Origin of the sequence: Metabacillus mangrovi (assembly GCF_009711125.1) — a bacterium.
Classification (GTDB): domain Bacteria; phylum Bacillota; class Bacilli; order Bacillales; family Bacillaceae; genus Metabacillus_B; species Metabacillus_B mangrovi.
The window spans coordinates 1-115,343 of the sequence record NZ_WMIB01000003.1; the positions used below are offsets into that span (position 1 = coordinate 1).

General features: G+C 47.0%; 102 protein-coding genes, 2 pseudogenes, 1 riboswitch and 2 other annotated features. Of the genes and pseudogenes, 82 read left to right on the forward strand and 22 right to left on the reverse strand.

From position 1 onward, the window contains the following. The first annotated feature begins 659 nt into the window (after nt 1-659). Both GKZ89_RS05200 and ccpA read left to right on the forward strand, forming a co-directional pair. Complete coding sequence (locus GKZ89_RS05200; protein WP_155111345.1) at nt 660-1,736, forward strand: bifunctional 3-deoxy-7-phosphoheptulonate synthase/chorismate mutase; 1,077 nt, start codon at nt 660-662, stop codon at nt 1,734-1,736. A 231-nt stretch (nt 1,737-1,967) separates the two neighbouring features. Then, nucleotides 1,968-2,966, forward strand: a complete 999-nt coding sequence (gene ccpA / locus GKZ89_RS05205; RefSeq protein ID WP_155111346.1) for a catabolite control protein A — start codon at nt 1,968-1,970, stop codon at nt 2,964-2,966. A 279-nt stretch (nt 2,967-3,245) separates the two neighbouring features. Here the strand turns inward: ccpA and GKZ89_RS05210 are convergent, their stop codons facing one another. The 3 genes from GKZ89_RS05210 to GKZ89_RS05220 are packed head-to-tail and all read right to left on the reverse strand — an operon-like array spanning nt 3,246 to nt 5,730. Continuing rightward, nucleotides 3,246-4,418, reverse strand: coding sequence for an acetoin utilization protein AcuC (locus GKZ89_RS05210; protein ID WP_155111347.1), 1,173 nt, complete (start codon nt 4,416-4,418; stop codon nt 3,246-3,248). Next, nucleotides 4,415-5,059: an acetoin utilization AcuB family protein gene (locus GKZ89_RS05215; protein WP_155111348.1), complete on the reverse strand. Its 645-nt coding sequence runs from the start codon at nt 5,057-5,059 to the stop codon at nt 4,415-4,417. Before GKZ89_RS05215 ends, GKZ89_RS05210 begins: the two co-directional genes overlap by 4 nt. 38 nt (nt 5,060-5,097) lie before the next feature. Then, entirely contained in the window at nt 5,098-5,730 is a 633-nt protein-coding gene (locus GKZ89_RS05220; RefSeq protein WP_155111349.1) for a GNAT family N-acetyltransferase, read from the reverse strand. Nucleotides 5,731-5,976: 246 nt separating this feature from the next. On the opposite strand from GKZ89_RS05220, the gene acsA reads away from it, so the two are divergent. The 6 genes and pseudogenes from acsA to GKZ89_RS21165 all read left to right on the forward strand — a co-directional run. After that, nucleotides 5,977-7,692, forward strand: coding sequence for an acetate--CoA ligase (gene acsA, locus GKZ89_RS05225; protein ID WP_155111350.1), 1,716 nt, complete (start codon nt 5,977-5,979; stop codon nt 7,690-7,692). 839 nt (nt 7,693-8,531) lie between these two features. Then, on the forward strand, nt 8,532-9,287 hold the full coding sequence (locus GKZ89_RS05230; RefSeq protein ID WP_155111351.1) for a DeoR/GlpR family DNA-binding transcription regulator: 756 nt from the start codon (nt 8,532-8,534) through the stop codon (nt 9,285-9,287). Further along, nucleotides 9,284-10,198: a 1-phosphofructokinase gene (gene pfkB / locus GKZ89_RS05235; protein ID WP_155111352.1), complete on the forward strand. Its 915-nt coding sequence runs from the start codon at nt 9,284-9,286 to the stop codon at nt 10,196-10,198. The genes GKZ89_RS05230 and pfkB overlap by 4 nt, the downstream gene beginning before the upstream one ends. Before the next feature lie 12 nt (nt 10,199-10,210). Then, a complete protein-coding gene (locus tag GKZ89_RS05240; RefSeq protein ID WP_155111353.1) occupies nt 10,211-12,079 on the forward strand; it encodes a PTS fructose transporter subunit IIABC in 1,869 nt (622 codons plus the stop codon). A gap of 147 nt (nt 12,080-12,226) precedes the next feature. Continuing rightward, nucleotides 12,227-12,711: pseudogene (locus GKZ89_RS05245) on the forward strand (transposase); the annotation flags it as partial. A gap of 202 nt (nt 12,712-12,913) precedes the next feature. Next, nucleotides 12,914-13,171, forward strand: a pseudogene (locus GKZ89_RS21165) (CPCC family cysteine-rich protein); the annotation flags it as partial. A 567-nt stretch (nt 13,172-13,738) separates the two neighbouring features. On the opposite strand, the gene GKZ89_RS05255 reads toward GKZ89_RS21165, so the two are convergent. Continuing rightward, nucleotides 13,739-14,626, reverse strand: coding sequence for a glycoside hydrolase family 191 protein (locus GKZ89_RS05255; protein WP_155111354.1), 888 nt, complete (start codon nt 14,624-14,626; stop codon nt 13,739-13,741). A gap of 36 nt (nt 14,627-14,662) precedes the next feature. Next, a riboswitch (cyclic di-GMP riboswitch) is annotated at nt 14,663-14,754 on the reverse strand. Nucleotides 14,755-14,819: 65 nt separating this feature from the next. On the opposite strand from GKZ89_RS05255, the gene GKZ89_RS05260 reads away from it, so the two are divergent. From GKZ89_RS05260 to pelG, 5 genes are read left to right on the forward strand one after another with little or no spacing between them, the layout of a single operon-like run. Beyond that, nucleotides 14,820-16,046: a hypothetical protein gene (locus GKZ89_RS05260; RefSeq protein WP_155111355.1), complete on the forward strand. Its 1,227-nt coding sequence runs from the start codon at nt 14,820-14,822 to the stop codon at nt 16,044-16,046. Beyond that, nucleotides 16,043-16,951 (forward strand): tetratricopeptide repeat protein, encoded by a 909-nt coding sequence (locus tag GKZ89_RS05265; RefSeq protein ID WP_155111356.1) that lies wholly within the window; start codon nt 16,043-16,045, stop codon nt 16,949-16,951. The genes GKZ89_RS05260 and GKZ89_RS05265 overlap by 4 nt, the downstream gene beginning before the upstream one ends. Continuing rightward, nucleotides 16,948-18,792 (forward strand): DUF2194 domain-containing protein, encoded by a 1,845-nt coding sequence (locus tag GKZ89_RS05270; RefSeq protein WP_155111357.1) that lies wholly within the window; start codon nt 16,948-16,950, stop codon nt 18,790-18,792. Before GKZ89_RS05265 ends, GKZ89_RS05270 begins: the two co-directional genes overlap by 4 nt. Beyond that, the gene (pelF, locus tag GKZ89_RS05275; RefSeq protein ID WP_155111358.1) at nt 18,789-20,225 is read left to right on the forward strand and encodes a GT4 family glycosyltransferase PelF; all 1,437 of its coding nucleotides are present in this window, start codon (nt 18,789-18,791) and stop codon (nt 20,223-20,225) included. Before GKZ89_RS05270 ends, pelF begins: the two co-directional genes overlap by 4 nt. Then, on the forward strand, nt 20,188-21,645 hold the full coding sequence (pelG, locus tag GKZ89_RS05280; RefSeq protein ID WP_155111359.1) for an exopolysaccharide Pel transporter PelG: 1,458 nt from the start codon (nt 20,188-20,190) through the stop codon (nt 21,643-21,645). The genes pelF and pelG overlap by 38 nt, the downstream gene beginning before the upstream one ends. Before the next feature lie 92 nt (nt 21,646-21,737). Here the strand turns inward: pelG and GKZ89_RS05285 are convergent, their stop codons facing one another. Then, a complete protein-coding gene (locus tag GKZ89_RS05285; protein ID WP_241680134.1) occupies nt 21,738-22,592 on the reverse strand; it encodes a YihY/virulence factor BrkB family protein in 855 nt (284 codons plus the stop codon). 161 nt (nt 22,593-22,753) lie between these two features. Between GKZ89_RS05285 and GKZ89_RS05290 the strand changes: the two genes are divergently transcribed. Further along, nucleotides 22,754-22,855 (forward strand): YjcZ family sporulation protein, encoded by a 102-nt coding sequence (locus GKZ89_RS05290; protein ID WP_155111361.1) that lies wholly within the window; start codon nt 22,754-22,756, stop codon nt 22,853-22,855. 824 nt (nt 22,856-23,679) lie between these two features. On the opposite strand, the gene GKZ89_RS05295 is transcribed toward GKZ89_RS05290, so the two are convergent. Beyond that, nucleotides 23,680-26,400, reverse strand: coding sequence for a transglycosylase domain-containing protein (locus tag GKZ89_RS05295; RefSeq protein ID WP_162356522.1), 2,721 nt, complete (start codon nt 26,398-26,400; stop codon nt 23,680-23,682). A gap of 114 nt (nt 26,401-26,514) precedes the next feature. After that, nucleotides 26,515-26,731: a binding site (T-box leader), on the forward strand. A gap of 105 nt (nt 26,732-26,836) precedes the next feature. On the opposite strand from GKZ89_RS05295, the gene tyrS reads away from it, so the two are divergent. Together tyrS and GKZ89_RS05305 are read left to right on the forward strand one after the other, a co-directional pair. Then, nucleotides 26,837-28,096: a tyrosine--tRNA ligase gene (tyrS, locus tag GKZ89_RS05300; protein WP_155111363.1), complete on the forward strand. Its 1,260-nt coding sequence runs from the start codon at nt 26,837-26,839 to the stop codon at nt 28,094-28,096. 254 nt (nt 28,097-28,350) lie between these two features. Continuing rightward, nucleotides 28,351-28,857 (forward strand): DUF1648 domain-containing protein, encoded by a 507-nt coding sequence (locus GKZ89_RS05305; protein WP_155111364.1) that lies wholly within the window; start codon nt 28,351-28,353, stop codon nt 28,855-28,857. A 66-nt stretch (nt 28,858-28,923) separates the two neighbouring features. On the opposite strand, the gene rpsD is transcribed toward GKZ89_RS05305, so the two are convergent. After that, on the reverse strand, nt 28,924-29,526 hold the full coding sequence (gene rpsD / locus GKZ89_RS05310) for a 30S ribosomal protein S4 (RefSeq protein WP_155111365.1): 603 nt from the start codon (nt 29,524-29,526) through the stop codon (nt 28,924-28,926). Between the two features lie 342 nt (nt 29,527-29,868). On the opposite strand from rpsD, the gene GKZ89_RS05315 reads away from it, so the two are divergent. Next, nucleotides 29,869-31,692: a sensor domain-containing diguanylate cyclase gene (locus GKZ89_RS05315; RefSeq protein WP_241680135.1), complete on the forward strand. Its 1,824-nt coding sequence runs from the start codon at nt 29,869-29,871 to the stop codon at nt 31,690-31,692. 92 nt (nt 31,693-31,784) lie between these two features. Here GKZ89_RS05315 and GKZ89_RS05320 read toward each other — a convergent pair whose 3' ends face one another. Further along, a complete protein-coding gene (locus tag GKZ89_RS05320; RefSeq protein ID WP_155111366.1) occupies nt 31,785-32,264 on the reverse strand; it encodes a GAF domain-containing protein in 480 nt (159 codons plus the stop codon). Between the two features lie 133 nt (nt 32,265-32,397). Between GKZ89_RS05320 and refZ the strand changes: the two genes are divergently transcribed. Beyond that, nucleotides 32,398-33,030: a forespore capture DNA-binding protein RefZ gene (gene refZ, locus GKZ89_RS05325; protein WP_155111367.1), complete on the forward strand. Its 633-nt coding sequence runs from the start codon at nt 32,398-32,400 to the stop codon at nt 33,028-33,030. Here refZ and hisJ read toward each other — a convergent pair. Next, nucleotides 32,990-33,832 (reverse strand): histidinol-phosphatase HisJ, encoded by an 843-nt coding sequence (gene hisJ, locus GKZ89_RS05330; RefSeq protein WP_194201623.1) that lies wholly within the window; start codon nt 33,830-33,832, stop codon nt 32,990-32,992. The two genes, refZ and hisJ, sit on opposite strands and share 41 nt — an antisense overlap. Nucleotides 33,833-34,119: 287 nt before the next feature. Here hisJ and ezrA point away from each other — a divergent pair, with 287 nt between their 5' ends. After that, a complete protein-coding gene (gene ezrA / locus GKZ89_RS05335; RefSeq protein WP_162356524.1) occupies nt 34,120-35,829 on the forward strand; it encodes a septation ring formation regulator EzrA in 1,710 nt (569 codons plus the stop codon). Nucleotides 35,830-36,297: 468 nt separating this feature from the next. After that, on the forward strand, nt 36,298-36,579 hold the full coding sequence (locus tag GKZ89_RS05340; RefSeq protein WP_155111369.1) for a hypothetical protein: 282 nt from the start codon (nt 36,298-36,300) through the stop codon (nt 36,577-36,579). A gap of 117 nt (nt 36,580-36,696) precedes the next feature. On the opposite strand, the gene brnQ is transcribed toward GKZ89_RS05340, so the two are convergent. Next, nucleotides 36,697-38,055 carry a branched-chain amino acid transport system II carrier protein gene (brnQ, locus tag GKZ89_RS05345; RefSeq protein WP_155111370.1) on the reverse strand — a complete coding sequence of 453 codons (1,359 nt, stop codon included), beginning with the start codon at nt 38,053-38,055 and terminating at the stop codon, nt 36,697-36,699. Between the two features lie 199 nt (nt 38,056-38,254). On the opposite strand from brnQ, the gene GKZ89_RS05350 reads away from it, so the two are divergent. From GKZ89_RS05350 to GKZ89_RS05370, 5 genes are all read left to right on the forward strand, one after another. Beyond that, entirely contained in the window at nt 38,255-39,400 is a 1,146-nt protein-coding gene (locus GKZ89_RS05350; RefSeq protein ID WP_155111371.1) for a cysteine desulfurase family protein, read from the forward strand. 4 nt (nt 39,401-39,404) lie between these two features. After that, on the forward strand, nt 39,405-40,607 hold the full coding sequence (thiI, locus tag GKZ89_RS05355; RefSeq protein ID WP_155111372.1) for a tRNA uracil 4-sulfurtransferase ThiI: 1,203 nt from the start codon (nt 39,405-39,407) through the stop codon (nt 40,605-40,607). Nucleotides 40,608-40,687: 80 nt separating this feature from the next. After that, nucleotides 40,688-40,897 carry an alpha/beta-type small acid-soluble spore protein gene (locus GKZ89_RS05360; protein ID WP_123918434.1) on the forward strand — a complete coding sequence of 70 codons (210 nt, stop codon included), beginning with the start codon at nt 40,688-40,690 and terminating at the stop codon, nt 40,895-40,897. Between the two features lie 145 nt (nt 40,898-41,042). Then, the gene (gene mbcS, locus GKZ89_RS05365; RefSeq protein WP_155111373.1) at nt 41,043-42,620 is read left to right on the forward strand and encodes an acyl-CoA synthetase MbcS; all 1,578 of its coding nucleotides are present in this window, start codon (nt 41,043-41,045) and stop codon (nt 42,618-42,620) included. 199 nt (nt 42,621-42,819) lie between these two features. Next, nucleotides 42,820-44,454 carry an amidohydrolase gene (locus GKZ89_RS05370; protein WP_155111374.1) on the forward strand — a complete coding sequence of 545 codons (1,635 nt, stop codon included), beginning with the start codon at nt 42,820-42,822 and terminating at the stop codon, nt 44,452-44,454. A 36-nt stretch (nt 44,455-44,490) separates the two neighbouring features. Here GKZ89_RS05370 and GKZ89_RS05375 read toward each other — a convergent pair whose 3' ends face one another. The 4 genes from GKZ89_RS05375 to GKZ89_RS05390 all read right to left on the reverse strand — a co-directional run bounded on the left by GKZ89_RS05375 (nt 44,491) and on the right by GKZ89_RS05390 (nt 48,655). Continuing rightward, on the reverse strand, nt 44,491-45,321 hold the full coding sequence (locus tag GKZ89_RS05375; protein ID WP_155111375.1) for a carbohydrate ABC transporter permease: 831 nt from the start codon (nt 45,319-45,321) through the stop codon (nt 44,491-44,493). Continuing rightward, complete coding sequence (locus GKZ89_RS05380; RefSeq protein WP_241680139.1) at nt 45,318-46,187, reverse strand: carbohydrate ABC transporter permease; 870 nt, start codon at nt 46,185-46,187, stop codon at nt 45,318-45,320. Before GKZ89_RS05380 ends, GKZ89_RS05375 begins: the two co-directional genes overlap by 4 nt. A 120-nt stretch (nt 46,188-46,307) precedes the next feature. Beyond that, nucleotides 46,308-47,609: an ABC transporter substrate-binding protein gene (locus GKZ89_RS05385; RefSeq protein WP_155111377.1), complete on the reverse strand. Its 1,302-nt coding sequence runs from the start codon at nt 47,607-47,609 to the stop codon at nt 46,308-46,310. A 242-nt stretch (nt 47,610-47,851) separates the two neighbouring features. Continuing rightward, complete coding sequence (locus GKZ89_RS05390; protein WP_338324899.1) at nt 47,852-48,655, reverse strand: NAD kinase; 804 nt, start codon at nt 48,653-48,655, stop codon at nt 47,852-47,854. 222 nt (nt 48,656-48,877) lie between these two features. Between GKZ89_RS05390 and sppA the strand changes: the two genes are divergently transcribed. The 17 genes from sppA to GKZ89_RS05475 all read left to right on the forward strand — a co-directional run bounded on the left by sppA (nt 48,878) and on the right by GKZ89_RS05475 (nt 65,878). Further along, nucleotides 48,878-49,873, forward strand: a complete 996-nt coding sequence (gene sppA, locus GKZ89_RS05395; RefSeq protein ID WP_155111379.1) for a signal peptide peptidase SppA — start codon at nt 48,878-48,880, stop codon at nt 49,871-49,873. Between the two features lie 13 nt (nt 49,874-49,886). Then, nucleotides 49,887-50,396: an RDD family protein gene (locus tag GKZ89_RS05400; RefSeq protein ID WP_155111380.1), complete on the forward strand. Its 510-nt coding sequence runs from the start codon at nt 49,887-49,889 to the stop codon at nt 50,394-50,396. A gap of 185 nt (nt 50,397-50,581) precedes the next feature. Next, complete coding sequence (locus tag GKZ89_RS05405; RefSeq protein ID WP_155111381.1) at nt 50,582-51,277, forward strand: DUF2953 domain-containing protein; 696 nt, start codon at nt 50,582-50,584, stop codon at nt 51,275-51,277. Between the two features lie 11 nt (nt 51,278-51,288). Further along, a complete protein-coding gene (ytfJ, locus tag GKZ89_RS05410; RefSeq protein ID WP_155111382.1) occupies nt 51,289-51,765 on the forward strand; it encodes a GerW family sporulation protein in 477 nt (158 codons plus the stop codon). Between the two features lie 112 nt (nt 51,766-51,877). Further along, nucleotides 51,878-52,378 (forward strand): thiol peroxidase, encoded by a 501-nt coding sequence (tpx, locus tag GKZ89_RS05415; RefSeq protein ID WP_155111383.1) that lies wholly within the window; start codon nt 51,878-51,880, stop codon nt 52,376-52,378. Between the two features lie 673 nt (nt 52,379-53,051). Further along, nucleotides 53,052-54,041 carry a class I SAM-dependent methyltransferase gene (locus GKZ89_RS05420; protein ID WP_241680136.1) on the forward strand — a complete coding sequence of 330 codons (990 nt, stop codon included), beginning with the start codon at nt 53,052-53,054 and terminating at the stop codon, nt 54,039-54,041. Between the two features lie 224 nt (nt 54,042-54,265). After that, nucleotides 54,266-54,967, forward strand: coding sequence for a 5-oxoprolinase subunit PxpB (pxpB, locus tag GKZ89_RS05425; RefSeq protein ID WP_155111384.1), 702 nt, complete (start codon nt 54,266-54,268; stop codon nt 54,965-54,967). A 1-nt stretch (nt 54,968) separates the two neighbouring features. Next, nucleotides 54,969-55,961, forward strand: coding sequence for a 5-oxoprolinase subunit C family protein (locus GKZ89_RS05430; RefSeq protein ID WP_155111385.1), 993 nt, complete (start codon nt 54,969-54,971; stop codon nt 55,959-55,961). Then, nucleotides 55,962-56,714, forward strand: a complete 753-nt coding sequence (locus GKZ89_RS05435; protein ID WP_155111386.1) for a LamB/YcsF family protein — start codon at nt 55,962-55,964, stop codon at nt 56,712-56,714. It begins immediately after the preceding gene. A gap of 18 nt (nt 56,715-56,732) precedes the next feature. Further along, nucleotides 56,733-57,926, forward strand: a complete 1,194-nt coding sequence (locus GKZ89_RS05440; protein WP_155111387.1) for an NRAMP family divalent metal transporter — start codon at nt 56,733-56,735, stop codon at nt 57,924-57,926. A 264-nt stretch (nt 57,927-58,190) separates the two neighbouring features. Continuing rightward, nucleotides 58,191-59,378: an acetate kinase gene (locus tag GKZ89_RS05445; RefSeq protein ID WP_155111388.1), complete on the forward strand. Its 1,188-nt coding sequence runs from the start codon at nt 58,191-58,193 to the stop codon at nt 59,376-59,378. 148 nt (nt 59,379-59,526) lie between these two features. Then, the gene (locus GKZ89_RS05450) at nt 59,527-60,738 is read left to right on the forward strand and encodes an MFS transporter (protein ID WP_155111389.1); all 1,212 of its coding nucleotides are present in this window, start codon (nt 59,527-59,529) and stop codon (nt 60,736-60,738) included. A 66-nt stretch (nt 60,739-60,804) separates the two neighbouring features. Then, nucleotides 60,805-61,251, forward strand: coding sequence for a MarR family winged helix-turn-helix transcriptional regulator (locus GKZ89_RS05455; RefSeq protein WP_155111390.1), 447 nt, complete (start codon nt 60,805-60,807; stop codon nt 61,249-61,251). Between the two features lie 248 nt (nt 61,252-61,499). Beyond that, nucleotides 61,500-62,711, forward strand: a complete 1,212-nt coding sequence (locus GKZ89_RS05460) for an argininosuccinate synthase (RefSeq protein WP_155111391.1) — start codon at nt 61,500-61,502, stop codon at nt 62,709-62,711. Next, complete coding sequence (gene argH / locus GKZ89_RS05465) at nt 62,708-64,102, forward strand: argininosuccinate lyase (protein WP_155111392.1); 1,395 nt, start codon at nt 62,708-62,710, stop codon at nt 64,100-64,102. Before GKZ89_RS05460 ends, argH begins: the two co-directional genes overlap by 4 nt. Nucleotides 64,103-64,156: 54 nt before the next feature. After that, complete coding sequence (locus tag GKZ89_RS05470; protein WP_155111393.1) at nt 64,157-64,315, forward strand: hypothetical protein; 159 nt, start codon at nt 64,157-64,159, stop codon at nt 64,313-64,315. Nucleotides 64,316-64,633: 318 nt separating this feature from the next. Beyond that, entirely contained in the window at nt 64,634-65,878 is a 1,245-nt protein-coding gene (locus GKZ89_RS05475; protein ID WP_155111535.1) for a YeeE/YedE family protein, read from the forward strand. A 70-nt stretch (nt 65,879-65,948) separates the two neighbouring features. On the opposite strand, the gene GKZ89_RS05480 is transcribed toward GKZ89_RS05475, so the two are convergent. Further along, the gene (locus tag GKZ89_RS05480; protein WP_338324898.1) at nt 65,949-67,271 is read right to left on the reverse strand and encodes a purine-cytosine permease family protein; all 1,323 of its coding nucleotides are present in this window, start codon (nt 67,269-67,271) and stop codon (nt 65,949-65,951) included. A 100-nt stretch (nt 67,272-67,371) separates the two neighbouring features. Here GKZ89_RS05480 and GKZ89_RS05485 point away from each other — a divergent pair, with 100 nt between their 5' ends. From GKZ89_RS05485 to GKZ89_RS05495, 3 genes are all read left to right on the forward strand, one after another. After that, entirely contained in the window at nt 67,372-68,136 is a 765-nt protein-coding gene (locus GKZ89_RS05485) for an SDR family oxidoreductase (protein ID WP_155111395.1), read from the forward strand. 81 nt (nt 68,137-68,217) lie between these two features. Further along, complete coding sequence (locus GKZ89_RS05490) at nt 68,218-68,898, forward strand: metal-dependent hydrolase (protein ID WP_155111396.1); 681 nt, start codon at nt 68,218-68,220, stop codon at nt 68,896-68,898. A gap of 349 nt (nt 68,899-69,247) precedes the next feature. After that, nucleotides 69,248-70,564 carry a CBS domain-containing protein gene (locus GKZ89_RS05495; protein WP_155111536.1) on the forward strand — a complete coding sequence of 439 codons (1,317 nt, stop codon included), beginning with the start codon at nt 69,248-69,250 and terminating at the stop codon, nt 70,562-70,564. 53 nt (nt 70,565-70,617) lie between these two features. Here the strand turns inward: GKZ89_RS05495 and GKZ89_RS05500 are convergent, their stop codons facing one another. Then, entirely contained in the window at nt 70,618-71,586 is a 969-nt protein-coding gene (locus GKZ89_RS05500) for a hypothetical protein (RefSeq protein WP_155111397.1), read from the reverse strand. Between the two features lie 59 nt (nt 71,587-71,645). Beyond that, nucleotides 71,646-71,948, reverse strand: a complete 303-nt coding sequence (locus tag GKZ89_RS05505; protein WP_155111398.1) for a YtpI family protein — start codon at nt 71,946-71,948, stop codon at nt 71,646-71,648. Between the two features lie 149 nt (nt 71,949-72,097). Between GKZ89_RS05505 and GKZ89_RS05510 the strand changes: the two genes are divergently transcribed. Next, complete coding sequence (locus GKZ89_RS05510; protein ID WP_155111399.1) at nt 72,098-73,045, forward strand: DHH family phosphoesterase; 948 nt, start codon at nt 72,098-72,100, stop codon at nt 73,043-73,045. A 3-nt stretch (nt 73,046-73,048) separates the two neighbouring features. Here GKZ89_RS05510 and GKZ89_RS05515 read toward each other — a convergent pair whose 3' ends face one another. From GKZ89_RS05515 to ytrH, 3 genes are all read right to left on the reverse strand, one after another. Next, nucleotides 73,049-73,258 (reverse strand): YtzJ family protein, encoded by a 210-nt coding sequence (locus GKZ89_RS05515; protein ID WP_155111400.1) that lies wholly within the window; start codon nt 73,256-73,258, stop codon nt 73,049-73,051. Between the two features lie 92 nt (nt 73,259-73,350). After that, nucleotides 73,351-73,854 carry a sporulation membrane protein YtrI gene (gene ytrI, locus GKZ89_RS05520; RefSeq protein ID WP_155111401.1) on the reverse strand — a complete coding sequence of 168 codons (504 nt, stop codon included), beginning with the start codon at nt 73,852-73,854 and terminating at the stop codon, nt 73,351-73,353. Continuing rightward, nucleotides 73,851-74,183, reverse strand: coding sequence for a sporulation membrane protein YtrH (gene ytrH / locus GKZ89_RS05525; RefSeq protein WP_155111402.1), 333 nt, complete (start codon nt 74,181-74,183; stop codon nt 73,851-73,853). Before ytrH ends, ytrI begins: the two co-directional genes overlap by 4 nt. A gap of 142 nt (nt 74,184-74,325) precedes the next feature. On the opposite strand from ytrH, the gene dnaE reads away from it, so the two are divergent. The 9 genes from dnaE to GKZ89_RS05570 all read left to right on the forward strand — a co-directional run bounded on the left by dnaE (nt 74,326) and on the right by GKZ89_RS05570 (nt 85,748). Continuing rightward, nucleotides 74,326-77,691 carry a DNA polymerase III subunit alpha gene (gene dnaE / locus GKZ89_RS05530; protein WP_155111403.1) on the forward strand — a complete coding sequence of 1,122 codons (3,366 nt, stop codon included), beginning with the start codon at nt 74,326-74,328 and terminating at the stop codon, nt 77,689-77,691. Between the two features lie 103 nt (nt 77,692-77,794). Further along, on the forward strand, nt 77,795-79,030 hold the full coding sequence (ystJ, locus tag GKZ89_RS05535; RefSeq protein ID WP_155111404.1) for an NADP-dependent malic enzyme: 1,236 nt from the start codon (nt 77,795-77,797) through the stop codon (nt 79,028-79,030). Nucleotides 79,031-79,035: 5 nt separating this feature from the next. Beyond that, nucleotides 79,036-79,668 (forward strand): FadR/GntR family transcriptional regulator, encoded by a 633-nt coding sequence (locus tag GKZ89_RS05540; protein ID WP_155111405.1) that lies wholly within the window; start codon nt 79,036-79,038, stop codon nt 79,666-79,668. Nucleotides 79,669-79,845: 177 nt separating this feature from the next. Next, nucleotides 79,846-80,703 carry an acetyl-CoA carboxylase, carboxyltransferase subunit beta gene (gene accD, locus GKZ89_RS05545; protein WP_155111406.1) on the forward strand — a complete coding sequence of 286 codons (858 nt, stop codon included), beginning with the start codon at nt 79,846-79,848 and terminating at the stop codon, nt 80,701-80,703. Further along, nucleotides 80,700-81,671 (forward strand): acetyl-CoA carboxylase carboxyl transferase subunit alpha, encoded by a 972-nt coding sequence (gene accA / locus GKZ89_RS05550; RefSeq protein ID WP_155111407.1) that lies wholly within the window; start codon nt 80,700-80,702, stop codon nt 81,669-81,671. The genes accD and accA overlap by 4 nt, the downstream gene beginning before the upstream one ends. A 182-nt stretch (nt 81,672-81,853) precedes the next feature. Continuing rightward, nucleotides 81,854-82,201: a hypothetical protein gene (locus GKZ89_RS05555; RefSeq protein WP_155111408.1), complete on the forward strand. Its 348-nt coding sequence runs from the start codon at nt 81,854-81,856 to the stop codon at nt 82,199-82,201. 202 nt (nt 82,202-82,403) lie between these two features. After that, entirely contained in the window at nt 82,404-83,363 is a 960-nt protein-coding gene (pfkA, locus tag GKZ89_RS05560) for a 6-phosphofructokinase (protein ID WP_155111409.1), read from the forward strand. Nucleotides 83,364-83,417: 54 nt separating this feature from the next. Next, a complete protein-coding gene (pyk, locus tag GKZ89_RS05565) occupies nt 83,418-85,178 on the forward strand; it encodes a pyruvate kinase (protein ID WP_155111410.1) in 1,761 nt (586 codons plus the stop codon). A 180-nt stretch (nt 85,179-85,358) separates the two neighbouring features. After that, on the forward strand, nt 85,359-85,748 hold the full coding sequence (locus GKZ89_RS05570; protein ID WP_155111411.1) for an FxsA family protein: 390 nt from the start codon (nt 85,359-85,361) through the stop codon (nt 85,746-85,748). Nucleotides 85,749-85,850: 102 nt separating this feature from the next. On the opposite strand, the gene ytvI is transcribed toward GKZ89_RS05570, so the two are convergent. After that, nucleotides 85,851-86,957 (reverse strand): sporulation integral membrane protein YtvI, encoded by a 1,107-nt coding sequence (gene ytvI, locus GKZ89_RS05575; RefSeq protein ID WP_162356526.1) that lies wholly within the window; start codon nt 86,955-86,957, stop codon nt 85,851-85,853. Nucleotides 86,958-87,037: 80 nt separating this feature from the next. On the opposite strand from ytvI, the gene GKZ89_RS05580 reads away from it, so the two are divergent. From GKZ89_RS05580 to GKZ89_RS05700, 25 genes are all read left to right on the forward strand, one after another. Next, nucleotides 87,038-87,496 (forward strand): DUF441 domain-containing protein, encoded by a 459-nt coding sequence (locus GKZ89_RS05580; protein WP_155111413.1) that lies wholly within the window; start codon nt 87,038-87,040, stop codon nt 87,494-87,496. 366 nt (nt 87,497-87,862) lie between these two features. Next, nucleotides 87,863-88,981, forward strand: coding sequence for a citrate synthase (citZ, locus tag GKZ89_RS05585; protein WP_155111414.1), 1,119 nt, complete (start codon nt 87,863-87,865; stop codon nt 88,979-88,981). Between the two features lie 100 nt (nt 88,982-89,081). Continuing rightward, nucleotides 89,082-90,377 carry an NADP-dependent isocitrate dehydrogenase gene (gene icd, locus GKZ89_RS05590; RefSeq protein ID WP_338324900.1) on the forward strand — a complete coding sequence of 432 codons (1,296 nt, stop codon included), beginning with the start codon at nt 89,082-89,084 and terminating at the stop codon, nt 90,375-90,377. A gap of 89 nt (nt 90,378-90,466) precedes the next feature. After that, a complete protein-coding gene (gene mdh, locus GKZ89_RS05595) occupies nt 90,467-91,405 on the forward strand; it encodes a malate dehydrogenase (RefSeq protein ID WP_155111416.1) in 939 nt (312 codons plus the stop codon). A 115-nt stretch (nt 91,406-91,520) separates the two neighbouring features. After that, complete coding sequence (locus GKZ89_RS05600; protein WP_155111417.1) at nt 91,521-91,997, forward strand: MaoC family dehydratase; 477 nt, start codon at nt 91,521-91,523, stop codon at nt 91,995-91,997. A gap of 271 nt (nt 91,998-92,268) precedes the next feature. Beyond that, nucleotides 92,269-92,991 carry a response regulator transcription factor gene (locus tag GKZ89_RS05605; protein ID WP_155111418.1) on the forward strand — a complete coding sequence of 241 codons (723 nt, stop codon included), beginning with the start codon at nt 92,269-92,271 and terminating at the stop codon, nt 92,989-92,991. Then, complete coding sequence (pnpS, locus tag GKZ89_RS05610; protein ID WP_155111419.1) at nt 92,984-94,744, forward strand: two-component system histidine kinase PnpS; 1,761 nt, start codon at nt 92,984-92,986, stop codon at nt 94,742-94,744. The genes GKZ89_RS05605 and pnpS overlap by 8 nt, the downstream gene beginning before the upstream one ends. 216 nt (nt 94,745-94,960) lie before the next feature. Continuing rightward, entirely contained in the window at nt 94,961-95,938 is a 978-nt protein-coding gene (hflK, locus tag GKZ89_RS05615) for an FtsH protease activity modulator HflK (RefSeq protein WP_155111420.1), read from the forward strand. Further along, nucleotides 95,928-96,845, forward strand: a complete 918-nt coding sequence (gene hflC, locus GKZ89_RS05620; RefSeq protein WP_155111421.1) for a protease modulator HflC — start codon at nt 95,928-95,930, stop codon at nt 96,843-96,845. Before hflK ends, hflC begins: the two co-directional genes overlap by 11 nt. A gap of 117 nt (nt 96,846-96,962) precedes the next feature. Next, on the forward strand, nt 96,963-99,599 hold the full coding sequence (gene polA, locus GKZ89_RS05625) for a DNA polymerase I (RefSeq protein WP_155111422.1): 2,637 nt from the start codon (nt 96,963-96,965) through the stop codon (nt 99,597-99,599). Between the two features lie 17 nt (nt 99,600-99,616). After that, nucleotides 99,617-100,468: a DNA-formamidopyrimidine glycosylase gene (gene mutM / locus GKZ89_RS05630; protein ID WP_155111423.1), complete on the forward strand. Its 852-nt coding sequence runs from the start codon at nt 99,617-99,619 to the stop codon at nt 100,466-100,468. Between the two features lie 76 nt (nt 100,469-100,544). After that, nucleotides 100,545-101,177, forward strand: a complete 633-nt coding sequence (gene ytaF, locus GKZ89_RS05635; RefSeq protein WP_155111424.1) for a sporulation membrane protein YtaF — start codon at nt 100,545-100,547, stop codon at nt 101,175-101,177. 14 nt (nt 101,178-101,191) lie between these two features. Beyond that, nucleotides 101,192-101,788 (forward strand): dephospho-CoA kinase, encoded by a 597-nt coding sequence (gene coaE, locus GKZ89_RS05640; RefSeq protein ID WP_155111425.1) that lies wholly within the window; start codon nt 101,192-101,194, stop codon nt 101,786-101,788. Nucleotides 101,789-102,243: 455 nt separating this feature from the next. Further along, nucleotides 102,244-103,263, forward strand: coding sequence for a glyceraldehyde-3-phosphate dehydrogenase (locus GKZ89_RS05645; RefSeq protein ID WP_155111426.1), 1,020 nt, complete (start codon nt 102,244-102,246; stop codon nt 103,261-103,263). A gap of 300 nt (nt 103,264-103,563) precedes the next feature. Next, nucleotides 103,564-103,944, forward strand: coding sequence for an adenosylmethionine decarboxylase (gene speD / locus GKZ89_RS05650; protein ID WP_155111537.1), 381 nt, complete (start codon nt 103,564-103,566; stop codon nt 103,942-103,944). A gap of 140 nt (nt 103,945-104,084) precedes the next feature. After that, complete coding sequence (locus GKZ89_RS05655) at nt 104,085-104,486, forward strand: cytosolic protein (protein ID WP_155111427.1); 402 nt, start codon at nt 104,085-104,087, stop codon at nt 104,484-104,486. 59 nt (nt 104,487-104,545) lie between these two features. Beyond that, the gene (gene nrdR, locus GKZ89_RS05660) at nt 104,546-105,007 is read left to right on the forward strand and encodes a transcriptional regulator NrdR (RefSeq protein ID WP_155111428.1); all 462 of its coding nucleotides are present in this window, start codon (nt 104,546-104,548) and stop codon (nt 105,005-105,007) included. 77 nt (nt 105,008-105,084) lie between these two features. Further along, complete coding sequence (locus GKZ89_RS05665) at nt 105,085-106,500, forward strand: replication initiation and membrane attachment family protein (RefSeq protein ID WP_430696789.1); 1,416 nt, start codon at nt 105,085-105,087, stop codon at nt 106,498-106,500. Nucleotides 106,501-106,518: 18 nt separating this feature from the next. Beyond that, complete coding sequence (gene dnaI / locus GKZ89_RS05670) at nt 106,519-107,451, forward strand: primosomal protein DnaI (protein ID WP_155111430.1); 933 nt, start codon at nt 106,519-106,521, stop codon at nt 107,449-107,451. Between the two features lie 253 nt (nt 107,452-107,704). Then, complete coding sequence (gene ytxC / locus GKZ89_RS05675; protein WP_155111431.1) at nt 107,705-108,541, forward strand: putative sporulation protein YtxC; 837 nt, start codon at nt 107,705-107,707, stop codon at nt 108,539-108,541. Nucleotides 108,542-108,911: 370 nt separating this feature from the next. Further along, nucleotides 108,912-110,843, forward strand: a complete 1,932-nt coding sequence (gene thrS / locus GKZ89_RS05680) for a threonine--tRNA ligase (RefSeq protein WP_155111432.1) — start codon at nt 108,912-108,914, stop codon at nt 110,841-110,843. Between the two features lie 119 nt (nt 110,844-110,962). Continuing rightward, nucleotides 110,963-111,092: a sequence feature (ribosomal protein L20 leader region), on the forward strand. Nucleotides 111,093-111,192: 100 nt separating this feature from the next. Next, nucleotides 111,193-111,696, forward strand: coding sequence for a translation initiation factor IF-3 (gene infC / locus GKZ89_RS05685; RefSeq protein WP_155111433.1), 504 nt, complete (start codon nt 111,193-111,195; stop codon nt 111,694-111,696). A gap of 21 nt (nt 111,697-111,717) precedes the next feature. Next, nucleotides 111,718-111,918 (forward strand): 50S ribosomal protein L35, encoded by a 201-nt coding sequence (rpmI, locus tag GKZ89_RS05690; protein ID WP_035410913.1) that lies wholly within the window; start codon nt 111,718-111,720, stop codon nt 111,916-111,918. 40 nt (nt 111,919-111,958) lie between these two features. Continuing rightward, entirely contained in the window at nt 111,959-112,318 is a 360-nt protein-coding gene (gene rplT, locus GKZ89_RS05695) for a 50S ribosomal protein L20 (RefSeq protein WP_035410911.1), read from the forward strand. 134 nt (nt 112,319-112,452) lie between these two features. Next, nucleotides 112,453-112,722: a DUF1294 domain-containing protein gene (locus GKZ89_RS05700; RefSeq protein ID WP_155111538.1), complete on the forward strand. Its 270-nt coding sequence runs from the start codon at nt 112,453-112,455 to the stop codon at nt 112,720-112,722. Here the strand turns inward: GKZ89_RS05700 and GKZ89_RS05705 are convergent. After that, on the reverse strand, nt 112,719-113,102 hold the full coding sequence (locus tag GKZ89_RS05705) for a sigma-w pathway protein ysdB (protein ID WP_155111434.1): 384 nt from the start codon (nt 113,100-113,102) through the stop codon (nt 112,719-112,721). The two genes, GKZ89_RS05700 and GKZ89_RS05705, sit on opposite strands and share 4 nt — an antisense overlap. Nucleotides 113,103-113,198: 96 nt before the next feature. Here GKZ89_RS05705 and GKZ89_RS05710 point away from each other — a divergent pair, with 96 nt between their 5' ends. Together GKZ89_RS05710 and GKZ89_RS05715 are read left to right on the forward strand one after the other, a co-directional pair. Further along, nucleotides 113,199-113,693, forward strand: coding sequence for a dUTP diphosphatase (locus GKZ89_RS05710; protein WP_155111435.1), 495 nt, complete (start codon nt 113,199-113,201; stop codon nt 113,691-113,693). A 72-nt stretch (nt 113,694-113,765) separates the two neighbouring features. Further along, the gene (locus GKZ89_RS05715; protein ID WP_155111436.1) at nt 113,766-114,851 is read left to right on the forward strand and encodes a M42 family metallopeptidase; all 1,086 of its coding nucleotides are present in this window, start codon (nt 113,766-113,768) and stop codon (nt 114,849-114,851) included. Nucleotides 114,852-115,343: the final 492 nt, after the last annotated feature.

The following is a 115,343-nucleotide window of genomic DNA, read 5'->3' on the forward strand; positions in this document are numbered from 1 at the left end:
CTGCAGGGGAAATCAACAGCTCAAAGTTAAAAGAGCTTTTAAAAAGACTAAGTTAAAGCATCAAGCTGTTTTCCCACACCTGTTGATTGGAGTGGAAGGAGAGAGACTCCTGCGGGAGCAGCGGGACAGGTGAGTCCCCGCAGTCGCAAAGCGACGAAGAGGCTCACCGCCCGCCCCTGGATGAGCGAACGCCTGCAGGGGAAATCAACAGCTCAAAGTTAAAAGAGCTTTTAAAAAGACTAAGTTAAAGCATCAAGCTGTTTTCCCACACCTGTTGATTGGAGTGGAAGGAGAGAGACTCCTGCGGGAGCAGCGGGACAGGTGAGACCCCGCAGTCGCAAAGCGACGAGGAGGCTCACCGCCCGCCCCGCGGAAAGCGAACGCCTGCAGCGGAAATCAACAGCCAGGTATAGAGGTTTAAAAAAACAAAGTAGAGCCTCAAACTGATTCTCCAACAACATAAAAAGAGCTTCTAAAGACACGCACAATCCTATTAAACAGGCATAAAATGCTTTATCGCTTAAAAGCGTTTAAATGTTAAAGAATTTTCTCGTGACATCATGGGGGAAGTTGTTTATAATAAACACTAATTACTAACGCAGGTGATGGACAAAGCGTCTAATCAAATGCGTTAAGCTATAGCTGAAAGGATGATTGGAATGAGTCACGCAGAATTGGAAGCACTTCGAGAGAGAGCAGATGAGATAAACCTTCAGATTCTTAAACTGATTAATGAACGGGGAAGAGTTGTTCAGGAAATCGGAAAAGCAAAAGAGGCACAGGGAGTTTACCGCTATGACCCGGTGCGTGAACGGAAAATGCTGAATCAGATCCTGGAGTCCAATGACGGGCCTTTTGAACAATCGACCATCCAGCATATCTTCAAGGAAATTTTCAAAGCGAGCCTTGAGCTGCAGGAAGATGACCACAGCAAAGCGCTTCTTGTTTCCAGAAAGAAAAAAGCAGAAGACACAGTCGTAACAGTAAACGGTCAGCCGATCGGAGACGGCGGACAGTCCTTCATTGTCGGACCATGTGCCGTTGAAAGCTACGAGCAGGTTGCAGCAGTAGCAGAAGCTGCCAAAAAGCAGGGCATTAAATTGCTGCGAGGCGGTGCGTTCAAGCCTAGAACAAGCCCGTATGATTTCCAGGGTCTCGGTTTGGAAGGCCTGAAAATATTGAAGAAGGTAGCAGATGAATACGGCTTGGCTGTTATCAGCGAAATCGTTAATCCTGCTGATATCGAGACCGCTCTCGACTATGTAGATGTCATCCAGATTGGTGCCCGCAACATGCAGAACTTCGAGCTTTTAAAAGCAGCAGGTGCTGTACGCAAGCCGGTCCTTCTGAAAAGAGGACTTGCCGCTACCCTGCAGGAATTCATGAATGCTGCAGAGTACATCATTTCCCAGGGGAATGACCAGATCATCCTGTGCGAACGTGGTATCCGCACATATGAAAAAGCGACCCGGAATACACTGGATATTTCAGCTGTTCCGATCCTTAAGCAGGAAACACACCTCCCTGTATTTGTAGACGTAACCCATTCAACAGGCAGAAAAGATCTGCTTCTTCCAACGGCTAAAGCTGCACTTGCTGTCGGAGCAGACGGAGTGATGGCGGAGGTGCATCCGGACCCGGCCGTCGCATTATCCGATTCTGCACAGCAGATGAACATCGAAGAATTCGATCACTGGATCAATGAACTTCGCCCGTTGGTGAAGCAGAAAGCGTAACTTGGATACCGGCCTTGTGCCGGTATTTCTTTTTGCTCAGCCTGTAACCGCTTCCTTTGATGCAATTCCTAAAAACCGTGTTAAAACGTTGTAAATTCGTTGCTTACGCTTTCATTGTATCGTATGATAAGGTACATGAATGTAGATGCAGAACAATGCTACTAACAATAGGCTTAGTTGCTCATACTACAAATAACAGGACATGCAGGCAAGTTAAAGGAGTGTATACAAATGAGCAATATCACTATATATGATGTGGCGAGGGAAGCCAATGTATCCATGGCAACCGTCTCCCGTGTTGTAAACGGAAACCCGAATGTAAAACCGACCACCAGGAAAAAGGTCCTTGAATCCATCGAGAGGCTGGGCTACCGTCCGAATGCAGTAGCGCGCGGACTGGCAAGCAAAAAAACGACTACAGTTGGGGTAATCATCCCCGATATCTCCAGCACGTTCTACGCTGAACTCGCTCGCGGGATCGAAGACATTGCTACTATGTACAAATACAACATCATTTTGAGCAACTCCGATCAAAACCAGGAGAAAGAGCTCCACCTTCTCAATACCATGCTAGGCAAACAGGTAGACGGGATTCTCTTCATGAGCGGAAATGTTACAGGTGCACATACAGAAGAATTCAAACGTTCGCCGGTTCCGATTGTTCTCGCAGGCTCCATTGATCCGGAAAATGAAACCCATTCCGTAAACATTAATTTTGAACAGGGAGCCTACGATGCGGTCAAGCTTTTAGCAGACAAAGGCCATAAGCGGATCGGGTATGTGTCAGGTCTCCTCGAAGAGCCGATCAACCGCGTAAAACTGGAAGGCTATAAGCGTGCTCTTGAAGAGGCGGGACTCACATACGAGGAAGCGCTCGTAACAGAAGGCGACTATACGTATGATTCCGGAATCGAAGGATTCGAAAAACTGTCTGAGCTGCAGGAAAAACCGAGTGCCATTTTTGCAGGCACCGATGAAATGGCACTCGGCGTCATCCACGCCGCGCAGGACCGCGGTTTCAGCATTCCATCTGATATTGAAGTAGTCGGGTTTGATAACACAAGACTCGCTACCATGGTCAGACCCCAGCTGACAACTGTTGTTCAGCCGACCTATGACATTGGAGCGGTCGCGATGAGACTCCTGACAAAACTCATGAACAAAGAAAACGTAGAAGAAAAAGCTGTAGAACTGCCTCACCGCATTGAGGTAAGACAGTCAACTAAATAAACCATTCAAAAACGGGCACCTGGTTCATTCAGGCACCCGTTTTTTTTATTGCTGGATTGCAGCAGACCGATTTAAATACAGTGAAATGAATTAATGAACGCAATCGACAAAATAGTGATTGCAATCGACAAACTAATGAACGCAATCGACAAGATAGAGAGTGCAATCGACAAAATAATGACCGCAATCGACAAATGTAACAGCGCGGCCGTCCAGCAAATAGTGACCGCAGAACATGAACTGCATCGCGATCAGGACTTCCGCCGGTGCTGTGCAGTGTTACCCTTTCGCCCGTTTTGCCGGCTGGTCCTGCCGGATCATCTGCAGTGCTTTAAAAACCGTGTGGGCGTTTTTTTCTTCGATTTCCGGTTTTCGCGGAATCGGCTTGTAAAGCGGTTTCGGATCTTCCCAATTGAGCGGAAGCGGAACAGGTGCCTGATCCTTCCAGGCCTGCAGCCACTCTTCCGGAAGCGGACCAGAAGGGGTTTCATTCTGCATCTGCAGCCAGATCATCGCCCAGGCTCTCGGCACCACTCTCCAAATATCATAACCGCCTCCGCCTACCGCCACCCATCTGCCGCCGCAGTATTCATGGGCCAGTTCATGGGCAAGCTTCGGAATCTCTTTATAGATTTCCATTGTGGAGGAGAGGTGCGTCAGTGGATCCAGGTAATGGGCATCGGCACCGTTTTGTGAAAAAATAATGTCCGGTTTAAAAAAGCGGACCACTTCCGTAAAGGATTCTCTATAAGCATCAAGCCAGGACTCATCTTCTGTGAAGGCATCAAGAGGAATATTGAAGGAATACCCGTATCCCGCCCCATGCCCTCTTTCTGTTACGTTCCCCGTGCCCGGAAATAAATAGCGGCCGGTTTCATGAAGGGAGAGCGTACAGACAGATGGATCATCATAGAAGGTCCACTGTACGCCGTCCCCGTGGTGGGCATCGGTATCCACATAGAGGACTCTGGCATGATGCTTTTCCTGCATATATTTAATGGCGACCGAGCTGTCGTTGTACACACAAAATCCGGATGCTTTGCCGCGGAACCCATGATGCAGCCCTCCGCCAAGATTCAGGGCATGCCTGGCTTTACCGGTCATGACCGCATCAACCGCCTCAAGAGTGCCTCCGACAAGAAAGGCACTTGCATCATGCATCCCTTCAAAAATCGGTGTATCCTCTGTGCCGATTCCGTAATTCTCCGCTTCCTCGGCACCCAGTTTGCCGTTACTGGCTCTTTGCACAGCATCAATGTATTTTGCATCATGGACAAGGGCCAGTTCATCCACGGAAGCTTTTCTGGCCGGAATGATATCCTGATCTGAGATCCTGTCCATTTTTTTCAGCAGATCCAGAGCGAGCTCGACGCGAAGCTGGTTAAAAGGATGATGCTGATTGAACTGGTATTTCCTGAATTCCTCCGAAAAAACAAATACGGAATCTTTCATAGAAATATCCCCGGCATATTCGGCCACAGTACCTGATAACCGGCCGCCTCCAAATCTGAAATGATGCCGGTCGGATTCATGGTCTGCACGCGGAACACGAGGATCTTAAACTGGTCATCGCGATCAGGATACACGAGCACGCTGGCAATGTTGATGCTGCGCTTTTGAAAGACTCCTGAAACTTCTGCAAGCATTCCTGCCTTATTTGGCACTTTCACTTCAATTTGTGACCCCGGCTGGTTGGCTCCGGTAAGCTGGACAAACGTGTGAAGCAAGTCGGATTCGGTAATAATTCCGGCAAGCTTTCCTGCTTTAACAATCGGCATGCAGCCGATCCGGCGCTCGTAAAAAATAGAAGAGATCTCTTCTACAAAATCAAGCGGATGGCCGGTAATGACGTCCGTTTTCATTATCTGGGAGAGCGGCTGCTCCAACTCGTCCATTTTTTCGGTAATCTGAAAGACAGAAGGGCTTGCTTCCTTAATATCCCGGTCGGAAACAATGCCGGTAAGAATTCCGTCCCCGCTGATAATCGGGATATGGCGGATGCGCCGTTCTTTCATCACTTCCATTGCCTTAGCCAGCGTATCACTGGGGCTCAGCGTAATAACCTCTTTTTTCATGATTTGATCGACAATCATTCAAATCCATCCCCTTTTAATGCCTTCGCCTTCCATCCTTAATACATAAAACGGTTCTTAAAACGCAGCTGATCGAATTGCTGAATGGAATCCGGGTCCACCCTTTTGCCGATTCTCGCCATCAGACAGTTGGCAGGATGGGAGCTTATTTCAGGTTCATCCGTCGCAAACCATTCAAGTCCGCCGGCATTCATCATTTTTTCCATCACTTTACGATATTCCCATACGTTCAAGCCCGTGCCTTTTAAATCCCAGTGCCAGTAATATTCAGTCGTTATAATAATATAATCTTCCATTTTGTCATCCATCATGGATACTCTCAGGAGATTTTTTCCGGCAGCACACCCCCGGAAATCAGGAACGACTTCAATCGCGCCAAGCTCGATCAAGTTCTCCATCTTCCCCTCAGACCACCTTTCAAGCGGATCCGGATAAAGATAGGTGACGTACCCGACAATGGTATGTTTATGGCGGGCGATGAGAATCCTGCCCTCAGGCAGTGCTGCTATCTCGATCAATGCCTGATGCTGCTGGCCCGGCGGCCTGAATGCGGTCAGATCCCTGTGAAACTCATAGGATGCAAGCTTCTCTGACCCGATTGGCCCTTCGATAATCAGGGGGCCATTCGGTGTTTTTAATTCCGTTGCATTATAGGTTTTAGTATGTTCCATTCGGTCACCCGCCTTGAAATGATTCACTATTGCAGATTCTTCTGCCGAGAAACTTCCGGGACTCCCGGATAATCTAAAAAACAAAGGATGATTCCTGTTTTGCTATAGGGTATTCAGGCAGATCAAACTTCCTTCTTTTATACTACTAATAATGAAGCGTTTTCACAATCTTATTGTTTAAAAATTGAGAAAAATACATTGGTATACTATAATGGGTGTGAATGAAGAAAAGAGGGGGATTCAGGGATGAAATTGGAAGCGCTGCCAGCGTCGAAGGGGAACCATAATCTAGCAGACTATGATGAAGCCTATCAAAATTTTGACTGGAAAAATGCAGAGAAGCATTTCTCCTGGCATCAAACAGGGAAAATGAATGCTGCTTACGAAGCAATTGACCGACACGCGGAAACCCATCGGAAGAATAAAGTCGCGCTTTATTATCGAGACCCTTCCCGAAACGAAAAATATACGTTTAAAGAAATGAAGGATTTGTCCGGACAGGCAGGTAACGTCTTGCGCCAGGCTGCCAATGTGGAAAAAGGTGACAGGGTGTTCGTATTCATGCCAAGAACACCTGAGCTTTATTTTATTGTTTTGGGAGCAATTAAGGCAGGGGCAATCGTAGGCCCGCTGTTTGAAGCTTTTATGGAAGGTGCCGTTAAGGACCGTCTTGCTGACAGCAGCGCGAAGGTAATCGTGACAACACCTGAACTGCTCGACCGCGTTCCGCACGATGAACTTCCCGATCTGAAACATATTATTCTTGTCGGTGATGAAGAAGAAAGAGAAGGCTACATCCATTTTCATAAGGAAATGGCTGCTGCCAGCAAAGAGTTTGAAACAGAATGGCTCGATCAGGAAGATGGCATGCTCCTCCACTATACATCCGGTTCCACTGGAAAGCCGAAAGGTGTATTGCATGTACAGAGGGCAATGATCCAGCATTACAAAACTGCGGAATGGGTGCTCGATCTAAAGGAGGATGACGTGTACTGGTGTACGGCAGATCCGGGGTGGGTAACCGGAACCGTATACGGCATCTTCGGGCCTTGGCTGCACGGAGCGGCCAATGTCATTGTTGGCGGGCGCTTTAAACCGGAAGCATGGTACAAGACAATCGAAGATTTCGGTGTAACCGTATGGTACAGTGCACCGACTGCCTTCAGGATGCTGATGGGGGCGGGCGATGAAATCATTAAGGATTTTAACCTGAGCAGCCTCCGCCATATATTGAGTGTCGGGGAGCCGTTGAACCCTGAAGTGATCCGATGGGGAGTAAAGGTATTTAACCACCGAATCCACGATACATGGTGGATGACGGAAACAGGTGCACAGACAATCTGCAACTATCCGGGAATGGAGATCAAACCGGGCTCCATGGGCAAGCCGGTTCCGGGAGTGAAGGCAGCTATTGTGGATGACCAGGGCAACGAACTCCCGGCCTACCAGATGGGCAATCTGGCGATAAAAAAAGGATGGCCATCCATGATGCATACAATCTGGAACAACAAAGAGAAATATGAATCCTATTTCATGCCTGGAGACTGGTACGTTTCCGGAGACTCCGCCTACATGGATGAAGACGGATACTTCTGGTTCCAAGGAAGAATCGATGACGTCATCATGACATCCGGCGAACGGGTCGGCCCATTTGAAGTAGAAAGCAAGCTCGTCGAACATCCGGCGATTGCAGAAGCAGGCGTGATCGGAAAGCCGGACCCTGTCCGCGGAGAGATCATCAAAGCATTTATCGCCCTCCGCGAAGGCTATGAACCATCCGATGAACTGAGCGAAGAAATCCGTACATTTGTCAAAAAAGGACTCGCTGCCCACGCGGCCCCAAGAGAAATTGAATTCAAAGACAAGCTTCCGAAAACAAGAAGCGGAAAAATCATGCGCCGGGTACTAAAGGCATGGGAGCTCGACCTGCCGGCAGGAGACCTATCGACAATGGAAGATTAATAAAGTATTAGTGAACGGCTCTGTGGACCGCAGGCATTTTAGCTCGCGGTGTTCAGGGCCGTTTTTTATGGGTGGAGACTGGCCGTCTGCCAATTCCATCTTTGGCGGGCATTGAATTCTTCTATTACGGCAAAATAACGGCATCTGAGACCGAAGCGCTTGAAACTGGTCTCCAGGGCCGCTATTTTTATGGGAATGCGGAAATTTTGCGGTTAACGGTCTCAGCGGCAGCTATTTAAGGAAGGGAAGGCAAAAATCAGCGGTTTTGCGGGAAATAGTGTCTCCTGAGACCGATCGGCCTGAAAAATGATGGATTTCGGCAAAATAACGGCATCTGAGACCGAAGCGCTTGATACCGGTCTCCAGGGCCGTTATTTTTATGGGAATGCGGAAATTTTGACGTTATCGGTCTCAGCGGCATCTATTTAAGGAAGGGAAGGCAAAAATCAGCGGTTTTGCGGGAAATAGTGTGCCCTGAGACAGAATGGCCTAAAAAAAGATGAATTTCGGTAAAATAGCGGCATCTGAGACCGAAGCGTTTGGAACCGGTCTCCAGGGCAGTTATTTTCACAGCATGCTGCCAATTCGCAACTGAGAAAACGGCAATGCCTGGCAAGAATGCTAAGGAAGAGGGGAATGCCCGGCAAGAATGCCTGCAACACATCAAAATCCCTACGAGGCAAACCACTAAACATCCATTCACGACCCTTCGTGATTGAATATGATTGATTACCCAACAAAAAAGATCATTCGTGACTGTTTTTGAATGAAAATGATTGATTTTTGAAAGGGCTTTCGTTACAATGGGTTTATAAATAGATGCTGTTGGAGGTGGAGTCATGCTGACACCGGAGCGGCACGGTAAAATTCTTTCTTTAATAGAAGAGAATGGTGTAGCTACGATTCAGGAGCTTGTTGAGATGACTGGTTCATCTGAGTCTACGATCCGCCGGGATTTGAGCCAGCTTCATTCTGAAAAGAAGCTGAAGAGAGTTCATGGCGGTGCGGAAGTGCTGTTTCAGAAAGGTCTTGAGCCGAATATTGCCCAGAAGGCTGATACGAATCTTGAAGAGAAGAGGGCGATCGGTGCGTATGCGGCGGGACTTGTGAAAGATGGGGACCGGATTTTTATTGATGCGGGCACAACGGCGCTTCAGATGATCCGATTTTTGAAAGGGAAAGAAATCATTGTTGTTACGAACGGGCTTACGCATCTTGATGAGCTGGCTGCGAGCCGGATTCCTTCCTATATAATAGGCGGTTTCATGAAACAGTCAACACGGGCGTTAATTGGATCGCGGGCCTTATCTGAATTGAATGAATACCGGTTTGATAAATGTTTTATTGGGGTTAACGGCATCCATCCTGAGTCTGGCTTTACTACACCCGATCCGGAAGAAGCCGCTGTAAAGGCCGCTGCTATCCGCCTTTCTAACAGCGCTTACATTTTAGCGGATCGAAGCAAGTTTGATCAGTCCGCATTTGCCAGAATTGCGGACCTGCACGATGCGGTCATTCTGACGAATGCGCTGGAGGAAGAACAGATGAAAGATTATGCAGACAAAACAGAAGTAAAGGTTGTGGACGCCTCATGATTTACACTTGCACATTGAATCCGTCAATCGATTACCTGATTCAAGTTGATGATTTTAAACTGGGAGCTTTAAACCGGGCCGGCCGGACACAGTTTTTTCCGGGAGGCAAAGGGATCAATGTATCAAGAGTGCTGAAGCGCTTTGATACAGAAAGCACAGCGATCGGGTTCGCGGGCGGTTTTACTGGAGAGTATATTCAGAATTTCCTGCAGAAGGAAAACATAACAGCTGATTTTACAGAGGTATCGGATGATACGAGAATCAATGTGAAATTAAAAACAGGAATTGAAACGGAAATAAACGGAGCTGGCCCGGAGATTCCTGCAGAGCAGCAGGAACAGCTGATTGATAAGGTGCGGCAGCTTGAGAAAGGGGATCTGCTTGTTCTGGCTGGAAGCATTCCTTCTTCGCTGCCGGCTCACTTTTACAGCAGGCTGGCCGGTATCTGCAGATCTGCTGGCGCGGAAACGGTCATCGATACAACGGGCCGGGCACTTGAAGAGACGTTTCAATATGAGCCGTTCCTGATCAAGCCGAACCATCATGAAATCGGAGAATTGCTGAAAACGAAAGTATCATCTGTCAATGAGGCTGTTTATTCTGCGAAGAAACTTCTGGACCGGGGAGTGCAGAATGTGATTGTTTCCCTGGCGGGGGAGGGAGCGGTCCTTGTTAATAAGGATATCGTGCTCAAAGCTTCAGTGCCGAGCGGTGAGGTAAAGAACTCCGTAGGTGCCGGTGATTCGGTAGTTGCCGGCTTTATTTCGGCTTATACGAAGGGGCTGTCTTTTGAGGAGGCGCTTAGAACCGGAGTTTCAGCGGGCAGCGCAACCGCATTTTCAGAAGATCTTTGCACAAAAGCAGAGGCAGAAAAACTGCGCGGGGACATAAAAATAGAGAAAATTGGATGAGGAGGCAACTCTATGAGAATCACGGATTTATTGACAAGAGAGACAATCCGGCTGCATTTAGCGGCCGATTCAAAGGAAGCAGTCATCGAAGAGCTAATCAGCAAGCTGGATGAAGCAGGCAAGCTGTCAGACCGGAAGCAGTATAAAGAGGCAATCTTGGCGCGCGAAGCACAGAGCACAACAGGAATCGGGGAAGGGATCGCGATTCCTCATGCCAAAACGAAGGCAGTAAAAAGTCCGGCAATTGCATTCGGACGATCTGAGGCCGGCATCGATTACGAGGCTCTGGATGGCCAGCCCAGCCATTTATTCTTTATGATTGCAGCCGGAGAAGGGGCAGACAATACGCACCTCGAGACCCTTTCTTCTCTTTCTAGCTTTCTGATGGATCCTGAATTCAGGAAGATGCTGGAGAATGCAAAATCTGAAGAAGAGGTTCTTCAAGCAATCAATGAGAAGGAAGATGCAGAGTCCGGGGAAGAAGAGGCTGTCTCTGCAGACAGCAGCGAACAGCTCGTATTGGCGGTAACCGCCTGTCCGACTGGGATCGCCCACACATACATGGCTGCAGATGCACTGAAAGCGAAAGCGAAAGAAATGAATGTGCATATAAAAGTGGAGACAAACGGTTCAAGCGGGATCAAAAATCATCTTACCGACGAAGAGATTGAAAAGGCTTCCGCGATTATTGTCGCAGCTGATAAGCAGGTTGAAATGGATCGCTTTAACGGAAAAAATGTGATTGAGGTTCCGGTCGCCCAGGCGATCCGAAAGCCGCAGGAGCTGATCGAACGCGCGTTAAAGAAGGATGCACCTGTTTTTAAAGGCAGTGGCCGCACAGGTGAGGAAAAGGGAAAAGGACAGCGTACCGGATTTTATAAGCATTTAATGAATGGTGTATCCAATATGCTGCCATTCGTAGTGGGCGGCGGGCTGCTCATCGCGGTTTCCTTTTTATTCGGGATCCACTCCGCCAACCCCGATCATGAATCGTACAACGAGTTTGCAGCGCTGCTGAACAGCATCGGCGCCCAACAGGCAATGGCCATGCTTGTTCCGATTCTTGCCGGATTTATTGCGATGAGCATAGCTGACCGGCCGGGCTTAGCACCCGGTATCGTCGGCGGACTCATTGCGCACAGCGGCGGGGCCGGCTTCCTTGGCGGTTTGATTGCGGGCTTTCTGGCAGGTTATCTCGTACTTGCCATTAAAAAAGGGTTCAGCAGACTTCCGGCTTCCCTTGAAGGAACGAAACCGGTCCTCCTTTATCCGTTCTTCGGGATCCTGTTTACTGGAGTCATTATGTCCCTGCTCATAGTTCCTCCTGTTAAAGCATTAAATGACGCGCTCAACGGCTGGCTTGCCGGAATGGGCACGGGCAATCTCGTCCTGCTCGGCCTGATCCTCGGCGGAATGATGGCAGTGGATATGGGAGGACCGATCAATAAAGCAGCCTACACCTTTGGACTGGCGATGATCGATGCTGGCAACTATGCTCCGATTGCAGCCATCATGGCCGGGGGAATGGTGCCTCCGCTGGGGATGGCCATTGCAACCACCATCTTTAAAAATAAATTTACCCGTCAGGAACGGGATGCAGGAAAGACTGCCTATGTGATGGGGGCGACATTCATCACGGAAGGCGCCATTCCATTTGCAGCAGCTGATCCAGGAAGAGTAATCCCTGCATCTGTTATCGGAGCTGCTTCTGCAGGGGCATTGGCGATGCTGTTTGGAATCAAGCTGCATGCTCCTCATGGAGGGTTCCTTGTTACCTTTGCCTTAGAGGGCAACGCATTCCTTTACATTCTTGCCATCCTTGTTGGGGCTGTGGTAACCGCCTTAATTACGGGGATATCGAAAAAAACGGTGCAGGGCTGATCAAGTCCGTACCCTAAAAGGAGAGAAAGTGGCTGAATCAGCCACTTTCTTTTTATTTAGGCTCTATTAAATGATTATGTTGATATTTGAATAAAACGAACTCTTGCTGTAATAGAGATATCTAAGAACAAAAATGAGTGGTTTCAAATGGCATTGACAGACATTATTAAGGAGATTGAAAAACTCAATACCGCAGACCAACTTCGATTGAAAGAGTTTTTTACTAAATCACTTGCCTCTTATGCTGCTAGTGAGCCTATTTTTAAAGAGGTTTCTGAGCAGAAACATAAAGATTGCTACACTTGCACTCACTGTCATTCAAATAATGTTGTCCGCTTCGGCAAATATTCCGTCAAAGTAGGATTGAAAACAATGGAACGTCAGCGTTATCGCTGTAAAGACTGCGGGAAAACTTTTACCGATGTCACGAACACCCCTTTACGTTGGTCACACCTTCCTCATAAATGGCTGGATTTCATTTAGTGTATGATTGAAGGGTACACTTACGGAAGGCATCAGAATTGATTGAGGTTCACTATGTCACCCTTTTCTATTGGAGACATAAGATTTTATCCGGATTAAAACAAATGGGTTTCGACCAAATTTCTGGTATCGTGGAAATGGACGAGATCTAATTCTTATACAATGATAAAGGGAAACAAAATTTAAATGGGCGAAAAACGTTAAGTAAAATGGTTATAGTTATTTGCTTGTTAACCTCTACTTATAAGAGGTTAAGATTATAGTGAAGCCATTACCTAGTTCAACTAAAACGACGCAGCTAAACAAGAAATGGGGAAATTAAGTTAATAGATAATAAGGAGTGAACCATTAGTGGGAAAATACACTTGTCCTTGCTGTGGATATAAGACCCTTGATGAAGAGCCATCTGGTACATTTGATATTTGCAAAAATTGTTATTGGGAAGATGACAATGTAATGAATGATAATCCCGATTACTGGGGTGGTGCTAACGGAGTATGTTTGAGGCAAGCTCAAAGAAATTTCATTAGATATGGAGCTAGTGAAAAAACATATGTAGGTAATGTCGTAATGGGGAAATATGAAAAAGACCCTTTATGGAAACCTATTTGGGAACAGGAAGCAAGACCAAATGAAAAGAAACTAGCACAAATACTTATAGAGGGAAACATTATAGATAGTGGGTTTAAGAACTCTGTTAATATCAATAAATTTTTAGATGAATTTACTGATTTTCTTGAACGGAAGGGATGGTCTTTTGGTGGTGAGATAAAACAAGAAATGACAGAGATTGATAAAGACTAAGTAAAAAGAATAGCAATTGAACAAACGGGGATTTACCTCAATATGAATAAAATCAAGAACCTTATCAAGATCCTTAATTTATATTTAATTATCAACAATTTAACAGAGCCTTTATTTATATAATCACAGGGAACACCAGCATATAGAAAAGTAAAATAAAAGTCCAATCCTTATGCGGATTGGACTTTTTACTATAGTGTGCATTGCAAGGGATTAAGGTCCAGAGAAGCGGGTAACAGTGAGTATGGGTCACATAGAATCTGTTCCTGTTGTAATGGAAAATCTGCAGTACATTCGAATGTTGTCAGCTTTGTATTGCTATGCTACAAATAATGTAAGGTGAAAATCAAGACGGTGCTGATCAAGAAACAATTACCATCTGTTGAAATCTTTGATTGCTTTATAATGATGGAAGCCGTGCTGTTCCGCATACCAGGCACTTCGTGAGTGCTGCTCAAAGGAAACAGTCAGTACTTCTAATCCCTGTTCCTGCTGAAGAAGGTTTAAATCGTTAATTTGATTTTGGGCCCACTCGTCTTTTGAAACGACCTTATGGGTGAAGTCTTCCCACATAATGGCGTCTACATATTCGGCACTTGTTGTTTTCAGGGTTTCCATTCCCCAGTTTTGAATGATTCCGAGATGGGGATAGGTGCTTTTTACATTTTGCAGGAGAAGGGAAAGTCCGTCCCGCTGTTTTTTAAGTTCTGCAGGGTTGCTGCTGAAGTAGTCATCGATGTTTCCAACCGTGTCGAAGAAAATGCCGTCCATATTTTTGCTGAATACTTGGTCGTCAATTTCTGAAAGCAGCAATTCTCTGAAGTGACTGGAAGACATGTTCATCAAATAGGAATCCCATTGCTGAATGTAGTATTTTTGAGAAGCCTGGTGATAGAAATCTTCAGGAGCAAGCTTTTGCATAAAAGCGGTGTTCCAATTGTCAGCTTCCATTGAATTGATGTAGCCGAAAACCTTTGTACCGTGTTTTTTGATCGTATCAATTTGGGTTTTGGTGTAATGGAGAGGTTCCACTATAACAAGATCATAGTTCTTCATCTTGTTCAGAATTGCAGGTGTCGGAGCATCGTAGAAAATTTTATAGGTTTTCACGTCTGACAGAACTCCGGCAGAAGGGGTTTGCTGTACATGTTGGACAGCGTCGGCAGAAGGTGCCGTAATGGCAGTAGCAGCGGGTAACATTGAGGTAAAACTGAAAAACACAAAAAAAGCCATTGCAAAAAATCTGATTACAGTATTCATTTGTAATCCCTCCGTTAATTTTACGGGGGATGGTAGCTTCGCAGACTGGCGATCGGTACTTCCAAAAGGAAGTCTGACGACCCATGTCTTTGCGTCCTTGCTTTTCAGCAAGTTTGCCCATCACCGTTTGAACTAATCATATCAGCCTATTTTTTGAAACTCAACTCATTTTTTGGGGAAAGCAGTGATTCTTATGATCTATAAGCAAACAAATACTATACTGAAAATGATCGAGTCTATCCTTCTATCAATCGGGTGCATTCTTCTGGTTTTTTGGTTTGCTGAAGAGATTCCTGTATTGGATGAGGTCCTTTGGTCTGCTGCAATTGTCCTGACCGCATTAAGATATGGGACAGCTTATGGCTTGATTCCATTTGGATCTGCAGTCATTTCCCTTTTTGTTTACGAAGTGGTGAACGGCGGCGATCTGTATTTATTTTTGACGGATTTAAATTCGGTTCTTGTTATTTTCCTATTGTTTTTCCTTCTCTTATCCTCTGGACTTACTAAGAAAGCATACTCCGAAAGATATACAGATATAACGAATAGGTACGAAGAAATTTTGGAAGAAAAAAACCTTTTGGTAGAAACTCTGGATGAGGCGTTAGCCATAAACGGTCAGTATAAAAAACGTTTTTTAGAAGCTGAGGATCAATATTCGGAAATGTATGACATGATTACCGCACTGAACCTCACAGAATCTGATCCTATTTTCAATGAGATGGTCCGGATTGTAAATCAGCGGTTTAAAACACGCCAGCTTATCCTATACCTTATTTCAAGCCAGGGAGATTCACTGCGCTCCAAAATCAATACGAATAGCCATGGTAAGCTTAAGGCCAATTATTTGTTTGATGAAATGCCTTCTTTGCTGAAGCGGGTACTGGCAGAATCTCAGAAGGTGCAGTTCCATTCCGCTGAAGATGATGATTTCTCTCCGGCGGCGGCTGCACCGGTATTCGTATTCGGAGAGAAACGGTACATCCTGGCGTTAGATGGGATCAGCCTCTCTTCGTGCACTTCCCAGCAGATTCAATGGCTTGACTGGTGTTTAAAATGGATGGGGAACCGCCTGAGCTTTGCTTACCGGTATGAAAGAGAAAGAAATCAGCATGACATGTACCTTGATACCGGCATCTACAGGATCGCCTCCTTCTTTAAGAGGTTTAATGCAGAGCTGGAAAGGGCAGAAAAGATTGGCCAGCCGTTCGTTATATTCGAAATTTCGACAAAGGGACTGTCTATAGGTGAAATCGATTTACTAATGAAAAAGCAGTTGCGGGAACTGGATTCTGCAGGGTGGGATGAAGAAAGAAACGTTCTATATGTACTATTGCCGGGAGTGGATCCGTCAAATGAGGGAGCAGTCAGGAAGCGGCTGCAGAGAGCCGTAGAAAAAGAGGCAGGGTTACAATTATGACAGCCGTGCTTACAATCGGCGGAATTGCCGGTACAGTCTTATCGATAGTCTTTTCGCGGATTTTTTACAAGAAGAAGCTGAAAAAGGACCAGCAAGGGCTGCTGGTGCTTTGGTCCTTGCTGTCTCTCCTTTTGCCGGTAATCGGCTTTTTGTTCGGATGGCTGATGGTCCGAAGGTTTCGCAGCAGGTCAGATGATGCGTTCATGAGCGGCTACAGCAGCTATATTACTAATAAAGTATATAACTTTGAAAATCTAAGAGCTTCTCTCGCTGAAGACCGAAGACTATTGAATGCCGGCAGTCATTCAACGGAAAATGCCTGGGTGATGAAAAACCTGCTGCTTCACATGTCCAATGAAGAAAACAATCATCACGAAATCCTCATCAAAAAAGGGCTTAATCATCCGGATAAGGAAGCGGTACACTATGCTGCGACGATTACGAACGTTTTGCAGGACAGGCTGACTGAACGAATCCGCGATCTAAATAAAAAGAAAGCACCTGAACATCCGGAAGTGTACATTCAGCTGATGGCTGCCTATGAAGAGTTTTTGTCTAGCGAGCTGATCTCATCGGGTATCAGGGAGATGGCCGAGTATGAGTATGAAGCTCTATTGAGAGAGGCCGAGGCGCTTTACAAGGAAAATCATGTGTATACTGAATCGCTGGGGCTCTTCCTGTTTGAGAAAAACCGGGAGGAAGGGGAGAGGATTCTGAGCCGGCTGTTCGATAAGAATCCGGATTCTTCAAAAGTTTTATGGGGATGGCTTCAAGTGTCCTATAAAAATGGCCACTGGAAGGCGGTTTTTGAACTGGCAGGAAAGCTTGGAGATCATCGTGATTTTCAGACTTTCCCGGATAAGCAGCAGGAGATTATTCAGTATCTTGGAGGGAGCCGCCGATGAAAGGATCTATCCCAAAGTTTGCAGGTATCGCAGCTGCAGCTGTACTTTTCCTGCTAGTGGGGGTTTTGTATATGAACGAAGAGGATTTCTACTCGAACCTTCCGATGAGCAAAAGCAGCATGCCACCCGGGAAGACGGTCTTAATGAGTTCAGATGAGACCGGAAGTCCCGGGAACATGAATATTTATCTGATGGAATCGGAAAAAGGAAACAAACTGAGTGAAGGTACTTTTTATAACATAAGTAAAGCATTGTCCAACGCAAATGTGCCTTTTAAGGTGATGAAGCCTGAAGGGACCGCGGAACTGAAGGCAGATCCATACACCATGCTGATTTTGACCGGCGAAGATACAGCCCGCTGGAACGTGGAAGAAATTGAGAGATTCGTGCAAAATGGCGGAAGGCTTTTTACGGCCAACCGTTTTTCGGATTCAGAATGGAACCGTATGCTCGGAATAAAAAGCGAGAACGGCTACGATGATGATGTGAGAGGCGTTTCTTTTTCAGATGACTTCTTTAAAGGCTATCCGGATCTTGATGACGGCTCAGATTATATGGCAAACAGTATGCTGAATGCGGAACTGAGCCCGAAGGCAGAAACATACATCACTGCAGAAGGACTTCCGCTGCTCTGGACTCATGACTGGGGGAAGGGCCGTGTTGTGAACTGGAACGGGACGGGCTTACAGGAAAAGATCACAAGGGGCATTGTGGTACAGGCGATCGGGCTTGGTTTTCCTGCGTTTGCTTCAGGTGTTGCCGGTGAAAAAATTATGTTTATCGACGACTTCCCTGCGCCGGTTGCTAAAAGGGAAGCAGATTCTATTCAACAGGAATATGGCATGTCATATGAACAGTTTTTGAAAAATGTATGGTGGCCCGATATGAAAAAAATCAGTGAAAATCACGGCTTCCCCTATACCGGAGCCATGATTGGGACCTATATGGACAAGCCGGGAATTTCCGGAAGGGAGTTAAAAAGAATGGCAGAAAAGGATCTTCTTTCTTATGGAAGACAGCTGCTCTCTGTAAATGGGGAGATTGCCCTTCACGGTTATAATCATGAATCCTTAGTAATAAAGGAAGAACCGATTTCGCCTGATTTTGGCTACCGGTACTGGAATTCCCAACAAGAAATGGAAACATCTCTTCGTGAGCTGAGAACCGTTCAGGAGGATCTTTTTCCGGAGGAATCATTCAGGTCCTATGTGCCGCCTTCTAATCTATTAAACCGGACCGGTATTCAGGCTCTAGCCGCTACCATGCCTGACCTGGAAGTGCTGTCAAGCTTATACACCGGAGATCCCTCGAATGGAAGTCTGATCCAGGAGTTCGGGTACGATAAAGAGTTTAAACATCTATACCACTTCCCCCGGATGAACAGCGGCTACACGTTCAACCGGGAAAATCAGTTCCAGCTTGCGGATGCGGCTGCTAATATGGGGGTTTTCTCCCATTTTATCCATCCGGATGATGTACTGGATGAGGAGCGGTCCGGAAGCAGCGGCTGGATGGAGATGAAGCGGGAATATAGGAGGATGCAGGAGTTTTTAAGCCGTCATTATCCTTATATGAAAGGATACACACAGATTGATGCAAAAAAACGGATCACGGCTTTTCACGATGGAAAATGGACGATCCGGTATAAAGCGGATGAGCTGGAGATTCATGGCTATCAGGTCCCGTCTCCCTCCATGTTTTATGTGCGGGTTGAAAAAGGGAGGATGCTTGAGACGGGAGATTATTCTTTCGGCAAAATCAAGATGCAGCAGCCTGGTCTCTATTTGCTGACACTCGAGAAGCCCAACGCAGAGGTAAAGTGGAAAGAGGCGGTTAAATGAAGGTGGGAATCATCGCGGAAGGAAGTTATCCGTATGTGAACGGCGGGGTATCCAGCTGGATTCATACCCTGATTACAAAGATGGAAGACATTGAATTTTCCTTATATACTATCACCCCCGAGCAAAAAGGGGAGAAGGATTTAAAATACAGCTTGACGCAGAACACCATCCATCATCAGAACGTGGAGCTACTATCAAAACCAGTCTATCAAAAAACAAAATATCGTTTAACAGAGGAAGAGCGCCTTCTCCTCTTTGAATGGTTTACTTTTCAGACACTTGATCCGAAAGCGCTCCTGCTATTGGGGGATGCTGAAAAAATCGGACCGGCTGAGAGTTTTTTTGAAAGCGAGTGCTTCTATGAGCTGGTTCAGGAATGCTATGAGTTTGAAGAGCTGTACGGGTCGTTTCTCGATTACATGTGGATGCTTAAGTCCATGTATACTCCCGTCATCCATCTTTTGCAGCAGGACTATGCAGAGGTGGATGTGATTCATGCTGCTTCTACAGGATACGGTGGTCTGATCGGGACTTGCATATCGGCTGCGCAGAATATTCCCTTTATCTTAACCGAGCATGGCATCTATTCACGCGAAAGGGAAGAGGAGATCTTGCAGTCGGCCTGGATTCCGGTCGTTTATAAGAAAAGATGGATCCAGCTTTTTCATCATCTTTCAAAGCATGCCTATCAGCAGGCATCTGATATCATCACGTTGTTTGAACGAAACCGGGGCTATCAATTGGAGCTTGGAGCACCCCCGGAAAAGACGGCTATCGTTCCAAATGGAATTGAAATCAATCCGGCACTGAAGGTAAATGTCAGCAAGCCTGTTTTTCACATTGGCTCGATTGTCCGTGTTGTTCCGATCAAAGATATTAAAACAATGATCTATGCGGCCAATCAGCTGAAAAGGTGGGGCTGTGTCTTTCACTGGTCGATTTTGGGGCCGGATGAAGAGATGCCGGAATATGCGAAGGAATGTAAAGATCTGGCGGAGAGTCTGGAGTTGAACGATACCCTCACATTTACCGGGAAAGTAAATGTGAACGATTATCTGATGGGCTTTGATGTTTGCGTACTCAGCAGCCTTTCGGAAGGGCAGCCACTTGCAATTTTGGAAGGGATGGCGGCAGGCAAACCATGGGTGGCTACAGATGTCGGAAGCTGCCGTGAGCTGATTGAAGGGCGTGAGGATGACCCTTATGGATCATGCGGTTTTGTGATTCCTCCAATCCAGCCGGACGAGCTTGCAGATCGGCTGAGATGGTTGATGAATCACCCTGATTTGCTTAAGCGCATGGGGCAAAATGGATTGAACCGGGTGAAGAATGACTATTTGCTGGAAGATGTGATCGGTTACTATAAAAGTTTATATATTCAAAGAGGTGGTACAGGTGGCAGGCATCGGATTTCAGCTTCAGAAACTGTTTAAAGAAGATTATTACTCATCCCGCATGAGGGCTTACCTGTACTCCCTTTTCGTGACAGCAGGACCGTGGCTGATTGTGATCGCGACACTGCTGGGGCTGCAGGTGCTCCTGCAGGCGGTGCCGGGGGTGAACGGGGAAAACAAACAGCTCTTTATGATTTCGGTTTCATATTGTTTTATGTTTTCGCAAGTACTGTTCGGTTTTCAGCAGCTGGTTGTGACGAGATACACTGCAGATTGCCTGTATGAAAAAAAGGAAGAAAAAATCTTTCCGTCTTTTTTGGGGGTTTCCGGTGTGACAGCAGCGGCTGCTTTTCTGCTGTGGCTCGTCTTTGCAATTGGATCACCGCTGTTGTGGAGCTATAAGCTTCTCATGCTCGTGCTGTTTCTGCTTTTGAATCTGATCTGGATCATGCTCCTTTACTTGTCGGGAGCAAAAAACTATCAGGCGATTGCGATAGCTTTTCTCGCCGGCGGCATTCTTGCGATTGCAAGCCTGTTTACAGTGCTATCCTTGTTTCCTTACAAAGAGGGAGGATTCACTCCTGCCTTTATGATGATGGGCTGCTTCATTGCCGGAATCGCTGTCACTTTTTTGCTGCTGGTGTATTCGATGCTGATCACTTTTCCAAAGCGCCCTGCAGCAGCCCCTTTCGATTATCTATGTTATTTTGACAAGTATCCGCTTTTAGCCTGGACAGGAATCTTCTACAACGCCGGGTTATGGGTAAGCAATTGGATCATTTGGGCAGACGGGGGAGAATGGCTTCTCGGAACATTCCGTTATCATCCAGCTTACGATACAGCTTTATTCTATGCCTATTTAACGATTCTTCCTACGTATGTAATCTTTGTCGTTTCCATCGAAACGCGTTTTTATGAGAGGTACCGGACCTTCTTTTCCTTTATCAATGATGGCGGGACATTATCGCAAATCAGAAAATCCAAGAAAACGATGCTGATTGTGCTGAAACAGGAACTCGAAAAGCTGGTGCGCAGCCAGGGGATCGTGTCACTTGCCATCTTGCTGTTCGCATTATTGATTGCCCCTCTTTATGTCGCGAATGACCAAGTGCTCGGAATGTTCAGGCTGACTGTGATCGGAGCATTCTGCAACGGGATGGCGATGGTCATGATGCTCCTGCTGCTTTATTTTGACGATCGAAAAGGAGCATGTGTGACGTCCGGCTTGTTCTTTTTCGGAATTGCCTCAGCGTCGCTTCTTCTGCTGCCGGCAGGGGAAGCCGATTATGGAGTCGGCTTCACCGCAGGAAGCCTTATCAGCTTTCTGTATGCCGTCTCCCGTCTGTTCAGCTACGTGTCTAAAGCGGACTACTATGCTTTCAGCAAATCCCATCGTTCCCCTGATACCGGAACTTTTCACAGGCTTTCCCGCAGGCTTAATAAAATAATCAGCCACTAATCGGCAGGGGGAAATGCCCGCCGGAATAGGTCGGAACATAGACGCAAAAACCCGGAATGCAGTGCACTCCGGGTTTTCTTGTTGTGATTTGATCAGCTGCTGATCGTACCGCTTTCGTTTTTCTCTTCTGTGTAGCAGTGCTGGCTCGTTCTTTTGCAAAAGCGGATCGCGTTGATCTCGCCGCCAATCAGGATGGCAAAGCCGGATAAATACAGCCAAGTCAAGAGGACGATGACCCCTCCAAGGCTTCCGTATGTAGCCTGGTAGTTCCCGAACTGGCTGACGTAAAGAGAGAATCCGAAGGAGATCACCTGCCATAGAATCGTGGCTGCGATGGCCCCTGGATAGATGTCTTTGACGCGCAAGTCGACATTTGGAGAAAAGTAATAAATCATTCCAAGAATTAAAGCCATCAGGAAGAAGGCAATCAGGAAACGAATCAGTACAAACAGTCCGTCTGTTAATGGGGTTTCAGGGAAAAATCCCTTGATGCTTGCCAGCAGTACATCGCCAAAAATAGGGAGGACGAGCGTTACAACCAGCCCAAGAACAAGTCCAATCGTCAGAATAATAGCCATCCCGCGCACTTTCCAGAATGCTCTGGATTCCTCCACCATATGAGCCACGTTCAGAGATCTCATTACTGCATTGGTTGCATTTGATGCGGACCATAAAGCCCCGATGATACCAAAAGAAAGGAGGCCCCCATTAGGGGTGGAGATCAGCGAGGTGATCTGTTCTTTTAGGAGCTGCCCGGATTCGCCCGGCGCCACCTGGTTTACAAATTTGCCAACTGTCTCCGGCTCTATTGAAAAATAAGGGAGCAGTGTCAATGAAAAAATGAGGAGCGGGAATAGAGACAGCAGGAAATAGTAAGCCAGAACCGCTGCCAGGTCACCTAGATCGTGTTTTTGTATGCGATGAATAAGTTCTTTGATGAATGCCATATTAAGCCTCCTGTAAACAGTTCTTATCCATATGTTACCCGCGCGAAAATCAACTTGAAACCTATCTTGGCGGCTGCCTTCTTTTTTGGGGGACATGGACCGTTCCACATTTAAGCATGCGGCCATATACTAAGTTGAACTTGCAGAAAGGAGGGTAAAAAATGGGTGAATTTGGTTACGGTGGCGGCTTCGCGCTATTGGTGGTATTGTTTATTCTTTTGGTTATCATTGGAGCATCTTATGTTGGTGGCGCAGGCTTCTAATGCATCGCCTGTTCAACCGTAGTAGTAAGCTGAAAAGATAAAGCCGGACACACAGGTCCGGCTTTTTTTCATGCTGCCAGCAAAGATTTATCGCGGCAGGATTCTTGAAACCTGGATCCGCGCTGGATCCGGTTTTTTTTCTGTCAGTCCTGATTTTTAAGTCATGGGCTGAGACGATGATGGCTTTTTATCATGAGCTTGCGCAAAATTTGGCGGAAAAAGTCGAATCGATAATATATTGGGATTATCGATAATATATCAGGATTTTCGATAATATATCAGGATTTTCGATAATATTCCGCTGCAGGACGGCACCCCGCTGACTGCGTTCGCAAAAGTAAACCGTTCAAAATCGCAAATATATATTATTTTTTTCGCAAATAAACGGCCAGTTTTCTCAAATATACCCGGGATTTTCGCAAATAAGTGGCTGGAAACCGCAGATAGCTCCTAGACTTACCTAGATAAGTGGCCGGAACCCGCAGATAGCACCTAGACTTACCTAGATAAGTGGCCGGAACCCGCAGATGGCACCTGGATTTACCTAAATAAATGGCCGGAACCCGCAGATAGCACCTGGAATTACCTAAATAAGTGGCCGGAACCCCTGGACATCACCTGAATTATGGCCAATAAGTGTCCGAGAGCCGTCAATATCCCGCCAAAAAACTGGCCAGAATCCGCAACAATCAAGTCCGGCAGGATGCTCTTATGTGATGTATGAGCGAATCACATAAGAGCCGGCCGTTTAACTAGGTACGGACAGTAAAGTTTCTCCCTGCATGGTCTCATCTGTTTGTCCACTGCAGCTGATTCCTTCAGCTTTATGGTTTTTTGACTGCGATCGTGGAGGGGGCTGATTCTTTTCCTGCTGCATCTACTGCTGTTACATAATAGGAGGCATTTGCAGATCCGAGGGTGATCCCCGGTTCATCTGATATGCTGATGCTTGCAATTTTTGTGTAATTTCGGGAGCTGCCTGTTGCCATGTACACCCTGTACCCTAACAGGTCCTTTTGTGCTGACTTATTCCAGTTCAGGACCGCTCCATTGATCCTGACCCCTGCAACAGGAGATGGAGGCATGCCATCTTCTTCAATTTTTTCGCCTGAATAGACGACAAGCTTCCTCAGGTTTTTAGTATAGGTATAGAGCTCGGCAGGAGAATCGAGACCGAAGCGGCTGAGGATTTCCCTGCTCATCATAGGTCCGCTGTAAATGAAATCTTCAGGAGCCGATGCAGGCACTTCGTAGGCAATCCCTTTTTGGAGCACGTACTTCCCAGACTTTAAGCTTTCGCCTGCTGCCTCTGGTGCATATTTTACATGGAATAGATCAGACTCTACAAACCCGGCCTGTCTGCATAGATCTGTAGGTGAACCGCCTGTTAATGCGCAGAATGGAAATTCCGCGATGCCCTCAGGCATTCTGAACGGTTCCTCGGGGCCGATGAGGTCAGGGTTTTCTTTGTATGCTGCATTTATGAGAGCAGCCCAGATTTCCTGGCTTCTTTGATTGTATCTTTTCCCTTTGTAGGTCTGGATTTTTCCTTGATGATCGTAGCCGATCCACGTCCCGAAAGTAATGTTCGGATTGCTGCCGACAAACCATGCATCTCTTGTATCCTGGGTGGTCCCGGTCTTGCCGGCCCAGTCCGCTTCGAAATCAAGCAGCCCCGGAATCCTCCGTGCTGTTCCGTCTGAAAGGACATCCCTCATCATATCTACCGTTAAGTAAGCAGTCTGAGGAGAAAAGACCTTCTCGGATTTTTGCTCATGCTGATACACATAAGTGCCGTCTGAATTTTGAATGCTGTCGATTAAATAGGCATCTGCAAACTGCCCGTTATTGGCAAAGACCGTGTAGGCGTTGACGTTCTCTTCAACTGTTATTTCCCCTCCGCCCCCCAGTGGAAGGGACAGATGATCATTTTCTTCAGGAAGAATGCTCGTGATTCCCATCTTATACAGATAGTTTACAGGCTGAACAGACTTAAACTTTGAATAGCCGTTTACGACCGCCTGATTGTATGACTTCGATAACGCGGTTCTTGCACTGACAAGCCCATGCGATTGGCCATCCGAATTCTGCGGCCATATCTCTCCGTTTTCCTTAACCTCGTTTGGAATATCCGCCAGATAGCTGCCCGGCTGGAGAAAGCCTTCTTCGATTGCAGGTGCATAAAAGAGCAGCGGCTTCATCGTGGAGCCAATCGGACGCAGCGAAGTAAAATGATTGACTTGTGAACGGGAATGATCCCGGCCGCCGACAAAGCTCAAAATCTTTCCGGTTTTGTTTTCAATTAGCATCCCGCCAAGTTCCAGCGGTTCTTTGTAGGATCTGCTCTTTCCTGTATCGGGGTCTTTTAAAGTATACTCACTCATTTCCCCGTAGTCCTTGTATTCCTTTGCAGCTTTCTGCATGGATTCGTAAATCCCTTTATGAATGGTAGTATGAATGCGGTAGCCATTTTGGCGCAATGCCCGGTCTGCCAGAGTGAGGTAGCTGTCCATCTGCTCTTTCGTCAATTCGCTTGGTACATAGCCGTCCTTCTCTGCGAATACTTCCATAAGGATGGACTTTGCCCGTTTTTCCACTTCATCTGTCAGGAAGGGATACTGCGTGTTCATGTTCTTTTTCCCTGACTTAATGAAAGAGGAGGCAATGTCTTCTTCAGAAGCGTGCTCATATTCAGAAACGGTAATAAACTTTTCTTTCAGCATCCTGTTTAATACGGTTTTCATCCTGCTGATTCCGGGTGACAGATCCTGTTTTAGTTTCCCGTCGTTTCCGTAAGGTGTGTAGGCAAAAGGGCTTTGAGGAAGGCCTGCAATAAAAGCTGCCTGCGGAAGAGTGAGTTCTTTTGCACTCACACCGAACAGGCCCCGGGCAGCTGTCTCTGCACCGGCGATGTTGCGGCCGTTGTAATCCCGCCCGAAATCCGCCATATTTAAGTAAGCCTCTAAGATTTCGTCTTTTTCAAAGAATCGTTCGAGCCTTAGGGCGAGAAGGATTTCTTTAGCTTTGCGGTCAAAAGACACTTCATTTGTCAGGATCTGATTTTTGATGAGCTGCTGGGTAAGAGTGCTTCCTCCGCTTTGCATAGAAGCGTTCGAAAACTCCTGATAGATGGCTCTGAAAATGGCTTTGGGAACGATGCCGTCGTGCTCATAGAAAAATTCATCCTCTGTCGCAATAACAGCATTGATTAAATGAGGTGAGATGTTTTCAAGGCTTGTCTTTGTCCGGAAAAGGTCGGTTCTGAGCGATCCTGCCAGCTCCTGTCCGGCAAAATAAACCTCGGTCGTCTCTTCATAGCTTCCGATATCCTTACGCATCTGTTCGTAGCTGAGCACTTCTTCATCCTTCACGAGTGAGGCGAAGTACCCCGCTCCAGCACTTGCTGCAAAAACAGCAGCTCCGCCAAGCAGGATGATGACGATCAGCGTGATGTTCCACACAACCCCATATGTAATTCGAAGCCTCCGGGCCCATAAAGACCTTTGTTCAGCAGATAACTTTATTTTACTGATCCATTTCTCCATATCCATCCTCCTTCCAGGAGCAAAATTAGTATACCACAAAATTAACAGAAAATTTTCATTACTTTTGCCCGTTTGACAGAAGTTCTTTTTCGTGATAAAAACTTTATATGTGAATATTGAGCGAGGATTGGTATACAGTAGCAGTTGTCTCCCTGTATCAGAGAGCTGATGGCCGGTGAAAATCAGCACAAAGACAAAATGCGAATTACATGCCATGAGCATCTGTGGTTTATTTTTAAGCCTTCAGACGGTACTGGACCGTTATCCATTGAGCGAAGAATATTCAGTTATTCTTAAGTAGGGTGGTACCGCGGCGAAATTCGTCCCTTCATATATGTATGAAGGGGCTTTTTTGTGTTCCGGGGCTGCATGCATCTGCAGCAGACGAACGCCCTATTTAACAGATTCTCCAATAAAATCGAAAAGGAGCATGACAATGAATGAATTGCTGCAGGACTTAAAGTTCAGAGGACTCATTAATCAGGTTACAGATGAAGCAGGGCTGGAGGAGCTTTTAAATAAAGAAAGCATTAAACTATACTCCGGATTCGATCCAACTGCGGACAGCCTTCATATCGGGCATATGCTTCCTATCTTAACACTGAAAAGATTCCAGCTGGCTGGGCATCATCCGATTGCGCTAGTAGGCGGAGCAACAGGCTTGATCGGTGATCCGAGCGGTAAGAAAGCAGAGCGCACTTTGAATACGGAGGATATTGTTCAGCAATGGTCTGACAGTATTAAAAATCAGCTTTCCCGTTTCCTTGATTTTGAAGCAGAAGTGAATCCAGCGGAAATCGCGAATAACTTTGAATGGCTTGGAAAGATGACAATTACTGAATTTTTGCGTGATGTCGGCAAGAACTTCAGCATCAATTACATGCTTGCCAAAGATTCTGTCAAGACACGAATTGAATCCGGCATTTCATTCTCGGAATTCACCTACATGATCCTGCAATCCTATGATTTCCTAAAACTCTATAAAAACGAGCACTGCAAGCTCCAGATTGGCGGAAGCGACCAATGGGGAAACATCACTGCAGGACTTGAGCTGATCCGCAGAACAGAAACTGACGCGAAAGCTTTCGGCTTAACCATTCCGCTCGTCACGAAAGCCGACGGAACCAAGTTTGGGAAAACGGAAGGCGGAGCAGTGTGGCTCGACAGGGAAAAGACGTCTCCTTACGAGTTCTACCAGTTCTGGATCAACGCTGATGACCGCGATGTTGTCAAATACTTGAAATACTTTACTTTTCTTTCCCATGAGGAGATCAATGCTCTTGAAAAAGAAGTCCAGGATGCGCCTGAAAAACGGGCTGTCCACAAGCGCCTTGCGGAAGAAGTAACCGCAATGGTGCATGGCCGTGAAGCACTGGACCAGGCAATCCGGATTTCCGCAGCACTTTTCAGCGGAGACATTAAAGCACTGACCGGCGAAGAAATTAAACAAGGCTTCAAAGATGTTCCTACACATGAAGCAAGCGCGAAGGACATCGGACTGATCGATCTTCTCATCGAAGCCGGCGTTTCTCCATCGAAAAGACAGGCACGGGAAGACGTTTCAAACGGAGCCATCTATATTAATGGTGAACGTCAGCAGGATTTGAATTACGTTCTTCAGGGGGAAGACCGGATCGACGATGAATTCACAATCATCCGGAGAGGGAAGAAGAAATATACAATGGTGAAATACTAATTAGAGAGCGTCCTTATTGGGCGCTTTTTTTTTGTGAAAAATTTTTGTGCTCTGACCCCACTTACGCTAAAGCACGAAACCTCCGTCCCCCATGTGAGCGGCGCCTTTGCTGCCATGGCTCCGTCCGGCCGGTGCTTGTTCCCCCGCTGCGGTGAAGCAGCAAGGGTCAGAGCACGCCCTCCAAAAAAGCTCTGCCCTGCTTTTGAAACCATTTTCCCCTTGCACCCGTATAGTTATAGAACGGAGGGAAGTGTATGAAGAGTGCAGCAGTACGTCCGAAAATAAAAATAGCGAAGACAAGAAGTGAGCAGATTTGGGATGTTATTGGTTATTTCTTTTATATTGGCTCGATTATATGGATGGCCTTTCATTGGAATGCGCTGCCTGAGCAGGTTCCGGGGCATTACAATGCGATAGGTGAAGTGGACCGGTGGGGATCAAAGTGGGAGCTGCTCATTTTGCCGTTTGTCGGCTTGTTCATTTTACTGACGATGCAGGTGCTTGAAAAGTACCCGGAAACACATAATTATCCGCAGCGTCTCAATGAGTCAAATGCGGAAGCGTTTTATCTGCTCAGCAGAAAGCTGGTGAATCAGCTGAAGAACATCTGCCTGATTGTTTTCGCACTTATTATCTATGAATCCATAACCATTGCGCTCAATCAGGATTGGCATCTCGGTATCTGGCAGCTGCCTGTCATTTTGGGTGGCACTTTTCTGCCTATCGTGATCACGCTGTTCAAACAGGCTAAAATCAAGTGAGGCATAACAAAAAACCCCCGAAGCATTGAAGAACAATGCTTTCGGGGGTTTTCCTGTCTCCGCGGATTAACGGGAGTAGAACTCTACGATTAGAGATTCGTTGATTTCAGCTGGAAGCTCGGAACGCTCAGGGAAACGAGTGTAAGTTCCTTCAAGCTTGTCAGCATCAAAAGTAAGATATTCTGGAACGAAGCTGTTAACTTCCATAGCTTCTTTCACGATATCAAGATTGCGGGATTTTTCACGCAGTGTGATAACCTGACCAGTCTTTACTTGGAAAGACGGGATGTCAACGCGAGCGTTGTCAACCATGATGTGACCGTGGTTTACCAATTGGCGTGCCTGACGGCGTGTACGTGCAAGTCCAAGACGGTAAACAACGTTGTCAAGACGGGATTCAAGCAAACCCATGAAGCTTTCGCCAAGGATCCCTTTCATTTTTCCTGCTTTAACGAACGTGTTGCGGAATTGGCGCTCATTTACTCCGTACATGTGACGAAGTTTTTGTTTTTCCTGAAGTTGAAGACCGTATTCAGAAAGTTTTTTACGCTGTCCGGGACCGTGGGGACCAGGAGCGTAAGGGCGTTTTTCCAATTCTTTACCTGTACCGCTCAGAGAAATTCCAAGACGGCGGGATAGTTTCCAGCTAGGGCCAGTATAACGAGACATTATATGACTCCTCCTTAAAGTTTTTATTTTGTATAAAATAAAAACCAAACCGAACCTTACATGCATGGCCATTTTGTTTTCATGCACCCTCGCTCCAGCAGCAGGGAGTTACTCGATGCACCTCGCAAATTCATGCGGGAACAAAATGGGATCATCTATGCGATTCTGCAGGCTGCAATATTTTACACAACATTAAAGATTATAAGCTGTATATAATCGTTTGTCAACGTATGTTTAGGGATGTGCAAACCGGGAAAGTTCATCTTTGGCAACAGCAGGTTTTATGATATAATAAATCTAACAAATATTTACTTAATTTGGAATCTAACGGGTGGTCCATATATGCAAGAAACCAACAGCAAGGCTGCATCTTTGAAGGGCCGTTTCTTTACTTATTTATATAATGAAAGAGCGGATTTGTCACTGGAAAAAGCTTCGAGATGGCTTACTGGAGAATTAAAAACAGTATATGGTGCAGAGCAGGTATCGATTTCCTGCTATTATTCTTCAAGTGTACCTTTGCTGCCTTATTTTATGGCGAGTACTTCGCCCGATCAGGCTGTTCCTTCTGATGCAGAGGGAAGCCGGGAATTATTTAAAGCGGGCAGCGAACGCAAGCACGGCAAAAGCCGATTTATGATTGGCGGACCGCATGAAGAATGGTTTGCCGTATTGGAAATGACAGGAGGACACGACGGAGAAGAGTTAAGCGAGACTGGGCGCATCTGTACTGAATTTCTCTATTTCTGCAGAAGTGCAGAGATTAATATGATCAGCTCCAGGAAGCATGGAAGTCTGTATAAACTTACAGAATCGTTCCATTCCGCTATGGACAAGGATCAGGTGCTGGCTGAATTGATCAATGCGCTTCAGTCAATGTACGGTGCTTTTCTTTTTTATCTGTTCCTGTCCCATGATAATGACAGCCGCCTTAAGCTGCCGACAAAAGATTTATATTTTGATGAGCAGGGTTCAGCTGATACAGCGATGGAGGCTTTTCTGACGGGAGCCATCAGGATGGACCGCTCCCAGCCGGATAAGGTGCATGTCTATGTGCCGCTCAAGGGGCGGCAGGGCGTCTACGGGGTGCTCGAGGTCATAGCGGATAAAAATCATCCGATCAAGGAATCAGAGATCGAGTTCATTATGATGCTGGCGAATGCAGCTGGCAACGCCATGGAAAATGCCCAGCTTTACCAGCAGTCGAGAAAGCTGATCGATGACCTGAGGCTGATTAATGAAACATCTCACCAGCTAAACAAGAACCTTCCATTAAAAGATACGATGAAGTTTCTTGCAGAACGGGTCATTCACTCCTTTAACGCCAGGGAAGCGGGCTTTTATTACAGAAATTCCTCCGGCACGGACCAGCTTCTGCCCGGCAGCACGGGCTTTTTCATCACTCCGGAAGCGGATAGCTATCTGTCTTTTGTGCTCTCGAAAATTGAGAATGAAAGAGAAGGAATTTTCATTGGAAACCTCCCGGCACAGGGCTTTTCAAACGGCATCTATCAATGCCTGATGGCTGTGCCGATGATGGAAAACGGACAGCTGAGAGGATATGCCATCGCTTTGCATGAAAAGCCCTATCATTTTACCTTTGAGACGTTCAAGCTCCTTCAGTCCCTGATCCACCATTCCACCCTTGCTTTATCGAATTCGATGCTCCGCGAGGAACTGGAAGCGCTTGTGAAGACAGATAATCTGACGAAGCTGTATTCCAGAAACTATTTGAATGAACGGATCCGGCACTCGATGAATGAGGACCGTCACGGTGTTTTTATCCTCATAGATATCGATAATTTTAAAAACATTAATGATACGTACGGCCACCAGATCGGAGACGATGTGCTCATTCAGGTAGGGAATATCATTAAAAGCAGCATCCGGGAAAAAGATGTCGGCGCGAGGTGGGGGGGAGAGGAACTTGCCATTTACCTTCCGCAGGCTGACCCGGAGATCGGAATTTGTGTTGCCCACAGAGTTCTGGAACGGGTCCGGAGCACGACCTCACCACGGGTTACCATCTCGTGCGGAGTGTCAGCCTGGGAGGCTGAGGAAGATGATACGCCTAAGATGCTCTTCCTGCGTGCTGACCGTGCCCTTTATCAGGCCAAAAGCAACGGAAAGAATCAGGTAATCGTTCAGAATCGGATCGCGAAGTGAAGACGGTCAGAACTGTATATAAAGTGAACAGAAAACCCCCTGGATGCTGACCGCATACAGGGGGTTTTGTTTTTTACCGGGCTTGTGACAGGTTAAATAAACGGAAGCAGTGCCTCTGCAAACTTTTCCAGGTATTCTTTGTCGGTTTCGTTAAATCGGTACAGGCTCGGGCTGTCAATGTCCAAAACTCCGAGAACTTCGCCGTTTTTAACAAGCGGAACCACTATTTCTGAATTGGTGGCTGAATCACAGGCGATGTGTCCGGGAAATTCATGTACATTCATGACCAGCTGGGTTTCTTTTGAAGCGGCAGCCGTTCCGCACACTCCTTTTCCTGACTTGATTCTCACACATGCAGGAAGACCCTGGAACGGGCCGAGAACGAGTTCGCCTTCTTTCATTAAATAGAAGCCCACCCAGTTGATGTCTTCAAGGAATTGGTTCAGCAGTGCAGATGCGTTGGCAAGATTTGCTATCTGATCTTGTTCTCCCTCCAGGAGGGCTTGAAGCTGTTTAATTACCAATTCATAATTTTCTTTCGTGTTCTTTGAGTATTTTTCGACATGAAACATCGTCTATCTCCCTCTTTTCATCTTTAAATTGGTAAGGCAGGCCATTAGCGCGAAACTTTGTCGATAAGTCACTAAAGGAATCCACCGGCTTCTGTGGAAAAAAGTCCTGAGAAACAAAAAGGAGGAATCCGGAATGAAGCAGGAAGCCTTTAGTCTGACAAAGCAAAAAATCATTGAAGCTGCTGTGGCCCTGTTTAACACGAACGGCTTCTCAGGCACTTCCGTTCGTTCTATTGCAAGCAAAGCAGGTGTAAACGTAGCTCATATTTCCTACTATTTTAATGGCAAAACCGGCTTGATGGAGCATCTTGTTTCTGATTTTTATGAAGGATACCTGGATGTAATGGATCAGGCGGTTTTGGCCGATATGGGAAAAAGTCCGGTCTACAGACTAACCCGTCTGGTTTTAAATATTCTAAGCTATCAGCATGAAAGGCGTCAATTAACCCGGTTTGTATACAGAGAGGTCACTCTTGATACCATGCTGATCAGGGAAGTGATGAGCACGTATATGCTGAAGGAAAAATTCCTGCTGTCCACTCTGATCGAAGAGGGAATCGATGATGGCAGCCTCAACAAGATCCCGGTCGGGCATTTTATCGTCCAGCTGAAGGGGATGCTCACCATGCCCTTCCTTCAGCCGCAGTATATTGCAGAAGTGCTGTACCTCCAGCCGCATGAAGATTACTTTGTTAAACAATATTTCCACGAACTGGAGAGCTGGATTATTTCTCTTTTGACTCCGGCATCTGAGGTGATCCGCTGATCAGGCTGACATAATTGTGATAGTCCGCTCCAAGGTCTGCCGAAGCGTGTGCGTCTGAACCGTATACAAGCGGAATTTTCTTTTTAAGGGCGAGTTCAGCCGCTTCGCGGTAGGGATACGGGGTTTTGCAATATTCTTTTCTCAAGCCCGCTGTATTGTAATCCAGCTCATACCCTTTTTCCTTCACAAGGTCCAAAAGCCTGTCCAAATCGTTCAAATCCTTTTCAGCTGATGGGACGGGAAACAGGGATTGGAATTTATGAACCAGTGTGATGTGGCCGATCCTTTTTGGTTTGAAATCCCCAAGGTCAGCCGTGATCGATTTTCCTACTGTGCGGTAGTAAAGGCTGTGTGCTGCACTGATTGATCCTGCAGCAAGGCACAGATTTTTAAACCCTTCCGGACTGAAATCAAGGCAGTGGAAGGCATTTCCGGCAAGAAGAAAATGAACGGACAGGATGGAATCGTCGATTATGGATCCATATTGATTTAAAAACGCTGCAGTTTCCTTTTCAAATCCTTCAATATAATCCACTTCAAATCCGAGATTGATTTTGATCTCTCCCGAATACTCCTTCTTAACCTCTTGTACCGCTTTAATGTATGCTTCCACTTGATCAGCAGGCAGGGCGCTGTCCTTATTGGGGACGGGATCCGAAAAGGTCTCCGGAAGCGGTGCATGCTCTGTAAAGGTGAGCTCCTCAAACCCGAGCTGGATTCCTCTTTCGGCATAGCGGGATAAACGGTCCCTGGACCCGTGCGGACAAAAAGGCGTATGTACATGAGCGTCAATTTTCATCAAAATCTTCTCCCCCTTGACATAAAGCAGGATAATAGGTGTAAAAAATTTAAAAAACTGGTCAAAAAATATTGTTAACATGGTATCATAAAAACATTGAAAAACAATTCATTTTTAATCAGTTCATACATATTTCGCCTAAAAGATTATTGAGACCGCGGCAATTTTAAGCTGCATTCAGCATATCCTGTCCGGATTAAACGCTTTTACATGCAATGTGTAAGCCGCAAGCAGCTCTGCGGGGCGCGGATCGCTTGTGCTTTTTCTTATATACAGCAAGGGGGCCCATTATGGAAGTCGTTATTGGTTTGCTGGCTGCGCTCGTTCTTTTTTTTGCAGCCGGTTATTTTATCAGGAAAAATATTTACCGGGAAGTGGATCGGCTCGAGGCGAGGAAAATTGAGATCATGAACCGGTCGCTCGCCGATGAAATGTCCAGAGTGAAAGAACTGAAAATGACGGGACAGGCGGAAGAACTGTTCGAAAAGTGGAGACAGGAATGGGATGAGATTGTAACAGCCCAGCTTCCGGAAGTAGAGGAACTTCTTTTTGACGCAGAGGACCATGCGGACAAATACCGTTTTAAAAAATCACGTGAGGTGCTTGCTCATATCGATAAGATGCTTGATGCTGCGGACGAGAACATTGAGCAGATAATCGAAGAAATCTATGAACTGGTCACGAGCGAAGAAAGAAACAGTTCGGAGATCGATGAGATAAGAGAGCAGTTCAAGAACGCAAAAAGAGCTCTTCTCGCGCACAGCCATACGTTCGGTGGAGCCCATGCCAAACTTGAAACGGCACTGTATGAAGTGTATGAAGGCCTGAAGCTTTTTGATGCGGAAACGGATGCAGGAAACTATCTTGCTGCCCGTGATATTCTGACCGCCCAGAAAGCGGTGCTGGATGTACTCTGCGAAAAAATTGAACAAATCCCCGCGCTGCTCTCAGAATGCCAGAGCGGAATTCCGGCCCAGCTCACGGAAATTGAAGAAGGGTATAAAGAGATGGCTGAGCAGGGATATGTACTTGACCATATCCAGGTAAGCAGTGAAAGGGAGCGGATCTCCACTTCTCTCACCCTGTACAGGGAGAAAATCTGTGATTTGGAGCTGGAAGGAATCAGAGAAGGGGTTCAGGAAATCCAGGAATCGATCGATACGATGTATGACCTTCTCGAAAAAGAGGTTCATGCCCATCATTATATTCTCTCGGAGACACCGAAAGCGGATGTCGCCATCCAAAGCCTTGCAGCTGAAAAAGCGGCAACAAAAGATGAAACGGAAACCGTTCGCAGAAGCTATCATTTAAGTGAGGAGGAAACCTCCAGGCTCCGCAGCATCGATAAGCAGGTAGCGTCCCTGCAAAAACGCTGCCTGCACATTCAGGATAAAATCGCACATGAGCAAACGGCCTATTCCCTTCTTAAGGAAGAACTGATTGAACTTGAAAAGCTCACGGCTGAAGTCAAAGCAGAGCATGAAGGGTATAGGGACACGCTCCATACCCTCCGCAAGGAAGAGCTGCAGGCACGTGAACAGATGACTGCAGCCAGAACACTCTTGAATGATTCGGCAAGGCTGATAAGCAAGAGCAACATTCCCGGCTTGCCGGCAGCCTATACGGAATTGCTGAGGGATGCGAAAAGAACCATTGGCCTCGTCTCGGATAAGCTCCATGAAATTCCATTGGATATGGTAGCTGTCAATATTCTATTGGAGGATGCCCTGGCTGCAGCGGCAAAGGTGCATGAGCAGACAGAGGATATGATCGAACAAGTATATTATGTGGAAAAAATTATTCAATACGGCAACCGTTTCAGAAGCAGAAATGCCGGCCTTTCAAAAGAATTGCAGGAAGCAGAACACTTATTCAGAAACTATGAATATGAGAGTTCACTGAAAAAAGCCGCCACCGCAATCGAAACAGTCGAGCCAGGCTCATTTGAGAAAATCGGCACTCTTGTAGAAGAGGACCTGACCGAGCTGAAAAGCAAATAAAATTAACGGGTTTGAATTTCATGGATCACCCTTTAGGGGACAGCCATTCACATACGAATGGCTGTCTTTTTTTTTATTAGCTCTGTTAAACTTGGCTGTTGATTGCAGCTAGCAGGCGTTCGCTCATCCAGGGGCGGGCGGTGAGCCTCCTCGCCGCTGCGCGACTGCGGGGTCTCACCTGTCCCGCTGTTCTCAAGCTCCCAGTCTCACGCCTCTTTCGCTGCAATCAACTGGTGTGAAAAATCAACATTATGCTTTAACAAAGCCTTATTGATAAATGAACAGCAGGCTGATCAGCAGCTGCGCCGTCTAATAAATAAGTTTTAAAATCATATGGAAATTTTATGTTAAAATAAAGGGGGTAAATCGGAGGGAGTTGGATTTCAAAAGGGCAGATGAAGATTACACCTTCAATTTTCAAATAAACGCTATAAACGCTAAAAACAAAAAAATACCAGGGGTATCGTTATGTGGATTATATTAGGGGCTGCGGCCATAGCTGTAACAGTTATAAACCTATTTATGTATGCAGCAGGAAAGGATTATAAGCTTGCGATGGCGGCGGCATTATCATTAACAGCATTAACCATCTGCGCAGATTACAGCAGTCTGAACGGGTGGGTGAAAGCAGAAGATTGGGGAGCGATATCGGATGTAGTCCCAAGTATGGCGAATGCATTGTGGTTCTTGACAATCGCTTCTATCTTACTGAATACAGCACCTCTCCTTTTAGAGCGAGTACGCAAATAAGAATGACTTATCGCTCCAATTCATCAAAAAAGGAACTTGGCTATCCAAGTTCCTTTTTTGTGTTTATTTTCTGCCATGTTAATCGGCAGAGTAAAGATACAGGATGAAGCCTTTGTATTAAGCTTTTCCGTGGCTTTCTTTAATCTTTGGTTCAGGGCGTGATTTTCGCAGCAAGGAAATCACGTATCCGATTGCCGCCCCTGCAATAGCGGGGACAACCCAGCCGATTCCCTCTGAAAATAGAGGAAGGTAGGCTTCAAACCAGCCCGTGATGGCAGGACTGCTTATTTTGGCAGCCTTTAACCCGTCAATGATGCTGACTGCTCCTGTAAAAAGAAGACTGACTGAGTAAACTTCCGGAGCCCTGTTGAACAGTTTGTCTATAAAAGACAAAAGAATGAGCACGATGGCCAGCGGATAAAGGGCTATTAAAAGCGGGACAGAGAACGCGATAAGCTGGGTTAACCCTACATTTGCAATAACAGCTGAAAATAAGGTCAGTGCAAGAGTGATCACCGGGTACGATACTTTTGGTAGAATTTTCGAAAAATACTGACCGCAAGCTGATACGAGGCCGACGCTGGTGGTTAGACAGGCAAACGTAATGGCAAGAGTCAATACGGCGTTGCCGAATAGACCAAACAGTTCGTTCGCTGCTCCTGATAAAATCAGTCCGCCGTTTTCCTGCAGTCCGACTGAGCTTATGCTCGTAGCCCCGATATATCCAAGTGACAGATAGACAAGTGCAAGTCCTGCTGCTGCGATCAGACCTGCCTGGATGCAGACTTTTGTAATTGCTTTGCTGTCTGTAATCCCTTTATCTTTCACAGCGTTGATCACTACAATTCCGAATACCAGTGCTGCAAGTGTATCCATTGTTAAGTAGCCTTCAAGAAACCCTTTGAAAAAAGGTCCTTCCTGATAGTTTGGCTGCGGAGCCTGAATGGTTCCCATCGGTGTGGCAATGGCTTTAAACGCAAGCAGTGCCAGAACAGCGAGCAATCCCGGAGTTAGCAATTTCCCGATCCGGTCCACAAGCTTGCTTGGATTTAATGCGAGCCAGTACGTGAGTCCGAAAAACACCACGGTATAGATAAGCAGTGTTAAAGGAGATTTCGCAAGACCTTCTGTTAAAAAAGGCGTAACTCCTATTTCAAATGCAACGGTCCCGGTTCTCGGAATTCCGAACAATGGCCCGATAGCCAGGTAGAGAATAATTGTAAAAACAATTCCGAATATAGGATGAATACGGCTCCCCAATGTTTGAACGTCTGAGCCGGCAAGTCCGATTGCAATGACGCCAAGCAGAGGCAGTCCTACTCCTGTTATGAGAAACCCGATGATGGCAATCCATACATTCGTTCCTGCAGCCTGTCCGAGAGAAGGGGGGAAAATCATGTTGCCTCCTCCAAAAAATAGCGCGAACAGCATGAGCCCGACTACAAAGGTTTCTTTAGACGATAAACGGTGATTCATGTTAAGCCTCCTGATTCCGACAATACATACCGGTAGAATCGTAACACATTTCTGAGAAATATGTCGAATTGTTAAACTGTTTCAATTTTAATTATATTCAAAATATTCCGGGCGTCAACATAAATTGTACGCCTTTTCATTATCGGCTTAAATATGGTAGTATATTACGATGTGTGCATGTAAACACGGAGGAATGATGATGCTTTATTTGGATAATAGCGCCACCACTGTACCTTATCCGGAAGTTCTGGATTCTTATATGGAAATTTCACGGGAGTATTTTGGAAACCCGTCATCCCTAAACCAAATCGGCAGCGAAGCCGAACTTCTTCTGAGAAAAGCAAGAAGGCTGACCGCGGGCCTGCTTGGTGCGGAAGAAGAGGAAATCATTTTTACATCCGGCGGAACGGAAGCCAATAATCTGGCTATTAAAGGAACTGCTCTTAAAAACCGGCATAAAGGCCGTCATATTATAACATCTGCAATGGAGCACCCGTCTGTAATGGAAGCTTGTCTGCAGCTTGAAAAAGAATTCGGATTTCAGGTAACGGTGATAAAACCCGACAGGCATGGAAGAATATGTGCAGACCAGGTTGGGAAGGAAGTAAGAAGCGATACGATCCTTGTAACCATCATGCATGTGAACAATGAAGTAGGCACTATTCAGCCCGTGGAAGAAATTGGCATGATTTTAAAAAATCACCCTAATGTCATTTTCCATACAGATCATGTTCAGGGCGCTGTGAAAGTCCCGCTTGATTTGAAACGGTCCGGAATCGATTTGTGCAGCTTCTCACCCCACAAATTTCATGGGCTGAAGGGAACGGGGATCCTTTATGCCAGAAAAGGAATCCAGCTGATGCCGCTTCTTTCCGGCGGGGAGCAGGAGAGAGCCTCCCGTTCGGGCACTGAAAATGTTGCCGGCATTGCAGCCGGAGCCAAGGCTTTAAGACTTGCCATGGACCAGTACAAGCATAAGCTTTCCGGCTTGTATGAAACGAAATCCAAACTGATCAGCAGACTCGAAAAAATAGAGGGAATTACCGTTAATACACCATTAGAGAAATCGGCTCCCCACATTATCCATTTTTCTGTTCCAGGTATTAAATCAGAAGTGCTTGTGCATAAGCTGCAGGAAAGCGGCATTTGCGTATCAACAACTTCAGCGTGTTCTTCAAAGAATAGTGAGCCGAGCCATACTCTTCTTGCGATGGGCAGAAGCAGGGACGAGGCAATGAGCGGCATCCGGATCAGCCTGAATGCAGATATAGATTTCAGCATGCTGGAGCCTTTGTTTCCTGCCCTGGAAAAAGGAATTCTTCATATTAAACGTGTAAAGAGGTAATCATATGCAATTTGATCATATACTTGTCCGCTTCGGGGAGATGTCCACGAAGGGGAAAAACAGAAGTAAATTTGTAGACCGTCTCAAACGGAACATCCGAGGAGTCATGAAGGATTATCCATCCTTAAAACTGCTCTCCAACCGGGATCGGATTTTTATCCAACTGAATGGAGAGCCTCATATGGAAGTTTCAGATTTGCTGGCGGGCATTTTCGGCATCCATTCCTTCAGCCTTGCCGTGAAATGTGACAGTGATCCTGATGTTATAAAGCAGACGGCTTTGGAAGCCATTCAGTCCGTTTACAGCAGCGGAGATACGTTTAAGGTCAGTGCCAGAAGGTCCGATAAAACGTTCCCTGTTCCGGCCGATCAGCTAAATGGGCAGGTTGGCGGGTTTGTTTTATCCAATACGGATGGACTGACGGTCAATGTCCGGAAGCCGGATCATGAATTGAAGATTGAAGTGCGGGAAGACAGTACGTACATCATGTTTCAAAACCGGTTTGGACCGGGAGGACTTCCGGCAGGGATCAGCGGCAAAGCGATGCTGATGCTTTCAGGCGGCCTTGACAGTCCGGCCGCGGGCTATCTAATGATGAAAAAAGGAGTGGAGCTGGAAGGTGTGCATTTTTTCAGTCCTCCTTATACAAGCGAGCGGGCGAAACAAAAGGTGCTGGATCTTTCTGAAAGGCTGTACACCTTCGGGGGGATCAGCAAGCTGCACATCGTTCCATTCACAGCCATCCAGGAACAGATTCAGCAGCAGGTCCCTGAAAATTATACAATGACTTCGACAAGAAGGATGATGCTCCGGATCACGGACAGGCTGAGAGAAAAGAACAACGGCCTGGCGATCGTGACCGGAGAGAGTGTCGGCCAGGTAGCCAGCCAGACCCTTGAGAGCATGCTTGCTATCAATGCAGTTACTTCATCACCTGTCATCAGACCTCTTGCGGCTTTTGATAAACCGGAAATCATTGATTTGGCAAAAAAAATCAGCACTCATGACATTTCCATCAGACCTTATGAAGACTGCTGCACCATTTTCACACCGGCAGCTCCAAAAACAAGGCCGAAGCTTGAGAAAGCTGACCGCTACGAAAGCTTTGTAGACTTTGAGAGCTTGATTGCGGAAGCAGTCGCAAATACCGAAACCATTGTGCTGGGCGATACTGCAGCTGATTCCCGTATGGACGATTTGCTCTAATAGGAAAATTTACCAAAGAGACTGAGAGAATGAAGCCATGTGTTATTACACACTCTATATTCACAAGGAGGTGAGAACACATGGCACAAAGCAGACAAAGCAGTTCTAACCAACTGGTAGTACCAGGCGCTCAGCAAGCGATCGACCAAATGAAATACGAAATCGCTTCTGAATTTGGTGTAAACCTTGGACCTGAAACTACTGCACGCGCTAACGGATCTGTAGGTGGAGAGATCACTAAGCGTCTAGTTTCTTACGCTCAGTCTAACATGAGCGGTTACCAAAAATAATATAGACACATGGCTACAGGAGCAGGGGCAACCCTGCTCTTTTTAGTTTTTCCAAACAGATGAGGCAGCACTTCCTTTATTTTTCCGCTATATTATTCAAAAGGTTGCAAATATTTTGTATAATAGAGAAAAAGGGGGAATGGTAATGAATCGGGAAAGTCTTCTCGCACCGGAGGATTATAATTTAGTAATGGAAATGGAAAAATACGCTCAGGAAGATAAAACAGCCCTGATCTGGGAAAACGGGGTAACGAGAAAAGAACTTACATACAAAGAATTGATTTTGCAGGCAAATAAAGTTGGAAGCGCTTTACTCGAAGCGGGAATGCGTGCGGGCGATAAACTGCTGATCATGACACCGAGAATTTTAGAGGCGTATGCCGTCTACATAGGAGCCATTAAAGCAGGGATGGTGGTCATCCCAAGCTCAGAACTTCTCAGACCGAAAGACCTGCGCTACAGGATCATCCACGGAGAAGTGAAGGGAATCGTCTGCTACGACCAATTCACGGGTCAGACAAACGATGTGGAGGAAGCAGAATCCCTTTTAAAATGGGTGATCGGAGAAGCCCGTCCAGGCTGGCGTTCCCTTTCTGAAGAGATGGAGAGCCAGTCAGGCGGTCTGGAATTTGCCCCGACCAAAAATACAAGTGTGGCTTTTCTCTCTTACACATCTGGAACGACAGGGAATCCGAAGGGGGTCATTCACACCCATGGCTGGGCTTATGCCCATCTTAGGACAGCCGCTTCGAACTGGCTTTCCATCAGCAAAGAGGATAAAGTATGGGCAACAGCAGGCCCGGGCTGGCAAAAGTGGATCTGGAGTCCGTTCCTTTCCGTGCTGGGGATGGGAGCAACCGGATATGTGTATCACGGAAAATTTGAAGCAGCACGCTATCTGCAGCTGCTGCAGGAGCATGAAATAAATGTTTTATGCTGCACACCAACCGAGTACAGACTAATGGCAAAAGAACCTGACCTTCAGCGCTATGATCTGTCCCGCCTGCACAGTGCCGTTTCTGCCGGAGAGCCCCTTAACCGGGAAGTGATTGAAACCTTTAAAAAGCATTTTCAAATTGAAGTTCGGGACGGCTACGGCCAGACTGAAAACACGCTTCTTGTCGGGGTTATGAAAGGGATGGAAATCAAACCGGGCTCCATGGGCAAACCGACACCGGGCAATTCAGTAGCGGTGATCAATGGTGAAGGAGTTCCGTGTCAGCCCGGGGAGGTAGGAGACATCGCAGTCCATAAGTCAACGCCCGCCCTCTTCAAGGAATATTATAAAGACCCTGAACGGACTGCCATGCAGTTCAGGGGAGATTATTATTTGACGGGAGACCGTGCAAGAACAGATGAAGAAGGCTATTTCTGGTTTGAAGGAAGGTCGGATGATATTATCATCAGTTCAGGCTATACGATTGGCCCGTTTGAAGTGGAGGATGCCCTGATTAAGCATCCTCGGGTGAGGGAATGTGCCGTCGTTGCAAGTCCCGATGAAATAAGAGGAAGTATTGTAAAAGCCTATGTGGTGCTGACCGGTGATTCCGACAAGCAGGACCCGGAATTAACCAAAGTCCTTCAGGAACATGTTAAGAAGCTGACAGCTCCTTATAAATATCCGCGAAAAATAGAATTTGTTGAAGATCTTCCGAAAACAGCCTCCGGCAAAATCCGGAGAGTAGAGCTTCGGCAGAAAGAAATGAACCGGGAGCACGCATAATAAGGAGGGACCGGGTGAAAGCCCGGTTCTTTTTCAATCGTTCAGGAAATGGACCAAAAGGATACATCGACAAGCTTGAATCTTCGTCCGGTTAGAGCGCCGGTTAGATCAGCGGCCGGACGCCTGCAGGAAATGAATCAATTCAGGCTGCAGGATGTGCACCTGCGCGTTAGTATTTTGACAGAAACGGAGTGGTTTGATGGGTACGCTTTGGTACGGCGGGAAATTTTACACGATGGAGAAAGAGGGACAGACCGTTGAAGCGGTGTTTACCGAGGGAAACAGGATCCGTGCGGCAGGGAAGGAAAAAGAACTCAGGGACCTTTATGCCGGTTCCATTGATGACGAAATACACTGCGGAGAAAAAACCGTTCTTCCCGGATTGACAGACAGCCACCTCCATCTGATCGGCCACGGTGAAAAATTAGGAAGGCTCGATTTTTCTCAAATGCAATCTCATGAAGAAATCAAAGCTGCGCTGGCTGAAAAAATAGCGTCTGTCCCGGCAGGAGAATGGATCATCGGGGAAGGGTGGAACGAACATCAGCTTGCAGAAGGAGAAATGTTTGACCGCACCGTCCTCGATGAGCTTTCCTCTTCCCATCCGATCGTTTTGAAGCGCATCTGCAGACATGCTATTCTGGCAAATTCCAAAGCACTGGGGCTTGCAGGCATTACAGATGGTTCGGAAAGCCCGGCCGGGGGGATTATCGGGAGACGGGCGGACGGCACGGTATCGGGATTCCTCATGGATCGTGCACAGGACATTGTGTTATTTGACACCATTCCTCCGGTATCCCTGAATGATTTGAAAAAGGCTCTAAATCTGGCGGTTAAGGACTGCTTCCGCTATGGATTAACCGGCGGGCACTCGGAGGATCTATCCTATTACGGGAATTTTAATCTGCCTGTGCAGGCTTATCATGCTGTAATTACGGAAGAGATGCCGTTCAAAGCCCATTTGCTTGTACACCACCTTGTCATCGATGACTTTGAAAAAGCAGCTCCGGCCAATCAGCGGCTGATTGAATACGGGGCCATGAAGATTTTTGCCGATGGCTCTCTTGGAGGAAGCACGGCCCTGCTAAGCGAACCGTACCTGGATGATCCTGGAACAAATGGTGTCGCCGTACATACTCAAGAGCAGCTGAATGAACTGGTTCGTAAAGCAAGGGAGTATGGTAGAGAGATCGCGATCCATGTCATTGGGGACCTTGCTTATCAAATGGCTCTGAATGCAGTGGAAATCCATCCTCCAGCAGCAGAAGGACAAAAGGACCGCTTTATACATGCACAGGTATTAACACCTGAATTAATGAAACGGACCGTTGCCCTTCCGATCATGCTGGACATACAGCCAGGTTTTACAGCGAGTGATTTTCCATGGATCTTTGACAAATTGGGTGAAAAACGTCTAAAGACTTCTTTTGCCTGGAAAACACTTTTGGAAATGGGAATCGGATGTGCCGGCGGTTCGGATGCACCCATTGAGCCGCTGAATCCTTTTATAGGCATCCATGCCGCTGTTGCGAGGAAGAGTATCCATACCCCGGACGAACCTGGTTATTTCATGGAAGAAGCCCTTTCCGTCTACGAGGCCCTGCAGCTTTATACCACAGGGAGCGCAGAAATCATTCATCGCGGCGGGGAGAGAGGCAAACTAAAAGAAGGATATGATGCGGATCTTATTGTGCTCAATCAGGACCCGTTCAAGCTTGAGGATCCGGATAAGCTTTTGGATACAGAGGTTTTACTGACTGTCGCTGAAGGAAAGATGGTTTACTTGAAGCCGGACAGCCTATTCTCTAATGGCAAGGAATCAAAAAAACCCTGAAGGCTTCTGCCTTTCAGGGTCTTTTTGATGCACTTTTCATCCTTTAATTCCTGTCCCGATGTTCGAGCCGGAGATAAAATACTTCTGGAAGAAGAAAAACAGCAGGACGACCGGAATCAGTACAAGCACCGACATGGACATGAGATAATGCCATTGAGTCTGAACAGTGCCTTTAAAGGTCTGCATTCCAATTTGCAGTGTATACAGATTCTCATCGTTAATATAAAGCAGAGGACCAAGCAGGTCATTCCACGCACCGTTAAATGAAAAAATGGCTACAGTAATTAGAGCGGGCTTGATTAACGGGAGCATTACATGCCACCAGATCTTCAGATGGCCGGCTCCATCCATGATCGCGGCTTCAATCAGTTCATCCGGTATGGAACGCATGAACTGTCTGAGCAGGAAAATGAAAAACGCATTTCCCAAAAAAGCTGGAACGATCAGCGGCAGATACGTGTTAATCCATCCGAGTTTGGAAAACAGGATGTATTGCGGGACTAAAACAACAAAACCTGGAAGGAGCATGGTGCCGAGAACAAGGGCAAACAGCTTGTCCCTCCCCGCAAACGGAATTTTGGCAAACCCGTAGGCAACAAATGCATTTACAAATACACTGCCAAGAACGCTCGTTACGGCTATAAACAGTGTATTGATGGTCCACCTTGAAAAATTGGCTGAATTCCAGGCCTCAGCGTAGTTCTCAAATCTCCATTCCTTTGGGAACAGGGACGAAAACTGAATGATTTCCTGAGGGGTCTTTAAGGAAGTGAAAATCATCCACCCAACCGGTGAAAGGATGAGCAGACTCCCTGTCAGCAGTATGAAAAAAACAATGGACAGCCGGATTCTTTTCTGTGTTCTCATTTGTCCGTCCCCCCGTAATGCACCCATCTTTTGCTGAACTTCATATGCAGGAAGGTAAGAACCGAAATAATCAGGAACAGTACCCATGCCATGCCTGAAGCGTACCCCATGTTAAAGTACTCGAATGCATTTCTCCACATGTGGAGGTTATAAAAGAGCAGGGAGTTGGCAGGACTGCCGTCCCCGTTCTCTGACATCACATAAGCCTCCTGGAAAATCTGAAAAGCACCGATCGTACTGGTTACGAGGTCAAAAAGAATAACCGGAGTGATCAGAGGAAGCGTAATGTGAAAGAACTTCCGGACCGGGCCGGCTCCATCAAGCTCGGCCGCTTCATATAAATGGGGCGATACATTCTGCATGATGGCAAGGTAGAGGAGCATTCCTCCTCCGGTCCCCCACAGTTTCATAAGAATAAGGGCCGGCTTCGTCCAGTCAGGATCGAACAGCCAGGCAGGCCCTTCGATCCCCAGCCATCCAAGGCCAATGTTGACGAGCCCGGAGGATGGGGCCAGAAGCTGCATCCAGAGAAAATAAACAGCTACACCTGAGAGAACGGCCGGCAGATAGTAAACGGTCCGGAAGATCCTCATCCCGGGGACCGGCTGATTCAGCAGGACCGCGAGCAATACCGCACCTGCAGTTGTGAGCGGGACAGAAAACAGTACAAAATAAAGGGTATTCCACAGGGAAGTCCAGAACAGCTGATCCTCCATGAACATTCGGGTATAGTTTTTTAAGCCGACAAAATCGAAGGTTGAGGTAATATTGTAATTTGTGAAGCTTGCCGCCAGGGAAAAGAGCAGCGGACCCGCTGTCAGGAAAATCAAGCCGAACAGCCAGGGACTGATAAAGAGGTAGCCCATAAGATTATCTCTTTTTCTTTTATTGAACGCCTTTTTTGCAGGATGCTCTACAATCGCTGCTTTTCCCTTTCGCGGTGATGAAAATTTCTCTTCAGGTAGCAAAGTCATCCCGCCTCTCTGTTAATTCTTCATTGCTTTTACGCGTTTTTCCCCCTCCTTCAGTCCTTCTTCAGGTGTCTGGCTGCCCATGATGATAAGATCAATCTGTGCTTTTAGTGCGGAAGAGTAATCAGGATAATGGATGGGCACCGGGAACATAATGGTGTTTTCTAAATTTTCGTTAGCCAGTGTGTAAACTTCCTTATCCCGGCCTTCCAGGGATTGAGCAGCCTGTTCTGCTGCTTCTATATTGGCTGCATTATCAAAATTGGAAACTGCCCAGTGCATCTGAGCTTCCTTGCCTGTCAGGTATTTTATGAACTCCATGGCTTCCTTCGGATGGGAGGAGCCTTTTGGAACTTCCGCTACGAATCCTCCGCCTTCACTGTAATGGGGAGAATCGGCTGTTTTTGCTGGAATCGGTGCTGCGCCGATTTCCATGTCTCCGCCGTAGTCGCGGATCTGGGTATAGAAGGTGGCCACATCCGCCCACATCGCTACCTTACCTGATATAAAAGGATTGGTGGATTCGCTGCCGAACTCAGCTTTCAAGGCTTGAACATTTTCCCGGCCGAGCCGTTCCTGCCAGCTCAAAATCCATTCCATTGTTTTTACTTTTTCAGGAGTGTGAATGGTGACATTCCCGTCTTCCTGGAAATATCCCTTTCCATCATCTCCAAAAGCCATCCAGCTTGCTTCGCCCATGCTTCCCCAGAGCGGATAAAAGCCAACCTGCTTATAGGATTTGCCTTCTTTGATGTCCAGTTTTTTTGAGTACTCTTCAAGTTCCTCCCACGTTTGAGGAGGTCTTTCCGGATTGAGACCCGCTTCCCTGAATGCTTTTTTATTGTAGAAAAGGAGTCTCGTATCTGTGTTGAATGGGACAGCATATGGTTTTCCATCGTATTGGACTGTGTCCCAGAGGTGAGGGTAGAACTGGTCTTTAAAATGGGTGTCTATGTATTGGGTTAAGTCTGTGGCCTGCTGCTGTTTGGCGCGGTGAGCAACACTGTTAATGTCATTGATGACTACATCTGCGGGGTTTCCTGCTGCAATGGAAGCGAGATTTTTAGTCCAGATATCGCCGAAGGGGAGAAAAGTATGTTTGACAACAATCCGGTCCTGGGAACTGTTAAAATCCTTTATGATTTTCTCAATCACTGGTCTGCGGGTTTCAGATCCCCAAAAGGTCCAGAAATCCACGATGACTTTTCCATCTTTTGTTGTATTTCCCGAAGCTTCCTGACCGGAAGAGGAGCATGCACTGAGAGAAGAGACAGCCAGCATCAAGATGATCAGTTTAATCAGGACGTGCTTTTTCATTTTTTATCTCCTTTTGAAGTAAATTAATGGAACCGTTCTCATTTACCCCGTTTTTTGTAAGGTAAACCAATTTTCTTCCCGGGTGATGAACCGTCTTGCAGCTCATCATCTCCTTTAATCATATAGAACAAATGTTCCTGTTTTCAATAGGTAAAGCGAATCATTTTACCATTCGGAGGAAGCGGGGGTCTTCTTTCCCCCAAAAAAAACGGCCGGCATTGTGTATGCCGGCAGTCCCTGTCCTATAAAAAGCTCCTTTTAACCTTCTCCCAGAAGGAATTGTCTTTTAATTTAACCGTTTTAATTATGGAGGAGCTGAGCGTGATGCTGATCTCGTTCACACTTCGGATGCTCAAAGCCTCATTGTCCATGCCGATAACCGGATAATCATTTCCATCCCCTGACACTTCCAGCCTCAGCCTGCGGTTTCCGCTTAATACGAAGGATGAACCGAGAGTACGGTAGCGATTGTTATTAAGGGAAGCGAGCTCGCTTACTTGAAAGCAGGGAAGGAGAGGATCGATAACAGCTCCGTTCACCGATTTGCTGTATGCTGTGCTTCCAGTCGGAGTTGAGACAATCATGCCGTCTCCCCGGAAGGTTTCAAAATGAATATCATCAATATGAACATCAATGACAAACGTTTTTATGATGCCGGAGCGGATTGTACACTCATTCAGGCATTTAAAAGAGGAGACCCCATCCACATTCACATCGATAACCGGATATTTTCTGACTTCTATTTGCTCCATTGTAATGGCTTCAATGATTTTTTCGGTATCATCCAGGACGAAATCACAGTAAACGCTCGGAGATCCTTTTGTACTGATCCCTACATACAAACAATCGTCTCTGAATTTAGTCTTGCGGACTGCCTGAAGAAACGTCCCATCACCGCCGATGCTGACAATGATGTTCGCATCCTCTGCATGATTAACGGTGGTGAACCCGTAGTTTTCGGCAAGAGATGTTAAAGATTCAACTTTAGCATTTAGTTCAGCAGAGCTTCGATAGTAGAAAAAGACATTGCGGCGGTTATCCATGATACATCCTCCCTTTGATTTGGAAATGTTATCCTTGTAGAGCGAAATTATGATACAATGTGTTATGTTGTTTATTTTAGCATTGATTCCATTTTGTGAAAACGCTGCATAATGAACTCCTGATTCCGAACCGCTGCGGCGGAGGATTTCAGTGTAAGGAAAATCAGCGGCTGACTGCCGGAAACGGCAGAACGTAAATTGTAAATAAGCTAAGGAGGATTCGGCATGAATGGAAAAAGATGGGCAGCACTCGGGATCGCGGTTGTTTTAATCGTAGTTTCTGCTATTTTCAGCACAGTTACTGCCTTCCAAAGCGCTGCAAATGAAATGTTTGCCATGACACAGCAGGAGTTCGAGGAAGAAGTAATAAAAGAAGGATCGGAAAACCGGAAAATCGCCGTTTTAGAAGTAAATGGCGTCATACAGGATACCGGGGATTCTTCCTCTTTTCTGCCAAGTGAAGGATACAATCACCAGGAGTTTCTGAAGCAAATTGAAGCTGCTCAAGAAGATGAAACAGTAAAAGGGATCATCCTCAATGTGAATTCTCCAGGTGGCGGAGTAGTCGAAAGTGCGGAAATACATAAGCATTTAAAGACATATAAACAGAAGACAAAAAAACCGCTGTATATTTCAATGGGTACGACAGCAGCTTCAGGAGGATATTACATCTCGACTGCAGGGGATAAAATCTTTGCAGCTCCGGACACACTGACCGGTTCTTTGGGCGTAATCATGGAAGGGGTAAACTATGGCGACCTGGCCAAGCAGCTCGGGATTAAATTTGAAACGATCAAGAGCGGCGAGTACAAGGATATTATGTCTCCTTCCAGAGATATGACAAAAGAAGAGCGGGACATTCTACAGGGTATGGTCAATAATGCATACGAAGGTTTTGTAGATGTCATTGCCGAAGGCCGTAAAATGAGCCGTGAGGACGTTAAAAAAATCGCGGACGGAAGAATTTATGACGGACGGCAGGCAAAGGAAAACAAGCTTGTTGATGAACTCGGCTATATCGACGACGTCATCGCAGCCATGGAAAAGGATAATAAGCTTGGCAATGCCCAGGTTGTTGAATATAAACAAAGTACAGGCTTCGATTCTCTTCTTTCGATGGGAGCAAAAAAGGTCTTCAGCGACGAATATCAGATGCTGGGCCTTTACGAGCTGCTTTCGAAACCGGCAAACAGCAGATTAATGTATATGTATAACCGCTAAGGAGGGCGCGTGAATGGATACAACCTATAATGACCAGACAGGCCAGCCCTCCATTCAAATGCCGGAGGCTGTGAGAAGCGAGCCGGCGTACGGGGGATTCTGGATCCGTTTTTGGGCCTACTTGGCAGATTTGGCGGTCATCGCCGGAATCAATGCCATCCTAATCAATCCGATCTTTATCTTTTCAGGCACAGACGGAGGAACATCCATGTTCTCACCGAAACCGCTGCTTGAACTGCTTATCTTTTTCCTCTATTTCGTACTTATGACGAGATTTTTCAGCCAGACCCTTGGAAAAATGATTTTCGGCATACGGGTCGTTTCGATTAATGAAGAAACACCTCTGACATGGGGAACCATTCTTTTCCGGGAACTCGTAGGCAGATTCATCAGCAAAACCATCTGGCTTGGCTACGTGGCAGCCGGTTTTACCCCTAAAAAACAGGCGCTGCATGATCTGTTTGCAGATACCGCTGTCATTCACGAAAACATGTACAGAAAAAGGAAAACGAGCGAAAGATAAGCAGCAGCAAAACCCGGGACAGAGATTCCCGGGTTTTTTGTGTTCAGGCAGCAGAAAAGTGCCGTTCAGCTGCGGTGTTTAGTGAAAATGCTGACCTCGAGTGCGGATCCGTACCCTTTTCAGTCCCGGTCTGTTTAGGACCTCTTGAATAGGGCAACAATGGGTTGCTGAAAGGAGAGGTGCACGTGTTCTGGGCAATTGGTATACCTGCTATTTTACTTTTTCTCATCGTCCTCATCGTTCTCACAAAATTAACGGTGACTGTAGAGTACCGGAAAGCCGGTAAAAATGATGATTTAAGAATTAAATTCCGGGCATGGTTCGGGATGATTCGCTATACCTATCAGATCCCTGTAATCAAAGCGAACGAAAAGGATTTGACAGTGGATGTAAAAAAAGAAAGCAAGGCAGGCAAAGCGGACAGTGAAGGCAAAAGCCGTTCAGATAAAATTTCAAAAAATGATATTGCCGCAAGCCTGAAGGATTTTAAAGAACTTGCTTCCCATATCTCAGGTCTACACTCCATTGTCAGGAAGTTTCTTAAAGGAATAGAGATCACTGAGCTGGAATGGCATACGCGGTTTGGACTTGGTGACGCTGCTTCAACCGGGAGTGCTGCAGGAATACTGTGGGGGATAAAAGGCATTTTCTGCGGTGCAGCAAGTGGCTTGATGAAGCTTAAAACAGAGCCTGTCATCGCGGTCGTTCCGGTTTTTCAAGGTCTATGCCTTGATGTGGTTCTGACAGGTATGTTCCGTTTCCGTTTAGGACATGCTATTATCGGCGGATTACGTTTCGTTAAATTCTGGAAAGGCGGGAAGCCGTCTTTTACCAGTAAACGCTTATCCAAACATTTTGGAGAACATAACAATTCGGCATAGGGGGCCAGATGATGAGTGACCATCCAATTCAAGGTCTTATGAAAACAGCAATGGAAAACCTGAAGCAAATGGTAGATGTAAATACAATTATAGGCGATCCGGTAGAAACACCTGATGGAAGTGTGATACTGACGGTATCTAAAGTCGGATTCGGTTTTGCGGCAGGCGGAAGCGAATTCGGGCAAAATCCCGGTGAAGACCAATCCTTTTCACAGCCGCAGGCTGGGCATGTTTCAGGGGGCAGCAGTGCGCGCAGCAGGATGCCATTTGGCGGAGGAAGCGGAGGAGGAGTCTCCATTACACCGATCGCTTTCTTGATCGTTGGGCATAATGGAGTGAAAATGCTTCATCTTGATGAAAGCACCCACCTTTATGAAAGAATCCTCGATTCAGCACCGCAGACGGTTGAAAAAATTCAGAAGATGTTTAAGAAGAATGATCAGCATCAAAATAACCAGAGCTCAATGAGAGACGATATTGATTTTTAACCCGCTACCTTTAAGCGGGTTTTTTTTGTCCCGCTGCTTGGCTAATATTTGCAAATCCTCAACCGTACAAGCTATCATAAAAGCGTACATAAAAAAAAGGAGGAGGATTACTATGGCGAATGTAACGTTTAAAGGAAATCCGATGACCCTGCCTGGCAATGAAGTGAAAAAAGGGGACAAGGCACCCGATTTTAAAGTGCTTGCGAACGATTTGTCCGAAGTAACGTTAGCGGATTCCAAAGGCTCCGTGCGGATCATTTCAGTCGTTCCTTCCATCGATACCGGTGTTTGTGATCAGCAGACAAGAAAGTTTAATGAAGAAGCGGGTGAGATTGATAACGTCAAAGTATTGACGGTCAGCTGCGATCTTCCATTCGCTCAGAAGCGCTGGTGTGCTGCCAACGGCCTTGAAAATGTTGCAACCCTTTCCGACCACCGTGATCTTTCCTTTGGAGAAGCTTACGGAGTAACGATGAAAGAATTGCGTCTTCTTGCCCGGTCTGTTTTTGTCATCAACAGCCAGGATGAAGTAGTGTATGCAGAATATGTAAGTGAAGGCACAGACCATCCAGACTACACTGCGGCGATTGAAGCGGCCAAAACTGCAAATTAAGACCAAAAGGACCACGGGTAAATACCCGGGTCCTTTTTAATAGGAAGGCTGTGTGAAAGCATATTGCTGATTTATCACCACTTGGAGCGGAAGGCGTGAGACTTCTGCAGGAACTGCGGGACAGGTAAAACACAGCTATTTTTTTCCTTTTAGTGAAATATAATATATTCACTATAGGGGAGGATATTTTGCTGAAAACTAAATTATTGATCTGCAGTTTTATGGTATCCTTACTTTCCATATTCTTAGGTCCAGCCTTCAAAGTTGATAATCAGACGTATACTCTTGGTTTTCCTCTAAAATTTATCTAGTATCGGAATGTTGAGGGGATGCCGGAGAACCGATTCCAGCTTCTGAGTCCGAACCACTTTATTAAAACAGAAATCAATGTCTTACATTATCTACTGTGTGTCCTGATTATCTATTTTTTCCTTTTGGTGACTTTAAAAATCATTAAGAGAAAGAAAGACAACAAAAAAGGTGTTTTTTAATTTGAACTCAGTCAGCCATCAACGCTGCCGCATCATCATCGCCCTGACTCCCCTATGATCCGCCCTATGCAGCAGCGGCCAGCTATAAGCGCGTCTGTTCTCAAGGCCTGAATTGCATTCCCCTTGTCTTTCCCGCCGCTGTTCACTAAAATAAGAGGAAGTATGCTCTAGGAGGAGAAAGAATGGAAACCGTTTCAAAAATGGAGAAGCTTTTTGCTTCGCTGAATGAGTCGGCAGAGCTGCTTGCTGAGGAATTGAATATTCCTTATGTGGAGGCAGCAGCTGAGACAGGAGAGAACCTGTTTCAAGGAGAAGTTCTGCAGGATGAGTTAAGCGAACTGACAATAAAAAAATTAAAGAAAGTTTATAGTGCGGTGGAGCTGGATACATATGACCGGGAGGAAATACGCAAGGCGTTTCAGCTATGTATTTTAAAGGGGCTGAAGGAAGGGGCCCATCCGAACCATCAGATGACTCCTGATTCGGTTGGCATGTTTATCGGCTACCTTGTGCAGCGGTTTATGGAAGGAAGGCAGTCTTTTTCCCTGCTTGACCCGGCTGCAGGAACCGGAAATCTGCTGACGGCTGTATTGAATCAGCTGAAGGATCATTCTGTGGAAAGCACAGGGGTGGATGTGGATGATTTGCTCATTCATTTGTCTTACGTCAACGCGAATCTTCAGAAACATCCCGTCCAGTTCTATAATCAGGACAGCCTGCAAAATTTATTTGCAGATCCCGTTGACGCGGTGATTTGTGATCTGCCTGTCGGGTTTTACCCGAATGATGAAGGAGCCTCCTCTTATCAGCTGAAAGCAGATGAAGGGCATTCCTATGCACATCACTTGTTCATTGAGCAGAGTCTCCGCCATACAAAGCCAGGCGGCTATTTGTTTTTTATCATTCCGAACATGCTGTTTTCTTCAAAAGAAGCTCCAAAACTCAACGCTTTCATTAAGGAGGAGGCGTATATTCAAGCTCTTCTGCAGCTTCCGCTTTCTATGTTTCAGGGAGAGCAGCATGCCAAAAGCATTTTTATCCTCCAGAAAAAAGGGGAAGGAGCTGAGGCTCCTAAACAGGCCATGCTGGCTGATCTTCCGAAGTTTTCAAATTTTGAGGGAATGCAGTCCATGATGAAGCAAATTAATCAATGGTTTGAACAAAACCGGTAAATAGGGGATCAAACCGGTTTTGCTCCTTCTTCAAAATAGAATGAAATAAGCAAAACAGGGGAAGAACGTTTGCATTCCCCTGTTTTTTACCATTTACTTTTAAGAAAAAATAGTTGAAGCTGTTTTTGTGCATAATTGAGGGGAGTGTCCTGTTTTTTTGCCAAAAATTGATTTGTGCAAAAAAAATCGGTTATGTACAATGTAAGCCAGAAGGGGGGAACCACATGACCACTGAACGTTTTTATCCAGTAAGCGAACAAGCCCTGCTCATCGAATTTGGACAGGCACCATCCGAAGAGATCCGGCTGGCCATCCGGCAGTTTACTGAAGAGCTGGATCAGCACCGCTTTCCCTGGCTTGTTGAATACATACCTGCATTTACGAATGTTACACTTCTTTTCGATCTCCAATATTTCCGCGATGAGCGGGATCCGCATGCAGTCATTGAAGAAGAAGTCAGCCTGATTCTTTCAGCAAAGCAGTCCGATACCCATTCTAAGGCTATACATACTGTAAAGATTCCCGTCTGCTACGATGAGGAGTTTGGGATGGACCTCGATGAAGTGGCTGCTCACAATGGAATCAGCAAAGAAGAAGTGATCGAAATTCATACATCAGGGCATTACCCCGTGTATATGATCGGATTCTCTCCGGGATTCCCATATTTAGGTGGAATGAGCGAAAAGATAGCAGCTCCCAGAAAAGAGAAGCCAAGGCCGAAAATTCCTGCAGGATCTGTCGGGATAGCAGGAACCCAGACTGGCGTGTACCCGATGGAGACACCCGGAGGCTGGCAGATCATCGGCAGAACACCGCTCCGGCTGTTTGATGCGGAGCAAAACCCGCCCGCCCTCCTGAAGGCCGGCGACTCTGTAGAATTTTACGCAATCAGCAAAGAAGAATATGATCGGCTAAAGGAGTCCTAGCATGAGTTTACAAATTCTCCAATCTGGTCTGTTCAGTACTATACAGGATCTGGGCAGGACCGGATATCAAAAGTATGGTGTGATTAAAAGCGGGGCGATGGACATGTATGCCCACCGAATGGCCAATATGCTGACAGGCAACCCCGAGAGCAGTGCAACGATTGAGATGACGCTCCTCGGTCCGACAATTGAATTTACTGAAGATGTGCTCATCGCACTGACGGGAGGAAACCTGTCTCCTAAAATCAACAGCCAGCCAATCCCGATGTGGAGACCCGTGTTTGTGAAAGCAGGGGCGAAGCTTGAGTTCGGTGCACCGGTTTCAGGCTGCCGCACCTATATGGCGGCAGCAGGGGGATACGACATCGAGCCTCAGCTCGGAAGCCGGTCCACTTACGTGAAAGCGGGAATAGGCGGGCTCAATGGACGCCCCCTAAAAGAAAAGGATATCCTGAAAGTCAACCCTTCTCCGCTTTTGGACCAACTAGCCGGAAAAGCTCAGGACGTCAGTGTGCTCCCGGCAAAATGGCATGTGAAGCCGAACTATACGGAAAACGGGAAAATCATTCAATACATAGAAGGAAGAGAATATTCCTGGTTCAGCGAAGAAGCTCATAAAGCGTTCAATGAAGAGGAGTTTGCTCTGACAAGCCAGTCCGACCGCATGGGGTTCCGGATCGAGGGACCGTCACTAACGCTGAAGGAAAACAGAGAGCTCCTATCAGAAGCTGTCGGATTTGGAACGATTCAAGTACCGTCGGGCGGACAGCCGATTATTCTGATGGCTGACCACCAGACGACTGGAGGATATCCGAAAATCGGCCAGGTGATAGCTGAAAGTCTTCCAATCCTTGCGCAGCGGAAGCCGGGAGAGAGAATCCGTTTTGAAAAGACATCCATTCAGCATGCCCTGGACCTTCTGCTGAAAAAGGAAAAAGAGCTGGAATTCATCAGAAAAATGATTCAGCTTAAATTCAGAGAGGGGGTCCTGTAAATGCAGATTGATTTGAACTGCGACTTGGGAGAGAGCTTTGGCTCCTATTCAATCGGCAGCGATGAAGCGATCCTTCCTCTTGTATCCTCTGTGAATGTCGCCTGCGGCTTTCACGCCGGAGATCCGTCTGTCATGAGAAAAACCGTACAGATGGCCATCCGTTCAGGAACTGCGATCGGAGCCCATCCAGGCTTTCCGGATCTGCAGGGATTCGGCAGAAGGCAGCTGTCTGTAACCCCAAGCGAGGCATATGACATGGTCCTGTACCAGATTGGCGCACTGGACGGCTTCGTCCGTTCAGAGGGTGGCTCACTTCATCATGTTAAGCCTCACGGTGCTTTATACAATATGGCCGCGGGAGATTCCAGCCTTGCTGCTGCAATTGCCGAGGCTGTATTCAAGTTCAATCCTGACTTGATTCTTTACGGTCTTTCGGGAAGTGAATTGATTGCGGCAGGGAAAAACGCCGGTCTGCAGACAGCAAGCGAGGTTTTTGCGGATCGGACGTATCAGAGTTCAGGTGCATTGACACCGAGAACCCGGGATGATGCTCTCATAAAAGAGGACCGCCAGGCAATCGAACAAGTTAAGAGAATGATCACAGAGAAAAAAGTGATCAGCACTGACGGGAAAGAAATCCCGATAACTGCAGATACGGTGTGCATACACGGCGACGGGGCACATGCACTGGAATTTGCAGCCAGAATTAAAAAAGAACTGCTGGATGACGGCATTTCAATTCAATCGATGTAAAGAATGGGAGGGATAAAAATGAAAGAAAGCCGCATCAGTATTTTGCTTGGCGCAGCGTTTTTAATGGCTACCTCCGCGATCGGCCCCGGGTTTCTAACCCAGACGACGTTTTATACCGAACAGCTCGCTGCTTCCTTTGGTTTTGTTATTTTAATCACCATTATTCTAGATATAGGTGTGCAGCTGAATGTATGGCGGATCATCGCAGTGTCGGAAAAAAGAGCTCAGGATATTGCCAATATGGTCTTTCCTGGTCTCGGGGTGTTCGTTGCTGTCCTGATCGTTTTTGGCGGGTTGGCCTTTAACATCGGAAACATCGGCGGTGCAGGGCTTGGCTTTAACGTATTGTTCGGAATGGATCAAAAGCTTGGAGCCATTCTGGCTGCCGCTATTGCCATCGGCGTCTTTGTTTTTAAAGAAGCCGGAAAGCTGATGGATAAATTTGCCCAGCTCATGGGAATCCTGATGATTCTCCTTACGGTGTACGTAGCGTTTTCCAGCCAGCCGCCAATCGGTGAAGCTGCAGCCAAGACGTTCTCTCCGGATGGAGGAAAAGATTATTTTATTGCGATTGTTACGCTAGTAGGGGGGACAGTCGGGGGATACATCACCTTTGCAGGAGGCCATCGCCTTCTTGACGCCGGCATTAAAGGGAAACATTCCCTTCCCCAGGTAAATCAAAGTGCTGTAACCGGAATTGCCGCTGCATCCATTATGCGGATCTTCCTTTTCCTTGCATCACTTGGAATCGTGGCCCAGGGACTTACCATCAGCAAGGATAATCCTCCGGCATCCGTTTTCCAGCATGCTGCAGGAGACTTAGGCTATAAGTTTTTTGGAGTCGTTTTACTAGCTGCGGCCATTACTTCTGTCATTGGAGCAGCGTACACGTCTGTTTCGTTTATCCAAACGTTCAGTCCCGTGATTCAGAAATACCAAAAGGCTACGATTATTGCTTTTATCTTAATTTCTGCCACCGTATTCACCATACTCGGAAACCCGGTGCAGCTGCTCCTTTTAGCAGGCGCTCTCAATGGATTGATCTTACCGGTAACACTTGCTGTCATGCTTGTCGCTGCTTATAAAAAGACAATCGTCGGGGATTATAAACATCCGCTGTGGCTGACGGTCTTTGGGATCATCATTGTCATTGTGATGGCTTACCTGAGTATTATCACATTCAGCTCCAATGTTACTAAGCTGTTTGGGTAAACAGCGAAAGAAAGACTTAAACAGGGAACGCAAATGCGTATCCCTGTTTTTGTGCTGTTCTTTTTTTGAAGCACAGAGGAATTGGAGAAAAAGTCCGAAAAGATTGACTTTTTCCTGTAAACGATTGCAGAACCGGGTTTGTATTGCATTGTATTCCGGGCAATGTTTAAATGGAAAAGTCAGATATATTTCGGTGTTTTAACAAATGATAAGAGCATGCCGTTTGCAGGAAGTGCAAAGCGGTTACATAAAGGAGCGGTTATAATGGCTAAAATTATTGCAATCAATGCTGGCAGTTCTTCATTGAAATTCCAGCTGTTTGATATGCCGAGCGAAAATGTCGTTACGAAAGGGCTGGTGGAAAGAATCGGACTCGAGAATTCCGTTTTCACCATTTCCGTAAACGGCGAAAAACAGACGGAGATTACAAATATTCCAGATCATGCGGTTGCTGTTAAAATCCTTCTGTCAAAGCTGACGGATCTTGGCATTATTGCTTCCCTTGCTGAAATTGAAGGGATCGGACATCGTGTTGTGCACGGCGGCGAGAAATTCGGTGATTCTGCAGTGATTAACGAAGAAACACTGGCAGCAATCGAAGAGCTTTCTGATCTTGCTCCCCTGCATAACCCTGCGAATATCGTTGGAATCAAGGCTTTCCAGGAGGTTTTGCCAAACGTACCGGCAGTGGCTGTATTCGATACAGCTTTCCATCAGACGATGCCTGAGCAATCATTCCTCTACAGCCTTCCATACGAATACTATGAAAAGTACGGGATCCGCAAATACGGCTTCCACGGCACTTCTCATAAGTATGTATCAGAAAAAGCTGCTGAAATGCTGGGCCGTCCGCTAGAACAGCTCCGTCTTATTTCCTGCCACCTTGGAAACGGAGCAAGCATTGCGGCGATCGAAGGCGGAAAATCCATTGATACATCCATGGGCTTTACACCGCTTGCCGGTGTGGCGATGGGTACACGTTCCGGAAACATTGACCCTGCTCTCATTCCTTTCATTATGGAGAAGACAGGTTCTTCTGCAGATGAAGTTTTGAACATCCTTAACAAGAAAAGCGGATTGCTTGGAGTATCCGGTCTTTCAAGCGACCTTCGTGATATTACTACAGCTGCAAAAGAAGGAAACGGCCGCGCCGAGACAGCTCTTGAAGTGTTCGCAAGCCGGATCCACAAATACATCGGCTCTTATGCTGCACGCATGAGCGGTGTAGACGCCATCATCTTTACAGCCGGAATCGGTGAAAACAGTGCCGAAGTCCGAGCGCGTGTCCTTCGCGGCCTTGAATTCATGGGCATCTACTGGGATCCGGCACTGAACGATACATTCGGTGAAGACCGTTTCGTCAGCTACCCGCATTCACCGGTAAAAGTCATGATCATCCCGACAAATGAAGAAGTGATGATCGCCCGCGATGTTATGCGGCTTGCTCACTGATTTGGAAAACCTCTCTTTTTAACAAGAGAGGTTTTTTTATTGCCGTGAACCAATTCATAAGCTATAATTAAGTTAAGTGAACTAAACTAATAAAAGGATTGTTTGTTTGGGAATCCTGAATAGATAACTGCAACAGGAGAGGACTCACATGCGATACTTATTTTCCAATCGGAAATTTATGCTCGTCTGGATATCCGGTATGGCTGTCATGCTTGGATTCTCCATTTTCTTTTTATCCATATCCTGGCTGACGATTGATGTGCTGAAAAACCCGGGTGCACTGGGAATTATTATGACAGCTGTATCTCTGCCCCGTGTAGTGATGATGATTTTTGGAGGGGTCCTGGCTGACAGATACCAGAAAACCGCACTCATGTTTTACACGAACCTCGGACAGGCAGCCATTATGGGCATCATGGTTTATCTGTATATGACCGAAGGCTTTTCTGTACCGGCTCTCCTGCTCATTTCTGCCTGCTTTGGAATCCTGGATGCTATCTCTTATCCGGCTATTTCCTCTTTGATCCCATCTTTAGTAAAGAGCAGTGAATTGCAGAGAGCTAATTCCCTTGTCCAAGGTTCTACAGAGCTGATGTTTGCAGCAGGTCCGTTTTTGGCCGGAGCTCTGCTCTCAGTTGGCGACTTCTCCGTTTCATTTGGAACATCAGGGGCTTTGATTCTGCTCTCAGCCATACTGATTTTCCCGCCGTTCATTAAAGATCACAAGCCCGACCGAAAAGTGCTGACGCTTAAGTCGGTACTCGTGGATCTGAAAGAAGGGTTCCGCTATGTATCAGCGTCCCCTGTTTTACGGACGGGAACGCTCTCCATTGCGATTGTAAACCTATTTGTTATGGGACCTCTGATTATGAGCATCCCGATTATCGTCGGCAAGCTGAAAGGCACTCCCTTTGACTTAAGCATTATGGAGGGAGGATTGGCAGCGGGGACCTTCGCTGCAAGTCTCCTCATGCTTCGCCTGAATAAGAGAGGAAAAAGAGGAAGGCTGGTTTTCAGGGCCCTTTTTATGACAGGTGTAGCCTTTCTTCTATACAGCCAGTTTGATTCCATTCCTCTGCTCGCCCTGATGGCTGCGATCAGCGGCTTTATGCTGATGCTCGTCTACCTCCCGGCTGTCACTCTTATGCAGGAGAACAGCGAACAGGAGAAGCTTGGGAGGGTCATGAGCATCATGTCCCTCGCAGCAGGCGGACTGGAGCCGATCGCCTTCGCCTTGCTGTCTGTATTGGTTGCAGCATCCATCCCAATTCAGTATTTGATTGCCGGCTCTGCTGTACTTGCCATTCTTTCAAGTGTTATGCTTTACGGAAAGAGCAAACCGTTTCTTAAGAAAGAATAGAAAGAGCAGCTGTTCCGCCGGAGTATGAGGCATAGTTAATAAAGCAAAGAGAAACAGGTTGGGGTGATGGGTATTCATACTGCAAAAACAAAGATGATCTCTAAAATGTACCGTCAGATTGACGAAATGGATCTGCTGCTGGCGAAGTATTTTCGCGAATTGAGCAACAGCGGCCTCACATACCAGCAGGAACAGATCCTGCTGATGTTCAAGAAAAAAGAAACCTGGACGGTTACCGAAATAGCTGGAAAATTGGAAGTTACCAAAAGCGCCATCAGCCAGGTGCTGAAGGTACTGGAACAGCAAAAGTATATTACACGCCAAAAGAACCCTTCCAATTTGCGGGAGAGCTTTATTTCCCTGGACGGGAAGGGAACAGAATGGTCCTTGATGATTGAACGGATTGAAGACTCTCTTGCCCAGAACTACTTCTCTAAAATAGAAGAAGAAGATTTGATGGTGATCACAAGAGTGTTTGATACCCTTATCGACGAGCTTCAAAAAAACAAATAATTCAGGACACCGGGAAAGCTGATCAGCAGCTTTCCCGCTTTTTTTATGCAGAAACCGCCGGCTTTTACAGGGATAGCAGAACGGCCATACACTCCCCTCGATTCATAAGCATACAAATAACAAGTGTAAAATTCATGAAAGAATTTCGAATATGGGTTGAAATATGAGCCAAACCTTGTTAAAGTTTCTTCTAAGATGTATTTTTATAAATTATAAAGTATTTTTATGCAATGTATACAGAGAGGGAGATGGAAATGAAACAAAAGGTTGTGCTCGCATATTCCGGAGGTCTTGATACTTCCGTTGCAATTAAATGGCTTCAGGAAAGAGGATACGATGTGGTTGCATGCTGTCTGGATGTCGGAGAAGGCAAGGACCTTGCTTTTATCCAGAGTAAAGCACTGCAGGTCGGAGCTTCAGAATCGTATGTCATTGATGCGAAAAAGGAGTTTGCGGAAGAATATGCGCTGCTCGCTCTGCAGGCACATGCGCTGTATGAAGAAAAGTATCCGCTTGTATCCGCACTTTCCCGTCCGCTGATCGCAAAAAAATTAGTGGAAGTCGCTGAAAAAGAAGGGGCTTCAGCTGTTGCACATGGATGCACAGGAAAAGGAAATGATCAGGTCCGGTTCGAAGTATCGATTAAAGCGCTGAATCCTGACCTGGAAGTACTCGCTCCAGTCCGTGAGTGGAGCTGGTCGCGTGAAGAGGAGATCGCCTACGCACAGGCCCATCAGATTCCAATCCCGATTAAGCTGGACAGTCCTTATTCCATCGACCAGAATCTCTGGGGGCGAAGCAATGAGTGCGGCATACTGGAGGATCCATGGGCTGCTCCTCCGGAGGAAGCTTATGACCTGACAGCTCCTCTTGAAAAAACACCGGATACACCAGACATCATTGAGCTTTCTTTTGAAAAAGGAGTTCCGAATGCGATCAACGGCATCAGCTGCCCGCTGGATGAACTGATCCTGCAGCTGAATGAACTGGCAGGCAAACACGGGGTCGGAAGAATCGATCATGTGGAAAACCGCCTTGTCGGAATCAAATCGAGAGAAGTGTACGAGTGCCCGGGCGCGGTAACCCTGCTCAAAGCCCATAAAGAGCTTGAAGATCTGACCCTTATTAAAGATGTGGCGCATTTCAAACCGGTCATCGGACAGAAGCTCACTGAGCTCATCTATAACGGCCTTTGGTTCTCCCCGCTCAAGCAGGCACTGGAAGCATTCTTGAAAGAGACGCAGAAGCATGTGACAGGAACGGTACGCGTCAAGCTGTTTAAAGGCCATGCGATCGTGGAGGGACGTAAATCACCATACTCCTTGTATGATGAGAAGCTGGCGACTTATACGGCAGAGGATGCGTTCGACCATCAGGCCGCAGCCGGTTTCATCTCACTCTATGGACTGCCGGTCAAAGTTAGCAGCATGGTGCAGAATCAAAAGAAGGTGGAAGCATGACAAAGCTTTGGGGCGGCAGATTTCAGAAAACACCGGAGGAATGGGTGGATGATTTCGGAGCCTCCATTGAATTTGACCAGCAGCTTGCTGAAGAAGACCTGAAGGGGTCACTGGCACATGCACAAATGCTCGGGAAAACCGGGGTGCTGACCGAGCAGGAGACGAAGCTCATTATTAGCGGACTCCAAACGCTACAGGGCAAAGCAAAAAGAGGGGAATTAGCATTCTCATCCAAATATGAGGATATCCATTTGAACCTAGAAAAGCACTTAATAGATGAAATCGGTCCGCTCGGGGGGAAGCTGCATACCGGAAGAAGCCGGAACGACCAGGTGGCAACCGATATGCATCTGTATCTAAACAAGCATGTAGAGGATATCATCTCGAAAACAGAAGCCCTGCAAAAGGTATTGGTCACGAAAGCGGAGGAGCACGTCTACACGATCCTGCCGGGGTATACTCATCTGCAGAGAGCCCAGCCGATTTCCTTTGCCCATCATCTGCTGGCGTACTTCTGGATGCTTGAACGGGATAAGGAACGGTTAACGGAATCCCTCAAACGGATTCAGGTATCCCCTCTCGGAGCCGGTGCGCTGGCAGGAACTACATTTCCTCTCGACCGTACTTATACGGCAGAGCTGCTCGGTTTTCAAAGCATTTACGAAAACAGCCTCGATGCTGTCAGTGACAGGGACTTTATTCTCGAGTTTTTAAACAACAGCTCCCTGCTGATGATGCACCTGTCCAGATTTTGCGAAGAACTGATTCTCTGGTGCTCCCAGGAATTTCAGTTTATTGAGCTTGACGACACATATGCGACGGGCAGTTCCATGATGCCGCAAAAGAAAAACCCGGATATGGCTGAACTGATCAGAGGAAAAACAGGCCGCGTGTACGGGAACCTGTTTTCGCTCCTGACCGTTATGAAAGGTCTTCCCCTTGCCTATAACAAAGACCTGCAGGAGGATAAAGAGGGCATGTTCGATACGGTCAAGACGGTGGAAGGAAGTCTTGAAATCTTCGCCGGAATGATCAATACAATGAAGGTGAATAAAGATGCGATGGGCCAGGCGGTAAGAGAAGACTTTTCCAATGCGACAGAGCTTGCCGATTACCTGGCGAAAAAAGGGATGCCGTTCCGTGAAGCACATGAAGTCACAGGGAAACTAGTGTTCCTCTGCATCCAGAAAGGCTGCTATTTAAAAGATCTGCAGCTGGAAGAATATGTTAACGCTTCTTCTCTGTTTGAAGAAGATCTGTATGAAGCCATTGATCCATTTGAAGCTGTTGCAAAAAGGCTCAGTGAAGGCGGAACCGGATTTGAGATGGTGAAAATAGCACTGGAGAAAGCGAAACACAGACTGGAAGATGTTACCTTGCAAACAAACTGAACAGATCTCACAGACTAGGACAGGAACTTATTTACCGTGAAGGAGGCCTGTCCCATGAAAAAAGAACCGAATAACGAATCCATCCAGTTCGATACAGAAGCGGGAGAAGAAACATCCCAGCAAATCAAAAATGCATACGAAAGCGGAGTAATTGAACAAAACTTCAATGAAAGCTTTACTGCAGACCAGGAAGAAAAATCAGATCAAATCTAAAAGAAGGAAGACCAGGGGCTGATAGATCAGCCGTCCGGGTCTTCTTTTTTTTACGTGATTGCCAGCCCCTTTTTTGACCTTGTTGAAGCAAGTCGCTGATTTTTCACATATGTTGATTGGACTTGGGCCGTTAACCGAGCAGGAGAGAAATGCACGATGTGAAACGGACCTTCTGGTTAAAGAGCGGGGTCTGTTTCAGTAATAAGAACATCGTAAACAAAGACCCCTCAAGTTCATGATTTTACGGCACATGTGATCTGCGTTATAATTAAAACCAATTAAATCAATCGGAATGAGGTGCTTAAGTTGCAGAATGTTATGTTAGAAAATACTGCCCGGCACAGCGGCACTGATCATAATGATCTCTCACTGAAATCACCTGTTCAGAAAAAGCTGGTGGCCGCCGGCCTGGCGGGCAGTCTTATCCTTCTGGCTGCAGCCTTCCTCGTCGGGGGCGGAGTTCAGGCTGTATTGTTTGTCATCGGGTTAGCGCTAGGTTTTACGCTGCTTCATGCGAGGTTCGGCTTTACTTCGGCGTTCAGAAGATTGATTGCTGTCGGCAATCCGGAGGCGCTGAAAGCACATCTCATCATGCTGGCGGCAGCCTCAATCCTGTTCGCCATCATATTGGGAACCCAATTCAGTTTTACAGGAATTGATCCGAAGGGGTATGTTTCTCCGGTTGGTGTCAGTGTAATCTTTGGTGCTTTTATTTTCGGCATCGGCATGCAGCTCGGAGGCGGGTGTGCATCAGGAACCCTGTATTCTCTTGGAGGCGGATCTTCCTCGATGATTCTGACTCTTGTCAGCTTTATTGCTGGAGCAACCATCGGGGCCTCCCATTTATCCTTTTGGCTGAATGACACCCCGTCCCTGCCGCCTGTTTCTCTAGCTGAAACGACAGGCTTTGGCTATTTTGGGGCTGTTGTCCTTCAACTCGTCCTGTTCGCGGTCATTTACTGGGTGATCGTCCAGTTTGCAAAAAGGAAAAACCCGCCAATGATCAAGCCTCTTCCAAAGGCAGCAGGATGGAAAAGAATTTTCAGAGGGTCCTGGCCGTTATATACAGCAGCCATCGTTCTCGCTATTCTGAATGCTCTTATTTTAACGATAAGAGGGGAACCATGGGGCATTACCTCTGCCTTTTCCCTATGGGGCTCCAAATTGCTGATGGTTTTCGGCACGGATCCTTCGCAGTGGGGCTATTTTGAAGGAGCGAAAAGAGAGGCTCTCTATGCATCTGTTTTTAAGGATTCTACCAGCCTGCTGAACTTCGGCATCATCCTGGGAGCCTTTCTGGCCTCCGCTGCAGCAGGAACCTTTAAGCCTTCTAAAATCAAACCGGGAATAGCTTTTGCCTCCATCATCGGCGGCCTTCTCATGGGATATGGGGCAAGACTTTCATTCGGATGCAATATAGGGGCCTACTTCGGCGGTATTGCTTCCTTCAGCCTGCATGGCTGGGTATGGATGGTGATGGCGCTGCTTGGTACAGCGCTGGCGTTAAAATTGAGACCACTGTTTGGCTTGAGCAACCCTAAACCGAATGACTCGGTTTGCTGAAGCTTGCGGCGGAAAGTGAAAAGGGAAACGCTTGAGCGTTTCCCTTTTTTTATTTGCGGAGGAGATTCGTTCAGTGTTTCTCCCACTGTCTGTCTTTCGGCAGCTTCAGGATAAGATACAGCACTCCCGCTGCAAAAAAACTGACAAACCCGGGAGCGGCCCATTCCGGAACGATCCAGTAAATAAGCATGCCGGCAGCCATCGCAGCGGCTGCGTCCTTATTGACCGCTTCTGTTTGGCTGAGGTTCTCTTCTGTGAAAATCCTCTTTTTTACGACTAGAAAATCTGCACATATGACCGCGCATAAAGGGATGACAAGATTTCCAAGAATGCTGATCCATGATTTTGCCTCCGTGACGACAGCAGGGAGAGTGCTTAACAGGATGCCTGCCGCTCCAAAAATCACAGCACTTTTTATCCTTCCAAGTGATGGGAAAATATTAAGAAGGCTGAAGCTCCCGGTATAGGCATTGCTCAAATTAATCGACACGAGCGAAAGAACAGCCGCAGTCAGTATGATTAGGAGAAGGGGTGGAGAATCTGTTAAGCGGGAAGCAGCCAGAAACGGGTTGATTTCCGAAAAATAAACCGCACTGTAAATCCCGAGAAAAGCTGTTAAAGCAAAACCTGCGAAATTTCCGGCGAGCATCCCCCAAAATCCGTGGCCAGGGGATTTTGCATAGCGGGTCATATCAGCCGAAGCGCTGACACCCGCAGCGTATTGTACGAATACGAGGCTTCCGAACAGCATCATGGCCCCGGCGCTTCCGGTTTCAGCAGAATAAGCACCGGCAGATGCAGGCAACGCCTCATCTGTAGTAAAGTATAAATAAGCAATGATTCCTTCGCCTGCGAGCAGGAAGGGAAGAAAATAGACGGTTGCTTTTTTTACAGCATGAAACCCGACGATTGTGATGGCAATCATCACTGCGCCAAGCCCGGCAGCAAGCACGGGAAAAGGCAGGCTGGCAGAGCCAAATCTTTTGAAACCTTCAAGGAGCATCCATGTGCCGCCGATGGTCTGCACAGCAAACCAGTAAAGGGAGATTAGCGAACGAATCGGGGAAGCCGCAAACCGGCCAAGCCGCGTTCCGATCATGCTCCGGATCGCATATTGTGCAGGCAGGCCGCTGACTGACCCCGGCAGCGACAAAAAGGATACGAGAATAAAGGCGAAGAGAGCACCGGACAGGACAGAGGCCATCGCCTGAGAGAAGCTTAATCCCCCTTCCAGGACAGCCAAAGCCGGAAGCAGAACATTGCCTGCATTAAATGAAAAAGTAAACTGGATAATGAAATACCCGGCCCAGCCGGTTTTTCTTAAATCTGCCGGCACAGCTTCGAGTCCAAAGCGCTCGAGCCGGACTGCGCTTCTCTTTTCGACTGGTATCACGCAAACAACCTGCTTCCTTATAGATGTATACATCATTTTACAGCAATAGACGCCATTCTAAAATAGATCACATTCATGTTCACGAAAGGAGCATGGCAAGATGAAGCATGCACTCATTACCGCCGGAACAAAAGGGCTGGGGAAAAAAGCGGTGGAAGCCTTTCTAAGCAAAGGCTATTCAGTTACTGCAACCTATAGAAGCGATCTTTCTGCTGCAGAATCATTGCGGGAGGAGTTCAGCCATCATCAGGACAGACTTTTGCTGCTGCAGGGGGATGTTACTGTAAAAAAAGACCTGGAGCATTTCATTGAAGCATCGATGAACACGTTCGGCCGGCTCGATTGTCTTGTAAACAATGCAGGACCTTATATTTTTGAAAGAAAAAAGCTGGCCGACTACTCAGATGAGGAATGGTACAGCATGATTGAAGGAAATTTGAGTGCTGTGTTCCATCTGTTCAAAAAAGCGGTCCCCATTATGCGCGAACAGCAATTCGGCAGGCTTATTACATATGGATTCCAGGATGCCGGAAATGCCCCGGGCTGGCTGAACCGGTCCGCTTTCAGCGCGGCAAAGGCAGGCCTTGTTTCATTAACAAAGACCATTGCTTATGAAGAAGCAGAAAACGGCATCACCGCGAATATGGTTTGCCCGGGAAATATTATGGGAGATATGAAAGAAGCGGATATTGTTACAGCAAGGAACCAGTATGATCCGGATACGCCAATCGGCCGTTCAGGTACCGGCGAGGATATTGCACGGATTATCACCTTTTTGTGTGAAGATCAATCTGACTTTATAACAGGGGCCATCATCGATGCGAACGGCGGAGCTGATGTGCTGAGGCGGAGAGCCGAAAAATAATGTCCGCTCGCATGTTTACTGAGAGGGCAATTGTGCTAAAGAAGAATAGATGCAAAACTATACGCAGGTGAGGTGCTCTAAATGGAAGTGACATACCATGGACATTCTGTACTCGAAATCCAGGCGAACGGCAAGACCATCTTTATCGACCCGTTCATCACAGGCAATGGGCAGTGCGATTTAAAGGCAGAGGATGTGAAGCTGGATGTTATTTTACTGACACACGGCCACAGTGACCATGTCGGTGACACGATTCAGCTTGCAAAGGATAACGATGCACTCGTAGTGGCTCCATTCGAACTCGCAAACTATTTAGGAACAAAAGGACTGAACGTGCATCCGATGCATATTGGCGGCTCTCATGAATTTGATTTCGGCAAGGTGAAGTTCACACAGGCTTTCCACGGTTCAAGCTTTGAAGAAGAGGACGGAACGATCGTATACACCGGCATGCCGGCAGGGATCCTGTTCACAGCTGACAACCAGACAATCTACCACGCGGGAGATACTGCCCTGTTCAGCGACATGAAAATGTATGGCGAACGCCATGTGATCGACGCAGCATTCCTGCCGATCGGCGATAACTTTACAATGGGACCGGAGGACGCCGCAGCCGCAGCCGAATGGCTCAAGGCGAAAACAGTTGTCCCGATCCACTACAATACGTTTCCCGTAATCGAACAGGATCCGGAACACTTCGTTTCCCTTCTTAACAGCGGAAACGGTCAAATTTTGAAAGCCGGAGAAAAACTGTCCTTATGATGAACAAAGAGACCGGTCAGTCTTAAGACTAGACTGGTTTTTTTATGCTCTTTCAAAACGTCAGTGAAAGGCTGAGATAGGTTTCCTAGCCGGAAAATAGAAAGTAAAAGAAAAAGATTCTTCGACATTTTCTGCAAGATTAGAGCGGAATTTTTATCTGCTCTTCCTCTATGAGCCACAACACCTTATCCTATGCAACCGGGCCATTCGCTTCACAAGGGTCCTCCTCATAAAGAACGGCATCCAAAACCCTTGTAAAATCTGACAAACCAATAACCTTCGTTGAAAGTGCGGCCTAAAGAAGATTATAATAAATACTGGAAATAAGAGCAGGCAAAGGGTGAAAAGCTTGGCGACAAAGCATGAGCAAATAATTAATTACATTGACTCGCTCGGAGTAGGAGAAAAGATATCCGTCCGGCAAATCGCGAAAGAAATGAATGTGAGTGAAGGAACTGCTTACCGTGCCATAAAGGAAGCGGAGAATAAAGGTTTTGTAAGTACCATTGAACGTGTAGGGACCATTCGGATCGAACGGAAAAAGAAAGAGAACATTGAAAAACTCACCTTCGCCGAAGTCGTTAACGTGGTCGAAGGTCAAGTGCTTGGAGGCCGGAGCGGTCTTCATAAGACGCTCAATAAGTTTGTCATCGGCGCGATGAAGCTGGAAGCCATGATGCGCTATACAGGGGCAGGCAACCTGCTGATCGTCGGCAACAGGACCAATGCCCATCAGCTGGCATTGGAAGCCGGGGCAGCGGTTCTTGTCACTGGGGGATTTGATACAGATGACCATGTCAAAAAGCTTGCTGACAAAATGGAGCTTCCGGTCATCTCGACAAGCTATGATACATTTACCGTTGCGACCATGATCAACAGAGCCATCTATGACCAGCTGATCAAAAAGGAAATCGTACTCGTGGAAGACATTCTGACTCCGGCCAGCCAGACCATTTGTTTAGAACCGTCCGACAAAGTCGGAAAATGGTATGAATACAATCAGGAGACAGGACACGGGCGGTTTCCGGTCATCGACCGGAACAATAAAGTTCTCGGAATGGTAACCTCCAAGGATATCATGGGTGTCGATAAGGACAGTCCGGTCGAGAAAGCGATGACCCGCAATCCGATTACAGTGAACGGTAAAACATCCGTTGCATCTGCTGCTCAGATGATGGTGTGGGAGGGGATTGAAGTGCTCCCTGTGACAGACAGCCATCAAAAGCTTGAAGGTATGATTTCGAGACAGGATGTCCTGAAAGCCCTTCAGGTCATTCAGAGACAGCCGCAAATCGGTGAAAAGCTGGATGATATTGTAACAAATCAGTTTTTGGATACAGAGACCATCAAAAGCGGACATGTGTACAAATGCAGCATAACACCCCAAATGACAAATCACCTTGGGACAATCTCCTATGGTGTATTTACAACACTGGTAACAGAAGCAGCGAACCGCTTGCTCCGTTCCCAGAAAAAAGGGGACCTCGTGGTTGAAAACCTCTCCATTCTGTTTTTGAAGCCAGTCCAGATGGACTCTGTCATTGAAATCCATCCCCGCATCCTCGAAGTCGGCAGGAAGTTCGGAAAAATGGATGTAGATGTATACAACGAAGGCAACATCGTCGGCAAAGCAATGATGATGGTTCAGATCATGGAGAGAAGCTGAACTGCCCGACTACAAAAAAAACCCGGTTTGCTTATTCAGCATTCCCGGGTTTTTTACTTTGTGAGGAAGCGGCTGGCAGGAGAGATTGGCTGCGGAAGCGGATAGAGGTGTATTGGAACGGACAAATAAAATGGAACGGTCAAATTATGGTGAAGAACGGCCAAATTAGAGAGTGCGTCGGCCAGATTAGTAGGGGCAACGGACAAATAAAGTGGTGCAGCGGACAAATAAAATAGAATGGACAAAATAAGGTGAACAACAGTCAAATTAGAGTGTCTGACGGCCAGATTAGTAGCGGCAACGGACAAATAACATGGTGCAGCGGACAAATAAAATGGAACGGTCAAAATAAGGTGAACAACGGCCAGATTAGCTGCGGCAACGGACAAATAACGTGGTGCAGCGGACAAATAAAATAGAATGGCCAAATTAAGGTGAACAATGGCCAAATTAGAGAGTGCAACGGCCAGATTATTTACCTCAACGGACAAATAACGTGGTTCAGCGGACAAATAAAATGGAACGGTCAAAATAAGGTGAAGTACGGCCAAATTAGAGAGTCTGACGGTCAGATTAGTAGCGGAAACGGACAAATAAAGTGGTGCAGCGGACAAATAAAATGGAACGGTCAAAATAAGGTGAAGTACGGCCAAATTAGAGAGTCTGACGGCCAGATTAGTAGCGGTAACGGACAGATAACATGGTGCAGCGGACAAATAAAATGGAACGGTCAAAATAAGGTGGACAACGGCCAAATTAGAGAGTGCAACGGCCAGATTAGAGAGTCTGACGGCCAGATTAGTAGCGGAAACGGACAAAAAACGTGGTGCAGTGGACAAATAACATGGTGAAACGGACAAATAAAATGGAACGGTCAAATTAAGATAAACAACGGCCAAATTAGAGAGTCTGACGGCCAGATTAGTAGCGGCAACGGACAAATAACGTGGTGCAGCGGACAAATAGAATACAACGGCCAAATTAAAGAAGCCGACGCCCAGATAACCGGCGTCAGCGGACAAATAAAGTGCTGCAGCGGCCAAATAAAACGCAACGGCCGGATTGCCCAGATTAAATCTGCCTACATAAATCCGTTTTCCGCTTCTTTGTCAGCCAGCGGCTTATAATGACGCCACGATCGGAAGCCTGCCCACATGCTTCCTGCCCCAAGAATCATAAAGAGAATGCCGATGCTGATGGAAACGGTGGATGGGTACAGGAAAAACTGGTTCAGTCCGAACAGGAAAACGAATACTCCGAGAGACATGCTTGATTTTCCGGAGAAAACAGCCCGCTGGAGCGGTTTCTTGGACCGGAAGTGCTTTACTTTGTATGTTAGATAAAATCCAAATGATACGATTATGAAAAAGGCTAATATCGGCATGCAGTCCGCCTCCTGAATATTCTGTATAGTATATTTTATCTTTAGCAGGACGTTTTTTCCATCTTTCTTTTGAATTCTGAAAAGCTGTCTTTAAGTTCTTTTCAGGGTATGTTTTAATAAATAGTATAAAAATACTAAAGGAGAACGAAATGAAAGAGAAAATTCTGGATGCTGTACAGCAGTTTGAAACGATCATCATTCATCGCCATGTCCGTCCTGATCCTGATGCATTGGGGTCACAGTGCGGTCTTGCCGAGGTGCTAAAAAGCTCTTTTCCTGATAAGAAGATTCTCGTTACAGGTGAGACCGAACCGTTTCTTGAATTTTTATACAGAATGGACGAGGTTTCGGATGAAGATTACAGAGAAGCACTCGTTATCGTCTGTGATACGGCCAATCAGGAGCGGATCAGTGATCAGCGTTATGGAAAAGGGAAAATGCTTATCAAAATTGACCATCATCCAAATGAGGATCAATACGGGGATCTAATCTGGGTGGATACTTCGGCAAGCTCGGTCAGTGAAATGATTTACGAGTTTTACTTGAGCGGAAAAGACAGAGGGCTTGAAATCAGCCAGAAGGGAGCAGAAGTCATTTATGCGGGAATCGTAGGGGATACAGGAAGGTTCCTTTTCCCGAGCACTACAGACCGCACCTTCAAATATGCAAGTGAGCTGATTGATTTCGGTTTCCCGCTGAACAGCCTGTACAGTGAATTATACAAAACAAAAATCAACGTAGCGAAGCTGAGCGGATATGTACTTCAGAATTTTGAGGTAACCCCGTCAGGTGCTGCAAGTGTGATTATCCGAAGTGATTTGCTTGAAAAATATGAAACAACTCCTTCAGAGGCTTCTCAGCTTGTCAGTATTTTGGGGGACATTGAGGGAATGACAGCCTGGGTATTTTTTGTTGAGGAAAAAGATCAGATTCGGGTGCGCCTGCGTTCAAAAGGGCCTGTGATCAATGGATTGGCAAAAAGATACCGTGGAGGCGGGCATCCTTTAGCTGCCGGAGCCTCCATTGAAAAGTGGGAAGAGGCAGAAAAAGTGTTCGAAGAACTGGAGACCATCTGCAGGGAATACCGGGGCGTTTAGCAATCAGGAGGCAGAAGGCCCGCCGGAGCCCGATGCTTCAGGAATGAACCAGCTTCCGATATCTGTAACATCTTCATACACACTCAGCTTAAGCTTGCTGATTTCTTTTTTCAGCAGGCTTGCCATTTCCGGTGATTCAGCATAAGCAGAATATCCGCTCATTATTCTTTCCACTTTTTCTTTTATAAACAGCTTTTGTGTCAGCACCTCCATTTTGCTTCCTCCTTTTGGAATCATCTGTAAACCTATTGTATCCAAAGAGAAGGGATTTTGCGATAAAATTGAATAAAAATTCAAAAAAATCCTCAATTTGCGAAAAAAACCTCTACTTCAATATGGATGGATGTATAAATAGTCATTTCTTTGACAAGCAGCCGGTAGTCCTTGTCATCGATCGGATACACTTTATTTTCAATGGTTTTCTTGATGATTTTCCTGCTCTCAAAAATACTCTCCAAATCCCTGTCCATGAGATCGGACAGGTCTTCCTTCGCTTCTATCTGTATTTTGTGGATCATAAGCGGGCTGAGCTTGAATCGTTCTCCGTTCAGTAAATGAACATTGATTTCCTGAACAGAAAGCTTTTTCGCTTGCTGCTCGTTCAATTCCCGGGATTCTTCCTGGTAGATGCTGTTGCTTTGCTTTAGCTCCATAATCGCTGATTCCTGCTTTTCCATAATCTTGACTTGTTTCTCCTGAAGGACCCCGTATGTGAAAAGGAAAACAGACCAGCTGATGACCGCCCCGGCCATAGTTCCGGCAAAAAAACGCTGCCAGCCCGGTTTTTTGTAGTAGGGAGGGATCCTCATGAAAGGTGCTCCTGGGTCAGCCAGGTAATCAGGAGCCAGCCGGTCTGGGCGCCTCCCATTGCTGATACGATCAGCATGACCTGCTTCAGGATATCCCTTGTTTCCCCGTTAAACAAACCTCTTTCAAAGCTGTAGAACGCATCAAAGGTTCCGCCGATCGCTGCGACGAGCGCCCAGATCTTGAGCCGGTTCGCAAATTCCAAGATGGTAGTCATAGGCGGCTCACCTGATAAATAAGCACCGATTCCGCCAATGATGCTTCCTCCGAGCAGGACCCCAAGAGCAATAAAATAACTGTCAATAAAAGCAGGCAGAAATGCTTTTTCCATGTGTGCATCACCTCTCCCTTCAATATATGGACAGACCCCGTAAAGTATGTTTTGAGCATCTGCCTGAAAGGGGCGGGATTTGAGAAGAGCGCACGTTTGTTCTATAATAAAAGGCATGAAAGCCGTTAGGATGGGATGATAAATGCCGTTTGTACATCTTCAATTACAAAGTTCATACAGTCTGCTGAACAGCTCTGTGCGGCTGGACCGTCTCGTGCAGAAGGCATCTGAACTTCATGTCAGCACATTGGCATTGACTGATTCAGGCGTTATGTACGGAGCTGTTTCGTTTTATAAACAATGTATTAGCAAAGGAATTAAACCGGTCATCGGTCTGACAGCAGCTGTGTTTCCCCCTCAGGAGAACGTTTCCGCAAGCTATCCGCTTATTCTTCTTGCAAAAAACCATACAGGCTACCAAAATCTGCTGAAAATCAGCAGCGCGCTGCAGACAAAATCACAGGACGGGATTCCCGACCGGTGGCTGAGAAGCTATGGTGAGGGACTTATCGCCATTTCCCCGGGCAGAGGCGGGTGGCTCGATTCCCTGCTTGAAAATGAAGAAAAAGAGGCAGCCGCAGAAGCTGCCGTTCACTATTTAAACCTGTTCGGAACCGATTCTTTTTTTATCGGCATTCAAAAAACCGAATTAAATGCGGAGGAAGATGCATTAAATGCCGGGCTGATTGAACTTGCAGCCAGTACAGGCGCTGAAATGGCCGCATTGAATGATGTGCGCTGCCTGGAAAAAGAAGACCACCTTGCTTTTCAGACCCTGCAGGCAATTCAGCAGGGCGCCAAGCTTGAGGAGAACCGGCAGGAGCAGTCAAACGAACGATATTTCAAGACGCCTCACGATATGGCAGAGCTGTTCCGCGACCTTCCGGATGCGCTGGAGAACACGCTTAAAATCGCGGACCGGTGCCATGTAGAGCTGGGACTTGGAAAGGCGCGGCTTCCCTCATTTCCAGCACCCGGCGGCGAACAGCCTGAAGAATATTTGGAAAGACTGTGCCTTGAAGGACTGAAAAAGCGATACCGCGAACCGTCTGAAGAGGCATACAGCAGGCTTACATATGAATTGGATGTCATCAGGAAGATGGGGTTCAGCGATTACTTCCTGATTGTATGGGATTTTATGAAATATGCGCATGAGCACGGCATCCTGACCGGACCGGGAAGAGGCTCTGCAGCAGGGTCGCTCGTTGCGTATGTGTTGGAGATTACGAATGTAGATCCTATTAAACACCGCCTTTTATTTGAACGGTTTCTCAATCCGGGCAGAATCAGCATGCCGGATATTGATATTGATTTTCCGGACACAAGAAGAGATGAAGTCATTGAATATGTGGCACGGAAATACGGAACGAACCGAGTGGCCCAGATTATTACGTTCGGAACCCTCGCCGCCCGGGCATCTATCAGGGATACGGCCAGGGTATTGGGGCTTTCACCGAAAGAAGCCGATCAGCTGGCCAAAAAGATCCCGACCGGTCCGGGGATCACGCTTGAAAAAGCACTGAAGGAATCTCCTTCCCTTGTAAAAGAAGTGCAGCAATCTCCACAAGCTGCAAAGGTTATGGACATCGCCCGTAAAATTGAAGGGCTGCCAAGACACGTATCGACTCATGCAGCGGGCGTCGTGTTCAGCGAGGAACCCCTTACTTCTGTTGTTCCGCTGAAGGAAGGCCATCAAGACGTATACTTAACCCAGTATTCCATGGATTATCTCGAGGAATTGGGGCTATTGAAAATGGATTTTCTCGGGTTGCGGAATCTTTCGCTGATCGAATCCATTATGAAAACGATCCGGGCTGCACAAAAACCGCTTCCTTCTTTCGAAGAAATCGGCTACAGCGACGAAAAAACTTTCCGGCTGCTCGGTGAGGGGGACACAACAGGAGTCTTTCAGCTGGAATCCGAGGGAATGCGGAGCGTTCTCAGAAGGCTGATGCCTGAAAGCCTTGAAGATATGGCAGCGGTAAACGCCCTTTACCGGCCGGGTCCGATGGAAAACATTCCGAACTATATCGAGAGAAAGCATGGGAAGGCACCTATCCACTATCCCCACCCCCATTTAGAGGAGATTTTAAAATCGACCTACGGAGTCATCGTTTATCAGGAGCAGATTATGGAGATCGCTTCAAAGATGGCCGGTTTTTCGCTGGGGGATGCTGACTTGCTCCGCAGAGCTGTTGGAAAGAAGAAAAAAGCTGTGCTTGATGAACAGCGGGAGCACTTCACAGCCGGATGCCTGAAGAAAGGCTACAGCAGCCGCGATGCGAACGAAGTATACGATCTGATTGTCCGTTTTGCCGATTACGGCTTCAACCGGAGCCATGCGGTTGCCTATAGTATGATCGGCTTTCAGCTCGCTTATCTGAAGGCCCATTACCCGCTGATATTTATGGCCGCACTTTTGACCAGTTCGGCCGGCAATGATGACCGGGTTGCCCAATACGTCAAAGAAGCCCGCGGCAAAAATCTGGAGATTCTGCCGCCTTCCGTTAATAAGAGCGAGGTTCCGTTCAGATTGGAAGGTGAGGGAATCCGCTACAGTCTTTCATCGATAAAAAATGTCGGTGTCGCTGCTGTAAAGGATATTTTCAGAGCCAGGAAGCAAAAGCCCTTCGAGGATCTGTTTGATTTCTGCCTCAGGGTTTCTGCTAAAACGGCAAACCGGAGAACGATAGAGGCACTTATTTTCTCAGGTGCTTTTGATGAATTCGGAGTGGCGAGGGAATCACTGCTTGCCACTCTTGATGCAGCCCTTGAGCACGCTGAGCTCATGAGGCCTGCTGACGGGGACGGCCAGATGGATCTGGGATTTGACGAGGAATTTGCGCTAAAGCCAAAGTATATTGAAGTTGAGCCCTTCACGATTGCAGAAAAGCTTCAGTTTGAAAAAGAAGCGCTCGGCTTCTATTTCTCCGACCATCCGGTCAGCAGCTATAAAAAGCTGCTGGAGGACCTGCACTCGGTGAAACTTGATCAGCTGGAAAAGAAGGCAGGAAGCTACTTCAAAGCAGGGGTTTACCTTTCAAAGGTCCGGACCATCCGCACCAAAAAAGGGGAACTCATGGCTTTCGTAACCATGAGTGATGAAACAGGAGACGCGGAAGGTGTGTGCTTTCCGCGGCAGTATTCCCTTTTGTCTGACCTGCTGACAGAAGGCCGGCTGCTTCTGGCGGAAGGAAAAGCGGAATGGCGTGATGATACGGTTCAATTCATCATTCAAAAAGCTGCCAAGCTGGATGAAGCAAAGCCTGTTGCCGGAGCAGGCAAGCTTTTTCTGAAAATAGACGGCAAAGACCGGCATACAGCGAAAATGACGGAACTGAAAAAAGTGATCGAGAAGCACAAAGGGGAAACGCCCGTTTACTTATACAATCCGGAAGATAAAAAAACGGTTCAGATCCCCGGGTTTAAAACGGTGTCCGCATCTGACAGCTGCATCCGGACGCTTAAAAATCTGCTGGGGGAAGACCACGTTGTGTTGAAAAAATGAGGATATTTAAAAAGCTTTGTCTGCGTTTCCTGCTTATGTTATAGTTTTTATATTACATAAGTGGTCAGACCACTCAAGCGGAATCCAAGAAGGAGTGAGCGTATTGTCTTTACGGGAAGAAGCGCTGCATATGCACCGCATCAACAAGGGGAAACTGGAATCTAAATCAAAGGTGCCGGTCCGGAATGCCAAGGATTTAAGCCTGGCCTATTCTCCAGGAGTAGCAGAGCCATGCAAAGCCATCTATGACGATAAAAGCAAAGTTTTTGATTATACAATGAAAGGCAACATGGTAGCAGTTGTTTCGGACGGCACTGCGGTGCTTGGGCTGGGAAACATCGGTCCGGAAGCAGCTCTACCTGTAATGGAAGGGAAAGCGGTTCTCTTCAAGAGTTTTGCAGGAGTGGATGCATTTCCGATCTGTCTGAATACAACGGATGTTGATAAGATAGTAGAGACAGTGAAGCTTCTTGAGCCGACTTTCGGCGGTGTGAACTTGGAGGATATCGCTGCCCCTAACTGTTTTGTCATTGAAGAAAGACTTAAGAAAGAAACGAACATTCCAATCTTCCACGATGACCAGCACGGAACAGCGATCGTCACAGCAGCAGGCCTCTTGAATGCCTTAAAGCTTGCGGGCAAGAAAATGTCTTCTATTAAAGTAGTAGCCAACGGTGCAGGTGCCGCAGGAATTGCCATTATCAAACTTTTATATAATTACGGTGTCCGTGATATCATCATGTGTGATTCCAAAGGTGCAATCTATGAAGGGCGCCCGGCTGGAATGAACAGTGTCAAAGACGAAGTAGCCAAGTTTACAAACCGCGAAAAACTGGACGGCACCCTTGCAGATGCAATGGTGGACGCAGATGTATTTATCGGTGTATCCGTAGAGGGCGCATTGACGAAAGAAATGGTTCAGACGATGAAGGAGAATCCGGTCATTTTCGCAATGGCCAATCCTGTTCCGGAAATCATGCCGGAGGATGCGCGTGAGGCGGGAGCTCTGGTCATCGGCACCGGCCGTTCCGATTTCCCGAACCAGGTCAATAATGTTCTTGCGTTCCCGGGAATTTTCAGGGGGGCTTTGGACGTCAGGGCCACCCACATTAATGAGCAAATGAAAATGGCTGCGGTTGAAGCGATTGCCGGCTTAATCGATGAGGCGGACATAACCCCGGACTATGTCATCCCTGCTCCGTTTGACCCAAGGGTAGCTCCTGCTGTTGCCGCTGCCGTTGCAAAAGCAGCAATGGAAACAGGCGTTGCAAGGATTAAAGTTTCTCCGGAAGAAGTCGCTGAAAAAACAAGACAGCTCGCCGTCATTGGCGAACATTGAGCAGGATGGACAGCGTACCCGGTCCTAAATCCAGGGTTTACGAGGAGACGCTTCAGCAAATCAGGCAAATCATCACTCATGACAGGCTCACACCCGGCGATAAAATTCCATCAGAACGAGAGCTGGCCGACCGCTTAAACGTCGGCCGTTCTTCTGTCAGAGAAGCGCTGCGCGCCCTCGAACTGCTGGGAATCATTGAGACGAGACGGGGAGAAGGAACTTTTATCAAAGATTTCCGGGAAAATCACCTCGTCAGAGTCTTGGGCCTCTATGTCCTTGAGGATGCCAAAGCTGTAGAAGATATTTTTGAGATGAGTGCTCTTATTGAAAAGCAGGCTATCGAAAAACTATTGGATAATCATGATAAGAAGGCGCTGATTCAGCTTGACCGGGAATTCAGAAAAGGCGATCTTTCCTGCGAACAGCTTATGGGGAAGCTGATCAAGCTTTCCGGAAACCGCCTTCTATACAGAACCTGGCTCGTACTGGGAGACTATCTGAAGGCGGGAATCACGCTGGAAGAACCGTCTGCTCCGGTATTCGAAGAGCTGCTCTCCGGACTCATCCTCAAAAATAAAAAACTTGTCCTGCTCGTTTACAAACAGATCAGCCAGTACAAAATTGTCCAATTAAGCTGACACCGTTTTACACAAAATGCAAAGCATGTTGTATAAAGTAATAGAAAAAGGCTTGTTTTTCTTAAGGAAAGCTGAAACGGAAGCCGGGACCGCAGGCGGCTGCAGCGGAAAATTCAGCAGCTCCGTTTAACACAGTCTTCAGGTTAATAAGAGTGAACGAACAGGGAGGTATCCAAGATGCTTAAGGATCTTTTTTCCAAGAAAAAAAAGTATGCTTCAATTCCGTCCGAACAGGCAAGGCAGGACGTTCCTGAAGGCATAATGACGAAATGCCCAAGCTGCAAGAAAATCATTTTAACCAAAGAGTTAACGAAAAACCTGAAAGTATGTGTGAACTGCGGCTATCACATGCAGATGAACGCAAAGGAACGCCTGAAAAGCCTGCTGGATGACCAATCGTTTAAAGAATATGATCAGGATATGATTTCCGAAAATCCCCTTGATTTCCCGGAATACATAGAAAAAGTGGAGAAAGACCGCAAAAAGACCTTACAGAACGAAGCCGTTGTTACGGGCGAAGGGACGATTGAAGGACTTCGGACCGTCATTGCTGTAATGGACGCAAGCTTCCGGATGGGAAGCATGGGTTCTGTCGTAGGTGAAAAGATTACAAGAGCGGTAGAACAGGCGAGAAAGCAAAAGACACCTTTCATCATTTTTACCGCTTCAGGCGGCGCGAGAATGCAGGAAGGCGTTTTGAGCCTGATGCAAATGGCGAAAACCAGTTCTGCCTTAAAGCTGTTCAGCAATGAGGGCGGACTCATCATTTCCGTGATGACCCACCCGACAACCGGCGGTGTATCGGCAAGCTTCGCGTCTCTTGGCGATTACAACCTTGCTGAACCGGGAGCCCTTATCGGGTTTGCGGGCAGGAGAATCATTGAACAGACCATCCGCGAAGAGCTTCCTGAGGATTTTCAGACAGCGGAATTTCTCCTCAAGCACGGCCAGCTGGATTCTGTAGTGCCAAGGCTTGAAATGAAAGAAACGCTCGCCAGAATACTGGATCTTCATCAAGGAGGCAGACAGGCATGATGGGAGAATTGGAATTTGAAAAGCCCGTAACAGAGTTACGGAAAAAAATCGCCGAATTGAAGGATTTTACTGCAACGGCCGATGTCGATTTGTCTTCTGAGATAGAACGGCTGGAAAACCGTCTGGAGAAGCTTGAAAAAGAGATTTATACAAATATCAGTCCATGGGACCGGGTACAAATTGCCCGCCATCCCCGGAGACCGACCACAATGGACTATGTGGAGCTTCTTTTCACGGACTTTTTTGAATGCCATGGAGACCGCTACTTCGGAGATGACGAAGCAATTATCGGCGGTATCGCAAAATTTAAAGGCATTCCTGTCACGGTAATTGGCCATCAGCGGGGGAAAGATACGAAGGAAAACATCCGCCGCAACTTTGGTTCCCCTCACCCGGAAGGCTATCGAAAAGCGCTCAGACTGATGAAGCAGGCCGACAAATTCGGCCGTCCGATTATTACCTTCATTGATACAAAAGGAGCATATCCAGGCAAGGCTGCAGAGGAACGGGGCCAAAGCGAAGCGATCGCAAAAAATCTTTTTGAAATGGCCGGCCTTTCCGTACCGGTCATCTGCATTGTCATCGGTGAAGGGGGAAGCGGGGGAGCACTTGGCATCGGCGTAGGAAATCATCTGCTCATGCTTGAAAACTCCACTTACTCTGTCATTTCTCCAGAAGGAGCCGCTGCCCTTCTGTGGAAAGATGCCAGCCAGGCGAAAAGAGCAGCAGAGTCCATGAAAATAACAGCGCCGGATCTCAAAAAGCTCGGTGTAGTCGACGAAATCATCGCCGAAGTAAAAGGCGGCGCCCACCGGGACGTTGAAGAACAGGCGTACCTGATCGAACCGTATGTGAGCAAATCACTAGAGTCTCTTATCAAAATGGATCGCGCATCGCTTATTGAGCACCGCTATGAAAAATATAAATCGATCGGCTCTTTTACAGAAGAAACCATAAGCAGCCGCTGACCTATATGAACCGGCCCCGAAAACGGGCCGGTTATTTGAGTGGAGTCAGGGGTGTATTCAGCGGAGAAGGGGAAAGTTGGCTGGGGTAAGGGGTATATTTAGCGGTGCTGCGGCAAGTTGGCTGACGCTTCGGGCAAGCTGGCTGAGGCGGTGCTGGTGGGAGACTGAAGGAGATGGGATGATTGCGGCCGGCAGCTCTCAAGGTTTCCGCCGGAATTGTGGTTTTGACCGATATCTTGCGGATTTCGCCGATATATCGTCATTTTGACCGATATATTCAAATTTTCGCCGATATATCGTCAACTTGGCCGATATATTTTAATTTCCGCCGATATCTGGATGAAGCGCATGAATTAGGCTCTGTTTACAACCCCGAAAAGCAGTTTCCCCCTTTTTTATCTGCCGGATCGGAGGGAACAGGGGCTATTTACGATCATTTTCCGCAGAAAAACCTTCTTAAACAGCCATTTTTCCCGTTTCCACGCAGGTTTCAGCTCCTCAGAAACGGAAAGAATTTTATTCGATTATGAAATACCTAAAATAAGTTAATGCTGTTAAAATTAGCTCCTTAAAATTTCTAACAAAGTTTTTCTTTCTGCAAAAAAGTATTGTATAATGAATACGGTTAGCAGGATATGAAGAATTTTCGACAAAAGTCGATTACGGTTTGTACTGCCATTTCCTTCATGTTATCTTAAAAGTACTTACATACTACCTATCGGGGTGAAGAAATTGAAAAGAATCGGCGTTTTGACAAGCGGAGGAGATTCTCCGGGCATGAATGCAGCGGTTCGCGCTGTAGTCCGTAAAGCAATTTACCATAACGTAGAGGTCTTTGGAATCTACCATGGTTATGCCGGATTAATTGCCGGTCATATAGAGAAATTAGAGCTTGGATCCGTAGGGGATATCATTCACCGCGGAGGCACAAAGCTTTACACAGCCCGCTGTCCTGAATTTAAAACGGTTGAAGGCCGGGAAAAAGGCATTGAGCAGCTGAAAAAGTTCGGAATTGAAGGTCTTGTTGTCATCGGCGGTGACGGGTCCTATATGGGCGCGAAGAAGCTTACTGAAATGGGCTTTCCATGTGTAGGTGTACCCGGTACGATCGACAACGATATTCCGGGAACGGATTTGACGATTGGTTTTGATACTGCGTTGAATACAGTAATCGATGCCATCGATAAGATCCGCGATACAGCAACGTCTCATGAGCGTACATATGTGATTGAAGTAATGGGCCGCCATGCAGGGGATATCGCTCTTTGGTCCGGTCTCGCTGGCGGTGCGGAAACCATCCTGATTCCGGAAGCGGATCACGATATGGATGATGTGGTCGGACGCCTTAAGAGAGGGCACGAGCGCGGCAAGAAGCACAGCATCATCATCGTTGCCGAGGGTGTTGGAAGCGGCGTGGAATTCGGGAAGAAGATTGAAGAGGCTACAAAATTTGAAACGAGGGTTTCCGTTTTGGGTCATATTCAGCGCGGCGGAACACCGACTGCAGCTGACCGGGTTCTTGCAAGCCGTTTAGGTGCTTATGCAGTGGAATTGCTCCTGGAAGAAAAGGGCGGCCGCTGTGTCGGAATCCAAAACAACCAGCTTGTTGATCATGACATTATTGAAATTCTTGAAACGAAGCACACAGTAGATCCGAAGCTTTACCAGCTTTCACAGGAGCTGTCCATTTAATCAAGCGGCCAGGTTGGTATCGTTTCCATAATTACATTAGGAGGAATTATCTGAATGCGTAAAACGAAAATAGTTTGTACGATTGGTCCTGCGAGTGAATCTGTTGAACAGCTGACAGCTCTTATGGAGGCAGGCATGAATGTTTGCCGCCTTAACTTTTCCCATGGAGATTTTGAAGAGCACGGAAACCGCATCGTAAACATCCGTGAAGCTTCCAGACTGACTGGCAAGACTGTAGCTATTCTTTTGGATACAAAAGGACCGGAAATCCGTACTCATTCCATGCAGGACGGAACAATGGAACTCGTAGCAGGAAACGAAGTCATCGTTTCAATGAATGAAGTCATCGGAACACCGGAGAAATTCTCCATCAGCTACGAAGGTCTCGTAAATGATGTTCAGCCTGGATCTACCATTCTTCTTGATGATGGACTGATCGGACTTGAAGTGATTGAAGTGCACGCTGCTGCCGGCGAAATCAGAACAAAAATCATGAACAGCGGTACGCTTAAGAACAAAAAAGGTGTAAACGTTCCTGGTGTCAGTGTAAATCTTCCTGGAATTACAGAAAAAGACGCGAAGGATATCGTTTTCGGAATCGAGCAGGGAGTAGACTTTATTGCTGCTTCATTTGTACGCCGTGCATCTGATGTTCTGGAAATCCGTGAACTTCTTGAGGAGCACAAAGCAGCGGATATCCAAATCATTCCGAAGATTGAAAACCAGGAAGGCGTAGACAACATTAACGAAATCCTTGAGGTTTCAGACGGCCTTATGGTAGCGCGCGGAGATTTGGGTGTGGAAATTCCTGCTGAGGAAGTTCCGCTCGTTCAAAAAGATCTGATCAAAAAGTGCAATGCACTTGGCAAGCCTGTTATTACAGCAACACAGATGCTTGACAGCATGCAGCGCAACCCTCGTCCGACACGTGCGGAAGCAAGTGACGTAGCGAACGCCATCTTTGACGGCACGGATGCCATTATGCTTTCCGGTGAAACGGCTGCGGGCCAATACCCGATCGAAGCGGTTCAGACGATGCACAATATCGCATCAAGAGCAGAACAGGCTCTTGATTATAAAGGAACTCTTTCCAAACGCCGCGAAGAAACAGGCATGACCATCACAGATGCGATTGGCCAGTCTGTTGCTCACACAGCGCTGAATTTGAATACGGCTGCTATTGTAACGCCTACAGAGAGCGGACATACAGCTAGAATGATTTCCAAATACCGTCCGAAAGCACCGATTGCTGCGATCACCTCCTGTGATTCAGTATCCAGAAAGCTTTCTCTTGTATGGGGCGTTTATTCCAAAACGGGCACAAAAGCTGCTTCTACGGATGAAATGCTTGAAAATGCCGTGCAGGAATCCATCAACACAGGAATCGTCAAGCATGGTGATCTGATCGTGATCACTGCAGGTGTTCCGATTGGTGAAGCGGGCACTACAAACCTTATGAAAGTGTATATTGTTGGAGATATCCTTGCAAAAGGTCAGGGGATCGGCCGCAAATCCGCTTTTGGTAAAGTTGTTGTAGCGAACAATGCCGAAGAAGCTTCTGCAAAAATGACAGAAGGCGCCATCCTCGTAACACGCGGTACTGACCGTGATATGATGGATGCGCTTGGAAAAGCATCGGCCCTAATCGCTGAAGAAGGCGGATTGACAAGCCACGCAGCAGTTGTCGGGCTAAGCCTTGGAATCCCGGTAATCGTTGGCGTGGAAAACGCGACAGCGGTACTGGAAGACGGCATGGAAATTACAGTAGACGGTACACGCGGTGCCATCTATAAAGGACATGCCAGCGTCATCTAAAGAACGGCAGAAAAAGGAGGGCCTTAAGCCTTCCTTTTTTTATAACTGCTTTTAAATTAGCATGCAGGGGAAGGAGACCGGTATAATAAAAGGAATCCCTTTCATGACTGTGCCGTTCGCAGCACAGCAGCCTGTACCGGTGCGGATGGTAAAAAAACTACTAAGAATGGAGGCAGGAGCATGAAAAAAATAATGCTTTTGCTTATACTCATCCCGGCAGCTGAGCTGGGAATTCTGATTTGGTCAGGGAAGACAATAGGAATCCTTCCAACCATTCTCCTGATTCTTGCCACTGGAATCGGCGGAGCACTGCTTGCGAGAAAGCAGGGTCTTGAGACTTGGGAGCGTGCCCGGAATGCAATGAACAGAGGAATTCTTCCCGGAGAAGAGATCGTGGATGGCATGTGCATCCTGGCAGGAGCAATCATGCTCATGACCCCGGGGTTTGTTACAGATCTGGCCGGTTTTTTCCTTCTGCTCCCGTTTACGAGGAAGAAGGTAAAGCCTTTTATCCTGCGGGCTGTACAGCGGAGAATGAACAGGAACCGGGTAACCATCATCAAATCATAAGTACTATGACGGATACGGGAGTACCGTCTTTTTCTTTTGTGGAAATTCAGCAGTCCATCATAAGCAGTGGTGAATCTCAGCACAATAGCCTGAAGGGGCCATTCACTTCCGGACGAGATACCCCCAGATATCATGAAAAAGGCGGAGCTTGTATAAACTCTGCAGAACCGTCAGTACGAGAGGGCCGGCTGCCATTCCTATAAGCCCGAAGCATTTGTATCCTGCATAAATGCCGATCAGGGTGACGAGCGGATTTAAGCCTATGGAGCGGGAGTAGATTTTCGGTTCAAGGATCTGCCGGACTCCTGCAATAAGTAAAAACAGGACGGCAAGCCCGCTTGCAAGCTTTGTCTGCCCGGTCAACAGCAGGTAAAGGACCCAAGGGATAAATACGAGACCGCTGCCGGCATAAGGGATGAAATCGACGAAGCCGATCAGCAGCGTAACCGTTAACGCATGCGGAACCCCGAGAAAAAGCAAGCCTGGAAAAACCGCTGCCATTGTGATCAGGTTCAAAAGGATCTGAGCCTTGATCAGACCTGTGAAAGCTTTCCCGGTCTCCCTGCCAAGCATATAAAACCGGCTCAGTACAGGTTCAGGGAGCTTCCGGTTTAATAAAAGGATGATCCTGTCCCAATCCCTGCAAATGAAAAACGCCGCAAATACAATAATGACAGCCACACTGGCTGCATTGGGAATCCACATGATGACTGCCGGAATGGTGTTAAAGCACTCTCTGAGCAGGCTTCCGGCTTCTCCGATCAAACTGTTCCCGGCCTTTTTTAACTCGGTTAATACAGCCGTCTGCTGTGTCGGGTTCAAGGCAGAAAATTGTTCGGACGTCTTTGCGATCAGCGGGGAAACCTGGTGGGAAAGGATATGATTAAAGGCTCCTGACATGGAATTGAGCCATACCGGCAAAGAAAGGGCAGCATTTTGGATGAAGGCGGCGGTTTCAAGCGCTGCAAGCGCCGTGAGTCCTCCTGCAGCTGCTAAAAGGGCGGCCAGTACTGCGGCAGCTGAAAGCCCGGCCGGCATTCCTGTATATGCATGCACAAAATCTGCCGGTTTTTTAATCAGCCAGGCTAGAAAAAAGGCTAAAATAAAAGGATAAACTATAGGGAATGAAAGATAGAGGATACTTGCAGACGCGGCCAGCACAGCTGCAGCTGCAAGGACCCTTACGATGGCAAGCGCAAAATGATTCAATGCAATTCTCCTATCAAAAGAGGTTGTACTGTTATGTTTACTGGCCATTTCCATCAAACATTCCTAAAAGGAGGAAGCCAATGAATCAGGCTAGTGTATTTCTGCTCATTTTGCTTGGAATCGGCGTAGCTGCCAAAAATCAATCGCTGATGATCGCCGCCGGATTCCTGCTTTTGCTCAAATGGACCGGACTTGATTCCAAGATCTTTCCGTTGCTTCAGTCTAAAGGCATCAACTGGGGCGTGACCGTGATCACGATTGCTGTGCTCGTTCCGATCGCGACAGGGGAAATTGGCTTCAAACAGTTGGGCGAAGCAATGAAATCCTATTACGCATGGATTGCCCTCGGTTCAGGGATCGCAGTTGCCCTTATTGCCAAAAATGGAGTGACTCTTCTGGCGCAGGATCCGCACATAACGGCCGCACTCGTGCTGGGAACAATCTTAGCTGTGGCACTTTTTAATGGAGTGGCTGTGGGACCGCTGATTGGAGCGGGTATCGCTTATTTGGCGATGCAGCTCGTCAAGCTTTTCGGGTGATATAGCATAATAGCAATTAAATAATCGGATGTAAGGGGATGTGGCTTCTTTCATGCCATTTCCCTTTAAAAAAATTTTATTGCCAAATTTTTTTCCCCGCATTTCATTGCTTTCAATTCACAAACTTCTGATTATTGTTTATAATGAACGTAGACTATTAAATGGATGTATGCCCTTACACTGTGGAGCCGCCGCAGACTGAAAGTTCTGATTATTTTTATATGTGAAAATGTAAGCATTTACTTTTGCCGGCCGGCTTCCGAGCAAGCGCTCATTCATTTAATTTTGATAGAATAAAAGAATGATACTCTTTCTTTTACTCTTTATGTCTTGAAATGGGAAAAATGCGCAAAGGAGAGATTGGATATGACAGCAACCCGCGGTCTTGAAGGGGTAGTAGCGACTACTTCTGCAGTAAGCTCCATCATCGATGATACTCTTACATATGCAGGGTATAACATTGATGATCTGGCAGATCATGCAAGCTTTGAAGAAGTAATCTATTTGTTATGGCACGGCAAGCTTCCGACAGAAGATCAATTGAGGGATATAAAGGACCAGCTGGCTGACAATTCAAGAATACCGAATGAAATTGTTGAACATTTCAAACAGTATAACGTTTCAGAAGTTCACCCTATGGCTGCCATCCGTACAGCAGTGTCCATGCTTGGCCTGTTTGACCCGGAAGCAGATGATATGTCACCTGATGCAAATTACAGGAAAGCGATTTGCCTGCAGGCTAAACTTCCGACTCTTGTTACGGCGTTCAGCAGAATCCGTAAAGGTCTTGAACCGGTTGAGCCGCGCAGCGATTACGGAATCGCAGCAAACTTCCTTTACACGCTGACAGGTGAAGAACCAAGCAGCGTCGCAGTAGAAGCTTTCAACAAAGCACTTGTACTGCATGCTGACCATGAACTGAACGCTTCTACATTTACAGCACGTGTATGTGTAGCTACGCTGTCAGACATTTACTCAGGCGTTACTGCTGCGATCGGTGCATTAAAAGGCCCACTTCACGGCGGAGCAAATGAAGCGGTTATGAAAATGCTTAATGAAATCGGAGATGTGGAAAACGCTGAGTCCTATATTCAGGCAAAACTTTCCCGCAAGGAAAAAATCATGGGCTTCGGCCACCGTGTTTACCGCAATGGCGATCCGCGCGCGAAGCATCTCAGAGAAATGTCTGAGAAGCTTTCCAACCTGACCGGAGACAGCAAGTGGTATGAAATGTCCCTTCGTGTTGAAGAGATTGTGACTTCTGAAAAATCCCTTCCGCCGAACGTGGACTTTTACTCAGCTTCTGTTTACCACAGTCTTGGGATTGACCATGATTTGTTCACGCCGATTTTTGCAGTCAGCCGGGTATCCGGATGGCTTGCCCATATTCTTGAGCAATATGAGAACAACCGTCTGATCCGTCCGCGCGCTGATTACACAGGTCCGGATAAACAGCGTTATGTTCCGATCGCGGAGCGTTCCTGATTCAGGCATAAAACCGGCTTTCTTGCTGATTTTTCAGCATAAAGCCGGTTTAGAGGTTGACTGAAAAGTTAACCTCTTTTACCATTTTATTGTGAGCAGTATACATAAACGGGAGGTAACAAACATGACGAACGGTGTAAAAATTACAGTAGATAACGGTGTATTGAATGTTCCAAACCAGCCAATCATCCCTTATATCGAAGGCGATGGAATCGGTTCTGATATCTGGGCTGCAGCATCCCGTGTCCTTGAAGCGGCAGTAGAAAAAGCATACGGCGGCGAAAAGCAGATCATTTGGAAAGAAGTACTCGCTGGAGAAAAAGCATTCAACAAGACAGGAAGCTGGCTTCCGGAAGAGACGCTTGATGCGATCCGTGAATACATCATTGCGATTAAAGGACCGCTTACAACTCCTGTAGGAGGCGGAATCCGCTCTCTTAATGTCGCGCTTCGCCAGGAACTGGATCTGTTCACTTGCCTTCGTCCTGTGCGCTACTTCAAGGGTGTTCCTTCACCGGTTAAACGCCCTGAGGATACAGACATGGTGATTTTCCGCGAGAATACGGAAGACATCTACGCAGGAATCGAATATGCGAGCGGGTCTGACGAAGTGAAGAAATTAATCTCTTTCCTTCAAAACGAAATGGGAGTTAACAAAATTCGTTTCCCTGAAACATCCGGAATCGGGATCAAGCCGGTTTCACAGGAAGGGACTTCCCGTCTTGTAAGAGCAGCCATCCAGTATGCTCTTGATCAGGGACGCAAGTCTGTCACGCTGGTTCATAAAGGAAACATCATGAAGTATACAGAAGGAGCCTTCAAAAACTGGGGCTATGAGCTTGCGGAAAAAGAGTTCGGCGATAAAGTATTCACATGGGCGGAATACGACAGAATCATTGAAAAAGACGGCAAAGATGCAGCAAACCAGGCGCAAAGTGAAGCAGAAGCTGCCGGTAAAATCATCATTAAAGACTCTATTGCTGATATTTTCCTTCAGCAGATCCTGACACGTCCAAGCGAGTTCGACGTGGTGGCTACGATGAACCTGAACGGGGATTACATTTCAGATGCACTGGCAGCACAGGTTGGCGGAATCGGGATCGCACCGGGTGCCAACATCAACTATGAAACAGGACATGCAATCTTTGAAGCGACACACGGAACGGCTCCTAAATATGCCGGTCTTGATAAAGTGAATCCTTCTTCTGTTCTGCTTTCCGGTGTCCTTATGCTTGAGCACCTTGGCTGGAATGAAGCAGCTGATCTCGTTATCCAGTCAGTCGAAAAGACAATCGAATCAAAAGTTGTTACTTACGATTTTGCGCGATTGATGGATGGCGCGACTGAAGTGAAATGTTCCCAGTTCGGGGACGAGCTTATTAAAAATATGGGATAATGCATCCATACATGAAGGCAATGCCGCTCCCGGCATTGCCTTGCTTTAAAATACAAGCGGCCGCATTTTACCGACAGGAGGATGAGAAGATGAATCGACGCAAGAAAATCTCAGTTATCGGTGCAGGGTTTACAGGGGCGACGACAGCTTTTCTGCTGGCAGCAAAAGAATTGGGAGACGTAGTGCTTGTGGATATTCCGCAGATGGAGGATCCGACAAAAGGCAAGGCGCTCGATATGCTTGAAGCAGGACCTGTAATGGGGTTTGATGCCAATATTACGGGAACCTCGAGCTATGAGGATACAGCGGATTCGGATGTTGTGGTCATTACTGCAGGCATTGCGAGAAAGCCCGGCATGAGCAGGGATGACCTTGTAGCAACCAATGAAAAAATTATGAGAAACGTAGCTAAGGAGATTGTCCGCTATTCTCCGGAATGCACCATTATCGTGCTGACCAATCCGGTAGACGCGATGACCTATGCGGTCTTTACCGAATCGGGCCTGCCTAAGCACAGGGTGATTGGACAGTCAGGTGTTCTTGACACGGCACGCTTCCGTACCTTTGTAGCCCAGGAGCTCAATCTTTCCGTTAAAGATGTTACAGGCTTCGTTCTTGGAGGGCACGGCGATGATATGGTACCGCTTGTCAGATACTCCTACGCAGGCGGGATTCCTCTCGAGAAGCTGATGCCAAAAGAACGTCTGGATGCCATTGTTGAACGGACACGGAAGGGCGGCGGCGAGATTGTCAATCTTCTCGGTAACGGAAGTGCTTACTATGCTCCGGCTGCTTCCCTTGTGGAAATGACAGAAGCCATCATTAAAGATCAGCGCCGCGTTATTCCGGCTATCGCTTATCTAGAAGGCGAATATGGCTTTGATGGGATCTATCTGGGGGTACCGGCCGTGCTTGGCAAGAACGGCCTCGAGCAGATCATTGAGCTTGAATTGACGGAGGACGAAAAGGCGGCACTTGAAAAATCAGCCGATTCTGTCCGGAACGTGATGAAGGTTCTATCTAACTGAAAAACAGAAAGAAATTGGAGGAAACTCCAATTTCTTTTTTCTATTCGGACTGAGCAGAAGATTCATTCATAAAAATATATTTGTAAGCGATTACATAGATAGAGGGGGAAATGGGATGGTTCTTGGGAAAAAGCGAAAGCTCGGCAGACCGATTGAAGAAATCAAAATAGGGGAAAAGCTGACTCTTACAGAAAAGATGGAGGATAAAGACCTGCTGCTGTATCTGGGGCTCACAAACGATGCCAATCCACTATATATTCAGCACGATTATGCTTCTGTGACGCCATTTAAAAAACCGCTCGTACCAGCCGTTATGCTCTCGGGGTTTATCACTTCAGCCGTCACAAAATATTTTCCGGGACCCGGCAGCCATGTGACAATGCAGCATCTGGAATACCATGTGCCTGTATACCACTACGAAGTGCTGAGATTTTTCTTTGAAGTAAAAAAGACAGACCCGGAAAAAGGGATCATCTGTATTCATGTTCACACGCTGAACGAAGATGATGAAACCGCGATTGAGGGAATGCTGGAGGTGATTCCTCCGTTTTATCCTGAAAACACAGATGGAGAAGCCTTTCATAACTTCTGATGAAGCAGGCGGGGAAATAGAGACCGGGGGCAATGCTGAAATAGCATTCCCGGTTTTTTTTCTGCTCAGCCTCTATAACCCCCTATTCTAAATCCGGAAAGGATTACACCCCTTTTCTAATAAAATTTTCCATAAAATGAGATGATTACAACGTAAAGAGAGAAATATCTCCGCAAGTTCTCATCTTCCCCTTTTGTAGAACCCAAATCTTTGACTATAATAGAGATAATGGCATCATGCCATACGAGGAAAATACGATTTGGAGGCCTTTATGAGCAAGAAGATTCTAGTAGTGGATGATGAACATTCCATTTTAACTTTGCTTCAATATAATCTTGAGCAGGCAGGCTATGAAGTGGTAACCGCCATGGATGGAAGTGAAGGACTGCAAAAAGGGCTTACTGAATCACCGGATTTGATGGTTCTTGACTTGATGCTTCCTAAGATGGATGGGATTGAGGTATGCAAGCAGCTCCGTCAGCAGAAAGTGATGGTGCCGATCCTGATGCTGACCGCAAAGGATGATGAATTCGATAAGGTGCTGGGGCTTGAGCTGGGCGCAGATGACTATATGACGAAACCTTTCAGCCCGAGGGAGGTTGTCGCCAGAATAAAGGCGATTTTAAGACGTACCCAGTTTATGGCGGACAGTGAAGTAAAGGAAGAGCTCGATTCCTCCGAAAAAATTATCATCGGGGACTTGCGGATTCTGCCCGAGCATTATGAAGCCTATTATGGGCAGGAACGCTTGGAACTGACACCGAAGGAGTTTGAACTGCTCGTCTATCTGGCAAGGCATAAAGGAAGGGTGCTGACACGCGATCAGCTTCTGAGTGCTGTATGGAATTACGATTTTGCAGGAGACACACGGATTGTGGACGTACATATCAGCCACCTCAGAGAGAAAATCGAACGCAACACGAAGAAGCCTCTCTATATTAAAACAATCCGCGGGCTAGGCTATAAGCTCGAGGAGCCAAAGGCGGATGAATAAATTCCGCTCCAGGCTGTTATTTGCTCTTATTACGCTTATCATAGCTGTTTTGGTAGGACTCGGTCTGCTGCTTGGGCAAATTTTTAACAGCTACTATGTGGATACGTTCAAAGAGAGAATAGAGAAGGAAGCGAGACTTGCGGCTCTGCTCGTTTCAGAAGCGGGTCTTGATGCTGAAAGGACGGAACCGCTGCTTGAAGAAGCGAGCAAGGCAGCCCAGTCCCATATTTCCATCGTTTCACCTGAAGGCAGGATTCTCCTGGAAGCTGGAGACAAGAGCGGTTATGAAAATGAGCTGGTGCAAAAAGCACTGGATAAGCTCTTAAGCGGCAACGGGGCCTCTAAAGCAAGAGGTCAGAGTGAGGGGCTCTATTACTATGCTCTCGAGGTCACAGACCAAAACAAAGAGACAGCTTTCCTTATTCTGAGCACGCCTATTGAATCTCTTAAACAGGTGAATCAGCAGATATGGGGGCTTCTCGTCACCAGTCTGGGATTGTCACTCGTGGTCATACTGCTCCTAGGCTTCAGGATCACATCACAGTATACGAAACCGATCGAAAGTGCGACAAAGGTTGCGATGGAACTTGCCAAAGGCAACTATAAAGCAAGAACCTACGAAGACCATTTAGATGAGACCGGCATGCTGAGCCAGTCCATTAACATCCTGGCGAGAAATCTGCAGGATATGACGAGAGCACAGGAAATGCAGAAGGACCGGCTGGAAACCCTGATTGAAAATATGGGAAGCGGACTCATTCTGATTGACGGCAGAGGCTACATCAACCTTGTCAACCGGGCGTACAAGGAGATTTTTCAGGCGGATCCCGAACATTTTCTATATCGGCTGTATTACGATGCATTTGAGCATAAAGAGATTGTCGATATCATTGAAGAAATCTTTATGACGGAAGTGCGTCTCCGGAAGCAGCTGCAGGTAGCGATCGGGATTGACCGGAGGCATTTTGAAATTTACGGGGCCCCAATTATCGGCACAAATGATGAGTGGAAAGGCATCGTTCTCGTTTTTCATGATATTACCGAGCTGAAAAAACTTGAGCAGATGCGAAAGGATTTCGTTGCAAACGTATCGCATGAATTAAAAACGCCCATCACGTCGATCAAGGGTTTTTCAGAAACGCTTCTGGACGGAGCGATGTCTGATAAGCAGACATTGGAATACTTCCTGTCCATTATTTTAAAAGAGAGTGACCGGCTGCAAACCCTTATCCAGGACCTGCTTGACTTGTCCAAAATTGAGCAGCAGGCCTTCAGGCTGACTTTCAGTGATTGTGATCTTCATGAAATCGCAGATGATATAGTGGCCATTCTGTCAAGCAAGGCAGAGGAAAAAGAAATTGTACTCACAGTTGACAGCGAGGCTGAAGTGATTCCGGCGATCGGAGATGTTTACCGGATTAAGCAGATCTTTATCAACCTCATTAATAATGCGCTCACCTATACTCCTAAGGGAGGATCTGTGAACTTAAGCTTGAGGAACGGCAAGGATCATGCCTGGGTTACGGTTTCAGATTCCGGGATCGGGATCAGTGAAGAGGAGCTGCCGCGGATTTTTGAGCGGTTCTACCGGGTTGATAAGGCACGGAGCCGCAATTCGGGGGGGACGGGACTCGGGCTCGCCATCGTGAAGCATCTTGTGGAGGCTCACAAAGGGCAGATCACGGTAAAGAGCAGGGTTGGAGAGGGGACAACCTTTACTGTCCGCTTTAATAAGAGGATACAAATGGAATAGTTTACAATACCTTTACAAGGTATTTATTCTTACTTAACATATCGTTGATAATATAATAGATGAAAACCCCTTCATCCAAGGAGCCAATCTTTAGGACGGTAGCAACTATGCTGCCGTCCCTTTTTTTGTGCTTGTTTTACAAGATTTTCATAATATGAAACTTTTTTCATACATACACGTAAGTAAGGGACACAGAAATAAAAGGGGGGCTGCACGTTGACACTTAAAAAGCTTTATACGTTTCTCGGTTTTGCTGCGGCAACATCAGCTGTACTGATCTTGGCTTTTACCACATGGTTTACGGTAGATGAATCCGATCAGGCTGTTATCATTACACTTGGCAAGGTGCAGGATACAGTGACGGAATCCGGCTTGCACATGAAATGGCCATGGCCGGTCCAGACTGTTGAAAAGCTATCGAAAGAGACCTTCAGTCTGCAGTTTGGATACAAAGAAGATTCTGGTGATGTAAAATCGGTCCCTGCCGAAACGAAAATGATCACGGGTGATGAAAATATTGTGCTGGCAGACATGGTCGTTCAATGGAAAATTTCTGATCCGAAAAAATATTTGTTTTCCGCTGAAGACCCGGAAGAGATTTTATATGATTCTACCTCCTCCAGTTTAAGAAGCATCATCGGAAGCTCGAAAATTGATGATGCCCTTACTTCAGGCAAAGCCAACATAGAAAAAGAAGTTCAGGAGCTTCTTGGTGAACTGATGGCCAAATATGACATCGGCATTTCCATCCTTGCTGTCAAGCTGCAGGATGTCGATCTGCCGAATGAAGAGGTTAGAAAATCATTCACAAATGTAACAGATGCAAGGGAAACGATGAACACGAAAATGAATGAAGCAAAGAAATATGAAAACCAGAAGCGGGAAGAAGCGCTGGGGGAGAAGGATGCCATCATCTCGAAGGCGCAAGGTGACAAAACAGCCCGTGTTCAGAAAGCGATCGGAGAAACAGCGAAGTTCAGCTCTCTTTTCACCGAATATAAAAATGCAAAGGAAATCACACGGAAACGTCTGGTTCTTGAAACGATTGATCAGGTTCTTCCCGGAGCCCAAGTTTATATTATGAAGGACGAGGGCGGCACGATGAAATACCTGCCGATCGCAGATCTCTCAAAAGGGAAAAATCAAGTGCCGCCTCAAGCTTCAGCGGAAGGAAGTGAAAAGAATGGCCAATGAGAACGTCGTGAATTTCAGAGAAAAATTTTCCTATACGCGCTATATCCGTTTTGGCATTTTTCTGCTGATAGCGGCCTTGCTGCTGATTGGCCTGTTCTCCAGTCTGTTTGTAGTCAAAGAGAACGAATACAAGGTCGTCCGCCAGTTCGGAGAAGTGGTCAGGATTATTGAAAAGCCTGGATTGCACGTGAAAATCCCGCTTATACAGAGTGTTACTTCCCTTCCGAAATTTCAAATGACCTATGATGTAAAAGAGGCGGAAATCAACACGAAAGATAAGAAACGGATGATCATTGATAATTATGCGGTATGGAAAATCGAGGATCCGAAAAAGATGATCTCGAATGCCCGGACCATGGTGAACGCAGAAGCAAAAATGGCTGAATTTGTGTTCTCATCCATCCGCTCGGAGCTCGGACAGCTTAACTATGATGAAATCATCAATGATGAAAAGTCTTCCCGCGGAAGCCTGAATGACAAAGTAACTGAAATCGTCAACCGCCTCCTCGACCGGGATCAATATGGGATCACTGTAACCGATGTGCGGATCAAACGGACGGATCTCCCTGAAGCAAATGAGAAATCGGTGTACACACGTATGATTTCAGAAAGGGATTCCACGGCCCAGCAGTACTTGTCAAAAGGAGATGCGGAAAAGAACCGGATTACTGCTAAAACAGACCAGTATGTGAAGGAAACCCTCGCAAAAGCTGAATCCGAAGCTGATGTGATCAGGGGCCAGGGGGAGCAGGAGGCCGCTAAGATCTACAACCGCGCTTATTCTGCTGATCCGGAATTTTACAGCCTATACAGAACACTGGAATCCTATAAGAAGACGATAGACGGAGAGACGGTCATCATCCTTCCGATGGACTCCCCTTACGCACAAACTTTACTCGGCCAGTAAAACTGAATCGTGCCGCCATTTTTCTTTCTCATACCGGACATGGTAGAATATGAGGAAGAAGAGGGCGGCTTTTTGCTGTTTTCGGCATAAAGCTGACTGCGTTTTCAAGGAGGAAAAATGTTGGATAAAAAGAAAATGGTCCTGATCGATGGAAACAGCATTGCATACCGTGCTTTTTTTGCATTGCCGCTGCTGAATAATGATAAGGGCGTACATACAAACGCGATATATGGATTTACGATGATCCTGATGAAGATTCTGGAAGAAGAAAATCCCACCCATATGCTTGTTGCCTTTGATGCAGGCAAAACAACCTTCCGCCACAAAACATACTCTGAATACAAGGGAGGAAGGCAAAAGACGCCGCCTGAGCTTTCCGAGCAGTTCCCGTTCATTCATGAACTTCTGGACGCTTACAAGATCCCGCGCTACCAGCTTGAAAACTTTGAAGCGGATGACATCATCGGAACGTTTTCCAAAAAGGCGGAAGAAGATGGATTTGAAGTGAAAATCATCTCCGGAGATAAGGATTTAACTCAGCTCGCAAGCGATCGCACAACCGTGTCCATCACGAAAAAAGGAATAACGGAAGTGGATTCCTACACGCCGGCATTCATTGAGGAAAAGTACGGCCTCTCCCCATCGCAGATTATTGATATGAAGGGTCTGATGGGTGACAGCTCCGATAACATTCCGGGCGTGCAGGGCGTTGGGGAAAAAACGGCCATTAAGCTGCTGAAGGAGTATGGATCGGTTGAAAAGCTTCTCGAGTCTCTTGATGAGCTGAAAGGCAAGCTGAAGGAACGACTGGAAACACACCGTGAGGATGCGGTCATGAGCAAGGAGCTTGCGACAATCAATACGGAAGCACCACTTGAGATCACCATTGAAAACCTTACATACAGCGGCTATGATCCGAAGCTTGTCCTCCCGGTTTTCCGTGAGCTGGGCTTCAAGACGCTGATCGATAAGTTTGATACAGGAGCAGAAACAGGCGAACCGGAGGAAGAAGAAGATCTTCCTTTCGAAACGGCTGAAGCCGTGACGGCTGAAATGCTCACCGATGATGCTGTTCTCGTAGTCGAAGTATGGAACGAAAACTACCACCGCAGTGCTATTGCAGGCTTTGCCATCATCAATGAAAACGGCCGCTATTACCTTCCCTATGAGCTGGCGGCTGAATCTCAAGAGTTCAAGCAATGGGCGGCGGACGAGAACAAACGGAAAACGGTATTTGATGCGAAACGTTCAATCGTTGCGCTCAAATGGCAGGGAATCGAGCTTGAAGGTGTGGACTTTGACATTCTGCTCGCATCCTATATCCTGGATGCATCCCAGACCGCTGACGATGTAGCGGGCCTCGCGAGATTAAAGGGAATCAGCGGGACGAAAACGGACGAAGCAGTCTACAGCAAAGGTGCGAAGCGGAAGCTTCCGGAACAGGAGCTGCTTGCCGATCACCTCGTCCGCAAAGGAGAAGCATTGAAAAAGTTAAGGGACATTCTTGAAAAAGAACTGCATGAGAATGATCAATATGATTTGTATCATGACTTGGAAATGCCGCTCGCCTTAATTTTAGCGGAAATGGAAGCAACGGGTGTGAAGGTCGATACACACCGCCTGAAGGAGATGGGAGCAGAGCTTACAAAAAAGCTGCAGGCTCTGGAGAACAAGATCCACGGTCTTGCAGGAGAAGCTTTCAATATCAATTCTCCCAAGCAGCTCGGTGTCATCCTGTTTGAAAAGCTCGAGCTGCCGCCTGTGAAAAAAACAAAAACCGGCTACTCTACTTCTGCGGATGTTCTGGAAAAACTTGCGGACCATCACGAAATTGCAGAGCAGATCTTGCTTTACCGGCAAATCGGCAAGCTGCAGTCCACTTATATCGAAGGGCTGCTGAAAGTGGTCCACGAGGATTCGCAAAAAGTGCATACACGGTTTAATCAGGCACTTACCCAGACCGGCCGCCTCAGTTCAACCGATCCCAACCTCCAGAATATCCCGATCCGTCTGGAGGAAGGCAGGAAAATCCGCGAAGCCTTTATTCCTTCAAAAGAAGGATGGGTCATTTTCGCGGCGGATTATTCACAGATCGAGCTGAGGGTGCTCGCGCATATTGCCCAGGATAAAAATCTGATGGAAGCATTCAAAAATGACATGGATGTTCATACGAAAACGGCTATGGATGTTTTCCATGTAGGGCATGACGAAGTGACCTCCAATATGAGAAGACAGGCTAAAGCGGTCAACTTCGGAATTGTATACGGGATCAGTGATTACGGTCTTTCCCAGAGCCTCGGCATTACAAGGAAGGAAGCCGGTGAGTTCATCAGCCGCTATCTCGAGAGCTTTGACGGAGTAAGGGAATACATGGACGAAATCGTAAGAGAAGCCAAGCAGAAAGGGTATGTTTCCACGCTGCTCCAGAGGAGAAGGTACCTGCCCGAAATTACGAGCCGCAATTTTAATCTGAGAAGCTTTGCAGAGCGGACGGCGATGAATACACCGATTCAGGGAAGCGCCGCTGATATTATTAAAAAAGCCATGATCGATATGGCAAGAGAGCTGGAAGAGCAAAAGCTCCAGACGAACCTTCTTCTTCAGGTGCACGATGAACTGATTTTTGAAGCACCTCCTGAAGAGATCGAAATTCTTAAAAAGCTCGTGCCGCAAGTAATGGAGCATGCTGTTGAATTGGACGTGCCATTAAAGGTGGATTATTCCTACGGAAGCTCATGGTACGATGCAAAGTAGAAAAAGGATGGGATACTATGCCGGAATTACCTGAAGTCGAAACGGTCAGACGAACACTCATGCAGCTTGTAAAAGGAAAAACCTTTGCTGAAATTGAGGTTCGCTGGCCGAAGATGATCAAGCGCCCTGACGATGTCCTTCAATTTCAGGACGCACTAAAAGGGCAGACGATCCAGGAGATCGGCAGACGGGGCAAATTTCTGATGTTCTCTCTTGATCATTACGTGCTCGTCTCCCACCTCCGCATGGAAGGGAAATATAGCTTGTATGACTCCGGTGAGGAGCCGGGCAAGCATACTCATGTCATTTTCCATTTTACTGACGGAACGCATCTCAGATATGATGATGTCCGGAAATTTGGGACGATGCACTTATTCGAAAAAGGAACGGAGCAGCAGGACCTGCCGCTTTCCCAGCTTGGGCCTGAGCCCTTTACGGAGGATTTTTCCGAAGAATACCTTGCCGGCAGGCTGTCAAGGACGAACAGGATGATTAAGGTGGCGCTGCTGGATCAGCGTCTTGTTACCGGACTTGGAAACATTTATGTAGATGAAGCGCTGTTCAGAGCCCGTATTCACCCGGAAAAGCCGGCGAAGGAACTTTCAATCGAAGAGATTCAGCAGCTTCGAAGCAGCATCATTGAGACGCTGAACGAGGCGGTTGAGCAGGGCGGCAGCACCATCCGCTCTTATCTGAATTCGCAGGGGGAAATCGGCATGTTCCAGCTGAAGCTGTTCGTTTACGGAAAAAAAAATGAACCTTGTAAAATCTGCGGCACGCCCATCGCGAAGAAAGTAACGGGTGGCAGGGGAACGCATTTCTGCCCGCATTGCCAGACGCTCACTCCAGGCATCAGCGCGGACGTTTAAGCTGCGGCTGCGGCACTCATAATGGGCAGCTGTCATATAATGCACGAGTATGTAACGGAAGGAGCCTGTGCATTATATGATTTCCGCATCTCTGCTTGTTATGGCGATCGCCGTCAGTCTCGACAGCTTTTCAGTCGGTTTCAGCTATGGTTTGAAGAAAATGAAAATACCGGTCAAATCCCTGCTGATCATAGCCTTATGCTCAGCCTTCAGTCTGCTCGCAGCAATGATGCTCGGTCATCTTTTAAGTTCTTTCATTGATCCGGAATGGACGAAACGCCTTGGAGGCATCATCCTGATCCTCATTGGGCTATGGGTTTTTTATCAATTTCTGAAGCCATCGAGGGATCTTTCGAAAGAAGAACGGGAAAAAACCCTGTTTAACCTGGAGATTAAATCTCTTGGAATTGTCATCCATATATTAAGAAAGCCTGCCTCTGCAGACCTGGACGGTTCCGGGCATATCGCAGGCATTGAAGCTCTGCTGCTGGGAGCCGCTCTTTCGTTTGATGCGTTCGGAGCAGGCTTTGGAGCAGCGCTGCTCGGATTTTCACCTTTGGCGATGAGTCTGTCAGCGGCTGTGATGAGCTCAGTGTTTCTGCTCGCAGGCATACAGGCCGGCCACCTTTTTGCTAAATGGTCCTGGATTGAAAAGTTCAGCTGCCTTCCGGGGCTGCTGTTAATATGCATTGGAATTTGGAAGCTATAGAGGAGTCGATGTAAATGGGCACGGTCATTGGCCTGACAGGCGGCATCGCCAGCGGGAAAAGCACAGTATCCTCCATGCTGAAGGAAATGGGTTTTCCGGTTGTAGATGCAGACCTTATCGCAAAAGAAGCAGTTGATCCCGGCAAGCCGGCTTACCATCGGATTGTCGAGGCTTTCGGAAAAGAAATCCTCCACCCTGACGGAACGATAGACCGCGGGAAGCTCGGAAATATCATCTTCAATGACAGCGGAAAACGGAACACCCTCAACGGAATTGTACATCCCGAAGTACGAAAAGAAATGATCCGCCAGAGAGAGCTGTACAGGGAAAACAGCCTTGCTGTCATCCTGGATATTCCGCTGCTTTTTGAAAGCAGGCTGGAATCCTATGCAGATGTCATTCTGCTAGTCTATGTATCACCGGCCACCCAGCTCGAACGCCTGATGAAGCGGAACGGCATTACGAAAGAAGAAGCAGAGGCGAGAATCCGCTCGCAAATGCCCCTGGATGAGAAAAAATCCATGGCAGGAGCTGTGCTGGATAACAACGGGCCGCCAGAAGATACGAAGCGCCAGCTGATGGAACTCCTGAAGGAATGGAACATTGCGTAAAGGGCCTTTATCGGGCTCTTTTTTTTATGAAAAGGCTTTGTTAAAGCATAGTGTTGATTTTTCACACTTGTTGATTGGAGCGAAAGGCGTGAGACTGGGAGCTAGAGAGCAGCCCGACAGGTGAGACCCCCCTGTTGCGAAGCGAGGAGAAGGCTCACCGCCCGCCCTGGATGAGCGAACGCCTGCCAGCTGCAATCAACAGCCAAGTTTAACAGAGCTTATGAATAAAGCCTGGCCAGAGGAGCTGTGTTTGAAGCGGCAAGTGCAGATTTCCATCGTCTGCACGGCGTACCTGTCCGCAATCATTCCGGATGCAGTATATCTGACTCCCTGAAAAACAACATGAAAATTTCAGAAATTGGTTGTTTTAATCTTTCCAAACCGTCTAAATGTGATATACTAATTGCATAATTAATACTTCAAGTATAGCACAAAAGGGGAAGGGGTCATTTTTTATGAACGTAAATGTTGCCATTAATGGTTTTGGAAGAATTGGAAGAATGGTTTTTCGCAGAGCAATGATGGAAGAGCAGTTCCGGATCACAGCGATCAACGCCAGCTATCCGGCAGAGACGCTGGCCCATCTGATTAAATATGATACGAACCACGGCCGTTTTGACGGAGAAGTCATCCCTGCCGGTGATCACCTAATTGTAAACGGTCACAAAATTCTTCTGCTCAACAACAGGGATCCAAGAATGCTTCCTTGGAGAGAGCTTGAAGTGGACATTGTCATTGAGGCGACCGGCAAGTTCAACTCCAAAGAAAAGGCGATGGCCCATGTTGAAGCCGGTGCAAAAAAAGTTATCCTCACAGCACCGGGCAAAAATGAAGACGTGACCATTGTGATGGGTGTGAATGAGCATATGCTCAAAAGCGAACACCAGATCATTTCCAATGCTTCCTGCACCACAAACTGTCTGGCACCGGTTGTCAAAATCCTCGATGACCAGTTCGGGATTGTCAACGGCCTGATGACAACTGTTCACGCTTATACAAATGACCAGAGAAATATAGATAATCCGCATAAGGATCTGCGCCGTGCCCGTTCATGCGCACAATCCATCATCCCGACAACAACCGGGGCGGCGAAGGCCCTTTCCCTCGTCCTTCCCCACTTGAATGGAAAGCTTCACGGGATGGCGCTGCGTGTTCCGACCCCGAATGTTTCCCTGGTGGATCTGACAGTGGACGTTAAAAGAGGCGTAACCGCTGCTGAAGTGAATGAAGCATTCATCAATGCTTCTTCAGGTTCGATGAGAAATGTCGTTGGATTTACAGCAGAACCGCTTGTCTCTGTGGACTTCAACACAGATCCCCACTCAGCCGTCATCGACGGGCTGTCGACCCTCGTGATGGAAGGAACAAAAGTGAAGGTGCTTGCCTGGTACGATAATGAATGGGGCTATTCCTGCCGGGTGGCTGATCTTGTCAGCCTGGTTGCAGCAGACCTGCGGAAGCCGATGAGTGTATAAACACAATCCTTGAAAGCTTAGCGGAAACCCGCTAAGCTTTTTTATTGGGGGCACTGGCTTGCAAAATAGCAAACTGCAAAAAGGTTCCTGAAAACTTAAAAAATATTTTTTGCATCCGTGTGTTGCAAAAATGTTTTAAAGGAAGTATACTATTTTTCGTGAACTTCTTGAGAGCAAGGCAATGCAGCTACTTAAAGGGTTAGGACCTCTTAGGACTAACTTTCCCCCGTGGTAGTATGGCGTGCTGATGTGCGGAGAACTTCATTCATCGCCAAATTTAATTAAGGGGGATCCATGACTATGGAAACAATGGGACGACACGTAATCTCAGAGCTTTGGGGCTGTGATTTCGATAAGTTGAACGACATGGATTATATTGAAAAAACGTTTGTAAATGCTGCATTGAAATCTGGTGCAGAGGTCAGAGAGGTAGCTTTTCATAAATTTGCTCCACAAGGTGTGAGCGGGGTTGTCATTATTTCTGAATCCCATCTTACGATTCACAGCTTTCCTGAACATGGATATGCAAGCATTGATGTATATACATGCGGAGATTTAAATCCAAATATTGCTGCCGACTATATTGCTGAGGCACTAAGTGCACAAACCCGCGAGAACATCGAAATTCCGCGCGGTATGGGACCTGTTCAAGTGAAGCACTCCCAGGCTAAAGCCCAGTAATTTTACGATACGGATAAAGTCTAAGGTTTGAGAGGTGTGAAGATTTTTTCACACCTCTTTTGATTATCCGGAAAAAACAGTATGATAGATATATACATACCGGCCCCGTCAGGGCTTTGAAGAGGAGAAGAAGAGCCTATATGAGTCTACTAAAAAAAGTCCAAGCCTTTTTTTCAGCACATACCGAAACAGCCGAGCAGCACAGCAATCCCGACTTGCGAAGCCGGTATTATAAAGCAACGGTCAAGAAAGCGATGGATGCCGTTCAGGCAGCTGCTTCTTCAAGAGGAGGCTGTGCGGTCACTTCTGTTTCCGAAGAGCGCGGGGAGATCAGCGTGCACATTCAAAAACCGAAATCCGCACTGCTGGTCGCAACTGTTATTTCCGTCAGGCCGTTTGAAACTGCCATTGATTTTTCCGTTTCCACGGACACTCCGCTTCCAACTGATTTCGGCTACAGCCGGAAGGTCATTCTCGAATACTACAAAAAGCTGGACAGCGAATTGAAATTTGTCGGTGCCGGACTGAATTCGGGCAAATAAAGGAAGGCTGGTAACAGGGCACCGCCCAGTTAACATGGAAGGAATGGAGCTGTTGACAGATGAAATGTCCTGCTTGTCATAATCAGGGGACACGAGTGCTTGATTCCCGTCCTGTAGAGGATGGAAGAGCGATCAGGAGAAGACGCGAGTGCGAAGACTGCCAGTTCCGGTTCACCACCTTTGAAAAAGTGGAAGAAATTCCGCTGATTGTCGTGAAAAAGGACGGAGCACGCGAAGAGTTCAGCAGGGAGAAGATGCTGCGCGGTCTGATCAAGGCATGTGAAAAGCGTCCGGTCCCCCTGAACAGGCTTGAAGAAGTGGTTCAGGATATCGAAAAAGAATTACGGAATAATGGCGTATCCGAAGTGAAAAGCGGAAGCGTCGGTGAAATGGTGATGGACAGGCTGGCAGATGTCGATGAGGTCGCATATGTGCGGTTTGCTTCTGTATACAGGCAATTTAAAGACATCAATGTATTCATTGACGAATTAAAGGAATTGATCAAGAGGGAAAGCAATTAGGAGTGCGGATGCTGATTTTCCGGCTCCTTTTATCCTTTTCCCCATCGTAACTCCAGAAAATGGGGAGGAATAACGGAGTGGATTATCACTGGAAGGAACTAATACCGGGCGACCGCTACCGGTCGAAATGCAGCGGGATGCTGCATGAATACGACCGCAAGCTGGCAACGATGCTGTATCAGCCCCTGCTTGGAACCGCGGCACTCGGTTTATATATGACACTTTGGGCAGAGCTCGAACAGGACCGGCTATGGGGGCAGGAGCATACCCATCACCGTTTGATGGCCCTCACCCAGATGAGCCTGAAAAGCTTTTACGCAGAAAGGATCAAGCTTGAAGCAATCGGCCTGCTATCCACCTACGTAAAAGAAGAGCAGGACAGCCGGATCTTTTACTATGAACTGAGATCCCCGCTGAAACCAAATGAATTTTTTAATGACGGCATGCTGAACATCTATTTGTACAACCGTGTCGGCCATACAACGTACATGCAGCTTAAACGGTTCTTTACGGACGAAGAACGTGAGGCTGGTGAAAACGTGACCCGTTCCTTTGATGAGGTGTTCTACTCGCTGCAGCCGAGCGAGATCAGCTTGCAGGAGGAAGAAGGACCCGGGGAAAACCAGACATACATCAAAGACGCAGAAAAGACAGAACCATCCTTTTCAGAAGCGGCATTCGATTTCGATTTGCTGTTTGAAGGGCTTTCCCAATCGGTTATTTCAAAAAAATCCATTACACCAGCTGTTAAGGAGACGATCATCAAGCTTTCCTACGTGTATGGAATTGATCCGCTCAACATGCAGAACCTGCTGATGGATTCTCTGCAGCCGGATGAGACCATCGACCGTGAGCTGCTGCGCAAGTGTGCACGTGACTGGTATGATTTCCAATATGGCAAGCAGACACCGAAGCTTGCAGAAATCAATAAAGTGCAGCCTGTCAAGCACCGGACTGTACTGGATCAGGGCGAACTGACAACCGAGCAGATGATGATCCGCCAGCTGGAAACCATGACGCCTTATCAATACCTGAAGGACGTGTATGAAGGGGCAGAGCCGACCCTCGCAGATCTGCAGGTGATCGAAGAGGTCATGCTGCAGCAGAAATTACTCCCTGGCGTCGCGAACGTCTTAATCTACTATGTCATGCTGAAATCCGATATGAAGCTCTCTAAAGGGTACGTTCAGCGGATCGCAGGCCACTGGGCAAGGAAAAAAATAACAACCGTCGCTGGGGCTATTGAGCTTGCGAAAACAGAGAATAAGAAATACCTGGAGTGGGCGGAAGGAAAATCACGGTCCTCATCCGGAGGACGGAAACCGATCCGGAGCGAAATGGTACCGGAATGGATGAAAGAAAAAGAGAACACTGCAGGGGAACCGGCCGTCCCATCTAAAGAGGAGAACGGAACAGAGGACCTTGAAGCTGAGAAGCTAAAGATAGAGGAATGGATAAAAAATTTCAAAAGCCCCCCTAAAAACGACTCGTAAATGAGGAGGCGGATCTAAATGGAGCCAATCGGAAAATCCATGAGAAACGTAACGAACCGGCCGGATTTTCAAAAACGGCTGAGCGGTCTGAAAGAACAAGTGCTCGCTGATCCTGACATACAGGCGTTCCTGTCTGCCAACAGCAGCGCTGTAGATGAGAGCGTCATCGAAAGAAGCCTGAACAAACTTTATGAATATACACAGCAAAGCAAAGGCTGCCGCGACTGTCCGAGCATCGGCCAATGCCGGAACATCATCCAGGGCTACCATCCTGAACTGGTGCTGCAGGGGAAAACAATCGATCTCCAATATGATCAGTGCCCTTCCAAAATTGCAGATGATCAGAGGAAGAAACATGAATCCCTAATCAAAAGCCTGTACATTCCAAAAGATATTCTGAAAGCTCAATTCCAGGATATCGATTTTGACGATAACAGCCGCATCAAGCTATTCGGGCTAATCCAGGAATTCGTACGCGCCGCAGAAGAAGGAAAGCGTCAGCGCGGCGTTTACCTTCATGGATCATTCGGAGTGGGAAAAACCTTTATCATGGGCGCAATCGCCAACGAACTCGCCTTTAAAAACATCCCATCCATGCTCGTCTACCTTCCTGAATTCATGAGAGAGCTGAAAAACTCGATCCAGAATTCCACCCTGGAAGAAAAGATGGATGCCGTAAAAAAAGTAAAGGTTCTCATGCTTGATGATATCGGAGCAGAATCCATGTCCAGCTGGACAAGAGATGAAATCCTCGGTGTCATCCTTCAATACAGAATGACAGAAAACCTGCCCACCTTCTTCACGTCAAACTTTGACCTGAAGGAGCTTGAACACCACCTCTCCTACACGCAGCGCGGAGAAGAAGAAAAAGTAAAAGCGGCAAGAGTCATCGAACGCATCAAATACCTCGCCACCCCGTTCAAACTGGAAGGCGGTAACCGCCGCAGCTGAACTGTCTCCCGAGGGAGGCGGTTTTTTTTTGTGGAGGTTGACAGGCGGGGGTGTGATGCCGGGCAAGAATGCCAGGTAAAACGGTGATGCCAGGGAAGAATGCCAGGCAAGCCCCCAATGCCAGGCAACCATCCAGCACAGACCAAATCGCATCCAAATGAATCCCCGCAGCTCAGGTAAAAACTTCTTCTAAAAAGTTTCGGGCCCCCATATACATGAAGCAGATGTGTTCGCTATTGAGGGGGGACAAACTTTGCTGGAGATTTCCTTTGAGTCTGAACAAGAGGCGCAATCCTTTTACATGTGGCTGGCCGGCCGGGCCGGAGAAGCGGGGATGTCTGTCACAATGGAGCAGCCTGCTTCCGTTGAAATTATCGCGGGTGACGGTGAAATCCGGTCTTTTCTGATTCCTCTGCTTTCAGAATATATAACAGAGAAAATGGAGTCTTTATGGATTCTTTCCATTCTTGAAAATCAGTTTTATTTTACGGATACAGATGAGCTGCAGCAGATTTTGAACATTTCCCAATCCATTATGGAAGGTGAACGGACGGATATTCCGAACGTGGAGCGGTTTTCTGGAAAAGAAGAGTTTGTTAAAGAAACACTCGGACAGTTTATTCAGCCTGGATTAAGGTTCTCCTTCCATTCCTTTGTGAGGTTCAGGCTCTCTGGATATATGCACAAGCTGAAGCGGTATGCTGAGGCTGCTATTGAGGAATATAAGCTTGAGCAGGAGTATCAGAGCTTTATTCAGCTGCTGCGTGAATATGTGATCCAGAAGCACCCGTTGCTTGCTGAGGTTCATGTTTTTCACAGAAGGCATTTTCTTATTTACAATGGGGAGTATAAGGAGATGACTGATACGGAGCTTCGGCGTGTGACGGACCGGGATTTGCTCTGCCGCCATCCGGTGTATATCGATACGGCACTGCTTGCCCCCCTTGTCAGTATGGCGCCGGGGAGGATTTTTCTGTACTCGGATGATCCGGATCATGGTATGATTCAGACGATTCAAAACGTTTTTCAGGAGCGTGTTATGCTGCGCCCAGAGGTCTCGTTTTATTTGAATTCAAAAAAAATCCCGTGATTCATCTTGATTTGCAAATCGAAAAAGACTATAATCGAATCAAATTCAATCAACATCAGTTTTGATGAGGACAAGAGGATGCATGAATGGTTTTCAGAGAGAAAAGGCACTGGCTGAAACCTTTTTAACCGGAAGAGCATACCTTACCGCCTTTGAACTTCAGCTGTGAACGTTTAGTAATGGCTGACGGGCAATCCCGTTACAGATTCCAGAGCCGCGCGATGGCTGTTTCAGCATTGCCGGGAACTAGGGTGGAACCACGATGAAGGTTTGTATCAATCCGTATACATAACCCGTCCCTTTTACAGGGACGGGTTTTTTATATTTTCCGGGCTTTATACAGCCCATAAAACAAGAAGGAGTGATCAGGATGTCTGAAGTATTGCACATTACCTTTCCAGACGGAGCAGTAAAGGAGTTTAGTAAAGGCACGACAACAGAAGAGATCGCGGCATCCATCAGCCCGGGTCTTAAGAAAAAATCGCTGGCAGGAAAGCTCGATGGAAAGCTGATTGATCTGCGTACACCGATTGAAAATGACGGTGCGATTGAAATCGTGACACAGGATTCCCCAGATGCACTTGAAATCCTGCGCCACAGCTCAGCCCACTTGCTGGCGCAGGCAGTGAAACGGATTTTTGGAGATGTAAAGCTCGGGGTTGGTCCGGTTATCGAGAACGGCTTTTATTACGATCTTGATATGGAAGAATCCATTTCTTCCGAGGACCTGCCGAAGATTGAAAAAGAAATGCAGAAGATTATCAACGAAAACGTGGAAATCGTCCGAGTAGAAGTTTCCAGAAGTGAAGCGCAAAAGCGTTTTGAGGAAATCGGAGACAACCTGAAGCTTGAGCTGCTTGAAGCCATTCCAGAGAATGAAACGGTGACAATCTATGAGCAAGGTGAATTTTTTGACCTGTGCCGCGGCATTCACGTACCGTCTACAGGGAAGCTGAAGGAGATCAAGCTGCTGAGTGTTGCAGGGGCTTACTGGAGAGGCGACAGCAAAAACAAAATGCTGCAGCGGATTTACGGTACGGCGTTCTTTAAGAAGGCCGACCTGGATGAGCATCTCCGTCTTTTGGAAGAAGCGAAGGAGCGGGACCACCGCAAGCTTGGAAAAGAACTGAGCCTTTTCACGAACTCCCAGCTTATCGGCCAGGGGCTGCCGCTATGGCTTCCAAAAGGTGCGACGATCCGCCGCACGATCGAGCGTTACATTGTCGACAAGGAAGAAAAGCTTGGCTACGATCACGTCTACACTCCAGTGATGGGAAGCGTTGATCTTTATAAAACATCCGGCCACTGGGATCACTACCAGGAGGATATGTTCCCGGTCATGAGCATGGATAATGAAGACCTTGTTCTGCGCCCGATGAACTGCCCTCACCATATGATGATCTATAAACATGACATTCACAGCTACCGCGAACTGCCGATCCGCATAGCGGAGCTTGGCATGATGCACCGCTACGAAATGTCAGGAGCACTTTCCGGTCTTCAGCGCGTTCGGGGAATGACGCTTAACGATGCGCATATCTTCGTCCGTCCAGACCAGATTAAGGAAGAGTTCATTCGTGTAGTACGTCTTGTAGAAGAGGTTTACAAGGATTTCGGCCTCGAGAATTACTCCTTCCGCCTTTCTTACAGAGATCCGGAAGATAAGGAAAAGTACTTTGACGATGATGCCATGTGGGAAAAAGCGCAAAGCATGCTGAAAGAATCGATGGATGAGCTTGGACACGATTATTTTGAAGCGGAAGGCGAGGCGGCATTCTACGGTCCGAAGCTTGACGTTCAGGTGCGGACAGCACTTGGAAAAGATGAGACGCTCTCAACGGTCCAGCTCGATTTCCTTCTTCCGGAACGATTCGACCTGAATTATGTCGGGGAAGACGGCAAGCAGCACCGTCCGGTCGTCATACACCGCGGTGTAGTGTCAACAATGGAGCGCTTCGTTGCTTTCCTTATTGAAGAGTACAAAGGAGCTTTCCCGACATGGCTTGCCCCGGTTCAGGTACAGGTCATCCCGGTTTCTCCATCTGTCCATCTGGATTACGCGAAGGAAGTTCAGGAAAAGCTTCAAGCGATTGGAATGCGGGTTGAGCTCGATGTCCGTGACGAGAAAATGGGCTATAAGATCAGGGAAGCCCAGATTCAGAAAATCCCTTATATGCTGGTTGTTGGCGATAATGAAGCGGCAGAAGGGGCGGTTAACGTCCGCAAATACGGGGAGCAGAAGTCCGAGACGATTCCGTTCGCCCAGTTTGCCGAGCTAGCAGAAAAGGAAATCCGCAAATAATTTTATTGCAAATATCGGGCAGCTTTGCTACAATCAATAACAGTGATTAAAAAGCAATGCTGCTTGACTTCCTAAAGCATGGATGGTATGATGTTTTAGGTTAATTGAATAGTTGTTTGATGAAAAAGCAGAAGCACCCGCTTCTCACCTGATTGACGCAGTTTGCAGTTGGCAGGTATGACGAGATCAAAACTGATTTGTTTGAATTCGTAGTGTGGGTGTGTCATGCGCCCGCACTTTTTATATGCTCAAAAAATGCAAAGCTCAGGATGGATGACAGCCTGCTGAATGCTGTCACCAAACACTATTCAGTAATAAACCATGGAGGTGGCTAACTATTAGCAAAGACATGTTGGTAAACGAGGGCATCCGCGCTCGTGAGGTACGTCTAATCGGACAAAATGGTGATCAGCTTGGAATTAAATCCCGTCAGGAAGCGCTCGAAATTGCAACACGCGCAAACCTGGATCTTGTGATGGTTGCTGCAGGAGCAAAACCGCCTGTATGCAGAATCATGGATTACGGTAAATTCCGCTTTGAGCAGCAGAAGAAAGATAAAGAAGCCCGCAAAAACCAAAAAATCATCAGCATCAAAGAAGTCCGGTTCAGCCCGACGATTGATGAGCATGATTTTAATACGAAACTGAGAAATGCACGCAAGTTCCTTGAAAAAGGCGATAAAGTAAAAGCGTCAATCCGTTTTAAAGGCCGTGCGATTACCCACAAAGAAATCGGCCAGCGCGTTCTGGATCGTTTTTCTGCAGCTTGTGCTGACGTGGCAACTATCGAGTCTTCACCCAGAATGGATGGACGCAGCATGTTCTTGGTATTAGCACCGAAATTCGAAAAGTAATTACACGAGGAGGAAACCCCGATGCCTAAAATGAAAACTCACCGCGGCTCTGCTAAACGTTTCAAAAAGACTGGATCAGGTAAACTTAAACGTTCACACGCTTACACTAGCCACTTGTTCGCTAACAAGTCTACTAAAGCGAAACGTAAGCTCCGTAAAGGTTCACTAGTTAGCAAAGGCGACTTCAAACGCATTCGCCACATGCTTGATAACATCAAATAAGTTCAAAATAGATCGGAAACATAACTAGGAGGTAAATGACATGCCAAGAGTAAAAGGCGGTACAGTAACACGCAAACGTCGTAAAAAAGTCATTAAATTAGCAAAAGGTTATTACGGTTCCAAACACACGCTTTACAAAGTAGCGAACCAGCAAGTAATGAAATCTTACAACTACGCTTTCCGCGATCGTCGCCAGAAAAAACGTGACTTCCGCAAACTATGGATTACTCGTATCAATGCAGCTGCTCGCATCAACGGTCTTTCTTACAGTCGTCTAATGCACGGATTGAAGCTTGCAGGTATCGAAGTAAACCGCAAAATGCTTGCTGACCTTGCTGTTGCAGATGCAAAAGCATTCGCTCAGCTTGCTGATGCTGCAAAAGCTAAACTTGACAAATAATTTTAAGCAATCATGAGGCTGGTACCCTGCTGGGCAGACCGGTTCATCTCCTGAATCATTAGTGATCGACGGAGCTGGACGGTCGCCGTTCAGGGGATCGGCCTCTTTTGCTTAACAGGAGCGGGATCACGTTGATGGGAGCAGTATTCATCTATTATGCTGTCATGGGCATCGCAGGATTTTCAGTGATGGCAGCAGATAAAAAAAGGGCGCAGAAGAGCCAGTGGCGGATTTCCGAAAATACGCTCTGGCTCATCGCGCTTGCAGGCGGGGTATTTGGTTCATGGATTGGCATGTATACAGTCCGGCATAAAACAAAGCATGCCGCTTTTCGAATCGGCATGCCTCTTCTCGGCGCGGCTCATGTATTGTTCACCGCTTATTTCGCCGGACTGATCGGCTAATGCTTTAAAAATTCATGAATCGGACTTTTCCAGTCGATTTTTGCATGAGGGTATTTTTCTTTAATAAGTCCCTCCAGGTAGCGGAAATCCTCAACAGACAGTCCTTGAAGACTGGGTACATTATGGCTCCAGATGAAGATCGAAATCACTTCAAAGGACTGATCAGTTGTTCCGAGGTATTTTTCCCCCTCGAATAAAACGCCCTTATAGGTGAGAAGAAAATTCTTTCGCACATTCTCCCGGTCATCAAGAAAATAGAGCTCTCTTTTTTCCCGGGCCAGCTCAAGCTTCCGTTTTGGATTGAGCAAATATTGGACAGCCCTGAACAATAGAAAGAAAACCAGGGCGATCAGGACGAGTCGGATCAGCAATACGAACATAAGAAGGCCTCCTGCCAGTTTTCCATACATACGTTTCAGCAGGCAGGAGCGTTTCATTTTTTTGCTTAAAAAATTCTTACTGAAAGGGAGATGGCAATGAACATTAAAGCACTGTTTGCGATGCAGAAAGAACTGGATGCCAAAATTGAGCGGCAGCATGGTTTGGAGAATGAGAATCTGATCCAGCGCAAAACACTTGCTTTGCTCGTCGAACTTGGAGAGCTTGCAAATGAAACACGCTGCTTCAAATTCTGGAGCAAAAAAGCAGCTTCAGAAAGAAGCATCATACTGGAGGAGTACGTAGACGGTATTCACTTCATTTTGTCCCTCGGTCTGGAGCATCAATATGAAAGCCAGACGAGCCTGAAGCATATGAAAGACAGCAAAGAAACAGATCTGACCCACCAGTTTTTGATGGTGTATGACGCTGTATCACTTTTTGACAAATCACCGGATCTCCAGGCCTACCTGACTGTTTTCGGCGAATATCTATACCTTGGCCAGCTGCTTGGATTCGCTCCTAAAGAAATAGAGCAGGCCTACCTGCTGAAAAATGAAATCAATCATGAAAGACAGCAGCAAGGCTACTAGGCATCTTTTGCTGAATTGCCCAATTATTGAGTATAATAGAGATTGAAGGATTATCATAAAGGGGGCAATTAAATGGCACATTTGGATGAAGCTTTGCAAATGCTGAAGGATTTGACCGATGCGAGAGGAATTCCGGGCAACGAGCGCGAGCCCCGCGAGGTCATGAAAAAGCACATAGAACCTTTCTCCACAGAAGTGATGACAGACGGACTCGGAAGCCTGATCGCAAAAAAATCAGGAGATGAAACCGGTCCGAAAATCATGCTTGCCGGACATCTGGATGAAGTCGGATTCATGGTCACGAGCATCGATGATAAAGGCTTCCTGCGCTTTCAGCCGGTAGGCGGCTGGTGGGGGCAGGTTATGCTCGCACAGCGCGTAACGATTGTAACGCGAAAAGGCGATGTGACGGGTATTATCGGCTCCAAGCCGCCGCACATCCTGCCTCCGGAAGCAAGAAAAAAACCGGTTGAAATTAAAGATATGTTCATTGATATCGGAGCTTCAAGCAAGGAAGAAGCTGCTGAATTCGGCATCCGCCCCGGCGACCAGATCGTTCCTTATTTCGAGTTCACTGTGATGAAAAACGAAAAAATGCTGCTTGCCAAAGCCTGGGATAACCGCATCGGCTGCGCCATCGCGATTGACGTCCTGAAAAAGCTGAAGGATGAGCAGCATCCGAACATCGTGTACGGTGTAGGAACTGTTCAGGAGGAAGTCGGACTGCGCGGAGCAAAAACCTCTGCCCAGCTGATCCAGCCGGACATTGCCTTTGCACTGGACGTCGGCATTGCCGGCGACACACCGGGAGTAACGGAGAAAGAAGCACTTGGAAAAATGGGTGACGGACCGCAAATCATCCTGTACGATGCCTCCATGGTTTCCCATAAAGGTCTCCGCGAGCTCGTGACCGACACGGCCGACGAGCACGGAATCCCATATCAGTACGATTCCCTGGCAGGAGGAGGAACCGACTCCGGCGCGATCCACATCACCGCCAACGGAGTACCTGCACTGTCCATCACCATCGCAACACGCTACATTCACTCCCATGCAGCCATGCTTCACCGTGACGACTACGAAAACACGGTGCGCCTGCTCGTCGAAGTGATCAAAAAGCTTGACCGCAAGACGGTTGAAGCCATTACGTTTGATTGATAATCAGCAGCCGGCCCGGGATTTTAGGGCCGGTTTTTTGTGATTTGCAGGAGAAAGGCGGGCGGAGGGGATTGATTGGATCGCAGGGAAAAGCGGGAAAAGCGGGAAAAGCGGAATCGCGGGTCAGTTCCCACATTCACTGCCGGGGAAAAGCGGAATCGCGGGTCAGTCCCCACATTCACTGCCGTACTAAAGCTCAGGCACCGCCTCTTTAACCCGTTGGGGCACAAGGGATAGAGGGAACAAGTCTCCGTCCCCCGCTGCGGTAAAGCAACAGGGGACTGGCACCGTGCCAGTCCCCACATTCACTGCCGTACTAAAGCTCCGGCACCGCCTCTCCATTCCTTTGGGGGATAAGGGATTGAAGCTTCAGGTCTCTGTCCCCTGATGCGTTAAAGGACTGCGGGACTGACCCTATGCGGGTTTGGCTATTACTGGACCTGCTCAGCTCTGACCCCACTTTCGCTAAAGCACTAAACCTCCGTCCCCCGC

Coding starts and splice junctions, on each gene's coding strand:
- GKZ89_RS05270 (WP_155111357.1), top strand. CDS start 16,948: ATGAAAGGATCTATCCCAAAGTTTGCAGGTATCGCAGCTGCAGCTGTA.
- GKZ89_RS05265 (WP_155111356.1), top strand. CDS start 16,043: ATGACAGCCGTGCTTACAATCGGCGGAATTGCCGGTACAGTCTTATCG.
- citZ (WP_155111414.1), top strand. CDS start 87,863: ATGACAGCAACCCGCGGTCTTGAAGGGGTAGTAGCGACTACTTCTGCA.
- GKZ89_RS05215 (WP_155111348.1), bottom strand. CDS start 5,059: ATGATTGTCGATCAAATCATGAAAAAAGAGGTTATTACGCTGAGCCCC.
- GKZ89_RS05435 (WP_155111386.1), top strand. CDS start 55,962: ATGCAGATTGATTTGAACTGCGACTTGGGAGAGAGCTTTGGCTCCTAT.
- GKZ89_RS05230 (WP_155111351.1), top strand. CDS start 8,532: ATGCTGACACCGGAGCGGCACGGTAAAATTCTTTCTTTAATAGAAGAG.
- GKZ89_RS05290 (WP_155111361.1), top strand. CDS start 22,754: ATGGGTGAATTTGGTTACGGTGGCGGCTTCGCGCTATTGGTGGTATTG.
- accD (WP_155111406.1), top strand. CDS start 79,846: ATGCTTAAGGATCTTTTTTCCAAGAAAAAAAAGTATGCTTCAATTCCG.
- GKZ89_RS05375 (WP_155111375.1), bottom strand. CDS start 45,321: ATGAGAACACAGAAAAGAATCCGGCTGTCCATTGTTTTTTTCATACTG.
- GKZ89_RS05220 (WP_155111349.1), bottom strand. CDS start 5,730: ATGGAACATACTAAAACCTATAATGCAACGGAATTAAAAACACCGAAT.
- GKZ89_RS05260 (WP_155111355.1), top strand. CDS start 14,820: ATGATCTATAAGCAAACAAATACTATACTGAAAATGATCGAGTCTATC.
- hflC (WP_155111421.1), top strand. CDS start 95,928: ATGGCCAATGAGAACGTCGTGAATTTCAGAGAAAAATTTTCCTATACG.
- GKZ89_RS05700 (WP_155111538.1), top strand. CDS start 112,453: ATGGGAGCAGTATTCATCTATTATGCTGTCATGGGCATCGCAGGATTT.
- pnpS (WP_155111419.1), top strand. CDS start 92,984: ATGAATAAATTCCGCTCCAGGCTGTTATTTGCTCTTATTACGCTTATC.
- GKZ89_RS05710 (WP_155111435.1), top strand. CDS start 113,199: ATGAACATTAAAGCACTGTTTGCGATGCAGAAAGAACTGGATGCCAAA.
- GKZ89_RS05350 (WP_155111371.1), top strand. CDS start 38,255: ATGCTTTATTTGGATAATAGCGCCACCACTGTACCTTATCCGGAAGTT.
- tyrS (WP_155111363.1), top strand. CDS start 26,837: ATGAATGAATTGCTGCAGGACTTAAAGTTCAGAGGACTCATTAATCAG.
- GKZ89_RS05515 (WP_155111400.1), bottom strand. CDS start 73,258: ATGGAGGTGCTGACACAAAAGCTGTTTATAAAAGAAAAAGTGGAAAGA.
- rplT (WP_035410911.1), top strand. CDS start 111,959: ATGCCAAGAGTAAAAGGCGGTACAGTAACACGCAAACGTCGTAAAAAA.
- ccpA (WP_155111346.1), top strand. CDS start 1,968: ATGAGCAATATCACTATATATGATGTGGCGAGGGAAGCCAATGTATCC.
- mdh (WP_155111416.1), top strand. CDS start 90,467: ATGAATCGACGCAAGAAAATCTCAGTTATCGGTGCAGGGTTTACAGGG.
- pyk (WP_155111410.1), top strand. CDS start 83,418: ATGCGTAAAACGAAAATAGTTTGTACGATTGGTCCTGCGAGTGAATCT.
- GKZ89_RS05255 (WP_155111354.1), bottom strand. CDS start 14,626: ATGAATACTGTAATCAGATTTTTTGCAATGGCTTTTTTTGTGTTTTTC.
- coaE (WP_155111425.1), top strand. CDS start 101,192: ATGGGCACGGTCATTGGCCTGACAGGCGGCATCGCCAGCGGGAAAAGC.
- GKZ89_RS05320 (WP_155111366.1), bottom strand. CDS start 32,264: ATGTTTCATGTCGAAAAATACTCAAAGAACACGAAAGAAAATTATGAA.
- pelF (WP_155111358.1), top strand. CDS start 18,789: ATGAAGGTGGGAATCATCGCGGAAGGAAGTTATCCGTATGTGAACGGC.
- GKZ89_RS05385 (WP_155111377.1), bottom strand. CDS start 47,609: ATGAAAAAGCACGTCCTGATTAAACTGATCATCTTGATGCTGGCTGTC.
- accA (WP_155111407.1), top strand. CDS start 80,700: ATGATGGGAGAATTGGAATTTGAAAAGCCCGTAACAGAGTTACGGAAA.
- GKZ89_RS05430 (WP_155111385.1), top strand. CDS start 54,969: ATGAGTTTACAAATTCTCCAATCTGGTCTGTTCAGTACTATACAGGAT.
- GKZ89_RS05715 (WP_155111436.1), top strand. CDS start 113,766: ATGGCACATTTGGATGAAGCTTTGCAAATGCTGAAGGATTTGACCGAT.
- sppA (WP_155111379.1), top strand. CDS start 48,878: ATGAATGGAAAAAGATGGGCAGCACTCGGGATCGCGGTTGTTTTAATC.
- GKZ89_RS05305 (WP_155111364.1), top strand. CDS start 28,351: ATGAAGAGTGCAGCAGTACGTCCGAAAATAAAAATAGCGAAGACAAGA.
- GKZ89_RS05360 (WP_123918434.1), top strand. CDS start 40,688: ATGGCACAAAGCAGACAAAGCAGTTCTAACCAACTGGTAGTACCAGGC.
- thiI (WP_155111372.1), top strand. CDS start 39,405: ATGCAATTTGATCATATACTTGTCCGCTTCGGGGAGATGTCCACGAAG.
- polA (WP_155111422.1), top strand. CDS start 96,963: ATGTTGGATAAAAAGAAAATGGTCCTGATCGATGGAAACAGCATTGCA.
- GKZ89_RS05510 (WP_155111399.1), top strand. CDS start 72,098: ATGAAAGAGAAAATTCTGGATGCTGTACAGCAGTTTGAAACGATCATC.
- GKZ89_RS05340 (WP_155111369.1), top strand. CDS start 36,298: ATGTGGATTATATTAGGGGCTGCGGCCATAGCTGTAACAGTTATAAAC.
- GKZ89_RS05475 (WP_155111535.1), top strand. CDS start 64,634: ATGTTAGAAAATACTGCCCGGCACAGCGGCACTGATCATAATGATCTC.
- brnQ (WP_155111370.1), bottom strand. CDS start 38,055: ATGAATCACCGTTTATCGTCTAAAGAAACCTTTGTAGTCGGGCTCATG.
- ytrH (WP_155111402.1), bottom strand. CDS start 74,183: ATGGAAAAAGCATTTCTGCCTGCTTTTATTGACAGTTATTTTATTGCT.
- GKZ89_RS05505 (WP_155111398.1), bottom strand. CDS start 71,948: ATGCCGATATTAGCCTTTTTCATAATCGTATCATTTGGATTTTATCTA.
- tpx (WP_155111383.1), top strand. CDS start 51,878: ATGGCGAATGTAACGTTTAAAGGAAATCCGATGACCCTGCCTGGCAAT.
- GKZ89_RS05370 (WP_155111374.1), top strand. CDS start 42,820: ATGGGTACGCTTTGGTACGGCGGGAAATTTTACACGATGGAGAAAGAG.
- GKZ89_RS05295 (WP_162356522.1), bottom strand. CDS start 26,400: ATGGAGAAATGGATCAGTAAAATAAAGTTATCTGCTGAACAAAGGTCT.
- pfkB (WP_155111352.1), top strand. CDS start 9,284: ATGATTTACACTTGCACATTGAATCCGTCAATCGATTACCTGATTCAA.
- GKZ89_RS05485 (WP_155111395.1), top strand. CDS start 67,372: ATGAAGCATGCACTCATTACCGCCGGAACAAAAGGGCTGGGGAAAAAA.
- GKZ89_RS05655 (WP_155111427.1), top strand. CDS start 104,085: ATGAGTCTACTAAAAAAAGTCCAAGCCTTTTTTTCAGCACATACCGAA.
- GKZ89_RS05440 (WP_155111387.1), top strand. CDS start 56,733: ATGAAAGAAAGCCGCATCAGTATTTTGCTTGGCGCAGCGTTTTTAATG.
- ytrI (WP_155111401.1), bottom strand. CDS start 73,854: ATGAGGATCCCTCCCTACTACAAAAAACCGGGCTGGCAGCGTTTTTTT.
- acsA (WP_155111350.1), top strand. CDS start 5,977: ATGAAATTGGAAGCGCTGCCAGCGTCGAAGGGGAACCATAATCTAGCA.
- mbcS (WP_155111373.1), top strand. CDS start 41,043: ATGAATCGGGAAAGTCTTCTCGCACCGGAGGATTATAATTTAGTAATG.
- ytaF (WP_155111424.1), top strand. CDS start 100,545: ATGATTTCCGCATCTCTGCTTGTTATGGCGATCGCCGTCAGTCTCGAC.
- ytfJ (WP_155111382.1), top strand. CDS start 51,289: ATGAGTGACCATCCAATTCAAGGTCTTATGAAAACAGCAATGGAAAAC.
- GKZ89_RS05580 (WP_155111413.1), top strand. CDS start 87,038: ATGAATCAGGCTAGTGTATTTCTGCTCATTTTGCTTGGAATCGGCGTA.
- GKZ89_RS05445 (WP_155111388.1), top strand. CDS start 58,191: ATGGCTAAAATTATTGCAATCAATGCTGGCAGTTCTTCATTGAAATTC.
- infC (WP_155111433.1), top strand. CDS start 111,193: ATGTTGGTAAACGAGGGCATCCGCGCTCGTGAGGTACGTCTAATCGGA.
- GKZ89_RS05285 (WP_241680134.1), bottom strand. CDS start 22,592: ATGGCATTCATCAAAGAACTTATTCATCGCATACAAAAACACGATCTA.
- GKZ89_RS05400 (WP_155111380.1), top strand. CDS start 49,887: ATGGATACAACCTATAATGACCAGACAGGCCAGCCCTCCATTCAAATG.
- GKZ89_RS05380 (WP_241680139.1), bottom strand. CDS start 46,187: ATGGGCTACCTCTTTATCAGTCCCTGGCTGTTCGGCTTGATTTTCCTG.
- rpsD (WP_155111365.1), bottom strand. CDS start 29,526: ATGTCTCGTTATACTGGCCCTAGCTGGAAACTATCCCGCCGTCTTGGA.
- GKZ89_RS05605 (WP_155111418.1), top strand. CDS start 92,269: ATGAGCAAGAAGATTCTAGTAGTGGATGATGAACATTCCATTTTAACT.
- thrS (WP_155111432.1), top strand. CDS start 108,912: ATGTCTGAAGTATTGCACATTACCTTTCCAGACGGAGCAGTAAAGGAG.
- dnaI (WP_155111430.1), top strand. CDS start 106,519: ATGGAGCCAATCGGAAAATCCATGAGAAACGTAACGAACCGGCCGGAT.
- GKZ89_RS05210 (WP_155111347.1), bottom strand. CDS start 4,418: ATGAAAGATTCCGTATTTGTTTTTTCGGAGGAATTCAGGAAATACCAG.
- GKZ89_RS05540 (WP_155111405.1), top strand. CDS start 79,036: ATGGACAGCGTACCCGGTCCTAAATCCAGGGTTTACGAGGAGACGCTT.
- GKZ89_RS05645 (WP_155111426.1), top strand. CDS start 102,244: ATGAACGTAAATGTTGCCATTAATGGTTTTGGAAGAATTGGAAGAATG.
- GKZ89_RS05600 (WP_155111417.1), top strand. CDS start 91,521: ATGGTTCTTGGGAAAAAGCGAAAGCTCGGCAGACCGATTGAAGAAATC.
- ezrA (WP_162356524.1), top strand. CDS start 34,120: ATGGAAGTCGTTATTGGTTTGCTGGCTGCGCTCGTTCTTTTTTTTGCA.
- GKZ89_RS05315 (WP_241680135.1), top strand. CDS start 29,869: ATGCAAGAAACCAACAGCAAGGCTGCATCTTTGAAGGGCCGTTTCTTT.
- GKZ89_RS05490 (WP_155111396.1), top strand. CDS start 68,218: ATGGAAGTGACATACCATGGACATTCTGTACTCGAAATCCAGGCGAAC.
- pxpB (WP_155111384.1), top strand. CDS start 54,266: ATGACCACTGAACGTTTTTATCCAGTAAGCGAACAAGCCCTGCTCATC.
- argH (WP_155111392.1), top strand. CDS start 62,708: ATGACAAAGCTTTGGGGCGGCAGATTTCAGAAAACACCGGAGGAATGG.
- GKZ89_RS05460 (WP_155111391.1), top strand. CDS start 61,500: ATGGAAATGAAACAAAAGGTTGTGCTCGCATATTCCGGAGGTCTTGAT.
- GKZ89_RS05570 (WP_155111411.1), top strand. CDS start 85,359: ATGAAAAAAATAATGCTTTTGCTTATACTCATCCCGGCAGCTGAGCTG.
- GKZ89_RS05420 (WP_241680136.1), top strand. CDS start 53,052: ATGGAAACCGTTTCAAAAATGGAGAAGCTTTTTGCTTCGCTGAATGAG.
- nrdR (WP_155111428.1), top strand. CDS start 104,546: ATGAAATGTCCTGCTTGTCATAATCAGGGGACACGAGTGCTTGATTCC.
- dnaE (WP_155111403.1), top strand. CDS start 74,326: ATGCCGTTTGTACATCTTCAATTACAAAGTTCATACAGTCTGCTGAAC.
- GKZ89_RS05455 (WP_155111390.1), top strand. CDS start 60,805: ATGGGTATTCATACTGCAAAAACAAAGATGATCTCTAAAATGTACCGT.
- GKZ89_RS05240 (WP_155111353.1), top strand. CDS start 10,211: ATGAGAATCACGGATTTATTGACAAGAGAGACAATCCGGCTGCATTTA.
- GKZ89_RS05470 (WP_155111393.1), top strand. CDS start 64,157: ATGAAAAAAGAACCGAATAACGAATCCATCCAGTTCGATACAGAAGCG.
- rpmI (WP_035410913.1), top strand. CDS start 111,718: ATGCCTAAAATGAAAACTCACCGCGGCTCTGCTAAACGTTTCAAAAAG.
- speD (WP_155111537.1), top strand. CDS start 103,564: ATGGAAACAATGGGACGACACGTAATCTCAGAGCTTTGGGGCTGTGAT.
- refZ (WP_155111367.1), top strand. CDS start 32,398: ATGAAGCAGGAAGCCTTTAGTCTGACAAAGCAAAAAATCATTGAAGCT.
- GKZ89_RS05200 (WP_155111345.1), top strand. CDS start 660: ATGAGTCACGCAGAATTGGAAGCACTTCGAGAGAGAGCAGATGAGATA.
- GKZ89_RS05450 (WP_155111389.1), top strand. CDS start 59,527: ATGCGATACTTATTTTCCAATCGGAAATTTATGCTCGTCTGGATATCC.
- mutM (WP_155111423.1), top strand. CDS start 99,617: ATGCCGGAATTACCTGAAGTCGAAACGGTCAGACGAACACTCATGCAG.
- GKZ89_RS05705 (WP_155111434.1), bottom strand. CDS start 113,102: ATGTTCGTATTGCTGATCCGACTCGTCCTGATCGCCCTGGTTTTCTTT.